The sequence below is a fragment of the Streptomyces sp. NPDC046465 genome, from assembly GCF_040646035.1.
In the GTDB taxonomy this organism is placed as follows: domain Bacteria; phylum Actinomycetota; class Actinomycetes; order Streptomycetales; family Streptomycetaceae; genus Streptomyces.
Genome location: NZ_JBEYZK010000016.1, coordinates 113,675 through 227,769 on the forward strand (window position 1 = coordinate 113,675; position 114,095 = coordinate 227,769).

The window sequence follows — 114,095 nt, forward strand, 5'->3', positions numbered from 1 at the left end:
GCGCCGACGAACTGACCTCCCCGGAGTTCATGGCGGAGGTGGGCAGGCTCGCCGAGGCGGGTGACATCGACGGCATCGTGGCCCTGATGCGGCGCACCGCGGGCGCCGCGGGCACCGGGGACGACCAGGAGGTCGAGGCGTTCCTGCGGGCGGTGATCCCGGCGTGGTTCGCCAACGTCCCGCACCACGTGCCGGACCCGCCCGACTACGACCGGCTCGGCGAGCTCGACGTGCCCTGCGTCCTGGCCGTCGGGGAGCGGGACAGGCCCGATGTGATCCGCGTGAACGAGGCGATGGCGCGACGCATCCCGGGCTGCCGCCTGGTGCGGCTCGCACACAGCGACCACTTCCCGACGGTGCGCGAACCGGACGCGGTCGTCGACGTCATCCTGGACGCGTACGCCGAAGCTCGCTGACGGGGGCGCCGCGCACGGCCGCATACTGGACGACGCACGAACCAGGCACGGCCGAGGAGCACGTCGCATGAACCCCGCCGACGCACGCGACACACGCGACACACGCAACGCATCCGACATATCCCACGACCGCGGCGCCCGCCGCGACCAGGACCCTGCCCCGCCACCCCCCGGCGGCATCCTGTGGAGCATCGCCGGAGACATCCGCATGGTCCTGATGCTGCCGCCCGCGCTCACCCTGCAGGTGGCGCACCCGGCGGTCGGTGCGGGCGTCGACGATCACTCGGTGTTCCGGACCGACCCGTGGGGGCGGGGCGAGCGCTCGGTGCGCTCGCTCCTGCTCTGGGTGTACGGCGGGGACGAGGCCGCCGCCGAAGGCCGCAGGCTGCGCGCGCTGCACCGCACCATCCTGGGCACGGACGCCCACGGCCGCCGCTACCACGCGCTGACGCCCGCGTACTACGCCTGGGTGCACGCCACCGGCTTCCCCGTCTACCAGCACGCGCAGAAGTACCTGGGCCGCCGCTTCACCGCGGCGCAGGAACGGCAGTTGTACGCGGAGTGGCTCCAGGTCGGGCGGATCCTCGGCATACACGACCGGGACATGCCGCAGACGCTGGAGGAGTTCTGGCCCTACTACCGCAAGGTGCTCGCCGAAGAGATCGAGCTCACGGCGGTGGCCGCGGAGCTGACGGCCGCCGACGCCGCCGTCCCGCCGCCGGACCGGGGCCCGCGCCTCCTGCGGATCGTGCTCCGCGCCCTGTGGCCGCTGCTGCTGCCTCCGCTGGCCCGCTTCCGCCACTTCGTCACCGTCGGCCTGCTGCCGCCGGACGCCCGCGCGGCGATCGGCCTGCCGTGGACGGCCGAACAGGAGCGCAGGCTGCGCAGGCTCGGCAAGGCGGTCCGCACGGTGGTGCCGCTCCTGCCGGAGCGGCTGCGCTATCTGCCGGAGCCCCGAAAGGCGCGGGCGCGGTACCGAGCCGCCGGGCGGTGACCCCGGACGGCGGCTCGGCACCGCCGGTCGTCAGTGACCGTGACCGTGCTCGTGCTCGTGCACGCCGTTCGTCGCCGCGATCTGCTTCCACGATTTCGGCTTGGCCGGGGCCGCGGCGGACCGGGCGATCCCGGCGTCCCGCACGGCGGGAGCCGCCGGGCGCGACGGCTGGTAGAGCCACGTGTCGAACAGCTCCGCCAGCGGCTTGCCCGAGACCTTCTCCGCGAACTTCACGAAGTCGTTCACCTTGGCGTTGCCGTACGCGTGCTCCTGCGGCCACCTTTTGAGGATCGCGAAGAACGTCTTGTCCCCGACCTCGTTGCGCAGCGCCTGCAGGGCGACCGCGCCCCGGTCGTAGACCGCGCCGTGGAACTGGTTGTCCGGGCCCGGGTCACCCGGCTTGACCTGCCAGAACGGGTCGTCGGCGGGGTGCTGGGCGTACACGTAGTCCGCCAGCTCCTGCGCGGTGCCCTCGCCTTCCTTCTCCGACCACAGCCACTGGCTGTAGCGGGCGAAGCCCTCGTTGACCCAGATGTCCTTCCAGCCGTCCACGGACACGCTGTCGCCGTACCACTGGTGGGCCAGCTCGTGGACGACGATCGACGCGTTGGCGCCGTTCGCGAACGCGGCGGGGCTGTAGAAGGGCCGCGTCTGGGTCTCCAGGGCGTAGCTGCTCTTCACGTTCGGCACGTACCCGCCGAGCGCGTTGAACGGGTACTTCCCGTAGACCGTCTCCAGCCATTCGGCGACCTCGGTGGTCCGCTCGATGCTGGCCCGCGCCGCGCCCGCGTTGTCGCCGAGGTCCTTGCTGTAGGCGTTGAGGACCGGCAGCCCGCTCTCGGTCTTGTCGGTCGTGATGTCGAACTTGCCGATGGCGAGCGTGGCGAGATAGCTCGCCTGCGGCTTGTTGGACCGCCAGTTGTAGCGGGTCCAGCCCAGCTTCGAACTCTGCGACTGCAGCACGCCGTTGGAGATGGCCTGGCTGCCGTCGGGCACGGAGACGGACACGTCGTACGTCGCCTTGTCCAGCGGGTGGTCGTTGGAGGGGAACCACCACACGGCGGCCTCCGGCTCCTGGGCCGCGACACCGCCGTCCGGCGTCCGGTGCCAGGCGTTGTAGCCGTTTATCTTCAGCTCGGACGGCTTGCCCGCGTACCGCACGACGACGGTGACCGCCGCGCCCTTGGGCAGTCCGGCGGGCGGCGTGATCTCCAGCTCCTGGTCGCCGGTCTTCTGGAACTTCGCCTTCTTGCCGTTGACCCGCACCTCGGAGACCTTGAGGCCGAAGTCGAGGTTGAAGCGCGAAAGGTCCTGCGTGGTGCGGGCGTTGATCGTCGCCGTGCCTTCGAGCAGGTCGGTCTTGGGCTGGTACTTCAGCCGCAGGTCATAATGCGAGACGTCGTATCCGCCGTTGCCGCTGGCCGGGTAATAGGGGTCGCCGATGCCCGGGGCCCCGGGGGTGAAGTCCGCGGCCGATGCCGGGATCGCCAGCAGCAGAGAGGCCGCGAGTGCGCCCGGGGCGATGAGTCTGCGGTGCACGTCAAGCTCCAAGTCGTAGGGGCTGAAGATCTGTTCGTCTTGCTCGACGAGCCTATTCAGCCCCTACTGCCCACGTCATGTCCATGGCCCCATACGTCATACGACCGCCATACGGCCGACATGTGCCTCAATGTCCCATGCACCTGACGTGACAAGGGGCGGCCCTCTGTCGCACGGCAGTTCACCGGTGTACCTTCCGCGCCATGCCGATACGTGCGCGACGCACCCGCCTTCTGTGGAGAACGCTCCTCGCGGCCGCCCTGGCCGCTCTGATCGCCACCCTCATGTCCCCGGGCGCAGCGCAGGGGGCCGCACCGGCCCCGCGCACGCCCGGCCAGGCCCCTCGCACCCAGGGCGAGAGCAGACCCGTGTACTCGTACGAGGACGCGATACGCGAGTCCGTCTGGGTCGACATCGGAATCGACGGCGACGCGGACGGCAGGACCGACCGCGTCGCCGTCGACATCGTCAGACCCCGTGAACTCGACCGCACGGGCCGCCGCATACCCGTGATCATGGACGCCAGCCCGTACTACGCGTGCTGCGGGCGGGGCAACGAGAGCCAGAAGAAGACGTACGACGCGGACGGGAATCCCGTCCGATTCCCCCTGTACTACGACAACTACTTCGTGCCCCGCGGCTACGGCTACGTCGCCGTGGACCTCGCGGGCACCAACCGCTCCGACGGATGCGTCGACGTCGGCGGCCGCTCCGACGTCCAGTCCGCCAAGGCCGTCGTCGACTGGCTGAACGGCCGCGCGCGCGGCTACACCAGCCGTGCGGGCAACGACCGTACGAAGGCGTCGTGGACCAACGGCGCCACCGGAATGATCGGCAAGAGCTACGACGGAACAGTCGCCAACGGCGTGGCTGCCACCGGCGTCAAGGGTCTGAAGACCATCGTGCCGATCGGCGCGATCTCCTCCTGGTACGACTACTACTTCGCCCAGGGCGCGCCCCTCTACGGCAGCGGCCCCGACGGCCTTTCGAACGGCGTGGAGAGCCCCGAGGCCCGCGCCCGCTGCGGCGCCGTGCAGCAGCGCCTGATCGACGGGGCGCCGCGCTCCGGCGACTGGACCGGCCTGTGGAGCGAACGGAACCACGTGCCGGACGCAGCCAAGGTGCGCGCCAGCGTCTTCGCCGTGCACGGCATGCAGGACCTCAACGTCCGCTCCAAGCACTTCGGGCAGTGGTGGGACGCCCTCGCCGAGCACGGCGTCGACCGCAAGGTGTGGCTCAGCCAGGCCGGTCACGTCGACCCGTTCGACCTGCGCCGCGGCGACTGGGTGCGCACGCTGCACCGCTGGTTCGACCACGAACTCCTCGGCTACGACAACGGCATCGACCGCGAGCCGATGGCCGACATCGAGCGCGCCCCGGACCGCTGGACCACCGACCGGGTCTGGCCCCCGCGCGCCGCGCGGCCCGTCGCACTCCACCCCGCCAAGGGCACCGCACCCGGCGTCGGCACCCTCGGCACGCGCCCCGGCAAGGGCACCGAGGCCTTCACCGACGACCGGCGGCTCGGCGAGACGGACTGGGCCGCTCACATCGACACGTCCACCCCCGCCAAGGCGGGCTTCGTCAGCAAGCCCCTCGGGCGCGACCTGCGCCTGTCCGGCTCCTCCACGGTGACCGTCACCGCGACTCCGAACACCCGCACCGCCCACCTCTCCGCGGTCCTCGTCGACGTCGGCCCCGAGACCATCCGCGACTACTCCGCGCCGGGCGAGGGCATCACCACCCTTCCCGAGCGGACCTGCTGGGGCGCGAGCACCACGGGCGACAGCGCCTGCTTCAAGGAGACCCGAGCCAGGACCGCCGCCGTCGACTACACGGTCTTCAGCCGCGGCTGGGCCGACCTCGGCAACTGGGCGGACGCCGGACACGGCCGCCCGCTCACCCCGGGCAAGGCGCACACCATCACCCTCGACCTCGCCGCGAGCGACCACGTGGTGCCCAAGGGCCACCGTCTCGCGCTGATCGTCGCCGGCACCGACAAGAACCTCATCGAGCCGCCCGCCGACACCCCGACGCTCACCCTCGACCTGGCCCGCACCTCGGCGAAGCTGCCGCTGGTCGGCGGTGCGGGCGCCTTCACCACCACCGCACCCGTGACGCCGCGCGAGTCCCGCCTCGACGGCGTGGCCCCGCCGCGTCCGGCCAACCCCCGCCCGGGAGGCAGCACTTCATGAGACCCCGCATCCGCACCCTGGCGCTCGCCTGTGCCGCCACCGCGCTGGCCGCGCCGCTCCTGACGGTGCCCGCGCAGGCGACGCCGACCCCGCCCCGTACCGGATTCGAGGAGACGGACGGGGCGCGCTGGACCAGCCAGGCCGAGGAGCAGGACCTGCTCGCCACCGTGGACAGGGCTGCCCGGAGGGTGTCGGTGAGCCGCATAGGCACCACCGGACAAGGCCGCCCCCTCCAACTGGTCCGCATCGGCGAACGCCCCGCGAAGAACACCGTGTTGCTGATCTGCAGCCAGCACGGCGACGAGCCGTCGGGCCGCGAGGCCTGTCTGTCCACGGTCCGCGACCTGGCGTACGCGAAGGACAAGAAGACCAGGCGCTTCCTCTCCCGCACCACGCTCCTGGTCGTGCCCACCGCCAACCCCGACGGCCGCGCCGCCGACACCCGCGGCAACTCCGACGGCGTGGACATCAACCGCGACCACCTCGCCCTGCGGACCGCCGAGGCCCGCGCGATGGCCGCGGTGATCCGCGACCACAGGCCCGACGTCATCTACGACCTGCACGAGTACGGCGCCACGCCCAAGTACTACGACAAGGACCTGTTCGACCTCTGGCCGCGCAACCTCAACACCGACGAGGCCGTGCACAAGGAGGCGCAGACGCTGTCCAAGGCGTACGTGCGGCCGGCCGCCGAGCACGACGGGCACACCACCGGCACGTACGGCATCTGGACCGACCCCGTCACCGGCGATCCCATCAAGCAGACCGCGGGCGACGGTCAGGAGCGCATCCTGCGCAACATGTCCGGCATCAAGCACGCCGCCGGGCTGCTGATCGAGAGCCGGGTGGACCCGATGACCGAGGCCGAGGAGAAGGACGAGGCGCTGAACAACCGGCGGCGCGTGGCGTCCCAACGCTCCGCGCTCGGCGGCCTGGTCGCGTTCACGGACGAGCGCCGCGGGCAACTGGAGGCGGCCACCGGCGCGGCCCGCGCCGAGGGTTACCGCGACCGGGGTCCGGTCTACGTCGGCGGCGCCGACAACGACCCCGCCGAACCGGCCGAGATCATCCAGGACCCGCCCTGCGGCTACCGCCTGGACGCCGCCCAGTACCGCGACATCAAGGACGAACTGGCCCTGCACGGGGTCACCGTGAAGCGTCTGAAGTCCGGTGCCTACGTCCCGATGCGGCAGTCCGCACGGGGTCTCGTGCCGCTCCTGCTCGACGAGCGCGCGCCGTATCACATGGTCACAGCTCGGCCCGACCTGGCCTGTTGAGGAAGTGAGAGGTGCGTCACATGTGGTAGGGGGTAGCGGAGGACAAAGTCCGGAATCAATCGACCCCTTGAAAGGTGTCACTTGTGACGCAGGATCAGCATAAAGCGGACGGCGGGGGAGGGGCGCACGAGATCATGACGCCCGCCCACGACGGCCGGTCCCCACAGACGGACCGGGTGGTGTTCGGCGTGACCGCCGTGCTCACCCTGGCGTTCGTGGTCTGGGGCGCGGTGTCGACGGACTCGCTCAAGGATGTCTCCACGGACATGCTCGAGGGTCTGATGCACAACGGCGGTTGGTTCTTCATGCTGACCGCCACCGGGTTCGTCGTCTTCGCGCTCTGGCTGGCCGTCAGCCGGTACGGAAAGATCACTCTCGGACGGGAGGGTGAGGATCCGGAGTTCCGCACCGTCTCCTGGGTCGCCATGATGTTCAGCGCCGGTATGGGCATCGGCCTGATGTTCTACGGAGTGAGCGAGCCCCTGGCCCACTTCACCTCGCCGCCGCCGGGCACCGATCCGGCCGACGCGCCCGCGGCGATGGAGACCGCGATGGCCACCACCCTCTTCCACTGGACGCTCCACCCGTGGGCGATCTACGCGGTCGTGGGCCTCGCCATCGCGTACAGCACCTTCCGGCGCAACCGCCGCCAGACCATCAGCGCCGTCTTCGAGCCGATCATCGGCAAGAAGCACGCCCACGGCGCCTGGGGCCGGGTCATCGACATCCTGGCCATCTTCGCCACGCTCTTCGGCTCCGCCGCGTCCCTGGGCCTCGGCGCCCTGCAGATCGGCAGCGGCATCGAGGTGCTCGACTGGATGGAGGACGCGGGCACGGGCCTGCTCGTCGTCATCATCGCCGTGCTGACCCTGGCCTTCGTGGCGTCCGCCATCTCCGGTGTGGAGAAGGGCGTCCAGTGGCTGTCGAACATCAACATGGTGCTCGCCGCGCTGCTCGTGGTGTTCGTCTTCATCGCGGGGCCGACGGTCATCATCCTCGACATGGTCCCGACGTCACTCGGCGCCTACCTCGACGACCTGCCCCAGCTGATCGGCCGCACCGAGGCGTCCAGCGGCAAGGGCGTCGCGGACTGGCTGAGCAGCTGGACGGTCTTCTACTGGGCCTGGTGGATCTCCTGGACGCCCTTCGTCGGCATGTTCATCGCGCGCATCAGTCGCGGCCGTACGATCCGTCAGTTCGTCGGCGGCGTCATCCTGGTGCCCAGCACCGTCAGCCTCATCTGGTTCGCCGTGTTCGGCGGCAGCGCCATGACCGTCGCCGAACGGGGTGGCCTCAAGGGCGAGACGACCCAGGAAGCGCAGCTCTTCGGTCTGCTCCACGAGTATCCGATCGCCACGGCGACCAGCCTCCTGGTGATGATCCTCGTAGGCATCTTCTTCGTCTCGGGTGCCGACGCCGCGTCCATCGTCATGGGCACGCTCTCCCAGAAGGGCGCCCTGGAGCCCGGCCGGTTCGTGGTGATCTTCTGGGGCATCGTGACCGGCGCCGTCGGCGCGGTCATGCTGCTGATCGGCGACGGCTCGGACGACGCGCTCACCGGCCTGCGCAACCTCACCATCCTGGTCGCCGCACCCTTCACCATCGTGATGATCGGCATGTGTGTGGCCCTGATGCGGGACCTACGCCACGACCCGCTGATCGTGCGCGGTGAACACGGCACCGAGGTCCTGGAGAAGGCCGTCATCGCCGGCCACGAGCACCACGACGGTGACTTCGAGCTCCGGATCGGCCCCGCAGGCGACGACAACGGCGAAGGACCGGAACAGGACAACGACCCGGTCACCCCCCGCTGACCGACCGCGTCAGGAGGCGGCGCCCGCCAGCCGCGCCGCCTCCTCGGCGCACCCCCACGCGACCGTGACACCGGCGCCACCGTGCCCGTAGTTGTGCACGACGACGCGGCCCTCCGCGGTCCGCTCCCGCTCCAGCCGCACCCGGTGCCTGGCGGGCCGCAGCCCCACCCGGTGCGCAAGGACCCGCGCCCCCGCGATCTCCGGCCGCACGGCCGCGCACCGCGCGACGATGGCGTCGGCCACGGCGGGATCCGGCTCCCTGGACCAGGCACCGTCCTCGGCGGTCCCGCCGAGCAGCAGCCCGCCCGGCTGCGGAAAGAAGTACGTGGTCGTCCGCGACCCGGCATCGGCGGCCGTGAACCACGTCTCGACCCCCGGGTTCTCCACGACGACGAGCTGCCCCCGCACCGGGTACACCGCCTCGTCCCCCACCAGCTCGCGCGCCCCGAGGCCCGAGCAGTTGACCACCACGGGCGCCTCGGCCAAGGGCTCCGCGAGCCGACCGACCGTCCGCTCCTCCACGACCCCGCCCGCCGCGCGCAGCCGCTCCCGCAGCCAGTCGAGATGGACCGGCATGTCGATGAGCGGCAGCCGGGCCCACAGCCCCTGCCCCGCGTACTCACCGGGCTCCGCCGCCCGCAGACCCGCCACCCGCGCCGCCCAGGGCCCCAGCGCGTCCAGCCGCTTCCCGGCGAGTACGCCCTCGACCATGCGTACGCCGCCGAGCCCGCCGCGAGCCGCCGACTCCTCGTACACGGCGAGGGACCGCAGCGCCCAGTCACCGGCCGCCGCCACCGGCTCGATCCGGTAGGGCCACCACAGGGCGCCCGCGACGGCCGAGGTGGTCCGCTCGGCGGGCTCCTTGCTCCACACCCGCACCCGGCGCCCGAGCTCCGCGCACACGACGGCGGTGGTGAGTCCGACGACCCCACTGCCCACCACGATCACATCGTCATCCCTCATCCCAGGAACGTAGCCGAATGTGCGATGCCGTGCTCACATCACATGTCAGGTGGGGATACTCACAGCATGTCTGCCGAGTACGCGACCTTCGGTCTGGCACCGGCCATGCGCGCCGGTGGGGTTCTCGCCAACGGTGGCTACCAAGTGCACCGCGATTTCGTCGACTTCATCGTGGACGGCCGTCCCCTCCTCTTCCAGCTCTCCGACCTCGACGCGGTGTCGCCGCTGGCCGCCGACATCCCGCCGGCGATCTTCACCGCCCACGTCCGCCGACTGCTCCTCGAAGCGCGGGCGCCGCTGCGCGACGGGCGGTACGTCATCTACGGCTGCCCCGAATGCGAGGGCCTGGAGTGCGGCGCGGTCACGGCGGTGATCGAGAAGAGCCCCGACGGCGCCGACGACTTCGTCTGGCGCGACTTCGCCTGGCAGACGTCCGAACCGGCCGACCTCGTCCGCAACGGCTACCACGGCATAGGGCCGTTCCGCTTCCGCGGCGACGAATACCGTTCCGCACTGGGCCAGTTGCTCACCGACGGCGAGCAGCGAGCCCGCCGCCGGGTCCTGCTCATCGGCCCCCGCGTGGCGCTCCTCGCCAAGCTGGCCGCGGCGCTGCGCACGATCGGCATCGGCGCGGAGATCGCGGCGGACGCGGCGGGCGTCCCACCCGACGAACTCCGCACCTACGGCGCGGTCGCCTTCGGCCGCGCGGTCCCCGACGCCGTCCGCCATTCCGTCCGCGCCTCCTTCGACCGGGCCGACGTCCAGGTCGCCTACGTCGACGGCCTGGCTCCGGTCATCCCGCTCCTCCTCGCCCAGATCGAGTACGCGCTGGACCGCAGCCCGCGTGAACAGCGCCGCCTCACCCGGCTCGCCGCCGGGCCGCACGCGGCGGACCTCGAGGTGACGTCGGCGTGCCGGGTCCGGCTGACGGCCTACCGGGTGGACCGCCTTTCGCGCACCCACGTCCACGAGGTCCTCGACGAGGTACTCGTACCGGGCTTGCACCAGGTCCCGCTCCCGGCCAAGGCCACGAAGGGCCACTCTTACGTAGTGGCGCGAACCTCCACGAACGTGCTGGTCACCCCGGTCCCCACGTAACAGCCCCCTCGCGACGGGCGCAGCGCGGCCGCCCCGCCCCGCGACCTACAATCATCCCCTGATGACCGCAACCCTCGTCGCCAAAGATCTCGCCGCCGGCCACGGCGACCGCACCCTCTTCTCCGGTCTTGACCTGGTCGTCGCCCCCGGCGACGTCATCGGTCTGGTCGGGGCCAACGGAGCGGGGAAGTCCACGCTGCTGCGGCTCCTCGCGGGCCTGGACACCCCCGAGGGCGGTGAGCTGAGGCTCTCGCCGCCCACCGCGTCCGTGGGGCACCTGCCCCAGGAGCCGGAGCGCCGCACGGGCGAGACGATCCGTGCCTTCCTGGCCCGCCGCACCGGCGTCGCCGAGGCCCAGCGCGTCATGGACGAGGCCACGCAGGCGCTCGTCGACGGCGCCCCGGGCGCGGACGACGCGTACGCCACCAGCCTGGAGCACTGGCTGGCGCTCGGCGGCGCGGACCTCGACGAGCGCGCCGAGGAAGTCACCGACTCCCTCGGTCTCGCCGTGAGCCTTGACCAGCCGATGACGTCCCTGTCGGGCGGCCAGGCGGCCCGCGCGGGACTCGCCTCCCTCCTCCTCTCCCGGTACGACGTGTTCCTGCTCGACGAGCCGACCAACGACCTCGACCTGGCGGGCCTTGAGCGCCTGGAGAGCTTCGTACGGGGTCTGCGGGCCGGCACGGTCGTGGTCAGCCACGACCGCGAGTTCCTCACCCGCACGGTCACCAAGGTCCTCGAACTCGACCTGGCCCAACAGCAGATCAACCTCTACGGCGGCGGCTACGACGCGTACCTGGAGGAGCGGGAGACGGCCCGCCGGCACGCCCGCGACGACTACGAGGAGTACGCCGACAAGCGGTCCGCGCTCCAGGGCCGCGCGCAGATGCAGCGCGGCTGGATGGACAAGGGCGTCAAGAACGCCCGCCGCAAGGCGGGCGACAACGACAAGCTCGGCCGGAAGTTCCGCAGCGAGGCCAGCGAGAAGCAGGCCTCGAAGGCCCGTCAGACGCAGCGGATGCTGGAACGCCTCGACGTCGTCGAGGAGCCCCGCAAGGAGTGGGAGCTCCGGATGGAGATCGCGGCGGCCCCGCGCTCCGGCTCGGTCGTCGCGGGCCTGCGCGAGGCGGAGGTGCGCCGTGGCGCGTTCACGCTGGGCCCGGTCACCCTGCAGATCGACTGGGCGGACCGCGTGGCCATCACCGGGGCGAACGGCTCCGGCAAGTCGACGCTGCTCGCCGCCCTCCTGGAGCGCGTTCCGCTCGACGCGGGCCACGCGGCCCTGGGCTCGGGCGTCCTGGTGGGCGAGGTCGACCAGGCCCGCGCGCTGTTCCACGGCGAGGAGTCGCTGATGGACGCGTTCTGCGCCGCCGTACCGGACACGGAACCGGCCGAAGTCCGCACGCTGCTCGCCAAGTTCGGCCTGCGCGCGGACCACGTGCTGCGTTCGGCGGCCACCCTGTCGCCCGGCGAGCGGACCCGCGCGGCCCTCGCCCTGCTCCAGGGCAGAGGCGTCAACCTCCTGGTCCTCGACGAGCCGACGAACCACCTCGACCTGCCCGCGATCGAGCAGTTGGAGTCGGCCCTCGAGTCTTACGAGGGCACGCTGCTCCTCGTCACGCACGACCGCAGGATGCTCGACGCGGTCCGCGTGACGCGCCGCCTGGAGGTGGCGGAGGGCAAAGTGACCGAGCTGTCACTCTGAGAGCCCGTCTTCGACCTCCGCGACCTCCGCCGGGCCTTGTGGGCGTCAGCGCTGCTTGGGGTCCACGAGACCGGCCCGTCGCAGCGCCTCGGCCATCGCGTCGTTGGCGGGCGGCGGGCCCTTGCGCTGCGGCTTCTGCCCGCGCTGACCACCCCGCTGGCCCTGGCCCTGGCCACTGCCCTGACCGCCACTGCCCTGCCCGCCGCCGCCCTGCCGCTGCTGGGGCGGACGCCCCCCGCCCCGCTTCGGCTGCTCCCCGCCGGAGCCGGCCGCGGCAGGCTCGTCATCCAGGCGCAGCGTCAGCGAGATCCGCTTGCGCGGAATGTCGATGTCCATGACCTTCACCTTGACGATGTCGCCGGGCTTGACGACGTCGCGCGGGTCCTTGACGAAGGTCTTCGACATGGCGGACACGTGCACCAGACCGTCCTGGTGCACGCCCACGTCGACGAACGCCCCGAACGCGGCCACGTTGGTGACGACACCTTCGAGCACCATCCCGCCGGCCAGGTCGGAGATCTTCTCCACGCCGTCCTTGAAGGTCGCCGTCTTGAAGGCGGGCCGCGGGTCGCGTCCGGGCTTCTCCAGCTCCTTCAGGATGTCCGTGACCGTGGGCAGGCCGAAGACCTCGTCCACGAACTCGTCCGCCTTCAGCGAGCGCAGCGCGCCCGTGTTGCCGATCAGTGAACCGACCGCGCCGCCCGCCGACTTCACCATCTTGCGCACCACGGGGTACGCCTCCGGGTGCACGCTGGAGGCGTCCAGCGGGTCGTCGCCGCCGCGGATGCGGAGGAAGCCCGCGCACTGCTCGTAGGCCTTCGGGCCGAGCCGGGAGACGTCCTTGAGGCCCTTGCGGTTCTTGAACGGCCCGTTCGTGTCGCGGTGCGTCACGATGTTCTCCGCGAGGCCCGCGCCGATGCCGGAGACCCGGGCGAGGAGCGGGGCGGAGGCGGTGTTCACGTCGACTCCGACGCCGTTCACACAGTCCTCGACGACCGCGTCGAGAGAGCGCGAGAGCTTCATCTCCGACAGGTCGTGCTGGTACTGGCCGACGCCGATCGACTTCGGGTCGATCTTCACCAGTTCGGCCAGCGGGTCCTGCAGGCGCCGGGCGATGGAGACCGCGCCGCGGATCGACACGTCGAGGTCGGGCAGCTCCTGGGAGGCGAAGGCCGACGCGGAGTACACGGAGGCGCCCGCCTCGGAGACCATCACCTTCGTGAGGTTCAACTCGGGGTGCTTGTCGATGAGTTCGGCGGCGAGCTTGTCGGTCTCGCGCGACGCCGTGCCGTTCCCGATGGCGATCAGGTCGACCGCGTGCTCCTTCGCCAGCTTCGCGAGCGTGGCCAGGGACTGGTCCCACTTGTTGGCGGGGACGTGCGGGTGGATCGTGTCGGTCGCGACGACCTTGCCGGTGGCGTCGACGACGGCCACCTTCACGCCCGTACGGAATCCGGGATCCAGGCCCAGCGTCGCGCGCGTGCCCGCGGGCGCCGCGAGCAGCAGGTCGCGCAGGTTCGAGGCGAAGACCCGCACCGCCTCGTCCTCGGCGGCGGTCCGCAGCCGCAGTCTCAGGTCGATCCCGAGGTGGACGAGGATCCGGGTCCGCCAGGACCAGCGCACCGTGTCCTGCAGCCACTTGTCGCCGGGCCTGCCGCGGTCGGCGACCCCGAAGCGGTGGGCGACGATGCCCTCGTACGAGGACGGGGTCCCCGGCGTGGCGGCGGGCTCCTCGGGCTCCAGGGTGAGGTCGAGGGCCTCTTCCTTCTCGCCGCGCAGCATGGCGAGGACGCGGTGCGAGGGGAGCTCGGTGAAGGGCTCGGCGAAGTCGAAGTAGTCGGCGAACTTGGCGCCCGCCTCCTCCTTGCCCTCGCGGACCTTGGCGGCGAGGCGGCCGCGCACCCACATGCGCTCACGCAGCTCGCCGATGAGGTCGGCGTCCTCCGAGAACCGCTCGGCGAGGATCGCCCGGGCGCCGTCGAGGGCGGCCTGCGGGTCGGCGACGCCCTTGTCGGCGTCCACGAACGCGGCGGCCGCGGCCTGCGGTTCCACGGTCGGGTCGGAGAGCAGCCCATCGGCCAGCGGCTCAAGGCCCGCCTCGCGGGCGATCTGCGCCTTCGTGCGCCGCTTCGGCTTGAAGGGCAGGTAGATGTCCTCCAGGCGCGCCTTGGTGTCCGCTTCGCGGATCCGCGTCTCCAGCTCGTCGGTGAGCTTGCCCTGTTCGCGGACCGAGTCGAGGATGGCGGCCCGCCGGTCCTCCAGCTCGCGCAGGTAGCGCAGCCGCTCTTCGAGCGTGCGCAGCTGCGCGTCGTCGAGCATCTCGGTCGCTTCCTTGCGGTAGCGCGCGATGAAGGGCACCGTGGACCCGCCGTCGAGCAGGTCGACGGCGGCCTTCACCTGCCGCTCCCGTACGCCGAGCTCCTCGGCGATCCTGCCTTCGATGGTCGCAGGGGTGGACGTCTTCAAAGCTGCCACGTTCCGGTACCGCCTTCTCGCTGAGGTTGCCGGGCAATTGTGGCAGGTGGCGCCGACAGAGGGTGATCAGACCCGGCGGGTCCGCCCCGAACGGCCGGGCCGCCGGCCGGTGCTCCGCCCGCCCCGCCCCGCGGAACGGGAGGCTCCGCCGAACAGCCGCGCCACGGCCCGGAACGGCAGGGTGACCACGGTGGCGATGGCACCCGCGATCTGGCGCAGTACGTCCGCTATGGCACGGAACATGGGTGTCCCCTCTCGTCTCCGGGCGCGGCCGGTGTGCCGGCCCGGAGACGTCCGGGTACCTCGGTGCGGCGAAGCCATGCCCGGAAGTGCGGCGGAGCCATGCCGCAAGGGCGGCCAAGCCGTGCCGGACCGGCCGTCAGCGCTTGCCGAGCAGGTCCGCGGGGAACGCCCCGGCCTGCAGCGCGGTCCCGGTGATCAGGGTGCCGAGTTCCGTCAGCCGCTCGACGCCCGCGGCGCCCAGGTGCTCGTAGGGCGCCCGGTCGAGGCGGTCCGTCTCGGCCTCGACGTCCCGGCGCAGCGCCGCACCGGCCTCCGTCAACTCGCCCTCGCCGTCGAGGAGTCCGCGGCCGCGCAGCCGCTGCACCGCGGCGTCCCACTCCTCCTGGTTCCAGCCCCGGGTGGCGAAGACCCACTTCGGGCGGGTGCCCTTGCCGGTGGCGGCGTGGGTCACCATGGCCTCCAGGCCGTCGAGTTCGGCGGAGAGCAGTACGGCCAGGTGGCCGTCGCCGCGGTGTTCGCGAAGGAGCGTCGCCGCGTGCCAGTACGCGAGGTGCGGCTCGTCGGGGACGGGCAGGTCGGCGTGCGCGGAGTAGAGGGGGCGGGCGCCGCGGCTGCAGGCCTCGGTGGCGCGCAGCGCGAGACCGGCGGCCTCCGCCATCTCGGGTGAGCCGACGAGCTCGTCGCCGAGGAGCCGGCGCAGCGTCGTGTCGACGGCGCGCAGGCGTGCGCCGCGCACCTCCGCGGGGACGGCGGTCTTCCACACCTCGGGCACGTGCGCCGCGACGAGCTCGTACTTGTAGTTGTAGAAGGTGGCGGCCACGGTCCCGGGGCCGACGGCGCCCAGGGCCGCCGCGCGCAGGGCGAAGTTGACCGCCGCGGGGTGCGTCACGCCGAACGTGGCCATCTCCCGGGCGGCGTCGGGCGAGAAGTAGTGCGTCGAGTGCAGCGCGTTGAGCACGCTGTGACAGCGGCGTCCCGCGCGCGGGGGCAGCGCCGCGGCCGTGGGGGAGGTCGTCGAAGAGGTCATGGGTGCACGGTACCTACTGGTTGGTATGTCCTCCGTAGGGAGCCCTCGCGAAGGGCCCTCCCGAGGCGATCCGATGGCAGGATCCGATGGCAGGAAAGGTGGGGAACTCGTCATTGCGGCCATCGCGGGCCGGGCGAAGAATCAGGGCATGGAGCAGCGAACCGTCCTGGTCGTCCTCTTCGACGACGTCCAGAGCCTCGACGTCACGGGCCCCGTGGAGGTCTTCGCGGGGGCCGGGCCCAGCCTCGGCGACCCGGAGAGCGGCTATCGCGTCCGCACCGCCTCCCTGGACGGCGCTCCCGTGCGCACGTCCAGCGGCCTCACCCTGGTCCCGGACTCGACCCTGGCCGACGCACCCGCGGCGCACACCCTGCTGGTGCCCGGCGGTCCCGGCACCCGGCCCGCCGACCCGGCTCTGACCGACTGGCTGCGCACTCACGGCCCGCGCGCGGAGCGCCTCGTCTCGGTCTGCACCGGTGCCATCCGGCTCGCCGAGGCGGGCCTCCTGGAGGGGCGCCGCGCGACGACGCACTGGGCCTACTGCGAGAAGCTGGCCAGGGACCATCCGGGAATCGACGTCGACCCGGACCCCATCTACGTGCGCGACGGCCGGGTGGCGACGTCCGCGGGGGTCACCGCGGGCATCGACCTGGCCCTCGCGCTGGTCGAGGAGGACTTCGGCCGTGCGGTGGCGCTGACCATCGCCCGGCACCTCGTGGTCTTCCTGCGGCGCCCGGGCAACCAGGCGCAGTTCAGCGTGCAGCTCGCCGCGCAGACCGCGCGGCGTGAGCCGCTGCGCGAGGTCCAGCAGTGGATCACCGAGCATCCGGCCGACGACCTGTCGGTCGAGGCGCTCGCCGTCCGCGCCCGGCTCTCGCCCCGGCACTTCGCCCGCGCCTTCCAGGCGGACACGGGGTCCACCCCGGGCAAGTACGTCGAGCGCGTCCGCATCGAACACGCCCGCCGTCTCCTGGAGGACACCGACGACGGGGTCGAACAGGTCTCGCGCGCCAGCGGCTACGGCACTCCGGAGGCCATGCGCCGCGCCTTCGTCAAGACGCTCGGCGCGGCCCCGGCCGAGTACCGCCGCCGTTTCCACCCCGCGCCGCTCGTACCGGCCGGGACACCCACCAGTCACACCGACCGATAGGGACACCATGCAGATCGCCATCGCCCTGTACGAGCGCTTCACCGTCCTGGACGCCATAGGCCCCTACCAGACCCTGAACTCCCTGCCGGGTTACGAGACCGTCTTCGTGGCCGAGCAGGCGGGACCGGTGCGTGACGACAGCGGCTCCCTCGCCCTCGTCGCCGACAAGACCTTCGACGAGGTGCGGAGCCCCGACATCGTGGTGGTGCCCGGCGGCCCTGGGCAGAGCGACCAGATGGAGAACGAGGCGCTCCTGGACTGGCTGCGCACGGTCGACGCCACGAGCACCTGGACGACTTCGGTGTGCACCGGCTCCCTCGCCCTGGCCGCCGCGGGCCTCCTCAAGGGCCGCCGCGCCACCTCGCACTGGTGCGCCCTGGGCGAGCTGGAGCGGCTCGGCGTCGAGCCGACGGGGGAGCGGGTCGTCTTCGACGGCAAGTACGTCACGGGGGCCGGCGTCTCCGCGGGCATCGACATGGGCCTGACCCTGGCGGGCCGGATCGCGGGCGACGAGCACGCGCAGAGCGTCCAGCTGATGACCGAGTACGACCCCCAGCCGCCCTACGACGCCGGGTCCCCCGAGAAGGCGCCCGCGCACATCGTCGCGAAGTTCCGCGACCGGAGCCGCTTCGAGCAGTAGGCGCCCGGCCCGGCGCCTCAGTCGCCCGGTACGGCCCAGATGAAGCGCGGCGGCCTGCGCTCCAGGAAGGCGGCGACACCCTCAGCGGTGTCGCCGCTGGCGCGTGCCTGCTCGGCCCAGTACCCGTCCCGGTCCGTGCGCCCGGCCACGAACTCCTTCGCCGCCGCCTGGGTGAGCCGCGAGCGCGCCGTGAGGGTCCCGGCGAAATCGGCGACCCGCTTGTCGAGGCCGCCGGGCGGAAGCACCTCGTCCACAAGACCGGTGCGCAGCGCCCGGTCCGTGTCGATCAACTCCCCTGAGAAGAGCAGGTACTTGGCGGTGGAGGGACCCACGAGCGAGACCAGGCGCCGGGTGGACGACGCCGGGTAGACGATGCCCAGCTTGGCCGGTGTGACGCCGAAGGAAGCGCCCTCTTCGGCGAACCGCAGGTCGCACGCGCCCGCCAGCTGGGCGCCGCCGCCCACGCAGTAGCCGCGCACCGCGGCGAGCGTCGGCTTGGGAAAGGCCGCCAGGGCTTCCTCGGCCCGCACCGCGAGGTCCTGCGCCGCGCCCGGCGACTCGCGCAGCGTCGAGATGTCGGCTCCCGCGCAGAAGGTGTCGCCCGCGCCGGTGAGCATGACGGCGCGCACGGCCGGGTCGGCGGCGAGGGCCGCGAAGAGCGGCGGTACCTGGCCCCACATGTCCGCGGTCATGGCGTTGCGCTTGGCCGGATGGTCGATGAGGACGGTGGCGACGCCGTCCGTGACGGCGTGCCTCAGCTGCGGCTCCATGCGCCGGATGCTATCCGTACCCCTCGAACGTACGATCAAGAAGGGGTGGGACGGAAGCGAGAGGGAGACGCTGATGGCCGGACGCAGGGACGCCAGACCCACCGGGCCCACCGGACCCGCCGAGCCAGGGACCGGCAGAGCCGGAGCCCAGGGCGCCCGGGTCAGCCGCAGCTTCGGCTGGCTCGCGCTGCTCGGCGTGATCCTCGCCGTCGCCGGGCTCGTCGGCCTCGTCTACACCGGTGTGGCCACGCTGACCTCGATGCTCCTGTTCGGCTGGCTGCTGCTCGTCGGCGGCGTCGTGGGTCTGCTGCACGCCGTCCAGTCGCGGGGCACCAGCTTCTTCTGGCTGGGCGTGGTGGTCGCCGCGCTGAACCTCGCGGCGGGTGTCGTGATCATCCGCAGGCCGGACGTGGCGGCGGAGGCGCTGACCATGTTCGCGGCCCTGCTCTTCCTCACGGGCGGGGTGTTCCGCCTGGTCGGCAGCCTCGTGGTGCGCGGCCCGCAGTTCGCCCTGACCCTTCTGCAAGGCGCTTTCGGGCTGTTGATCGGCATTCTGGTCCTCGCCGAGTGGCCCAGCAGTAGCCAGTACGTGATCGGGTGCTTCTTCTCGCTGGCGCTGCTCTTCGACGGCCTCGGCCTGATCGCCACGGGCATCGGAGGGCGCCGCATCGTCAGCCTCGTACAACCTGAAGAACAATTGAAACCGAAACAACAGGGGCAGGATCAGTCGCACAACTGACGGTGTCATACGCCACCGATCAAATCCCGTCGATAGTCGCTGACTTCTGGTCAGCGAGGTGGTCCGGGCCGGAGCGTTGCCAACACTCAAGGTGTGGCGACAATCGAGCGCAAGGGCGGCGACCGGACGATGGAGAGCGGCGGGAGGCGGCCCGGCTTACTCCCCGGCGACGATGGACCACTGCCCTATGAGGGCGTATGGCGCTTCACCGCACCCGCCGTCGACGCCTCCGTGCCCCAGGCGCGGCACGCCGTGCGCGACCTACTGGCCCGGCAGGGCGTGCCGGCCCCGGACGACCTCGTCCACGGCCTGCTGCTCATCGTCTCCGAGCTGGTCACCAACGCGGTGCGGCACGCGGCCCTGCTCTCGCCGATGCTCGCGGTGGAGATCGCGGTCGGCGCCGAGTGGGTGCGGGTGTCCGTCGAGGACAATCACCCCTACCGCCCGACGGCCCTCGTGGCGGACCACGGCCAGACGGGCGGCAGGGGACTTCTCCTCGTCCGCGAGATCACCGAGGAGGCGGGCGGCGCCTGCGACGTCGAGCACACCGCGAGCGGGGGCAAGGTCATCTGGGCGGCGCTGCCCCTCAAGCCGGGCGACTAGCGCGCAGTGGCACCGAGGCGCCTCAGGAACCGGCCGAGACCGGTGAGTCGGTCCTGTCGCCCACCGAGTCCTGGGTGGCGGCCTTCGGTATGGCCCGGTCCTCGCGCAGCGCGTTCCAGACCTGGTGAGAGGCCTTGTCCAGCGGCTTGACCCGGCCCGCGTCCTGCGCGTCGTAGGTGACCGGCATCGTCACCATGTCGGTGCGCTCGGGGCTGATGCCCTTCAGCTCCTTGGCGAGGCCGAGGAGCTTGTCCGCGGAGGCCAGGTCGGAGTCGGCGCTGACGGTCTTGGTCGCGGTGTCCGCCAGGTCGTAGGACTTGCCGGGGTCGCTGAGCGGGTCGACGGTGTTGGCGCGGTGGATCAGGGCCTTGATGAAGGCCTGCTGCAGCTGGATGCGGCCGAGGTCACTGCCGTCACCGACGCCGTGCCGGGTGCGGACGAGCGCCAGCGCCTGCTTGCCCTTCAGCGTGTGCTTGCCGGGCGTGAGCGAGAGACCGCTGTTGTGGTCCTTGACGGCCTTGTGGGTGGTGATGTCCACGCCGCCGAGCTCGTCGATGAGCTTCTGGAACCCCTTGAAGTCGACTTCGAGGTAGTGGTCCATACGGACGCCGGACATCTTCTCGACCGTCTTGACGGTGCAGGCGGGCCCGCCCACCTGGTAGGACGAGTTGAACATGGCCTGCTGGGCGCCCGCCGCGCCGCCGCCGTGGGGCTGTGCGCACTGGGGCCGCTGGACCATCGTGTCCCGCGGAATGCTGACGACCGAGGCCTTCTTGTGGGTCTTGTCGACGTGCAGGACCATCGCCGTGTCGGCACGGGCCCCGCTGACGCCACTGCCGTACTCGCCGTGCGTTCCCGCGCGGGAGTCGGAGCCGAGCAGGAGGATGTTCATCGATCCGTCGCGCTGCTCGGCGGGCCGGTCCTTGCCCAGGGCGGCGTCCACGTCCGTGCCCTGGATGTTGCCGTTGAGGTGCTGCCAGGCGTAGGCGACGCCTCCGCCACCGACGATGACCGCGCCCAGGGCGCCCCACGCGACGTAGCGCAGAGCTTTCTTCCGGGGCTTGCGTCGGGAGCGGCGTACCCGCGCGGGCCCGTACTCGGGCGCCGGGGGGCCGTCGGCCGGGTGCGCCGTGTGCTCGTTCCCGCTGTCGTGCGGCATGCGCTGACTCTCCTCGTCGACCGGGGGGCTGCTCAGTAGGCGGAGTCGACGTTGTCGATGGAGCCGTACTTGTCGGCGGCGTAGTTGGCGGCCGCGGTGATGTTGGCGACCGGGTCGGTCAGGGTGTTTGCGGTGCCGTCGACGTGGTAGGCGTCGAAGGTCGGCTGGATGACCTGCAGCAGGCCCTTGGACGGGGTGCCGTTCTGCGCGTTGACGTCCCAGCCGTTCTGGGCGTTCGGGTCACCGGCGGACTCGCGCATGATGTTGCGGTGCAGGCCCTCGTAGGAACCGGGGATGTTCTTCGACTTCATGATGTCGAGGGACTCGCGGATCCAGCCGTCGAGGTTGTCGGCGTGCGGCTTCTTGGCGGCCTGCGCCTGCGAGGCCGCCGTGCTGACCTTGGCCGGCTCCGCGGCGTGCGCGGCGGAGGGCGCCATCGTGAGGGCCGCTGCCGCGGCACCGGCGGTGGCTATGCCGGCGACGGAGAACTTGCGGAAGCGGGCGGCACGGTTAGGCGTCTGGGTCGTGGCCATGCGGGGATAACTCCTCAGTGGGGACGTGTGGGGCTCGATCGGAAGCGGGCGTCTGAGCCCGGTGGGGATCCGGGAGCCCCGGAGACCTCAGCCAGAGTTAGGGGTGCCCGGGGCTTGGCGCAATGGTGTGACGTACTACCCCGGTACGCAGACGTCCCCGGGCAAAGCGGACCGTATCCACGCCCCGGCCCCCGGCCGTCGCCCCCGCCCCGCTACTACCGTCCTTAGCATGTGACGTGGCCCCTATGAGTGGGCTCACAGCCCCCGGCCCCGCAAGGTGGCCTGGGTCACCGACATGGCGACGGCCCGGACGGCTTTCGCCGGCCCGAGCCGTCTCCCGGGTCTCCCCGGTGCTGTGTCCCCCGTGGTGCCGGGGCGTCGTCCCCTGTGGCGCCTAGGCGCCGGTCTCCGAGCGGTCACCGCCCCAGAGCGTGTGGAACGACCCCGCACGGTCGACCCGCCGGTAGGTGTGCGCGCCGAAGAAGTCCCGCTGGCCCTGGGTGAGCGCGGCGGGCAGCCGCTCGGCGCGCAGCCCGTCGTAGTACGCGAGCGCCGCCGCGAAGCCCGGCGTGGGCACGCCCTGCGTGGTCGCGGCGACCAGCACGGCCCGCCAGTCGTCCTGCGCCCCCGCGATCTCGTCCGCGAAGCCCTTGTCCGACAGAAGCGAGACCAGGCCGGGCTGCGCCTCGTAGGCGGCGGTGATCCGGTCGAGGAACGCCGCCCGGATGATGCAGCCGCCGCGCCAGATGCGGGCCACCGCGCCCAGGTCGATGTCCCAGTCGTACGTCTCGCTGCCCGCGGCGATCTGGTGGAAGCCCTGCGTGTACGACACGATCTTCGAGGCGTACAGCGCCTGCTCGACCCGGTCGGCGAAGGCACCGGCTTCCGTTTCGCTCAGGGCCTTCGCCGTGGGGCCCGCAAGCTCCTTCGACGCGGCGCGCAGGTCGGCGTGGCCCGACAGCGAGCGGGCGAACACCGCCTCGGCGATGCCCGACACCGGCACGCCCAGGTCCAGCGCGATCTGCACCGTCCAGCGCCCGGTGCCCTTCTGCTCGGCCTGGTCCTGGACGACGTCCACGAAGGGCTTGCCGGTGGCGGCGTCCACGTGGGAGAGGACCTCCGCCGTGATCTCGATCAGATACGAGTCGAGGCGGCCCGTGTTCCACGTACGGAAGACGTCGGCGATCTGCGCGGGGGAGTACCCGGCCACGTCCCGCAGCAACTGATAGGCCTCGCCGATGAGTTGCATGTCGGCGTACTCGATGCCGTTGTGCACCATCTTCACGAAGTGACCGGCGCCGTCCGGGCCGACGTGCGTCACGCACGGGGCGCCGTCCTTCGCCTTCGCGGAGACCTTCTCCAGCATCGGGCCGAGCGAGGCGTACGACTCGGTGCTGCCGCCGGGCATGATGCTCGGCCCGTGCAGCGCGCCCTCCTCGCCGCCGGAGACGCCGGTGCCGACGAAGTGGATGCCCTGCTCGCGCAGCTCCTTCTCGCGGCGCCGGGTGTCGGCGAAGTGCGCGTTGCCACCGTCGACGATCATGTCGCCGGGTTCGAGGAGCGGCGCGAACTCCTTGATCACCGCGTCGGTCGGCTCACCGGCCTTCACCATGATCACGAGGCGTCGCGGCCGTTCGAGGGCGGCCACGAAGTCCTCGGCGGACTCGGTCGGCACGAAGATGCCCTCCTCACCGAACTCCCGCACCAGGTTGTGGGTGCGGGAGGCGGTGCGGTTGTGGAGGGCGACCGCGTACCCGTTGCGGGCGAAGTTGCGGGCGAGGTTGCGCCCCATGACGGCGAGGCCCGTGACCCCGATCTGGGCTGTAGTGCTCATGCCTGTCGCTCCTGGGAAGAGGGGTGGAACGCCGTTGTCCGGCGCGGCGGCTGCCGCACATGGTGCCCTCTTCCCGGGCAGCGTGGGCGTAAAGACGGGCTCTGGGGCGTGCGCGTGGCGCGCCGCTCAGTTGCCGGTCGTCACGTGGACGTAGTCGACGACGAGTCGCTGGGGGAACGAGGTGCTGCCGTTCGGGTCGCCTGGCCAGTAGCCGCCGACCGCGAGGTTGAGGATGAGGAAGAAGGGCTTGTCGAAGACCCAGCGGTTGCCGTTCAGGTCGGCCGGGGTGCGGGTCTGGTAGACGGTGCCGTCCACGGACCAGCTGACGCGGTTCGGCGACCAGTCCACGGCGAACGTGTGGAACTTGTCCGCGAACGCCTGGCCGCCGGGCAGCGTGTAACCCGCGCCGATCCCGCCCGAACCGGAGTAGCCGGGGCCGTGCAGGGTCCCGTGCACGGTGCTCGGTTCGAAGCCGACGTTCTCCATCACGTCGATCTCGCCGCTGTTCGGCCAGCCCACGCTGCCGATGTCGGCGCCGAGCATCCAGAAGGCGGGCCACATGCCCTGGCCGCGCGGCACCTTCATGCGGGCCTCGACGTGGCCGTAGGTCTGGGTGAACTTGCCCGCGGTGTTCAGCCGGGCCGAGGTGTACTCGCACCTGCCGTACCAGCACTGGTAGTTGCCGGGATTCTCCTTGCGGGCGGTGATGACCAGGTTGCCCTGGCCGTCGAGCGCCGCGTTCTTGTTGCCCGAGGTGTAGTACTGCCGCTCGTGGTTGTTGACGTTGTCGCCCGTCTCGATCTGCCACTTGGAGCCGTCGACCGCCGACCCGGCGGGGCCGTTGAAGTCGTCGGTGAACGAGGCGGCCGCGGCCGCCGGTGCGGTGGCGGGGGAGCGGGGCGGGGGCTCGGCGGAGGCCGAGGGGAGCACGGCGAGGCTCGCGGCGCCGCAGGCAAGGGCGAGCGCGCAGAGCTTGGTGCGGCGGCGGGGGGAGGTGTGCACTGTCATCACATCGCTTCGCGTGGGGGCGGTGGCGGGTGGGGCATGCGCATGACAAATTACGATCAAGAACTGAACGCGGCGAGGAAACGCCGCGTTCACTTTGTTCAGTACTTGATTTAAGGCCGACGCCCAGGCCGCGTCAAGGAGTTGGTGCGGACCAACCGCGTCCCGCGTGGACGCGTGCCCCCGTCACCAGCGAACCGCCGTGCGGGCCTACCAGCCCGCGGCGGGGCCGGTCAGCTCCTTGACCGCGGGCCGGGCCGCGTCGAGCACGGTCATGAACCAGGCGGAGAACGGCTCCCGCTCGTGCCGCTCGGCCAGCTCCGCGGCCGTCACGAACGCGGTCCCGCCGATCTCCTCGGGATCCGGGCTCAGCGGAGCCTGCACCATGCCCACGAAGAGGTGGTTGAACTCCTGCTCCACGAGCCCCGAGTCCGGGTCCGGGTGGTTGTAGCGCACCGTGCCCGCCTCGGCGAGCAGCGACGGCGAGACCCCGAGCTCCTCGTACGTACGCCGGGCGGCCGCCGCGAACGGGGCCTCGCCCGGATAGGGGTGGCCGCAGCAAGTGTTCGACCAGACGCCGGGGGAGTGGTACTTGCCGAGAGCGCGCTGCTGGAGCAGCAGGCGCCCCTGCTCGTCGAAGAGGAAGACGGAGAACGCCCGGTGCAGCTGCCCGGGCGCCTGGTGCGCGGAGAGTTTCTCCGCCGTGCCGATCGTCCTGCCGTCCTCGTCGACGAGTTCGAGCAAGATCGCTTCTCCGGCGCCGTTCGACGATTCGTTCGCCGCGGTGGCAGGTGTGATCGGCATACGCATCCTTCGCTTCGGTCTTCGAGCCCCAAGTCTGCCGTACGTTCCGGACGCCCCCGGCACTCCGGGGACCCGCATGTCCCGCCGGGCCGGAGCACGGCGGGACCCGCGGAGGGCGCTCCCGGGGGAGCGCCCGGTGGGGCGATCAGACGCCGAAGGCGGCCGGATACTGGATCGTGCCCCGCGGCAGCCCCGCGGAATCGTCGGATCCATCGAGTACGAGTGCCATCATCGCCTCATCGGGAACCTCGAAACCTGGCCGGATTCCGTACCCGGAAGCGGGCTCGAAACCGAACCGCGGATAGTACGAGGGGTGCCCGAGCACGACGACGAGCCGCTCCCCACGCGCGCGTGCCGCATCGAGCAGGGCCCGGACGACCGCCGACCCCGCCCCCGTCCGCTGGTACGCGGGCAGTACGGCCACGGGGGCGAGTGCCAGTGCGGGCGCCCCGCCCACCAGACAGCGGGTGAGCAGCGCGTACGCGGCCACGGCACCGTTGGGCGCCTCGGCGACGTACGACAGGCCCGGCAGCCAGGCCCCGGGGTCGGCGCGCAACGCGTCGACCAGGTCGGCCTCCGCCTCGGTCTCGAAGGCGGCCGCGTTCACGGCGTGCACCGCGGCGACGTCCGACGCGGTCTCCGGCCGGGTCGGCCAGGAGTCCGTGGGACGCAGGACGTAGCCCGTGTATCCGAACTCCGTCCCGTGCTCGCGCCGCATCGCGATCTCCTCGCGGGTGGCGGCGAGCGCCTCGGCCATGCCGGGAGTGCTCGGGTCCGCCGCGTCCGCGCGGGCGGCCAGCGGCCCGTAGTACTCGTCCCAGTCGGACTCGGGCTGCGCGTGCACGCCGAGCACGGAGTACCCGGCGCCGGTCGAGGCCCGGAGGTTCTCCTCGCCGGTACGGAGGGCGTAGTGCCGCTCCCAGAAGGCGCGGGCCGCGGCGGAGGGCTCGCCCGTCGTCCACTCGCACTCGGTGAGGACGAGCGCCCCGCCCGGAGCGAGCAGCCGCCGCCAGCCGCGCAGCGCGCTGTCGAAGCCGATGGAGTAGGCCGAGCTCTCGGCCCAGACCAGGTCGAACGAGCCGTCCGGGAAGGGGAGTTCGGCCATGTCGGCATGGAGGGCGGTGATCGAGTCGGTGAGCCCGAGCGCCCGCGCGGACGCGCGGAGCTCGTCGAGGAACGGCTCGTGCAGATCGACGGCGGTCACCTCGGCGCCGGCCTCGGCGGCGAGGAGGAGCGCGGCCCGGCCGGGGCCGCAGCCCAGGTCGAGGACGCGCGGCCGCGCGGGCAGCGCGCCCGCGAGGGCGAGCAGCCGCCGGGTGGTGGCATCGGAGCCGGGGCCCTGCCGGTCGAGCCCGTGGTGCAGGGCGAAGAAGGCACGGATGAGCGAAGTGTTGTCGGTCAACGTGGGAAACCCTTGAGTGGGGGACCCGCGGACGTGACGAGCGTCAGACGCGAGCCCGGGAAGTGGGGATGCACGTGTCGCCGCGCGGAGCAGCGTCGGCCGCGACAGTCATCAACCCACCTCCAGGGAACTCAAGAACTCCGGCCACGGTAACACCGGCCGTGACCCCGGCGTACGGAGCCGGGCTCAGTGGCAGAGCTTCGCCTCGTGCTCCGCGTGTCCGCTCGGTTCCAGCTGGAAGGTGCAGTGCTCGACGTCGAAGTGGTCGCCCAGGCAGCCCTGCAGCTCGTGCAGCATCTTCTCGTGGCCGATCGAGTCGAGGGTGGAGGAGCTCACCACGACGTGTGCGGAGAGCACGGGCATGCCCGAGGTGATGGTCCAGGCGTGCAGGTCGTGGACCTCCTCGACGCCCGGCAGACCGAGTATGTGGGCCCGCACCTCCGCCATGTCGACCCCCTGGGGAGCCGACTCAAGGAGCACGTTGAGGGTCTCCTTCAGGAGCTTGACCGTACGCGGGACGATCATGAGGCCGATGACGAGCGAGGCGATCGGGTCGGCGGCCTGCCACCCGGTGAGCATGATCACGGTGGCCGCGATGATGACCGTGACCGAGCCGAGGGTGTCCGCGACGACCTCCAGGAAGGCACCCCGCACGTTGAGGCTGTCCTGCTGGCCGCGCATCAGCAGTGACAGCGAGATCATGTTCGCGACGAGACCGAAGACGCCGAAGTAGATGGCGAGACTGCCCTCGGTCTGCGCGGGCGTGATGAACCGCTCGACCGCCTCGTACAGCACGTAACCGCCGACGCCGAGCAGCAGCAGACAGTTGGCGAGCGCGGCGAGTATCTCCGCGCGGGCATAGCCGAAGGTGCGGTTCTCGGTCGGCGGCCTGTTCGCGAAGTGAATCGCGAGCAAAGCCATGCCGAGGCCCAGGGCGTCCGTGGCCATGTGTGCCGCGTCCGCGACGAGTGCGAGCGAGTCCGCCATGAGGCCGCCCACGATCTGCGCCACCATGATCGTGACCGTGATAATGAGGGCGATGCGGAGCCGACCCTTGTAGGCGTTGGCCGCCGTCCCCGTGGCCGGTACCCCGTGCGTGTGTCCGTGATCGTGCCCAGCCCCCATGGAGCCGCCTCCCCAGTGGTCGTCGGTCCTGCCGTTCGCTGGTCGCGCTGCCACAGTGAACTACGGGTGGGGGGTACCTGGCAACGCGGCACTGAACACCGTTGTCATCTCCCTGACCTGCGAAAATGGCAACGATTGCCGTCTGGGGGAGGGGTGCAGGTCAGGGAGTCGCGACGATCAGTCGCGGTGCGCTCCGGGGTGGTGCAGACACCATCCCGCCCAGGCGGACTCGACCATCTCGCGCACCCCGCGCCGCGCCGTCCAGCCGAGCTCCTCGGCCGCCCGGCGGGCGTCGGCCACGGCGCGCGGCGCGTCACCGGCGCGGGCCGGTTCCACGAGGGCGGGACGGGTGTCCCCGCTCACCTCGCCGATGAGGGTGACGAGTTCGCGTACGGAAACACCGTGCCCCCGCCCGATGTTCACCGTCAGATCACCCTCGGCGCCCGCCGCGAGCCTGCGGGCCGCCGCGAGGTGGGCCTCGGCGAGGTCGCAGACGTGCACGTAGTCGCGGACGCAGGTGCCGTCCGGCGTCGGATGGGTGTCACCGAAGATCCGCGGCGCCTCGTCGCGCCGCAGCCGGTCGAAGACCATCGGGATCACGTTGAAGATCCCGGTGTCCGCGAGTTCGGGCGACGCGGCGCCCGCCACGTTGAAGTAGCGCAGACAGACGGTCCCGATGCCGTGCGCCCGCCCGGCCGCCCGCACCAGCCACTCTCCGGCGAGCTTCGTCTCTCCGTAGGGGCTGACCGGGACGCAGGGGGTGTCCTCCCCTACGAGGTCGGCGTCCGGCGGATCGCCGTACACCGCGGCCGACGAAGAGAACACGAACCGCTTGATGCCTGCCTCGGCCACCGCTTCGAGCAGCGTCGTCAGGCCACCCAGGTTCTCCCGGTAGTAGCGCAGCGGCTGCTCCACCGACTCCCCGACCTGCTTGCGGGCCGCGAGATGCACCACACCGGTGACCCCGTGCTCGGCGAAGACCCGGCGCAGCAGCGCCCCGTCCAGCGAGGACCCCTTCACGAGGGGCATGTCCGCGGGCAGCCGCTGCGGTACGCCCGACGAGATGTCGTCCAGTACGACGACGCCCTCCCCGGCACCGGCCATGACCCGCGCCACATGGGCCCCGATGTATCCCGCTCCACCTGTGATCAGCCATGTCATGGGCGCCCACCCTAAGCGAACACGCCGCGGGGACAGCTGGTCGCTATGCGGGCAAGCCGGGCGCGGGGCGGGCGCGGTTTGTGACTGCGGCCCCCCATCCACCATGATGATCGCCAAGGCCGAGGCCCTCGCAGGCCGCTCTGAGAGCCTGTGTCATAACCCCGGCCGGGTGGTCGTCGTCTGGCACGCACGCTCGCCGCGTTGCCGAAACGCCCTAGTAGCTCCGCTACGAGGGAGTTCCGGCGCCTTGCGATCGCACGCACCAGACGACGCCCACTGATCCGGCCGGGGTTATGACACAGGCTCTTATCGGGGCGTGAACGGGTGATGAACGCCCGCTTCCCATCATCCGATAGCCTCAGCCGACGTGCCGCCCGGCCGCCATGGCCAGGGGCGCTCCCCTTACGCATGTGCCCGGCGCGAGCCGCGCCGGTACTCAAGGAGTGAGTTCGTCTGTCGACCGCCATCCTCACCGGTCAGCCGGTCCCCGGGTCGCCACTCGAAGGTGATCTGCGGTCCCTGGGCTTCGACGTGCGGGTCGCCTCCGACGCGGCGGACGTCGAGACGCTGCTTGCCGCCGTGCCGGGTGACCAGCGGATCGCGGTCGTCGACGCGCGCTTCGTCGGTCACGTCCACGCCCTGCGCCTCGGCCTCACCGACCCCCGCTTCGCCGCCAGTGCCGTCCCCGGCGCCGTCACGGCCAAGCCGGAGGCCCGCACGGAACTGACGCGCGCCCTGCGGGCGACCGCCGGGACCGCGGGCGGCGTCGTGACGCTCGACGCGCTCCCGCACGACATCGCGACGGCCATGGAGTCCGGCGCCGCCGACGTGCACCGCCCCGACCTCGGCACCCTCGTCGCCACCGTGCCCAGCGATCCGCAGGCCCGCAACGAGGCACGCCAGGCCGTCGCCGCCGTCGACGACGAGGCCGTCCGCCTGCGCACCGCGGTCAAGTCGCGCGACGGCTTCTTCACGACGTACTGCATCTCCCCCTACTCGCGCTACCTCGCCCGCTGGTGCGCCCGCCGGGGCCTCACCCCGAACCAGGTCACCACCGCCTCGCTGCTCACCGCCCTGATAGCGGCGGGCTGCGCGGCGACCGGCACCCGCGGCGGCTTCGTCGCGGCGGGCCTGCTGCTCCTCCTCTCCTTCGTCCTGGACTGCACGGACGGGCAGCTCGCCCGCTACTCCCTGCAGTACTCGACGCTGGGCGCCTGGCTGGACGCGACGTTCGACCGTGCCAAGGAGTACGCGTACTACGCGGGCCTCGCGCTCGGCGCGGCCAACGCCAACGGCGACGACGTGTGGGCGCTCGCGCTCGGCGCGATGGTCCTGCAGACCTGCCGGCACGTCGTGGACTTCTCCTTCAACGAGGCGAATCACGACGCGACCGCCAACACCAGCCCCACCGCGGCCCTTTCGGACAAGCTCGACAGCGTCGGGTGGACGGTCTGGCTGCGCCGGATGATCGTGCTGCCCATCGGCGAGCGCTGGGCGATGATCGCCGTGCTCACCGCGCTGACCACTCCGCGCATCACCCTCGTCGTCCTGCTCATCGGCTGCGCGCTCGCCGCCTGCTACACCACGGCGGGACGCGTCCTGCGCTCCCTGACCCGCAAGGCGACCCGCACCGACCGCGCCGCGCACGCCCTCGAAGAGCTCGCCGACAACGGCCCGCTCGCCGACGCCTTCGCCGCCCTCAGGCTCCGGGTCACCTGGCTGCGGCCCGCCCCGGTCCTCGCCTTCGTCGGCGGAGCCGTCGTCGTAGCCGTGGCCCTGACCGCGCCCTACGGCGGCCCCGCCGTCGTGGCCGCCGCCGCGCTCTACGTCGCCCTGTCGGGCCTCGCCCTGATCATGCCGCTCAAGGCGCCCCTGGACTGGCTCGTCCCGCCGTTCTTCCGCGCGGCCGAATACGGCACGATCCTGGTACTGGCGGCCAGAGCCGACGTGAACGGAGCGCTTCCGGCAGCTTTCGGGCTCGTGGGCGCGGTCGCCTACCATCACTACGACACGGTGTACCGCATCAAGGGCGGCACCGGCGCGCCCCCGCGCTGGCTGGTGCGGACGATCGGCGGCCAGGACGGCAGGACCCTCGTGGTCGTGCTTGCCGCGGCCCTGCTGCCCGCCACAGATTTCACCGTCGCGCTCACGGCACTCGCCGTGGCCGTGGCACTCGTGGTGCTCGTCGAGAGCATCAGCTTCTGGGTGACCGCTCACAAGCGTGGCGCACCCGCCGTACACGATGAAGGAGAACCCGCATGATCGGCCTCGTCCTTGCCGCAGGCGCCGGACGGCGTCTTCGTCCCTACACGGACACGCTGCCCAAGGCTCTGGTGCCCGTCGACGGGGAGACCACGATCCTCGACCTGACGCTCGGCAACTTCGCCGAGATCGGTCTGACCGAGGTCGCGATCATCGTCGGCTACAAGAAGGAGGCCGTCTACGAGCGCAAGGCGGCGCTCGAGGCGAAGTACGGCCTCAAGATCACCCTGATCGACAACGACAAGGCCGAGGAGTGGAACAACGCCTACTCCCTGTGGTGCGGCCGTGACGCCATCAAGCACGACGTGATCCTCGCCAACGGCGACACCGTGCACCCGGTCTCCGTCGAGAAGACGCTGCTCGCCGCGCGCGGCAACGGCCAGAAGATCATCCTCGCCCTCGACACGGTGAAGAACCTCGCCGACGAGGAGATGAAGGTCATCGTCGACGACGCCAAGGGCGTGCAGCGCATCACCAAGCTGATGGACCCCTCCGAGGCCACCGGCGAGTACATCGGCGTCACCCTCATCGAGGGCTCCGCCGCCGACGAGCTCGCCGACGCCCTGAAGACCACCTTCGAGCGCGACCCCGACCTCTACTACGAGGACGGCTACCAGGAGCTCGTCAACCGCGGCTTCAAGGTGGACGTGGCCCCGATCGGCGACGTCACGTGGGTCGAGATCGACAACCACGACGACCTCGCCAAGGGCCGGGAGATCGCGTGCCAGTACTGACGAGGCTCATCCCCTCGCCGGTCGTCGTCGACATCCGGTCGGGGGCGCTCGACGACTTGGCCGGTGTCCTCGCCGACCAGCGGATCTGCTCGTCGACCGGCAAGCTCGCCATCGCCATCAGCGGCGGCTCGGGCGCGGTGCTCCGCGAGCGGCTGATGCCCTCGCTGGGCGGCGCGGAGTGGTTCGAGGTCGGTGGCGGCACGCTGGACGACGCCATCAAGCTCGGTGAGGACATCAGGAAGTCGGGCCGCTACGACGCGATCGTCGGCCTCGGCGGTGGCAAGATCATCGACTGTGCCAAGTTCGCCGCGGCGCGCGTCGGCCTGCCGCTGGTCGCCGTCGCGACGAACCTGTCGCACGACGGCCTCTGCTCGCCGGTCGCGACCCTCGACAACGACGCGGGGCGCGGCTCGTACGGCGTGCCGAACCCCATCGCGGTCGTCATCGACCTCGATGTGATCCGTGAGGCGCCCGTCCGGTTCGTCCGTTCCGGCATCGGCGACGCGCTGTCCAACATCTCCGCGATCGCCGACTGGGAGCTCGCCGCCCGCGAGCGCGGCGAGGACATCGACGGCCTCGCGGCCGCCATGGCCCGCCAGGCCGGCGAGGCCGTGCTCCGCCACCCCGGCGGCGTCGGCGACGACGGATTCCTCCAAGTGCTCGCCGAGGGTCTGGTCCTCACCGGTATCGCCATGTCGATCTCGGGCGACTCCCGCCCGGCATCCGGCGCCTGCCACGAGATCAACCACGCCTTCGACCTCCTCTTCCCCAAGCGCGCCGCCAGCCACGGCGAGCAGTGCGGCCTCGGCGCGGCGTTCGCGATGCACCTGCGCGGTGCCCGCGAGGAGTCGGCGTTCATGGCCTCGGTGCTGCGCAGGCACGGTCTCCCCGTGCTGCCGGAGGAGATCGGCTTCACCGTGGACGAGTTCGTCCAGGTCGTGGAGTTCGCTCCGCAGACCCGGCCGGGCCGCTACACGATCCTCGAACACCTCGACCTGTCCACCGACCAGATCAGGGACGCATACGCCGACTATGCAAAAGCCATCGGTAGCTGAGCTCCGCCCGGTTGTTCACCCCCCGGGGGTGAAGGACCGGCGGAGCGGCGAACACTGGGCCGGCCGGCTCTACATGCGCGAGGTCTCCCTGCGCATCGACCGGCACCTGGTGAACACGAAGGTCACGCCCAACCAGCTGACCTACGTGATGACCGTGGCCGGCGCCCTCGCCGCCCCGGCTCTGCTGGTGCCGGGGATCACGGGCGCCGTGCTCGGTGTGCTCGCGGTCCAGCTCTATCTTCTGCTCGACTGCGTCGACGGCGAGATCGCCCGCTGGAAGAAGCAGTACTCGATGGCCGGGGTCTACCTGGACCGGGTCGCCGCCTATCTGTGCGACGCCGCCGTCCTGGTCGGCTTCGGTCTGCGGGCCGCCGACATCTGGGGCTCGGGGCGCATCGACTGGCTGTGGGCCTTCCTTGGCACGCTTGCCGCACTCGGCGCGATCCTGATCAAGGCCGAGACCGACCTCGTCGGCGTCGCCCGACACCAGACGGGCAAGGAGCCGGTGAAGGAGTCCGCGGCCGAGCCGCGCTCCTCCGGCATGGCGCTGGCCCGCAGGGCCGCCGCCGCGCTGAAGTTCCACCGGCTGATCCTCGGCGTCGAGGCGTCGCTGCTGATCCTGGTCATCGCGTTCGTGGACCAGGCCCGGGGCGACCTGTTCTTCTCCCGCCTCGGCGTGGCCGTCCTCGCGGGCATCGCGCTGCTGCAGACCCTGCTCCACCTCGTATCCATCCTCGTATCGAGCAGGTTGAAGTGAGCACCCCGGCACAGAATCCGAAGGTCGGCGCCGTCATCATCACGATGGGCAACCGGCCGCAGGAGCTGCGCGCCCTCCTCGACTCGGTCGCCAAGCAGGACGGCGACCCGGTCGAGGTGGTCGTGGTCGGCAACGGCGCCCCCGTGCCCGAGGTTCCCGACGGCGTCCGCACCGTCGAGCTGCCCGAGAACCTCGGCATCCCCGGCGGCCGCAACGTCGGCATCGAGGCCTTCGGCCCCGGCGGCACCGACGTCGACATCCTGCTCTTCCTCGACGACGACGGCCTGCTCGCGAACATGGACACGGCCCAGCTGTGCCGCGAGGCCTTCGCCGCCGATCCGGAGCTCGGCATCATCAGCTTCCGCATCGCGGACCCGGAAACGGGGGAGACCCAGCGCCGCCACGTGCCGCGCCTGCGGGCCTCCGACCCGATGCGCTCCTCGCGCGTGACGACCTTCCTCGGCGGCGCCAACGCCGTCCGTACGAAGGTCCTCGCCGAGGTCGGCGGTCTTCCCGGCGAGTTCTTCTACGCGCACGAGGAGACCGACCTCGCCTGGCGCGCGCTGAACGCCGGCTGGATGATCGACTACCGCTCCGACATGGTCCTGTTCCACCCCACGACGGCCCCCTCCCGGCACGCGGTCTACCACCGGATGGTGGCCCGCAACCGCGTGTGGCTGGCCCGTCGCAACCTCCCCGCACTCCTTGTCCCGGTCTACCTCGGCGTCTGGATGCTTCTCACCCTCGCCCGACGCCCCTCGGGCCCGGCCCTCAAGGCCTGGTTCGGCGGCTTCAAGGAGGGCTGGACCACGCCCTGCGGACCTCGCAGGCCGATGAAGTGGCGTACGGTGTGGCGGCTGACCCGACTCGGTCGACCTCCTGTCATCTGACAAGCTCGGGTCTGAGAGCATTCGGGCCATACCCCGGTCCCTGGCCCACGCCTACGCCCGACCGGCTGCGCATCTGAAGACGAAAGTTTCCACTCGTGAGTGAGACAACGCATGACGGCGGAGTCGCGGTGACCGCGTCTCCGTCGCCCGATGACGGGCTCTCCCGATCCGAACTCGCCGCCAAGTACGGTCTGACCGTCAGCGGCGCCCGGCCCGGACTTTTCGAGTACGTCCGCCAGCTCTGGGGACGACGCCACTTCATCCTCGCCTTCTCCCAGGCGAAGCTGACCGCCCAGTACAGCCAGGCCAAGCTCGGCCAGCTCTGGCAGGTGGCGACGCCGCTCCTGAACGCGGCGGTCTACTTCTTCATCTTCGGGCTGCTCCTCGGCGCGCGGAAGGGCATTCCGCACGAGATCTACGTGCCCTTCCTGGTGACGGGCGTCTTCGTCTTCACCTTCACGCAGAGCTCCGTGATGGCGGGCGTACGGGCGATCGCCGGAAACCTCGGCCTGGTCAGGGCCCTGCACTTCCCCCGGGCCTCGCTGCCGATCTCCTTCGCGCTCCAGCAGCTCCAGCAGCTGCTGTTCTCGATGATCGTGCTGGTCGTGATCATGGTGGGGTTCGGGATCTACCCGGCCTTCTCGTGGCTGCTCGTGGTGCCCGCCCTCGCCCTGCAGTTCGTCTTCAACACCGGGCTCGCGCTGATCTTCGCCCGGATGGGCAGCAAGACGCCGGACCTGGCGCAGCTGATGCCGTTCGTGATGCGCACCTGGATGTACGCCTCGGGCGTCATGTTCAGCATCCCCGCGATGCTCGCGGACAAGAAGGACGTGCCCAGCTGGATCGGGGACGTGCTCCAGTGGAACCCGGCCTCGATCTACATGGACCTGATCCGCTTCGCACTGATCGACGACTACGGCTCCTCCTACCTGCCGCCGCACGTGTGGATCTTCGCCGTCGGCTGGGCGGTCGTGATCGGCGCCGTCGGCTTCGTGTACTTCTGGAAGGCTGAGGAGCGCTACGGCCGTGGCTGACGACAACATCACCGACAAGGGGCACATCCCCACCGTCATCGCCGACGAGCTGCACATCGTCTACCGCGTCAACGGCGCGAAGACGGGCAAGGGCAGCGCCACCTCCGCGCTGAGCCGCATGCTCCGGCGCGGTGAGGAGCGCGGCGTCCGCAAGGTGCACGCCGTGCGCGGCGTCAGCTTCACCTCCTACCGCGGCGAGGCCATCGGGCTGATCGGCTCGAACGGCTCCGGCAAGTCCACGCTCCTGCGTGCCATCGCCGGGCTGCTCCCCGCCGAGCAGGGCAAGGTCTACACCGACGGCCAGCCCTCGCTGCTCGGTGTCAACGCGGCCCTGATGAACGACCTGACGGGCGAGCGCAACGTCATCCTCGGCGGGCTCGCGATGGGCATGTCGCGCGAGCAGATCCGGGAGCGCTACCAGGAGATCGTCGACTTCTCGGGCATCAACGAGAAGGGCGACTTCATCACCCTGCCGATGCGCACCTACTCGTCCGGCATGGCGGCCCGGCTGCGCTTTTCCATCGCGGCGGCCAAGGACCACGACGTCCTGATGATCGACGAGGCCCTGGCCACCGGCGACCGCAAGTTCCAGAAGCGTTCCGAGGCCCGCATCCGCGAGCTCCGCAAGTCGGCCGGCACGGTCTTCCTGGTCAGCCACAACAACAAGTCGATCCGCGACACCTGCGACCGCGTCCTGTGGCTGGAGCGCGGCGAGCTGCGCATGGACGGCCCGACCGACGAGGTCATAAAGGAGTACGAGAAGTTCACGGGCAAGTAGCCCGTTCGAGCCATCGGACGCCCACCCGTTCGGCAGCAGTGCCCCGCCAGGAGGAATCCAGCGGGGCACTGTCATGACATGGTGTCCCCCTGGGCCACTCGGGTCACTCAACTCGCGTGTGCCCAGGGAAGATTGAGGCCAATCGGTGTGTTGTCGTGATGCGCCGAACACCCCGACGATGGCTGAGTGGTTGTACAACGTAAGCTGTAGCAGTGCTGATTCGCGGCAAGTGGGGCGATATCGCGCGGCGCCCCGGCTCGGAGCACGGTCCACCTCGGAGAGAGCTGGGCGGCGTGTCCGAAATAGGATGTATTGGGTCGGCAGTGTAGAACGGGAGATGTGACGGCAATGGCTACGGATGATCTCCAGCTCCGCGATGCATCCGCCGTCCTCGACAAGGCCGCGGACGAGAACTTCCCGGTGGCTCCTTTCTTTCTGCCCCGGGCCTGGCGCGACGACCTCATGGCCGTCTACGGCGTCGTCCGCCTCATCGACGACATCGGCGACAGCGACCTCGCGCCCGGCGCGGCCCACGCCCGGTACCTCGGCGTCGACGGCCCCGGTGCCCCCGATGACCCACTGCCCCTCCTGGACGCCGTCGAGGCCGATCTGGGCAAGGTCTTCGGCGGCGCGGAGCCCGGCCACCCCCTGGTGCGGGCCCTTGCGCCGGCCGCCGAGCGCGGGACCCTGACGGTGGATCCCTTCCTGGGTCTGCTCGAGGCCAACCGCCAGGACCAGCGCGTCACCCGCTACGAGACCTACGACGACCTCGTGGCGTACTGCGCGCTCTCCGCGAACCCGATCGGCCGGCTCGTCCTGGCCATCACCGGTACGGAGAGTCCCGAGCGCATCCGCCGCTCGGACGCCGTCTGCACCGGGCTGCAGATCGTCGAGCACATCCAGGACGTCGCCGAAGACCTGCGGCGCGGCCGCATCTACCTGCCGGTTGAGGACATGAAGCAGTTCCACGTGAGCGAGTCAGATCTGTCCCGGCCGACAGCGGGTGCCTCGGTGCGCGCCCTGGTCGCATTCGAAACGGAACGCGCCCGCCGCCTCCTGAATGAAGGCACCCCCCTGGTGGGTAGCGTCCACGGCAGGCTGAAGCTGCTGCTTGCCGGGTTCGTGGCAGGGGGGAGGGCGGCGGCCCGGTCGATCGTCGCCGCGGGATACGACGTACTGCCCGGACCACCCAGACCCACCAAGCCACGCATGCTGCGCGAGGCGGGTGCAGTTCTGCGAGGAGAGGGGTGAGCCGGGCAGTGGAGACGGATCCGCGCGTGTCCGCGTCGGTGCTCGCCGCGTACAGCTACTGCGAGGCCGTGACCGGACAGCAGGCACGCAACTTCGCGTACGGCATCAGGCTGCTGCCGACGCCGAAGAGGCGGGCCATGTCCGCGCTCTACGCGCTCTCGCGGCGGGTGGACGACATCGGCGACGGCGGGCTCGCGTTGGAGACCAAGGCGGCCCGGCTCGACGACACCCGGGCCCTGGTCGCCCGGATCCGCGCGGGTGAGGTGCACGAGGACGACACCGACCCGGTGGCGGTCGCCCTCACGCACGCGGCGACCCACTTCCCGATCCCGATGGACGGCCTCGACGAACTCATCGACGGCGTCCTCATGGACGTACGCGGCGGGACGTACGAGACGTGGGAGGACCTGAAGGTCTACTGCCGCTGCGTGGCGGGGGCGATCGGACGGCTCTCGCTCGGAGTGTTCGGTACCGAACGGGGGGCGCTCCACGCCGAGCGGGCGCCGGAGTATGCCGACACGCTCGGCCTCGCGCTCCAACTGACCAACATTCTCCGGGACGTTCGCGAGGACGCGCAGGACGGGCGGACGTACCTGCCGGCCGACGACCTCGCCAAGTTCGGCTGCTCCGCCGGGTTCGCGGGAGCCGAGCCGCCCGCCGGTTCCGACTTCGCGGGCCTCGTCCACTTCGAGGTGCGCCGCGCACGGGCCCTGTTCGCCGAGGGCTACCGCCTGCTGCCCATGCTTGACCGGCGCAGCGGCGCCTGCGTCGCGGCCATGGCCGGCATCTACCGCAGGCTGCTCGACCGCATCGAGCGTGATCCCGAAGCGGTGCTGCGCGGCCGCGTCTCGCTGCCCGGCCGCGAGAAGGCGTACGTCGCCGTGCGCGGGCTGTCCGGGCTCGACGCGCGGAGCGTGTCACGACAGACCGTCTGGAGGCGTGCGTGATGCGCATCCGGAGTGATCGTGGGGCGGCTGGGGCGACGTCCGCAAAGCGGCGGGCAACCCTCCGCTCCGCGGCCGCGTCCCAGACTGCAACGGCCGAAGGGGTGGGTGCATGAAGAGCGAGGACATGCAGCCCGAAGGGGCGGACGTGGACGCCGAAGGCCGCTCCCCGGGGGCGGCCGCCGTAGTGGTCGGCGGCGGCCTCGCGGGCGTCACCGCCGCGCTCGCGCTCGCCGACGCGGGCCTGCGCGTGACGCTGCTCGAAGGGCGGCCGCGGCTCGGCGGGCTCGCGTTCTCCTTCCAGCGCGGCGCACTGACCGTCGACAACGGCCAGCACGTCTATCTGCGCTGCTGCACCGCCTACCGGTGGTTCCTCGACCGCGTCGAGGGCACGCACCTCGCGCCCCTGCAGGAACGTCTCGACGTGCCCGTCCTCGACGCCGACCGGAACCGGCTCGGACGTCTTCGGCGGGCCGCGCTGCCCGTACCGCTGCACCTGGCGGCGAGCCTCGCCACCTATCCGCATCTGTCGGTCGCCGAGCGCGCCAAGGTGGGGCGCGCGGCGCTCGCCCTCAAGGGGCTCGACCCGACCGACCCCGCGCTGGACGGCCAGGACTTCGGCAGCTGGCTGGCCCGGCACGGCCAGTCGCCGCGCGCCATCGAGGCCCTGTGGGACCTGGTGGGCGTCGCGACGCTCAACGCCGTCGCGGGAGACGCCTCGCTGGGGCTCGCCGCGATGGTGTTCAAGACCGGGCTGCTCTCCGAACCGGGCGCCGCCGACATCGGCTGGGCCCAGGTGCCCCTCGGTGATCTGCACGACAAACTCGCCCGCAAGGCGCTCGACGCCGCGGGAGTCCGTACGGAACTGAAGACACGAGTCACCTCCATCTCCCGTACGGACAACGGTGGTTGGCGCGTGGAGGTTCCCGGCGAGACCATCGAGGCCGACACCGTCGTGCTCGCCGTGCCGCAGCACGAGGCGCACGACCTCCTGCCGGACGGCGCGCTCGACCGGCCCGAGGAGCTGCTCGACATCGACACCGCGCCGATCCTCAACATCCACGTCGTATACGACAGGAAGGTGCTGAAGCGGCCGTTCTTCGCCGCACTCGGCTCCCCCGTGCAGTGGGTCTTCGACCGGACCGAGGCGTCCGGCCTTACCGAGGGGCAGTACCTGGCGCTCTCCCAGTCGGCCGCCCACGACGAGATCGACGCGCCCGTCGCCGCGCTCAGAGAGCGCTATCTGCCCGAGCTGGAGCGGCTGTTGCCCGCGGCGCACGGCGCCGAGGTGCGGGACTTCTTCGTCACCCGCGAGCGCACGGCGACGTTCGCGCCCACGCCCGGCGTCGGCAGGCTGCGCCCCGGTGCCCGCACCAAGGCCCGCGGTCTGTACCTCGCGGGCGCGTGGACCGCCACCGGCTGGCCCGCGACCATGGAGAGCGCCGTACGCAGCGGCATCAGCGCGGCCGAAGCCGCCCTCTCCACCCTCGACCGCCCTCGTGACCACCTCTTCGCGTTCGAGGAGGCGGCGGCGTGAAGCTCGACCTTCTGGGGTCAGGTCCCCAGAGAACCAGCACCGGAACAAGAGGAGAAACTGTGCCGACTGTGCCCTCGGCCGAGAAAACGGCTGCCGACACGGTGGACGTGACCTCACTGCTCGAGCAAGGAAGGACGCTGGCCACCCCGGTGCTGCGGGCCGCGGTGGACCGTCTCGCGCCGCCCATGGACACCGTGGCCGCCTACCACTTCGGCTGGATCGACGCCGAGGGCAACCCGTCCGACGGCGACGGCGGCAAGGCCGTGCGTCCCGCGCTCGCCCTGCTCTCCGCCGAAGCGGCGGGCGCGCCCCCCGAGGTCGGCGTGCCCGGCGCGGTCGCCGTCGAGCTCGTACACAACTTCTCACTGCTGCACGACGACCTGATGGACGGCGACGAGCAGCGCCGCCACCGCGACACCGTGTGGAAGGTGCACGGCCCCGCGCAGGCCATCCTCGTCGGCGACGCCCTCTTCGCACTCGGCAACGAGATCCTCCTCGAACTCGGCACCGTCGAGGCGGGCCGCGCCACCCGCCGCCTCATCACCGCCACGCGCGCGCTGATCGACGGCCAGGCGCAGGACATCAGCTACGAGCACCGCGACCGGGTCACCGTCGAGGAGTGCCTGGAGATGGAGGGCAAGAAGACCGGCGCCCTGCTCGCCTGCGCCGTCTCCATCGGCGCCGTGCTCGGCGGCGCGGACGACCGCACCGCCGACACCTTGGAGAAGTACGGCTACCACCTCGGCCTCGCCTTCCAGGCCGTGGACGACCTGCTCGGCATCTGGGGCGACCCGGAGGCCACCGGAAAGCAGACGTGGAGCGATCTGCGTCAGCGCAAGAAGTCGCTGCCCGTGGTGGCCGCGCTCGCCGCGGACGGCCCCGCGTCCGAGCGGCTCGGCGAGCTGCTCGCCGCGGACGCCAAGAGCAGCGAGTTCGAGAACTTCTCCGAGGAGGAGTTCGCCGCGCGCGCCGCCCTGATCGAGGAGTCGGGCGGCCGCGAGTGGACCGCCAAGGAGGCCCGGCGCCAGCACGCCATCGCCATCGAGGCGCTGGACGGTGTCCGGATGCCGGAGCGGGTGCGGGCGCAGCTCGTCGCGCTCGCCGACTTCGTCGTCGTACGAGAGAGATGAGCGTTATTGCGCGGACATCCGGGAGCTCCGGGGTGTGACCCCCTGGACACCCAGGCAGTCGCCGGCCGGCGCCCCGCGTCGGCCGACGGCGGACCCACAGCAGACGTAGCCACCGCACTGCACGAAGGGGAAGCCATGACAGCGACGACCGACGGAAGCACCGGAGCGGCCACGCCCCGCGCAGCCTCGGCCAGCCGACCGACCGAATCCGTGGACCGGGCCGATACGACCGTCGCGACGTCGGACCCCCGCGAAGCCGCCGCGGGCGCCATGCGCCGCTCCACGGCGTACCTGCTCTCCCGGCAGGATGCCCAGGGGTGGTGGAAGGGCGACCTCGAGACCAATGTGACCATGGACTCCGAGGACCTGCTGCTCCGTCAGTTCCTCGGGATCCGGGACGAGCCGACCACGCGCGCCGCCGCGCTGTTCATCCGCGGTGAGCAGCGCGACGACGGCACCTGGGCCACCTTCTTCGGCGGGCCCGGCGAACTCTCCGCCACGATCGAGGCGTACGTCGCGCTGCGCCTGGCCGGCGACCGGCCCGACGAGGCGCACATGGCGAAGGCCTCGGCGTGGATCCGCGAGCGCGGCGGCATCGCGTCGGCCCGGGTCTTCACCCGGATCTGGCTCGCCCTCTTCGGCTGGTGGAAGTGGGACGACCTGCCCGAACTCCCGCCGGAGCTCATCTACTTCCCCCACTGGGCGCCGCTCAACATCTATGACTTCGGCTGCTGGGCGCGGCAGACCATAGTGCCCCTGACCATCGTCTCCGCCAAGCGGCCGGTACGCCCCGCACCCTTCGCCCTGGACGAGCTGCACACCGACGCGCGCGCGGCGAACCCCACCAAGCCCCTTGCCCCCGTGGGCAGTTGGGACGGCCTCTTCCAGCGGCTCGACAAGGCGCTGCACGTCTACCGCAAGGTCGCGCCGCGCTTCGTGCGCAAGGCCGCGATGAACAGCGCGGCCCGCTGGATCATCGAGCGGCAGGAGAACGACGGCTGCTGGGGCGGGATCCAGCCGCCCGCCGTCTACTCGATCATCGCGCTCCACCTGCTCGGCTACGACCTGGACCACCCCGTCCTGAAGGCCGGGCTCGCCTCCCTCGACCGGTTCGCCGTGTGGCGCGAGGACGGCGCCCGCATGATCGAGGCCTGCCAGTCGCCCGTGTGGGACACCTGCCTGGCGACCATCGCGCTCGCGGACGCCGGACTGCCCGCGGACCACCCGCAGTTGGTCAAGGCCGCGGACTGGATGATCTCCGAGCAGATCGTGCGGCCGGGGGACTGGTCGGTGCGCAGGCCCGCCCTGACGCCGGGCGGCTGGGCTTTCGAGTTCCACAACGACAACTACCCGGACATCGACGACACCGCCGAGGTCGCCCTCGCGCTGCGTCGGGTCGCGCACCCGGACAAGGCGCGCCTGGAGAACGCCATCGAGCGCGGCATGCGCTGGACCCTCGGCATGCAGTCGAAGAACGGCGCCTGGGCCGCCTTCGACGTCGACAACACCAGCCCCTTCCCCAACCGGCTGCCGTTCTGCGACTTCGGGGAGGTCATCGACCCGCCGTCCGCCGACGTCACCGGCCACGTGGTCGAGATGCTCGCCGTCGAGGGCAAGTCCCACGACCCCCGCACCCGGCGCGGCATCGAGTGGCTGCTCGCCGAACAGGAGGAGAACGGCGCCTGGTTCGGCCGCTGGGGCGTCAACTACATCTACGGTACGGGCTCGGTGGTGCCCGCCCTCGTCACGGCGGGCCTCCCCGCCGCGCACCCGGCGATCCGGCGCGCGGTGAAGTGGGTCGAGTCGGTGCAGAACGACGACGGCGGCTGGGGCGAGGACCTGCGTTCCTACCGCGACCGGGGCTGGGTCGGGCACGGCACGTCGTCCGCCTCGCAGACCGCCTGGGCGCTGCTCTCACTGCTCGCGGCGGGCGAGGGCGGGTCCAGGTCGGCGGAGCGGGGCATCGCCTGGCTCGTCGAGAACCAGCGCCCGGACGGCTCCTGGGACGAGCCGTACTTCACCGGCACCGGCTTCCCCTGGGACTTCTCCATCAACTACCACCTGTACCGCCAGGTGTTCCCGCTCACCGCGCTCGGCAGGTACATCAACGGGGAGCCCTTCGCGAAAGGCCCCGCCGCACATCCGGTCAAGGGCGGCTGATGGACCGGACCCCGGCCGCGCGGCCGAGCCCCCTGCCGCTGCTGATCGCCTGCGCGCTCGGCATCGAGCGCCTCGCCCTGCGCACGGGTGACCGCAGCGGCGCCCCCCGGCCCATGACGGTGTTGCGCACCGGCATGGGCCCCAAGAACGCCGAGCGCGCCGTCAGCGACGCGCTCGGCGAGGAAACCCTGCGCGACGCGGCCGTCCTGGCCACCGGCTTCTGCGCCGGACTCGCCCCCGGTATGCGCCCCGGCGACCTCGTCGTCGCCGAGGAGACCAGGGACGCGCGCGGCAGCACCGCCTGCACGGGGGCCGGTCTGCTGGTCGAGGAGCTGGCGCGGGCCCTGCCCGGACGCGCCGTGCACACCGGACCGCTCACCGGCTCGGACCACGTCGTACGGGGCCAGGAGCGCGGCGAGCTCCTGGCCACCGGCGCGATCGCGGTGGACATGGAGTCCGCCGCGACACTGCGCTGTGCCGTACGCGCCGGAGAGCGGCCCGTTGCCGCCGTCCGGGTGGTCGTGGATGCCCCTCAGTACGAACTCGTCCGCATCGGCACGGTGCGCGGTGGAATATCGGCTTTCCGCGTTCTTCGTGCCGTGCTTCCCGCTTTTTTCGAATGGCACCGTTCTTCTTTGCTCCCTCGGAGGTGAGCCAGATGGCCATGCCGCTGCGCCAGACCGTCAAGGTCGCGACGTATCTCTTTGAACAGAAGCTCCGCAAGCGTGACAAGTTTCCTTTGATCGTCGAGTTGGAGCCGCTCTTCGCGTGCAACCTCGCGTGCGAGGGGTGCGGAAAGATCCAGCACCCGGCCGGTGTGCTCAAACAGCGGATGCCGGTGGCCCAGGCAGTGGGCGCCGTCCTCGAGTCCGGTGCGCCGATGGTGTCCATCGCGGGCGGCGAACCGCTGATGCACCCTCACATGGATGAGATCGTGCGGCAGTTGGTGGCGAAGAAGAAGTACGTCTTCCTCTGCACCAACGCCATGCTGCTGCGCAAGAAGATCGAGAAGTTCACGCCTTCCCCGTACTTCGCGTTCGCCGTGCACATCGACGGCATGCGGGAGCGGCACGACGAGTCCGTCGCGAAGGAGGGCGTGTTCGACGAGGCGGTGGAGGCCATCAAGGAAGCCAAGAGGCGCGGTTTCCGGGTGACCACCAACTCCACCTTCTTCAGCAACGACACGCCGCAGAACATCATCGAGGTCCTCAACTTCCTCAACGACGAGCTGGAAGTCGACGAGATGATGCTCTCGCCCGCCTACGCCTACGAGAAGGCGCCCGACCAGGAGCACTTCCTGGGCGTCGACCAGACCCGTGAGCTCTTCAAGAAGGCCTTCGCGGGTGGCAACCGGCGGCGCTGGCGCCTGAACCACTCGCCGCTGTTCCTCGACTTCCTGGAGGGCAAGGCGGACTTCCCGTGCACCGCGTGGGCGATCCCGAACTACTCGCTCTTCGGCTGGCAGCGCCCCTGCTACCTGATGAGCGACGGGTACGTCCCCACGTACAAGGAGCTCATCGAGGAGACCGACTGGAGCAAGTACGGCCGCGGCAAGGACCCCCGGTGCGCCAACTGCATGGCGCACTGCGGCTACGAACCGACCGCCGTCCTCGCCACCATGGGCTCCCTCAAGGAGTCCATCAGGGCGGCGCGCGAGACGGTCTCGGGGAACCGCGGGTGACGTACGTGAACGGGCGGGCCGGGGCACTCCGTCAGGGGTGCCCCGCGTCGCCGTGAGCTGAGCAGAACCAGAGAGGGGGCCCGAGCATGACCATTCTCGAGACCATCCGGGGGCCGCGGGACCTGAAAAGGCTTTCCGAGGCCGAGCTCGACGAACTGGCGGGAGAGATCCGGGAGTTCCTGGTGCACGCGGTCGCGAGGACGGGCGGCCATCTCGGGCCCAATCTGGGGGTGGTGGAACTCTCCATCGCGCTCCACCGGGTCTTCGAGTCGCCCGTCGACCGGCTCGTGTGGGACACCGGCCACCAGAGTTACGTGCACAAACTGCTCACCGGACGACAGGACTTCTCCAAGCTCCGCGGCAAGGGTGGCCTCTCGGGCTACCCCTCCCGCACGGAGTCCGAGCACGACATCGTCGAGAACAGCCACGCCTCGACCGCGCTCGGCTGGGCGGACGGCCTTGCCAAGGCGCGCCAGGTCCTCGGCGAGCGGGGCCACGTCGTCGCCGTCATCGGGGACGGCGCGCTCACCGGGGGCATGGCCTGGGAGGCGCTCAACAACATCGCGGCGGCGAAGAACCGACCGCTGATCATCGTGGTGAACGACAACGAGCGCTCGTACGCGCCGACCATCGGCGGGCTCGCCAACCACCTCGCCACGCTCCGTACGACGGACGGCTACGAGCGGGTGCTCGCCTGGGGCAAGGACATACTCCAGCGCACCCCCGTCGTCGGGCAGCCGCTGTACGAGTCGCTGCACGGCGCCAAGAAGGGGTTCAAGGACGCCTTCGCGCCGCAGGGCATGTTCGAGGACCTCGGGCTCAAGTACGTGGGGCCGATCGACGGGCACGACATCGGCGCCGTCGAGTCGGCCCTGCGACGCGCGAAACGCTTCCACGGGCCCGTGCTCATCCACTGCCTGACTGACAAGGGCCGCGGCTACGAACCCGCGCTCGCCGACGAGGCAGACCGCTTCCACACCGTGGGCGTCATGGACCCGCTCACCTGCGAACCGCTCGCGCCCTCCAACGGGCCGTCCTGGACCTCGGTGTTCGGGGACGAGATCGTCCGCATCGGCGCCGAGCGCGAGGACGTCGTCGCCATCACCGCGGCCATGCTGGGCCCGGTCGGCCTGACCAAGTTCGCGGAGGCCTACCCCGACCGGGTGTGGGACGTCGGCATCGCCGAACAGCACGCCGCGGTGTCCGCCGCCGGGCTCGCCACGGGCGGCCTCCATCCGGTCGTCGCCGTCTACGCCACCTTCCTCAACCGCGCCTTCGACCAGCTCCTCATGGACGTCGCGCTGCACCGGTGCGGGGTCACCTTCGTGCTCGACCGGGCGGGGGTCACGGGCGTCGACGGCGCCTCCCACAACGGCATGTGGGACATGTCCATCCTGCAGGTCGTGCCGGGGCTGCGGATCGCCGCGCCGCGCGACGCCGACCAGTTGCGGGCGCAGTTGCGGGAGGCGGTCGCCGTGGACGACGCGCCGACGCTGCTGCGGTTCCCCAAGGAATCCGTGGGGCCCGCGATCCCCGCCGTGGACCGGCTCGGCGGCATGGACCTGCTCCTTGCGGACGCCGACCCGGACGTGCTGCTCGTCGCGGTCGGTGTGATGGCGCCGGTCTGCCTGCAGGCCGCCGAGCTGCTCCGGGCGCGCGGACTGCGCTGCACCGTCGTCGACCCGCGCTGGGTCAAGCCGGTCGACGCCGAGCTGCCCGGCCTCGCCGCGCGCCACCGCCTTGTGGCGGTCGTCGAGGACAACAGCCGCGCCGCCGGGGTCGGCGCGGCGGTCGCGCTGGCCCTCGGCGAGGCCGAAGTGGACGTGCCCGTACGGCGGTTCGGCATCCCCGAGCAGTTCCTCGCGCACGCCAAGCGGGGCGAGGTCCTCGCCGACCTCGGGCTCACCCCGGTCGAGATCGCGGGACGGATCGGTGCCACGCTCGCGGCCAAGGAGGGCGTACAGGAGCAGGGTGCAGGCAAGGAGTACAGCGGTTCAGGCAAGGGGTACAGCGGTTCAGGCAAGGAGTACAGCGCATGACCAAGGAGTTCGACCTCGGCCGCCTCCTCGCCGAGCGGGGCGCCGAGCGGTACGAGCTGCACACGCGGCACCTCAACCACCAACTGCCGCGCATGCTGCACACCATCGGCTTCGACAAGGTCTACGAGCGGGCCGAGGGCGCGTACTTCTGGGACGCGCAGGGCAACGACTACCTCGACATGCTCGCGGGCTTCGGCGTGATGGGCCTAGGGCGGCACCACCCCGTCGTACGCAAGGCGCTGCACGACGTCCTCGACGCCTCGCTCGCCGACCTCACCCGCTTCGACTGCCAGCCGCTGCCCGGCCTGCTCGCGGAGCGGCTGCTCACGCACAGCCCACACCTTGACCGGGTCTTCTTCGGCAACAGCGGCACGGAGGCGGTCGAGACGGCGCTGAAGTTCGCGCGCTACGCGACCGGGAAGCCGCGGGTGCTCTACTGCACGCACGCCTTCCACGGACTGACCACCGGCGCGCTCTCCGTCAACGGCGAGGACGGATTCCGGGACGGCTTCGCGCCGCTCCTGCCCGACACGGCGGTGCCGCTCGGCGATCTGGACGCGCTGCGCCGGGAGCTGCTGAAGGGCGACGTCGCCGGGCTGATCGTCGAGCCCATCCAGGGCAAGGGCGTGCACGAGACGCCGCCCGGATACCTGCGCGCGGCCCAGGAGCTGCTGCACCGGCACAAGGCGCTGCTGATCGCCGATGAGGTGCAGACCGGTCTCGGCAGGACCGGCGACTTCTACGCGTACCAGCACGAGGAGGGCGTCGAGCCCGATCTGGTCTGTGTCGCCAAGGCGCTCTCGGGCGGCTATGTGCCGGTCGGCGCGACGCTCGGCAAGGACTGGATCTTCAAGAAGGTCTACTCGTCGATGGACCGGGTGCTCGTGCACTCGGCGAGCTTCGGCTCGAACGCGCAGGCCATGGCGGCGGGGCTCGCCGTGCTCTCCGTACTCGAGGACGAGAAGGTCGTCGAGAACGCCCGGGTCACCGGGGAACTGCTGAAGTCCCGGCTGGCCGCGCTCGTGGACCGCTACGAGCTGCTGAGCGAGGTGCGCGGCCGGGGCCTGATGGTCGGCATCGAGTTCGGGCGGCCCAAGTCGCTGAAGCTGCGCGGGCGCTGGACGATGCTGCAGGCCGCCCGCAAGGGACTGTTCGCGCAGATGGTCGTCGTACCGCTGCTGCAGAAGCACCGCATCCTCACCCAGGTGTCCGGGGACCATCTGGAGGTCATCAAGCTGATCCCGCCGCTGACCGTGGGGGAGAAGGAGGTGGACCGTTTCGTGGCCGCCTTCACGTCGGTGATGGACGACGCGCACAGCGGCGGCGGCCTGATGTGGGACTTCGGCAGGACGCTGGTGAAGCAGGCGGTCGCCAACCGCTGAGAGCCGTCCGCCACCCGGCGGAGCTGTCGAATTTTGCCTCCCGGGCAAGAAATTTGCCCGGGAGGCAACACTCTGGCTCAATCAAGGTATGAGCCCTGCCGAGCCCACGGAGCACCAGCCCACGGAGCCCGAGCCCACGGAGCCCGCCCCCGGGACCGCCGCGCCGCCACCGGCGGCCGACGCACTGCCCGCCGTGGCGCCCCAGCTGCGCGAACTGCGCCGCCGGGCGTCCCTCACGCTGGAGGCCGCCGCCCGTACCGCGGGGCTCTCGCCCGCCCATCTCTCCCGCCTGGAGACCGGCCAGCGCCAGCCCTCGCTGCCGATGCTGCTCACGCTCGCACGCGTCTACGGTACGACGGTCTCGGAGCTGCTCGGCGAGACGGTCGCGGACCGGGACGCGGTCGTCCGCGCTCCGGACATGGAGCCGACCCGGGCGGGCGGCTGGACCTACTGGCAGGCGGGCGCCTCGGGACGCGGCATGCAGGCGCTGCGCGTGCACGTGCCGCACGGGGCGCAGGGCGACATCGTGCGCGTCCATCCCGGCGAGGAGTGGCTGTACGTCCTGACGGGGCGGCTGCGGCTGCACCTCGGGGACACCGTGCACCTGCTCGAACCGGGGGACAGCGCGCACTTCGACTCGCTGACCCCGCACCGCATCGCCGCCGCCGAGCGGGGCGGCGCCGACTTCCTCTTCGTCCACACCTTGCTGCAGAGCCCCGCCACCGCGCTGTGCCTCGGCGGCCCCACCCAGGGAGAACCGACATGACGGAACCGGAACAGCAGGCGCCCCTTCAGCCGGAGCAGCCCGCCCGCAATACCGTGCCCGCCCGCAATACGATGCAGGAGAAGTTCCCCCGGGCGCTCTGGGTCCGGCTGATCATCTATGTGGCGGTGGGCCACATCTTCGCGGCCTTCGTCTATCTGCTGTTCGAGCTGGGCGCGAAGAACCAGTAGAAGGACCAGTAGAAGGACCGGTAGGGGGGCCGCTCAGTGGTTCAGTCGAGGAGGCGCTCGCGGAGCCGCTCGCGGGTCCCGGCGCTCACCTTGAGCCCCTCGGTGAGGTACGTGTCCACGTCGCCCCAGGTCTGCTCGATCGCCTCGTACGCCGCCGCCAGGTACTCGGCACGGGCGTCGAAGAGCGGGTCGAGGAGCTCCATGATCTCGGGCGGCGTCGCATGCGACGAGCTGTCGGAGCGGTGCACCTTGTAGCGGCGGTGCGACGCGCTCGACTCCAGGTAATCGGCCTCTATCGCATCGCGCTCGACGCCCACGGCGAGCAGCGTCACGGCTATGGAGAGGCCCGCGCGGTCCTTGCCCGCCGCGCAGTGCATCAGCGCGGGCACGCTGTCCTCGGCGAGGGCGTGCAGCACCTTGCTGTGCTCGGCGGTGCGCTCCTTGATGATCGTGCGGTACGCGGTCTCCATGCGGCCCGCGGCCCGGCCCTCGGAGAGGATCCCGCGCAGCTGGTCGAGGTCGCCGTCGCGCACCATCTTCCAGAACTCGGCGCCGTCGGCCGGGTCGGTCAGCGGCAGATTCACGTTGCGCACGCCCGGCAGCTCGACGTCGGGACCTTCGAGGCGCTGGTCGGCGGCGTTGCGGAAGTCGAAGACCGTGTGCAGTCCCAGCGAGGTGAGGAAGGCGGTGTCGGTCGCGGTGGCGTGCGCCAGGTGACCGCTGCGGAAGAGCACACCCGCGCGGACGCGCCGGCCGTCCCCTGTCGGGAGTCCGCCCACGTCCCGGAAATTGCGCACTCCGGTCAGCTCGGGTTCTGCCAGTTCTGTCGGCGGGACCTGCTGTGTCACGGGCTCTCCTCGGACTCTGCGGCCGGCGCGGCTCGCCGGTAGGTGCGTCTTTGACGATACGACATGGGTACCTGGGGCAATCACCCCTGCGCGGGAGCTACTCGCGGGCACCTCGACGGCCCCGCCCGGCCGCGTCGCGGAGCGCCATCTACCCTTCGGACGGCAGCTGGGCCCCGCCGAGGGGTTCGCCGGTCTCCAGGAGCGTCTTGAGGCTGGAGAGGATGGGCGGCCAGCCCTGGCTGCACATGGAGTGCAGGGTGCCGGCCGCGTCGAAGTCGTGCGTGACGGTCAGCTTGACCTGGTCGCCCTGCGGCTCCAGGTCGAAGGTGACCTTCGACCGGCGCTCGCTCGCGAGCTCCGCGCGCAGTTCCTCGCTGACGCCGTTGGCCTCGGCCCACTGGGTGCTGAAGGTGTGCCAGGTGTACGCGAGCCTGCGGTGCGGTTCGTGGACGAGGACGACCTGCTCGGGGTCCTCGGTGGTGGCCCCGGTCTCGGTCCAGGTCATCGGGGACCCGGGCGCCCAGTCGGTGCGGAAGCTCACGCCCCAGTACCGGTTGGTGAAGGCCGGGTCGGTCAGCGCCTGCCAGAGCTGCTCGGGTGTGGTGCGGATGTACGTCGTGTACACGAACGTCCTGCTGTCCATGGGGCTCTGCTCCAATGCTCTCTTCAGGTCCGCGAGGGCGTGCGCCCGGCCGCGGTCGAACTGGTTGATCCATCGCTCGGCGATGGCGTTGATCGGAGCGGCGTTCAGGTAGTGCAGCTTCTCCCGTCCCCGCCGCACCGTGGTCACCAGCTCGGCGTCCTCAAGCACCGCCAAGTGCTTGCTCACCGACTGGCGGGCCATGTCCAGTCCTGCGCACAGCTCCCGCAAGGTCTGTCCGTTGCGGTCCCGCAACCGGTCCAAGAGCTGCCGCCGACTCGGATCGGCCAACGCCTTGAAGGCCGCGTCCACCTTCTGTCACCCCCACCTCCAGTCATGCAGCCGAATGGCTGCCTGTCCATGATTGGCACCCAGATGGCTGCATGTCAATTCGGCAGCGGCACACTCCGGTGGGTGGTGGCGAGGGCGGCGGTGAGGTCGTCGGTGAGGTCGTCGGTGAGCGAGGTGTCCTGGTTCTCCGTGCTTGCCCAGGCGACGTGGCCGTCGGGGCGGATGAGGGCGGCGCGGATGCCGGACCAGTCGGCCGGGAGCAGGTGTGGGGTGCCGGTGTGCACGCGCAGGCCGGGCCGGGCGAGGTGGTGGAGGGGTTGGTCCGGACTGCCGGTGAGGTCGAGCAGCAGGTAGCCGTCGGCGCGCAGGAGGGAAAACAGGCTGGTGTCGCCGACGGCGAGGTCGTCGGCGCGGGTGCCGGTCAGTCGCCGGGCGTCGGGCGCGGTCGGCGGGTAGGCGACGGAGAGGGAACTGACCTGCGCGGCGAGCCGGTCGTTGAACTCGGGCAGGGTGGCGATCTGTTGGCTGAGCAGGCTGCGCAGGGCGAGCCCTTCCGGCGTGAAGGCGGTCATGAGGGCGATTTGGGCGCGGCTGGTCTCGGTGAGGTTGACGCCGACCGGGTGGCGTTCGGCGTGGTAGGTGTCCAGGAGGGTGTCGGGGGCCCAGCCGTTGAGGGTGGCGGCGAGCTTCCAGGCGAGGTTGGCGGCGTCCTGGATGCCGACGTTCATGCCGACTCCACCGGCGGGGAAGTGCTGGTGTGCGGCGTCACCGGCGAGGAAGACGCGGCCGTTGCGGTACTGAACGGCCAGGCGGGTGGCGTTGCCGAAGCGGGAGAGCCAGACCGGGTCGCGCATGCCGAAGTCGGTCCCGGCCATGGTGATGACGTTCTCGCGCAGTTCCTCCAGGGTCAGGTCGCCGGGCCAGGTGGTGGTGAGGTCGCGGGGGGTGATGCCGACCAGGCGGTGGAGACCGCCGGGCATCGGGGCGGCCATCAGGGTGCCGGCCGTGCCGAAGTTGCCGTGGCCGGGGGCCGGGGGCTCGTCGAGGACGACGTCGCCGAGCCAGCCGAGCACGGTGGACGGCGTGCCGGGGAAGTCGATGTCGGCCGCGTTGCGCACGGTGCTGCGCGCGCCGTCGCAGCCCACCAAATAGGCCGCCTCCATGGTGAGCGGGCCGTTAGGAGCCTGGATCCGCACGCGGACGCTGTCAGGCCCCTCGCTGTCGGGCCCCTCGCTCAGTCCTGTGACCTCGTGACCTCGCAGGATGGTCGCCCCCAGTTCAAGAGCCTGCTCCTCGAGCAGGGCTTCGGTGCGCTCCTGCGGCAGGGCGAGCGTGTAAGGGAAGGGGCTGGGCAGGCGGCGGAAGTCCAGCCGGGAATCCAGTGCGCCGAAGTGCCCGCCGGGCAGCGGTATGCCCTCGGTGATGAAGGGGGTGTGCACGCCGCGGGAGGCGAACGTCTCGATGGTGCGGGGATGCACGGTCAGGGCGCGGGAGCGGGTGTCGCGCTCGGTGCGCTTTTCGATGACCGCGACGGTGATGCCGCAGCGGCGCAGTTCGGCGGCCAGCCACAGGCCCACGGGCCCGCCTCCGGCGACGACGACCTGGTAGTCCATGCTTCTTCTCCTTCATTCGGCGTCTTGGTCAGTGACCAGGAACTCAGTCGAAGTAAACTAGGTCAGTGACCAAGAAGCAAGGCAGGGAAGACGACGCCACAGGCCAGCTCACGCGCGCGGCCGTGGTCAGTGCCGCACTGCGGGTCCTTGAGGACAGGGGACTGGAGGGCTTGTCGACCCGGGCGGTGGCCGACAGCCTGGGGGTGCGCATGAACACCGTCCTGTGGCACGTGAAGACCAAGGCGCGCATGCTGGAGCTCATGGCCGACGCGGTCGTGGGCGAAGTCGGCTATACGGACCTGCCCTCCCCGCCGCGGCACCGGGCGCGGGAACTGGCCCGCAGGTACCGGCGAGCGCTGCTCGCGCACCGCGACGGCGCCGCCCTGGTGACCGGGACCTACTCCGCCGAGCCGCACACCCTGCGTTTCGCCGACCGCCTCATCGGCGCCCTGCTTGAAGCGGGAGCGGACGAGGAGCAGGCGGCCTGGACGGCATGGACGGTCATCTACTTCCTCCTGGGCCTCGTCCAGGAGGAACAGGCCGCGCCCGACCAGTTCGACGACAGGCTGGACCGGGCCGTGGACGCCGGTACGTACCCAGCGCTGCACCGGGTCGCCGCGCACATGCGCCAGGATGCCTTCGAGGACCGCTTCACCTTCGGCCTCGACGCGATTCTGGCCCGCCTGCCCGAGTAGAACGAGCCGGTCGCTTCACCGAAAGGTGGATCCTGCACTTATTCCGAGTTGAACGAATCTTGACCGGTGGCTTATCTCACGCACCGTCAACCCCTCCCTACGGTGGCGTAGGTCACTTAGAGAGGTGAAGGATGTTATCCCGTGAGCGCAGAGTCGACATCCTTCATCAAACACCCCATCAACAACGGCGTATTCAACTCCTACGCAGCGCTCGGCGACAGCTTCACCGAGGGCGTGGGTGACGCGGGTCCCGACGGGGCCTTCGTCGGCTGGGCCGACCGCCTCGCCGTCCTCCTGGACGACCGGGTGCCCGAGCACACCTTCCGCTACGCCAACCTCGCCGTCCGCGGCAAGCTCCTCGACCAGGTCGTCGAGGACCAGCTGCCGCGCGCCAAAGAACTCGCCCCCGACCTGGTGACGTTCTGCGCCGGGGGCAACGACATCATCCGTCCCGGCACCGATCCCGACGAGGTCGCCGAGCGCTTCGAGCGGGCGGTCGCCGACCTCTCGTCGGCGGTCGGCACGGTCATGGTGACCACCGGCTTCGACACCCGCGGCGTCGCGGTGCTCAAGCACCTGCGGGGCAAGATCGCCACGTACAACATGCACGTCCGTGCCATCGCCGACCGGTACGGCTGCCCCGTGCTCGACCTGTGGTCCCTCAGGACCGTGCAGGACCGCAGGGCCTGGGACGGTGACCGGCTGCACCTCTCCGCGGAGGGGCACACGCGCGTGGCGCTCCGTGCCGGTCAGGTCCTGGGCCTCGACGTGCCCGCGGACCCCGACCAGGCGTGGCCGCCACTGCCGCCGCGCGGCACGCTTGAGGTGCGGCGCGACGACATCCACTGGGCGCGCGAGTACCTGGTGCCGTGGATCGGGCGGCGCATCCGGGGCGAGAGCTCGGGCGACCACGTGGTGGCGAAGGGCTTCCGCAACCCGCACACCATCAAGATGCAGATCGAGGCCGCCTCCTGAACAGCGGCGACCGCATCGATTCCACGAAAACCGGAGGCGCCCCGTCCGCGGGGCGCCTCCGGTGTGTGGCCCGCCCTTACCGCGCCCCGTACCGGGCCAGCGACTCCGTGATCTCGGCCAGTGCCGCGGGATCCTCGATCGTCGCCGGTACGGCGTAGTCGCGGCCGCCCGCGATGGCCCGGACCGTTCCGCGCAGGATCTTCCCCGAGCGGGTCTTGGGCAGGCGCGGCACCGGCACCACACGACGCGGCGTGGCGACGGCGCCGATCCGGCTCCGCACCAGCGCGCGCAGCTCCGCCTCGACCTCGGCGGCCGGGCGGTCCACGCCCTGGCGCAGCACGACCAGGCCGAGCGGCAGCTCGCCCTTCAGGTCGTCCGCGACGCCGACCACCGCGCACTCCGCCACATCCGGATGGTCGGCGAGCACCTCCTCCATGGCGCCGGTGGACAGCCGGTGCCCCGCGACATTGATGACGTCGTCGAGGCGGCCCATCACGAAGACGTACCCGTCCGCGTCGATCCGCCCGCCGTCCCCCGACAGGTAGTGGCCGGGGAAGCGGCTCAGGTACGTGGCGGCGAACCGCTCGTCGTCGCCGTGCAGCGTGGTGAGGCTGCCCGGCGGGAGCGGCAGCCGCAGGGCCAGTGTGCCGTCCGTCCCCGGCGGGCACGGCTCGCCCGCCTCGTCCAGGACCCGCAGGTCCCAGCCGGGCATCGGCCTGCCGGGCGATCCCGCCTTCACGGGCAGTGCCTCGATGCCGAGCGGGTTGGCCACGATGGGCCAGCCGGTCTCGGTCTGCCACCAGTGGTCGACGACGGGGATGTCCAGGAGCCCGTGCGCCCAGTGGTAGGTGTCGGGGTCCAGACGCTCGCCCGCCAGGAAGAGGGTGCGCAGCGAGGACAGGTCCCGCCCGGCGGCGTGCTCGCCCCGGGGGTCGTCCCGCCTGATGGCGCGGATCGCCGTGGGCGCGGTGAACAGAGTGCGCACCCGGTGCTGTTCGACGACCCGCCAGAACGCCCCCGCGTCCGGGGTGCCGACCGGCTTGCCCTCGTACAGAAGCGTGGTGCAGCCGGCGAGCAGCGGGGCGTACACGATGTACGAGTGCCCGACGACCCAACCCACGTCGGACGCGGTCCAGAACACCTCGCCGGGCCGGGCGTCGTAGATGTGCTCCATGCTCCAGCGCAGCGCCACGGCATGCCCGCCGTTGTCGCGGACCACGCCCTTGGGGGCGCCCGTGGTGCCGGAGGTGCAGAGGATGTAGAGCGGGTCGGTGGCCGCCACCGGCACGCAGTCCGCGGCGGGTGCCGAGCGGAGCGTGCTCGCCCAGTCGAGGTCGCGCCCGGCCCGCAACTCCGCCTCCGCCCGCGGCCGCTGGAGGATCACGCACGCGTCCGGGCGGTGCGCGCACCGGTCCAGGGCGGCGTCGAGCAGCGGCTTGTACGCGATGACGCGGTCACCCTCGATGCCGCAGGACGCGGAGAGCACCACCTTGGGTCGTACGTGATCGATCCTGGCGGCCAGTTCGGGCGCCGCGAAGCCGCCGAAGACGACGCAGTGCACGGCGCCGACGCGGGCGCACGCGAGCATCGCGACGGCCGCCTCGGGGACCATCGGCAGGTAGAGGACGACGGTGTCGCCCTTGCCGACGCCGAGCGCGGTGAGCATCCCGGCGGTGCGGGCCACCTCGTCGAGCAGTTCGCGGTACGTGAAGGTGCGGACCGAGCCGGTGACCGGGCTGTCGTGGATGAGCGCCGTGCGGTCGCCGTGACCGGCCAGGACATGGCGGTCCAGGGCGTTGTGACAGGTGTTCAGCTCACCGCCCGCGAACCAGCGGGGCGCGGCCGGGGCGTCCGCGTCGAGGACCGCGGCCGGCGGGACGAACCAGTCGACGGCCTCGGCCGCACGGCCCCAGAAGGCCGTCGGATCGAGGAGGCTCTCTCGGTAGGCGCTCTCGTAACTCGTCGGCCTGGGCAACCGGTCACTCCGATCGTCGGGTGCGGCGGGATCTCGGGGCGAACGCCCGTCATCGTAAACGGAGACCCGGCCGAAGGACCCCGGCGGACGTGGCAGGGGTCTCGGCCGCCCGCCCAGCACTCGCCCCGTGCCGGTGGACATAATGGAGAGGCCTATCCACCCCCCTCAGGAGGTCCCGTGTCCCGGTCCCTGATCCCCGGGCTCCGCTCGCTGCGCACCGCCCCCTTCGGCGCGGATCCCGCAGGTGCCCGGCTGGCCCGGATCCGCAGATCCCCGCATTACTCCGTGTCCGAGGGATCCTTCCAGAACCCCGAGGGCGCCCGGACCCGGCCGACCGGCTCAAGCCTGGAGTTCGCCAAGGTCTACTTCCGCAAGGAGGAGCGGCTGCGCCGCGGCCCGGCGGGCACGATCCCGGTGCACCCCACGACCCTCGCCGACCTCGCCAAGCCGCCTGCCGACGGCCTTCGGGTCACCTGGATGGGTCACTCCACCGTCCTGGTGGAGATCGACGGGCACCGGGTGCTCTTCGACCCGGTGTGGGGCGAGCGGTGTTCGCCGTTCTCCTTCGCCGGGCCCAAGCGGCTGCACCCGGTGCCGGTACCGCTTGCGGCGCTCGGTCCGGTCGACGCCGTGGTGATCTCGCACGACCACTACGACCACCTGGACATGCCCACCATCAAGGCGCTGGCCGGCACCGACACGGTGTTCGCGGTCCCGCTCGGCGTCGGCGCCCACCTGGAGCGGTGGGGCGTACCGGCGGACCGGCTGCGCGAGCTGGACTGGAACGAGACGGCGAAGGTGGGCGGACTGAGCCTGACCGCCACCCCGGCGCGGCACTTCTGCGGCCGGGGACTGCGCAACCAGCAGCACACGCTGTGGGCGTCCTGGGTGGTGGCGGGGCCGGAGCACCGCGTCTACCACAGCGGCGACACCGGGTACTTCTCCGGCTTCGCCGACATCGGCGCGGAACACGGCCCTTTCGACGCCACGATGATCCAGATCGGCGCGTATTCGGAGTGGTGGCCCGACATCCACATGACGCCCGACGAGGGCATGCGGGCCCACTTGGACCTGCAGGGCGGCCGTCCGCAGGGCGTGCTGCTGCCGATCCACTGGGGGACGTTCAACCTCGCCCCGCACGCCTGGTCGGAGCCGGGCGAGGGCACCGTCGCGGCGGCGCGCCGGGCGGGCGCCACGGTCGCGCTGCCCTGCCCCGGTGAGCCCTTCGAGCCCGGGGCGGAGTCCGTGCCGGGCGCCCTGTGGTGGCGCGGGGTGGCGGTGACGCCGCACGGCGGCTGGCCCGGGGCACCGACGCTGGTCGTCCGCTCGGTCGCGGGGCCCACCTCGGACAGCGGGGACAGCGGGGAGCACGAGACGACGTCCGTCGGGTAGCGCGGGGGCCGCAGGTCGGCGCTCACGTCGCTCAGGCGGCGCGTGCGCGGTGCCGACGGACCGCGTCGCGGTTGGCGCAGCGCTGGGAGCAGTAGCGCTGCCGCCCCGTACGGGAGGTGTCGGCGAAGACCGTGGTGCACTCGGTCACGGCGCACCGCCGCAGCCGGTGCATGCCGCGGCCCGCCAGGTGCAGCGCGGTGCCGACGGAGATCAGAGAGAAGAGCAGCGCGCCGAGCGGCTGGCGGGCGTCGCGGTAGTGCAGGTGCCAGCCGCTGCCCGCGTGGTCGGTCAGCCGCGGATAGGCGGCGGCCGACGCCAGCATGGCGTTGACCAGCTCGGCGCGCTCGTGTTCTCCGGTGGCGTCGACCACCTTCTCCCAGGCGTCCAGGGTGCTGTGGGTGTGCGCCACGTCCTCGGGCGTGACGGGCCGTTCCAGGGTCAGGCCCGCGGCGACGCAGCGGTCCGCGAGCTCCTGGGCGTCGGCCGGGCGGTGGTTGGCGAGGTCGGCGGCCAGGTTCACGGCGCCCTCGCCGTAAGGGTTGAGGTGCATAAGGCCATTACAGCAGCCTGACCGCCATGAGTCACCGCTTCGCACGCACCGGCCGGTACCGCTGGGTCGTCCTCGGCATCACCACCTTCACCCAGGCCGCCTCCAGCTTCTTCGTGGCGGGCATCGGGGCGACGGGCATCCACTTCCAGCGCGCGATGGAGCTGAGCACGGCGCAGGTGGGGCTGCTGCTCTCGGCGGCCCAGCTGGTCCCGTTGATCGGTCTGCCGGTCGCCGGTGAGCTCCTGGACCGCTACAACGAACGCTGGGTCGTCGGCGCGGGCGCCTGCGTGGTCGCGACCGGCCTCGCCCTGGGGAGCGCGGCGCCCGGATACGTGTCCCTGCTGCTCGCGCTGCTGGTCGTCGGCGCGGGGTACAGCACCGCGCAGCCGGGCGGGAGCAAGTCGGTGGCTTCGTGGTTCGACGCCTCCCGGCGCGGGTTCGCGATGGGAGTCCGGCAGGCCGGTCTGCCCCTGGGCGGCGCCCTCGCCGCGGCCACGCTGCCGGTGCTCGCCGTGGCCCGCGGCGTGAGGGCGACGCTGGTGGCGGGTGGCCTCGTCGCGCTGCTCGGCGCGATCGTCTTCACGGCCCTCTACCGTCCGCCGCCGGGCGTGCCCTCCTTCCGGGGCGGCACGGAGCCGCGCACCCCGCGGCCCGGCGGCCGGCTCCGCATGCTGCGGGAACCGGCCATGGCCAGGATCATGCTGTCGGGCGTCAGCCTGGTCTCGTTGCAGGGTGGCATCCTCCTGCTGACCGTGCTCCACCTGCACGGCACCGCGTCGATGGGAACCGGCTCCGCGGCCCTCGTCCTGACGGCGGTGCAGGGAGCGGGCGTCGCGGGCCGGATCTGCCTGGCGGCCTGGAGCGACCGGGCCCGCGCCGGGCGGTACGCCTGCGTCCTGGTCTGCCTCGCCGCCGTGACCGCCGGGGCGGTGGCTCTGACGACGCCGCTCGGCCGGTCGCCGGTCGCCGCCTCCTGTCTCTTCGTGTGGCTCGGCTTCTTCGGCATCGGCTGGTACGGACCCTGGGTTGCCCATGTCGTCGAGTCGGCACCGGCGGGCAGGACGGGGTTCGCCCTCGGCCTCGCCATGTCCGTCAACCAGATCGCGGTCGTCCTGGCGCCGCCCGCCCTCGGTCTCCTCGCCGACCTCACGCACGGTTTCGGCGCGGCCTGGGGCGCCCTCGCGGCACTCACCGCCGTCGCCCTGGCGGCAACGGTCAGGGGCGGGTTCCGTCGTCCCTCCGACGAGAGCCGCCCCCCGTACGAGATATGAATCGGACCTGCGTACGAGGCGAATCGGACCCCCGTGCGAGATGTCATACCAGAGCGGGACGCTGCACCGCTGACTTTGTCAACTGCCCACCGCACATGATGCGTTGCCGACTACCGTGTGTGGCCGTCGGGCGACGCAGGGATCACGACGCAGGGCTGACGTCGCGACCTGCCGGCCGGCACGGCGATGCCGCAAGCACGCCGCAAAGGGGGATCGGGCCGACCGCTGGACCCTCGTCGCCACGTACCGAGGACGCAGATGTCTCACCTACGCGCACCGGCCGCCCGTACAGACCGCCGTGAGGGCGGCCGGCACGGCAGGCCAGGCAGCCGCAGCGCCACCGCACTGCCCGAGACCCACATACGGCCGCAGCTCCTGCGCATCGCGGTGCTGCCCGCCGTCGCCGTGGGCCTGAGCGCTTGCGCGGCCGTGCTGTTCACCCTGCGCTCGACCGGCGCCAGGCCGGGACCGGCCCTGCTCGCCGTCCTCACCGCGGCCGCCCTGGTCGGCCTCGCGGGCATCGTGACCGCCGCCGTCGCCGCCGAGCGCGCCGCGAAGTCCCTGCACGACAGGGTCGGCGCGCTGCGCCGCAGCACCGCGCGCGGCCAGGCCGAACTGCGCTCCGTCCTCGAACAGTTGCGCCGCGGCGACCAGCCGCCGACGCCGGGGACGCCGACACGGGCCAGAGCGGGCGGCGACGAGTTCGACCAGCTCGCCGACGAACTGACCCGCGCCCAGGACGTCGCCGTCGGCGCCGTCGTACAGGCCTCCCAGCTCTCCAGCCAGGCTGGCAGCGAACAGAAGGTCGAGGTCTTCGTCAATCTCGCCCGGCGGCTGCAGTCGCTCGTGCACCGCGAGATCTCCCTGCTCGACGAGTTGGAGAACGAGGTCGAGGACCCCGAACTGCTCAAGGGCCTCTTCCACGTCGACCACCTCGCCACCCGCATCCGACGGCACGCCGAGAACCTCGCCGTGCTCGGCGGCGCCGTCTCGCGCCGCCAGTGGAGCAACCCCGTCTCCATGACCGAGGTCATGCGCTCGGCCATCGCCGAGGTCGAGCAGTACTCGCGGGTCAAACTGGTGCCCCCGATCGAGGGCACCCTGCGCGGGCACGCCGTCGCCGACGTCATCCACCTGCTCGCCGAACTCGTCGAGAACGCCACGGTGTTCTCCGCGCCGCACACCCAGGTCCTGCTGCGCGCCAACGCCGTGACCGCGGGGATCGCCGTCGAGGTCGAGGACCGCGGCCTCGGCATGCCCGTCACCGAGCAGAACAAGATGAACCGGCTGCTCACCGACCCCGACCAGGTCAACGTCGCGCACCTGCTGCAGGACGGCCGCATCGGACTCTTCGTGGTCGCCGCGCTCGCCCGCAGGCACAGCGTCGCGGTGCGGCTGCAGACCAACATCTACGGCGGCGTCCAGGCCGTACTGATCCTGCCGCAGGAGCTGTTGGGCGCCGAACAGCAGGCGGAGCCCGCCACCCTGGGCCGCCCGGCAGCGGAGGAGGCGGCGAGAGGCGCCACAGGGGAGACGGGGGAGACGGGGGACACGGGGGACACGAGGGATACGGCAGGCCACCGAGTCGTACGGGGTGACGCACCCGACGCCGCCCCGGTGTGGCCGACCGCCGCCCCCCGGACGGAACCCCGCCCCGCTCCCGGCCCGCGACCCGACCCGGCGCCCCACCCGGAACCAGCGCCGCCCGCCCCCGTGGTCACCCCCTACCGCCCCCGCACCACGAACGGCACCGCCCCCGCCCCCCTCCCCGTACGCGGCTCCCGTCAGGACCGCCCGACGCCCGCCGACGCCACCCCCGGCATCCGGCCCGAGGACCGGCAGGCAGCCGCCGAGCACGCCGCGGCCCCGCCCACCCCGCTCGGCGGCGCCGTCCGCGGCCGCGTCGGCAGACCGCAACTCCCCAAGCGGCGCGCCCAGGAACACCTCGCACCCCAGCTGCGCGACTCCCCGGCGCCGCGGCCCGACGCCGGACACGTCGGCCACGACCCGGGCCTGATGGCGGCGTTCCAGCGCGGCATCGGCCTCGCCCAGGCGCAGGACGCCCGCGAACCCACCCCGCGGGAGCACGAGGTCGGCGCCCCCCACGACGGACGAGGACAAGGCGGCTGACCAGCACCGGCAGGCCCGGCACCCCCCACCACCTCTGCCCCGGCAGACCTACGTACGTTCGTACCTCAAGGAGTCGATCCACCATGGCGAGCGATGCGCCGACCGGCCATGCATCCGATCTCGACTGGCTGATGAGCGGACTCGTGCAGCGCGTGCCGCACACCCACAGCGCGGTCCTGCTCTCCTCCGACGGACTCGTGAAGTCGGTGCACGGCCTCGACCCGGACAGCGCCGACCACATGGCGGCCCTCGCCTCGGGGCTCTACTCGCTCGGGCGCAGCGCGGGCATCCGCTTCGGCGACGGCGGGGACGTCCGGCAGGTCGTCGTGGAGCTGGACTCCACCCTCCTGTTCGTCTCGACCGCGGGTTCGGGCACCTGTCTGGCCGTGCTCGCCGGGCGCGACGCCGACGCGGCCGTCCTCGGCTACGAGATGGCGATGCTGGTCAAGAGCGTGCGCCCGTATCTGATCACCGCCCCCCGGCAGCCGGCCGGCGAACCCGCGTCGATGAGGCGCTGACCATGGCGGCCCCGCACGACGGGCCCTGGCTCGACGACGCCGCCGGGCGGCTCGTCCGCCCCTACACGGTCAGCAACGGACGGACCAGACCGAGCAGCCAACTCGACCTGCTCTCCCTGGTGATGTCGACTGGATCCACCCCGCTCGGCTACCTCGGGCCCGAGCACTCCACGGCCCTCGGCCTGTGCGAGGCGCCCACCTCCGTCGCCGAGATCGCGGCCCAGCTGAAGCTGCCCGCGGTCGTGGCCAAAGTGATCCTCTCGGATCTCCTCGATTCCGGGGCCCTCACCCAGAAGGCCCCGGATTCTTACCACAACCCCACTGACCGGTCTTTGTTGGAGGCAGTGCTCGATGGACTACGACGACAGCTCTGACCCCTTCCCCACCGCACTCAAGATCCTGGTCGCCGGTGGCTTCGGGGTCGGCAAGACGACCTTCGTGGGCGCGGTCAGCGAGATCGCGCCGCTGAGCACCGAGGAGCTGCTGACCACCGTCAGTGAAGGCACCGACGACCTGTCGGGCGTGGAGAACAAGACCACCACCACCGTCGCCATGGACTTCGGACGGATCACGCTCGACCCGGAGCACGTGCTGTACCTCTTCGGCACACCGGGGCAGGAGCGGTTCTGGTTCATGTGGGACGAGCTCTCCGAAGGGGCCCTCGGCGCGGTGGTGCTCGCCGACACCCGCCGCCTCGAGGACTGCTTCGCCGCCGTGGACTTCTTCGAACAGCGCGGCATGGGCTTCATCGTGGCGATCAACGAATTCGACGGTGCCTACCGATACGAACCCGAGGAGGTGCGGTCCGCGATCGACCTCGACCCTCACGTGCCCGTCGTGCGCTGCGACGCACGGATCTCGAGCTCCGGCATCCAGACGCTCCTCATCCTCGTCAAACACCTCCTCAACCATGCCCCGGCGCCGAGCTACGGAGCCCACACGTGATGTACGACCCGACCGGGCACCTGCTCCTCACCCCCGTCGACAAGGAGGCTCCCGCGCGGGTACGGCGGCTGCGGGGACTCGGCATCGGGCAGTACCCCGAACCGGCCTTCGACATCTTCGCCGAACGGCTCGCCGAGCTGACCGGCGCGCCCTGCGCCATGGTCAACTTCATCGACGAGGAACGGCAGTTCTTCGCCGGACTGCACGCCCCGCACGGCACCCTCGTCGCCGCCGAGCCGTCCGCCGTGCCGTCCGCCGGGCCCGCCGCGGGCGGCGAGGCGCGCCGCTACATGGCCCGCGACCACGGGTACTGCCCGCACGTCGTGGTGCGCCGCAAGGCCCTCGTCCTGGAGGACGTCCGTGACTATCCGCGGTTCGCGGGCAACCCCGTGGTGGACGAGAGCGGCATCCGCTCGTACCTCGGCGCGCCCCTGATCGACCACACGGGGATCGCCCTCGGCACGGTCTGTGTCGTGGACGTCGAGCCGCGCCGCTGGGGCACGGCGGGGCTCGACACGATCAAGCGCATGGCCGCGGAGCTGGTCGAGCAGATCCACCGGCGGGAGGCGGGCGGGATCTGACCCGGTCCGGCAGGTCCGCTCCGCTCAGAGGTCGAGTTCGGTTCCGTCCGGGAAGCGGACGCGGATGCGGTCGGCGTCCACAGCGCACGTGACGGACTCGCGCAGCGCCCGTGGGCGGACCGCGTCCTGCGACAGGGCGACCAGGGTGACGTGGACGCTGCCGCCGCCGGGGTGGGACGCCGATGTCAGGAACGGCGTCGCGGAGTGCGGCCCGTACGCGTTCGCCGCCACCTCGCGGGCGACGCCTGCCTCCTCGTCCCAGCCGTACAGGCCGACGACCGCGCTGGTCAGGCCGGTGGTCGTACGGGTGAGGGCCCAGCCGGGCCCCTGTTCGGCGTGCGGCTGCGTATCGTCGGCGACCGCGTGCCCGCCCTCGCGGACCCTCGCGCCCGCGGGCGCCCGCACCCGGTGCACGCGGATCTCCCACGGCCCGTGCAGCGCGCTCGTCGTCTCGATGGTGAACTCCTCCTCCCCGCCGGGGAACCGGGCCTCGTGGCGGGAGGCGGCCACCCGGCCCGAGCAGCTCAGCGGGTGGATGCGGCGGCGGCGCGAGGCCGTGCCGTCCGGGGCGAGGAGTGCCAGGTGGTTGTCGACGGCGCGGTCCCAGGCGCGGGGTGCGGTCTCCGGGGCGGTCGCCGTCGAGTAGGCGAACTTGGCGTAGTGCGGGTCGTCCTGGGCGGGACCTTCGGGGAGGTTGTGGTCGCTGCCGTGGTTGACCAGGCGGACGATGCCGTCGTGCCGGGTGCCGTGCAGCAGCCAGCCGGGCTGCGGGAGCGCCGTGTACTGGTCGGACTCCTCGACGGGCAGCGGGAGTTCGCGTTCCGTCCACACCGGGTGGCCGGCGGGCAGCAGCAGGCCCAGGAAGCCCTTGCTCGACCAGTACGGGGAGGCCGGGCCCGAGTAGGCCTGCGTCGCGGGCAGGAACGTCCCGTACCAGCCGAGCGGCAAGAGCCCGCGCTCGTCGGGGACACCGCGCTCGACGAAGTGGCGTGCGGCGCCGGAGGCGAGGCGCCGGGTCAGGCCGGGCGCGAGCGGGGTGCAGTCGGCGAGGGCGCCCATCCAGACGGGCGCGGCGGCCGCGAAGCGGTAGGTCAGGGAACGGCCCTGGTGGACGGGGGCGCCGTCGCCGCCGAAGAAGTGCGGGTAGGTGGTGAGGAACTGGGCGAGGCGTTCGCGGTACACCTTGGCGCGGCCGCCGTCCTCGTCGCCTGCCATTCGCGCCCACAGCAGCGGGTACAGGTGCATCGCCCAGCCGATGTAGTAGTCGAAGTTCCGCCCGTCGCCGTCGCTGTACCAGCCGTCGCCGCGGTACCAGTCCTCGATGCGGTCCAGGCCGCCGTCGATGTCCGACCTGCTGTACGGGGCACCCACCGAGGCGAGGAACTGCTCGGAGACCACCTGGAAGAGCCGCCAGTTGTTGTCCCAGGTCTTCCCGCCGACGAAGCCGGAGAACCAGTCGACGACCCGCTCCTGGACCCGGCCGTCGAGCGTGTCCCAGATCCAGGGACGCGTCTCGTGCAGCCCGATGGCGATCGACGCGGCCTCCACCATCTGCTGCGAGCAGTCGGTGAGTCGGGGCCAAGCCTCGCCGCTCTCCCGGTCGGTGCCCGTCGTCAGACCCCGCGCGTACCGCTCGATCAGGCGGGGGTCGACGTCGCCGCCCGCCCCCGCGATCCGGAAGGCGGCGAGCAGGAACGACCGCGCGTACCCCTCGAGACCGTCCGACACGACCCCCGACCAGCTGTTGCGGCCCGGCAGCCGGTACTGCGCGAACCCCGGTGTCGCATACGGGACGAGCGCCTCCAACTGCCGGTCGGCGAGCGCCTCCCAGTGCGCCCGGGTCCAGCCGGTGAGCGGGGACCGGAGTCGGTCGGTGGGCGGCAGGGACAGGTGTGGTGCGGGCATGGGCCGGGTGGCTCCTCGGCGGCGCGGGCGAGCAAGGCGACGCAGTCGTTCGCGGCCTTGGCGGGGAGGTGGTACCGGGACAGCGGTACCGGGACAGCATGTAAGCGGTTGCTATGCCGCGCAAGGGGCCGAGGGGAAATCACGGGCAATCACGGGGAGTCACGGGGGTCACGGGGAATCACGGGGAATCGCGTTCGTCAGGGTGTCGAGTTCCGCTGCGAGCTCGGGGTGGGCGGCGGTCAGGTGGGGGCGGGCGGCGCTCAGGGGCTGGAGGAGGGCGGCGGGGTCGTCGTGGGCGAGGGCGGCGTGCAGTTGGCCGAGCGGCTGCCCGGCGGCGGCCGGCAGGTCGATGAGGGCGGTGATCCGGCCTGCGAGGCGGCGCAGGTCGGCGGCGTTGCGGCGGGCCTGGGCGGAGGCGGTGCGTTCGGCGGCCCGGGCTTCGCGGGTGGCCTGGACGCGTTGTTCGCCGGTGGTTCCGGCGCCCCCCGGCCGATTGCGCAGGTAGCGGCGTTCGGCGGCCTGGCGGCTGGCGACGCCGAGGGGGTGGGCGAGGTCGGCCCAACTGGCTCCCGCGTCTCGGGCCGTCTCGATCAGCCCGGTCTCCCAGCCTGCGAGTTGCTCACGCACCTGCCGCAGAAGCAGCAGGGAGGCCAGGGCCTGTTCCGGACCGGGCCCGGCGTCGGCGGCACCGGGTGAGCTCGGCGCCGTTTGCGCGGCGTCGTGCAGAGCGTCGTCCATGGCCTCCAGGGCCGCGGCGGCGGCGAGGAACGAGGCCGGGCTCTGTTCGTCGGCACTGGACGGAGTCGGCCGGTCGGCTGCTGTCACGGGCACCTCCTGCGGTGTGTCATCGACTGGATGACATCGTGGTTGTCATCCATTGGATGACATGCTACAACGGATTCCGCGAAGCGCATTGGCAGCGACTGCCCTGACCCACTGGAGGTGTTTTCACGATGTTGATGCGCACTGACCCCTTCCGTGAACTGGACCGGCTGGCACAGCAGCTGCTGGGCCCGGGTACCTGGTCGCGGCCTTCCCCCATGCCGATGGACGCCTACCGCGAGGGCGACCGGTTCGTGGTGGCCTTCGACCTGCCCGGCGTCAGCGCGGACGCGATCGACATCGACGTCGAGCGGAACATGCTGACGGTCAAGGCCGAACGCCGCCCGGTGGTCAAGGCCGACGACGTGCACATGGAGCTGTCCGAGCGGCCGCTGGGCGCCTTCTCGCGCCAGATCGTGCTGGCCGACACGCTGGACACCGAGCGCATCGAGGCCGACTACGACGCCGGGGTGCTCACCCTGCGCATCCCGATCGCCGAGCGCGCCAAGCCCCGCAAGATCACCATCGGCGAGGGAGCCGACCGCAAGGAGATCTCCGGCTGAGCCGGAGCTCCACGAGCTGAACAGTCGACCGGCCGCTGCTCTCAGTAGTGATCGGTGGCCATCAATGGCGGAGGGCGGATGCCCGATCTCCCCCTCGCTCGCCCCGCCCTCCGCCCCTTCTTCTCCGCCCGTGCACCGGCACCACTGCCTCGGTGACAGGCGACGACAGAAAGGCAATGACCGCAGTGATGCCCGACCGGCGTGTAACCGTCCAGCACACATCCGCCACGGCGTACGAGGCGTACGAGGCATACGAGCAGTTGCTGGAGAAGGTTCGCTACGAAGGTGCCTACCCCACCCGGGAGAGGGCCGAGGAAGCCGTCCGCCTCGTCCTCGGCGGGCTCGGGCGCCAGCTCACGGGCGACGAGCGTGTCGAACTGGCCGCCCGCCTGCCCTTCGAAGCCGCAGACGTCCTTGCCGCACAGGTCCCCGACGTCGAGCCCCTGACCGGTTGGGGCTTCGTCAAAGACCTCGCCGCCCGCAGCGGCGCCACCCCGGCCACCACCCGCTGGGACACCGGCGCCGTCCTCGGGCCCGTCGCGACCTTGGCAGGACCCGACCTCGTCACCCGCATCCTGGGTCAACTCCCGTCCGGATACGCGCTGTTGTTCGGCCGCGCCGAACTCGTCCAGGCCGCATAGAGCCAGGCCGAATCCCGAACCCCGAACCCCGAACCCCGAACCCCGAACCCGGTTCCGCGTGTCGAAGGAAGGAGCAGGAAAGTCCAAGCAGTCGGGTCCTTTTGGGTGTTGACGTGGGAAGTAAGCGGTTACTACTTTGCCGCCCCATGGCTGAGAAAAGGACCCGAACCGTGCGTGCCGCCATCGCGACGGCAGCCGCGGCCGCCACCCTCGCGCTCGCCGCCCCCGCCCATGCGGCCCCTCCCGTCCCCGCTCCGGGCGCGGACGGCGTGGGCGACCCGCTGTATCCGACGCTCGGCAACGGCGGCTACGACGTCCGCCACTACGACCTCTCCTTCGACTTCACGCCCGTGACGTACGACTTCGGCGCCACCATGAGGATCCGGGCGAGAGCCACCCAGGACCTGTCCTCGTTCAACCTCGACGTCGACTCGCTCGCCATCGACCGGATCACCGTGAACGGCGCGCCCGCCACCTGGGCCACGGCCCCCGGCAAGACCGGCCAGGAGCTCACCGTCACCCCCGCCCGCCCCCTGCGTGACCACCACTCCTTCGACGTCGAGGTCACCTATCACGGCAACGGGAAGACGAAGCCCGTCGGCCTGCCCGGCTGGCGTCACATGTCCGACGGCGGGTTCGCCTCGGCCGCCCAGGCGTCCCGCGCCGACACCTTCGCGCCCGTCAACGACCACCCCTCCGACAAGGCGACGTGGACCTTCCACCTCACCGCGCCGAAGGGCTGGACCCCCGCCGCCAACGGCAACCTCACCGGCAGGCGCAAGGTCCCCGGCGCCAAGGAGACCTGGGATTTCGCGCTCAAATCTCCGATGGCTCCGGAGCTGTTGGGCATCTCCGTCAACAAGCAGACCTACGTGTACGGGCGCGGGCCGCACGGCGTGCGACTGCGCCACCTCGTGCCCGAGGACCAGGTGGCGAAGTACCGCCCGGTCGTCGAGGAGACCGGCGGGCAGCTCGCCTGGCTGGAGAAGACCCTCGGCGTGCGCTACCCCTTCGACACGTACGGCGTGCAGATCGTGCGCGACGGCTACGGCGACGCGCTGGAGAACCAGACCCTCTCCCTCTTCGGACCCGGCTGGTTCGAAAGCCCCACGTACTCCACGACGATGGTCCACGAACTGACCCACCAGTGGTTCGGCGACTCGGTCACCCCCGCCACCTGGCAGGACGCCTGGCTGAACGAGGGGCCCGCCGTGTTCTACGCGGCCGTGTGGGCGGAACAGCAGGGCTTCGAGCCCGTCGAGGGGAAGATGAAGGCCGCGTACGACGAGCTCGACGCGGTCCGCAAGGCCGAAGGACCGCCCGGGAAGCCGACCGGGCTCGGCGGCTTCAACATCTACGACGGCGCCGCCGTCTCCCTCTACGCCCTCCGGCAGCAGATCGGACAGGGCGAGTTCGACGCCGTCATGAAGGCGTGGCTGACCGGGCACCGGCACGGCAACGCCTCGACCGTGGACTTCATCGACAACGCCGTGCGGGTGACGGGCGACGCGTCCGTCGGCACCTTCCTGCGCCACTGGCTCTTCGACCTCGACAACCCGCCCATGCCCGGCCATCCGGACTGGGGCGGCGTGCATTCGTAGTGCACATATCTCGACACGGGCCGGGGCGGCCGGATAGATAAGGATCAAGCTCACCACAACACGGCTCAAGGACACCCGCGCAAGAACGCTCGATCAAGCACACCCGCGCAAGCGCACTCGATCAAGCACACCCGCAACACCGGCACAAGCGAAGGAAGTTCCATGACCGACCTCCGTCTCGGCGTTCTCGGCTTCGGACTGCGAGGCTCGCTGGCCCGCACCGCCCACCGGCCGGATGCGGGCTCACGCGTCACCGCGCTGGCCGAACACGACGCCGCGGCCCGGGCCGAGGCGGCCACGGCCTTCCCCGGCGCGCTGATATCCGGCGACCACCGCAAGGTCGTCGAGGACCCGGACGTCGACGCGATCGTCGTCCTCACCCCCGACCACACGCACGCGGAGCTCGCCTGCGAGGCACTGCGCGCGGGCAAGCCCGTCTTCGTCGAGAAGCCCCTGGAAATCGGCATCGAGGCATGCGACGAGATCCTGCGGACCGCGTACGAGACGGGCACCCGGCTGTACGTCGGGCACAACATGCGCCACATGCCCGTGGTCCGGCTGATGCGCGACATCATCGAACGCGGCGAGATCGGCGAGGTCAAGACGGTCTGGGTGCGCCACTTCGTCGGCTACGGAGGCGACTGGTACTTCAAGGACTGGCACGCCGAACGGCAGTACACCACCGGCCTGTTGCTACAGAAGGCCGCCCACGACATCGACGTCCTGCACTGGCTCGGACGCGGCTACACGCGCCAGGTGCAGGCCCTCGGCGACCTCATGGTCTACGGCGACAACCCGCACCGCCGCGCGCCGGGCGAGCCGAAGACCGACGACTGGTACACCGAGGACGGCCACTGGCCGCCGCACACCCAGCGCGGCCTCAACGCCGTCATCGACGTCGAGGACGTGTCCCTGGTCAACATGCGCCTCGACAACGGCGTGCTCGCCGCCTACCAGCAGTGCCACTTCACGCCCGACTACTGGCGCAACTACACCGTCATCGGCGACGCGGGCCGCCTCGAGAACTTCGGCGACGGCCCCGGCTCCGCGGTGAAGGTGTGGAACGCGCGCCGGTCGGGCTACCGGAGCGAGGCGGACGCCGAGTACCTGGTGCCGGACGCCGAGGACGACGGGGGGCACGGCGGCGCCGACCCGCTGCTCATCGACGAGTTCGTACGTTTCGCCCGCGAGGGAGGGCGCACCGACACCTCGCCGGTCGCGGCGCGCATGGCGGTGGCGGCGGGCGTCAGGGCGACCCAGTCGCTGCGGGACGGCGGCACGCCGCGCGAGGTACCGGCGCTCGACCCGGAGCTGATCGCCTACTTCGAACGCGGCCAGACCCGCTGAACCGCGGGGCCTGAAGGAAAGCTGCGGCGGCGCTTAAGAAATCCTCGATGGACCCGGGCGCCGCCGTAGGGAAGATTCCTGTCCCGTCGGGGGAAGAAACGACGTACGACGGGAGCCGTAGCGGTGAAGGCGCTGGTCAAGGAGAAGGCAGAGCCGGGTCTCAGCCTGAAGGACGTGCCGGAGCCGGTGATCGGCCACGGCGACGTCCTGATCAAGGTGCTCCGCACCGGGATCTGCGGTACCGATCTGCACATCCGGGCCTGGGACGGCTGGGCGCAGCAGTCGATCAGCGCGCCGCTGGTGGTCGGTCACGAGTTCGTCGGCGAGGTCGTCGAGGTGGGCCGTGACGTCGCCGACATCACCTCCGGTGACCTGGTCAGCGGCGAGGGCCACCTGGTCTGCGGCAAGTGCCGTAACTGTCTGGCCGGACGGCGCCACCTCTGCCGCGCCACGGTCGGCCTCGGCGTCGGACGGGACGGGGCCTTCGCGGAGTACGTGGCCCTGCCCGCGGGCAACGTATGGGTCCACCGCGTCCCCGTCGACCTCGACGTGGCCGCGATATTCGACCCGTTCGGCAACGCCGTGCACACGGCCCTGTCCTTCCCGCTGGTCGGCGAGGACGTGCTGATCACCGGCGCCGGACCCATCGGCCTGATGGCGGCGGCCGTCGCCCGGCACGCGGGGGCGCGCAACGTCGTGGTCACCGACGTCAGCGAGGAGCGCCTCGAACTGGCCCGCAAGGTCGGCGTCAGCCTCGCCCTGAACGTCGCGGACTCCACGATCGCCGACGGCCAGCGCGTGCTCGGCCTGCGCGAGGGCTTCGACGTCGGTCTGGAGATGTCCGGCAACCCCCGCGCGATGCGCGACATGGTCGCCAACCTGACCCACGGCGGCAAGATCGCCATGCTCGGCCTGCCCGCCGAGGACTTCGCCGTCGACTGGGCGCGGATCGTCACCTCGATGATCACCATCAAGGGCATCTACGGCCGCGAGATGTTCGAGACCTGGTACGCGATGTCGGTGCTGCTCGAAGGCGGCCTCGACCTGGCGCCCGTCATCACCGGCCGGTACGGCCACCGCGACTTCGAGGCCGCTTTCGACGACGCGGCGAGCGGCCGCGGCGGCAAGGTCATCCTCGACTGGACCTCCTGAGCCTGTCTTCCCTGAACCTCCCGGCGCACGCCCCGATGGCAACCCCCTAAGGATTTCCGCATGTTCGACTCCGTACGCGAAGACCTCCAGGCCACCCTCGACGAGATCCGCGCCGCCGGCCTGCACAAGCCCGAGCGCGTCATCGGCACCCCGCAGTCCGCGACCGTCGCCGTCACCGCGGGAGGCCGCCCCGGCGAGGTCCTGAACTTCTGCGCGAACAACTACCTCGGCCTCGCCGACCACCCCGACGTCGTCGCCGCCGCGCACGAGGCCCTGGACCGCTGGGGCTACGGCATGGCCTCCGTCCGCTTCATCTGCGGCACGCAGGAGGTGCACAAGGAGCTGGAGGCGCGCCTGTCCGCCTTCCTGGGCCAGGAGGACACGATCCTCTACTCCTCGTGCTTCGACGCCAACGGAGGCGTCTTCGAGACGCTGCTCGGCGCCGAGGACGCGGTCATCTCCGACGCCCTCAACCACGCGTCGATCATCGACGGCATCCGCCTGTCGAAGGCGCGCCGCTTCCGCTACGCCAACCGCGACATGGCCGACCTCGAGCAGCAGCTCAAGGAGGCCACCGAGGGCGGCGCCCGGCGCAAACTGATCGTCACCGACGGCGTCTTCTCCATGGACGGCTACGTCGCCCCGCTGGCGGAGATCTGCGACCTCGCCGAGCGCTACGACGCCATGGTCATGGTCGACGACTCGCACGCCGTCGGCTTCGTGGGCCCCGGCGGCCGCGGCACCCCCGAGCTGCACGGCGTCATGGACCGCGTCGACATCATCACGGGCACGCTGGGCAAGGCCCTCGGCGGCGCCTCCGGCGGTTACGTCGCGGCCCGCGCCGAGATCGTCGCCCTGCTGCGCCAGCGCTCGCGCCCGTACCTCTTCTCGAACACCCTCGCCCCGGTGATCGCGGCGGCCTCGCTGAAGGTCCTCGACCTCCTGGAGTCGGCCGGTGACCTGCGGGAACACCTCGCCGCGAACACCGCCTTGTTCCGCTCGCGGATGACCGAGGAGGGCTTCGACATCCTCCCCGGCGACCACGCCATCGCGCCGGTGATGATCGGCGACGCGTCCGTCGCGGGCCGCATGGCCGAGCTGCTCCTGGAGCGCGGCGTCTACGTGATCGGCTTCTCCTACCCGGTGGTGCCGCAGGGCAAGGCGCGCATCCGCGTCCAGCTGTCGGCCGCGCACTCGACGGAGGACGTGAACCGGGCGGTCGACGCGTTCGTCGCCGCGCGGGCCGAGCTGCAGGGGTAGTCAGGGGTAAGTCGGGGACGGGGGATGGGGCGGGGTGGGGCGGGGCTGAGGGCCAGGGCCTTTCGCGGGGCCCTGGGTTCGCGTGGGGCGTGCGGTGGGGGAGAATCGACCGCATGATCGAAGCGCGGCGGCTGCACATCCTCCGTGCGGTGGCCGACCACCGCACGGTCACGGCCGCTGCCGCCGCGCTCTACCTCACCCCGTCCGCCGTCTCCCAGCAGCTCACCGCCCTGGAACAGGAGACCGGCCACCGCCTCGTCGAGCGCTCGGCGCGCGGCGTGCGCCTGACGGCGGCCGGCGAGATCCTGCTCACGCACACCAACGCCGTCCTGGCCCAGCTGGAGCGCGCCGAGGCCGAGCTCGCCGCGTACAGCTCCGGCGAAGCGGGCACGGTGACCGTCGCCGCCTTCGCCACCGGCATCGGCCTCGTCGTCGCGCCCGCCCTGGCCCGCCTCGCCGCCTCCGCGCCCGGCATCCGCGTGCGTGTGCAGGACGCGGAGGGCGACGCGAGCCTGCCGATGGTTCTCGACCGGCAGGTGGATGTGGCCGTGGCCGTCGAGTACCGGGGAGCACCCGGCGCGGACGATCCGCGACTCACCCGCGTCCCGCTCTACGCGGAGCCCTTCGACGCGGTGCTGCCGCGCGGCCACCGTCTCGCCGACGCGGAACGGGTGGCCCTCGCCGAACTCGCCAAGGACGCGTGGATCGGCCCCTTCGCGGGCAACCCCTGCCACGACGTGGTCGTCCTCGCCTGCGAACAGGCTGGGTTCCAGCCCCTGTTGGAGCACTGGTCGGACGACTTCAGGGCGGTGGTCGCCCTCGCCTCGGCCGGCGCCGGAGTCGCCCTGGTGCCGCGCTCGGCGCTGCGCGGCATGGACGTGTCGGGCGCGGTGGTGCGTCCCGTGGAGGGCGCGGCCCCCACGCGCAGGGTGTTCGCCGCGGTGCGCTGCGGCACGGAGGGGCATCCGCTGATCCGTCCGGTCCTGGACGCACTGGGGGAGGCGGCGGGCTGACTTCGGCGGCCCGCGGCCCGCGGCCCGCGTCGGCGGGTGGGGTCTCCCGCGCGGCTTTCGCGGTGCTGTACGCGATCGGCCCGGCGTGCGGGGCCCTGGCGCTGGTCGACGACACGTTGACGACGGCGCCGCGGGCGGCGACGAGGAAGGGCAGAGCGGCTCGCGTGGTGCGGACCGAGGCGAAGAAGTTCACGTCGAACGCGTCGGACCACTGCTGGTCGGTGCAGGCGGCGAAGCCGCGTCGCGGCTTTTCCGGTCAGTTGCAGATCCATGCGCATCCCCTTTTCGTCGTCTTCATTGCCCGAAATCTTGGCCCCTAGGGCCATAAAACCACCCGAAAAGAACTGATCAGGACATTGGGCAACATATTTCAGCCGTGGGCCAATTGAAAGATTGCCATGTACAGGAGCCTTACAGGATCGTCATCGTGCAAGCGTGAAACGGTTCCCGGAAATGACCGTGAAATGCGGTCACTTACGGGCTCGAAATCAGGGAGTACTTGTGCTTTCGAAAACCAAGAGGGTCGCGCGCTCCGCAACCGTGGCCATCGCCGCCGCTGCCGCCTTCACGGTGGTGATGCCCAGCAACGCCTTCGCCATCGATCACGTCGAATGCCGTGGCGGCGAGAACTTCTTGAAGATCTGGTCGCACAGTGACGGTCGGCAGAGCGTGGACTGCTACGCGAACCGCGGCCGGACCGGCTTCGGCGGGTGGTGGGTCGACCGGATCTCCACGGGCAACAATGACCTGATCTACTACGACGCCAATGGCGACTCCGTGCGCATCAACCGGTGGACCGACATCACTTTCCCGCACCGTCCGCCGAAGGTGAACGACATCGAAATCCTGTAACGAATCATTGACTCACGTGAATGCGAGTCAATGATTCGGTAAACCGGTGGCCATCTCCGCACCATGGCCATTGCCGAATTCCGCCGGCCACGCCTCTCGGGGCGTGGCCGGTTTCGTCATATTCCGCTGCCCGCTGCCCGCTGCCCGCTGCCCGCTGCCCGCTGCCCGCTGCCCGCTGCCCGCTGCCCGCTGCCCGCTGCCCGCTGCCCTCGACCCGGGCTGCGCGGAACCTCGCCCCAGGGGCCGCACCCGCCCCGCGGCACGCCACGAAACTCGGGACCCGCCTCTTGACCCTGCGGTCAGCCAGTCATTAGCGTGGCGGACGGCCGACCAGAAAGCGCTTTCTGGGCTCCTCGTACCGCAGAGCTCCGCACCGGTCCACGCAACTGCCTCCCAAGTTCGCCCGCGCGTCAGGGAATGTCAGGGGAGTTCACCGTGAGTCAGAGCGCAGTGTCCGCAACACCCCTGAAGGCAGCGGGCGTTGCCGATCGGGAGAGACCGGGCCTCCGGCAGCGTACGGCCGAGGCGGCCGAGAAGAGCTGGCGCCCCCTCGCGCTGCTGCTCGTCTGCTTCGGCGCCTGGTGGCTGATCGCCGCGACCGAGATGGTCGAGGCCTATCTGGTGCCCTCGCCGGGCGCCACCCTCGACGTCATCCTCGACAAGCCGGACTACCTCTGGCAGCACAGCTGGGTCACCACGTACGAGACGCTGATCGGCTTCGTCATCGCGGTCGCCGTCGGCATCCTCTCCGCCGCCCTGATGGTCGCCTCGACCACCGTCGAGAAGACCCTCTACCCCGTCCTCCTCTTCGCCCAGGTCGTCCCGAAGATCGCCATCGCCCCGCTGTTCGTCGTATGGCTCGGGTTCGGCATCGCGCCGAAGATCCTCATCGCCGTCCTCATCGCCTTCTTCCCCGTCGTCATCTCGATGGTCACCGGGCTCAAGGCCGTCGACCCCGAAATGCTGCAGCTCTCCGCCACGATGGGCGCACGGCCCTGGCAGACCTTTCTGAAGATCCGTTTCCCGGCGTCGCTCCCGCATCTCTTCTCCGGCCTGAAGGTGGCCGTGACGCTCGCCGTCACCGGCGCTGTCGTCGGCGAGTTCGTGGGCGCGAACGAGGGCCTCGGCTATGTGATCCTCCAGGCCAACGGCAACCTCGACACCCCCATGCTCTTCGCGGGGCTGCTCGTCATGTCGCTGATCGGCGTGGTCCTGTTCGCGCTCGTCGAGATCGCGGAGAAGGTGCTGCTCCCGTGGCACGCGAGCCGCAGGGACCAGACCGCCACCACCACGTACTGAGTCCAGCCGTTCCCCCCGAGCCCCCGTCCCCGTCCCCGTACGCGAGAAGGGCCGCCCCATGCACGCGCGCAGACTCCTCACCGGCCTCGTCCCCCTGGCGCTCGTCGCGGCCACCGCGACGGCCTGCGGCGATGACGACAAGACGAGCACCAGCGCCTCCGGCAAGAAGCTCGACAAGGTGACGCTGACGCTCAACTGGTACCCGTACGGCGAGCACGCGCCGTTCTACTACGGCAGGAAGCAGCAGATCTTCGAGAAGCACGGCATCGATCTGGAGATCAGGGCGGGCCAGGGCTCCCAGAAGACCGTGCAGGCCACCGGCGCCGGGCAGACCGACTTCGGCTGGGCGGACACCCCGGCCGTGCTCGCCGGTGTCGACCGAGGGGTCAAGGTCAAGAGCCTCGGGGTGTTCCTGCAGACCACACCCGCGTCCGTACAGTCCTTCGCGGGGGAGGGTGTCGCGTCACCCGGGGACCTCAAGGGCATGACCGTCGCGGGTACGGCCGGTGACGCGCTCACCAAGACCTTTCCGATCTTCCTGGAGAAGAACGGCATGGACGTCTCCGACGTCGAGGTCCAGAACACCGATCCGGCGGGCAAGATCGCCGCGGTGATCTCCGGCAGGACGGACGCGCTGCTCGGGTACGCGAGCGACCAGGGCCCCACCATGCGCGACAAGGCCAAGAAGGACGTCACGTACCTGCGTTTCTCCGAGCACGGCCTGAATTTCTACTCCAACGGTCTCATCGCGGGCGCCAAGACCCTGCAGGGCAGGGGAGACCTGACGAAGCGGATGGCCGCGGCCGTCAGTGAGGCGTGGGCGGCGGCCGAGAGGAAGCCGGGCCCCGCCGTCGCGGCCATGGAGGGCGCGACCGAGCAACTCCCGCCGAAGAACGTCCTGTCGGAGCAGTTCAGGACCACGCTGACGCTGCTGCACACCGACGCCACGAAGGGCAGGGCGCCGGGGGCCAACACCGAGGCGGACTGGCAGCAGACCATCGAGGTCTTCACCGAGGCGGGCATGGTCAAGGACCCCAGATCGGTGACGGAGTACTGGGACCCAGCCAAGGGGATCAAGGAAATCAAGGAGACCAAAAAGACCAAGGGGATCAAGGGGTGAGCATGCCCAATGACGGGGCCGCACCCGCCGTGCGGCTCGACGACGTCGCCGTCCGCTTCCGTACGAAGAAGAAGGACGTCACCGCGTTGCGCGGCGTCTCGCTCTCCATCGCCGCCGGCGAGTTCGTGGCCATCGTCGGCCCCTCGGGCTGCGGAAAGTCCACGCTGCTCAAGCTGGTCGCGGGGCTGCTCGCGCCGTCGTCGGGCGAGGTGCTCCTGGGCGGCGAACCGGTGCGGGGGCCGCGGCGCGACATCGGGTACGTCTTCCAGCGGGCCGCCCTGCTCGACTGGCGCTCGGCGCGCCGCAACATCCTGCTCCAGGCGGAGATGCGGAAGCTCCCCGCGGCGCGGGCACGCGCGCGTACCGACGAGCTCATCCGCATGGCCGGGCTCAGCGGCTTCGAGGACGCGTATCCGCACGAGCTGTCGGGCGGCATGCAGCAGCGGGTGGCGCTGTGCCGTGCGCTGCTGCACGAGCCTCCCGTGCTGCTCATGGACGAGCCGTTCGGTGCCCTCGACGCGCTCACGCGGGAGCAGTTGAACGTCGAGCTGAACCGCGTCTGGCGCGAGACCGGGACGACGGTGCTCCTGGTGACGCACTCGATCGCCGAGGCCGCGTATCTGGCGGACCGCGTGGTGGTGATGAGTCCGCGTCCTGGCACGGTGACGGAGGTCATCGAGGTCGGCCTGGCGCCGGACCTGGGGTACGCGCAGGCGCTCGCCTCGGCCGAGTTCCGCGTGGCGACGGGGCGGGTCAGGGAGCTGCTCGGGGCGGTGTCGGCGCACGGCTGAGTGGCAGTGGCCTTCAAGGGAGCCCGCGCAGAGGCAGTCCACTGAGAGGCAGTCCACTGAGAGAGGCAGTTCACTGAGAGACAGCTCACCCTTTACCGACATCTCATATCAGGGATAGCGTGCCAGATATGGAACACGATGGAGTTGACGCGCGCCTCGCCGCCCGACTGTCCGAGCTGCGCGCCGAACGTGGCTGGTCCCTGGGCGAGTTGGCCGAACTGAGCGGCATCAGCCGCTCCACCCTGTCCCGGGCCGAGCGCGCGGAGATCAGCCCCACGGCGGCGCTCCTGAACCGGCTCTGCGCCGTCTACGAACGCACCATGTCGCAGCTCCTGAGCGAGGTGGAGGCGGAGCCCGCACAGCTCGTCGCCGCGGTCGACCAGGCCGTCTGGGCCGACGACGACGCGGGGTTCATGCGCTGGTCGGTCTCCCCGCCGCGCACCGGGATGCGCGGCGAACTGGTCGAGGTCCGGCTGCAGCCCGGCGCCGACATCGCGTACGACCGGCCGCCCGTGCTCGGTCTGGAGCAGCACATCTGGGTGCTCGAAGGATCGCTGGAAGTCACGGTGCAGGGAGAGGCGCACACTCTGGCCGTCGGGGACTGCCTGCGTTTCCGGCTGTGGGGCGCGTCGCGGTTCCGCTGCCGCGGCGAGGAGGCCGTGCGGTACGCGCTCGTGGTGGTGAAACCGTGACCGTCCCCGCCACGCGCACCGGCGTCACCCTCGTCACCCGCCTCGACTCCGAGCAACTCCGCGCGTCGGCGGACTCGTTGGCCGACCTCCTGGTCGACACCGTGCGGGGCGGCAACTCGCTCGGCTTCCTCGCCGACCTGGACCGTGCCACCGCCGCCGCGTGGTGGCACGGGCTCGGCCCGGCCGTCGGCGAAGGGCGGCTCGCCGTCTGGGTGGTCCGCGGCGAGGGAACGGATGCCGGACGTGTGACGGGAACGGATGCCGGACGCGTGACGGGAACGGTCGGCGTCGCGTTCGTCGACAAGCCCAACGGCCGCCACCGCGCCGAGATCGTCAAGCTGATGGTGCACCCCTCCGCGCGCGGGCAGGGGCTCGCCCGCGCGCTCCTGACCGTCGCCGAGGAGGCGGCGGCACAGGCGGGCGTGACGCTGCTCGTCCTCGACACCGAGACCGGCAGCCCCGCCGAGACCTTCTACAGGAAGGCGGGTTGGACCCGGTCGGGGACCATCCCCGACTACGCGACCGACCCGGCAGGCACGCCCCGCCCGACCACGCTCTTCCACAAGCGGCTCGGCGCTGGGCGGACCGGCGCCGAGCCTGCGGACGCCGCGCGTCAGTAGCGCAGCGCCGCCAGATACGCGTAGCTGTTCCGCGCGGTCGCGAACGGATCCGCCGGGGTGTCGTGCTCGACCAGCCACTGGCGGACACCGCCCACGCGCGCGTGGGCGAACATCGCGGGGAAGTCGAGCGTCCCCGAACCGACATCGGCGAAGCCGCCGTCGGCCGCCATGTCCTTCACGTGCAGCGCGGGGAACCGCCGCCGGTGCCGCCGGAAGTACGTCGCCGGATCGGCGCCCCCCTTCACCGCCCAGTACACGTCCAGTTCGAAGGCGACCAGCTCCGGGTCGGTCTCCCTGATGAGGACGTCGTACAGGTGCGTGCCGTCGACCACCACGTGGTCCGCGCCGTGGTTGTGGAACAGCACGGGCCCCAGCCCGGCCTCGCGCGAGGCACACCCGATCCTGTTGAACTGCCGCGCCGCCTCCCGGAACCCGGCAGGCGTGTGCAGCGCGCCGGGCAGGCTCGGCACCACGGGCCACCGTGCGCCCAGGGTGTGCAGATCGTCGAGTGCCCGGGGCAGCCCGCTGCCGGTGAGCGTGGGATACGCGATGTGCTCCAGGACTGCCCGCAGCCCGGCCGCGTCCAGCATCCGCCGGATGCCGTCGGCGTCGTGCCCGTGGCGGCCGCTGACGCCTACGGTCGCGTACCCGATCCCGGCGAGCTGCTCCAGCGTGCCCGCGAAGTCCCGCGCGAGCGCGTCGCGCATCGTGTACAGGTGCATGCCGATGCCGCCGCGCGGGATACGACGCCGGTACGCCGTCTCCTGCGAGGTCTGCGAGGCCTGCGCGGGCAGCGCCCCGCCGACCGCCGCGGCCAGCCCCAGCGACGCACCGAGAAAGGCGCGCCGGGAGGCCGCGGAGGGGGCCCCTCTCCTGCTCATCCTGCTCATCGTCACGCCCTCACTTCGCCGTGATCCGGACGTTGCCGGTCGTCGTGTCGCCCTTGTCGTCCGTCACCGTCAGATGCGCGGTGTACGTCCCCGCGCGCGCGTACGTGTGCGTGGCGCCCGGCCCCTCCGTACCGCCGGCCGGCTTGGAGTTGTCCCCGAAGTCCCAGTGGTACGAGGTGACGGTGCGGCCCGCGGGCAGATTCACCTTGCTCGTCAGGCTCACCGCGAGGGGCGGCGCCCCGCTGTCCGGAACGGCGGTCACCGATACCTTCGCCGTGGAGCTCTTCTGCACGCCGGGGCCGTTGAAGTGCAGCCAGTCGACCGCGAACAGGTCGGGTTTGCCGGAGGACCACTGCGGGTTGCTGAAGACCACGTACAGCTTCGTCGTCCCGTCGTATCCGGCGTGTCCGGCGTATCCGTCGTGTCCGGCGAGTCCGGTGGTTGGCGAGACGAGGTTGCCCCAGCCTCCGGTGTTCGGCACGGTCACCTTGCCGAGGAGTTCGCCGGTGGGTGACCCCGCCCGGAACTCGACGTCGCCGCCGAGACCGCCCGACGCGGCGCCCACGGTCACGGAGTCGACGCCCTGGAGGTGCACGGGGTCGAAGGAGATCCAGTCCTTGTCCTCGATCTCCGTGAGCCGCTTGCCGCCGGAGGCGTCCGCACGGTCGGCGGTGACGACTCCGTCGTGCGCGCCGCCCGTCGCGGTGCGGTGCTCGGCCTCGCGGAAGGAGGTCCGCAGCGTCAGCGAGGAGGAGCCGGTCAGCGCGGGCACGTCACCGGAACCCTTGTCCTCGTACTGCGCGGTGATCCCGTAGTACAGGTTCTGGCCGGGCCCATGGCTGTCCCCGGCGTCCGTCACGATCTCGCCCGCGCAGCCGGTGTAGTTGTCCAGCGGGTGCAGATGGGAGTCGTGCCCGAGCTGGGACTGGACGACGACGCGCGAGCAGTCGATCGGCCCGTCCTCCCGGTCCGTCACCTTTATCTTGAAGGGAATGGTGTCCCCGAAGCTGAACGTTCCCCCGTTCGGCGGTTGTTGGATTGCCACCACAGGCCGGGTGTTGCCGACCGTGATGTCCCGCACGGCCAGTCCGGTCAGCTCCTTGGGCCCGGTCACCTTCAGGCGGGCGGTGAACTGCCCCCTCTCGGTGTACGTGTGTGTCGGGTTCGCCTCGGTCGAGTCGGTCGTGCCGTCGCCGTCGAAGTCCCACGCGTACGTGACCGGCGTGCCGCCCGGCAGCCCGGAGCCCTCGCTGGAGAACTTCACGGTGAGGGGCGAGCGTCCGTTGTCCGGGGTCGCCGTGATCCGCGCGTCGGGCAGGCGGCCGTCCGCGACGTAGTCGATGCGATAGATGCCCGAGCCTTCGTTGCTGCCGCCGCGTCCCGTGCCGCTGCCGAGCCCGAAGTCGATGACGTACAGCGCACCGTCGGGCCCGAAGTCGGCGTCGAAAGGCTGGTTCCACTTCATGTCGGAGAAGACCGAGTTGATGGACTGCAGTTCGCCCGCCTTCACCGGCGGGAAGCGCGGATCAGTGAACGTCTGGTCCTTGTCCTGGATCGAGAAGGCCTTGAACCACTGCCGGGTCAGCTCATAGGTGAGCCACTTCCCCTCGAAGTACTCGGGGAATTTCGTCTTGTACGTGTTCGCGGCGTCGTAGTCGTAGACCGGGCCGCTCATCGGGCCGCCGCCACCCGTGCCGAGTTCGGGGAACTCCTTCGACTCGGAGTAGGCGTACCAGACGTTCGCGGGCTGTGCGGGCGGCAGTTCGCGCAAGCCGGTGTTGTTCGGTGAGTCATTGACGATCTTCGCGCAGTCGAATGTGGCCTTCGACGTCTTCGTCGCGAAGTCGTAGTCGTTGAACGGCGTGTTGTCGCCGATGCAGTACGGCCAGCCGTAATTGCCCGCCTTGGTGATCCGGTCGAACTCGACCGTCCCCTCCGGGCCGCGGTCCGCCACCGCCTTCCGCGCGTCGGGGCCGTAGTCCGCGATCAGCAGGGCGCCGCTGATCGGGTCGGTGGTGATCCGGAACGGATTGCGCATCCCCATCGCATAGACCTCGGAGCGCGTCTTCTCCGTCCCCGCAGGAAAGAGATTCCCTTCGGGAACGGCGTACGTCCCGTCGTCCTTCGGCGTGATCCGCAGGATCTTGCCGCGCAGATCGTTCGTGTTTCCAGCGGTGCCCTGCGCGTCCCACGCGCGGCGCCCCTCGCGCTCGTCGATCGGAGCGAAGCCGTCCGAGGCGAACGGGTCGGTGTTGTCGCCCGTCGCGACATACAGATCGCCCCTCTTGTCGAAAGCGATCGACCCCGCCATGTGCGAATTGGCCCGCCCCTCACCGCGCCACGTCGGAATGGTCAACAGGCGCTTCTCCGAGGCCGCTTCGACCTTTCCGCCCTTCTCGGTGAAGCGGGACAGATTGATGCGTTTCTCCGTCTTGTCGGAGTGGAGCAGATACAGCCAGTGGTTGTCCTTGAACTTCGGGTCGAGCGCAAGGCCGAGCAGCCCGTCCGACTGGCTCGTCATTTCCGGCGTGTACGCGAGATCGAGCGCCGTGGAGACCTTCAGCGTCTCCTGGTCGATGATCTTCAGCTTGCCGGTGCGCTGGATGAAGAAGACCCGTCGGTCCGGCGCGACGGCCAGCTCGAACGGGTCGGCGAGACCGTCGGTGGCGAGCGGAGTGCGCTGGAAACTGCCCGTCCGGGTGGCCGTGCAGTCGCCCGGTTTGTCACCGGCCGCCCACTGGATGCCACCGAGGACGTGCCGGAGGAAACCCTCCTCCTGGAAGGCGGACTTGGCGTGTCCGCCCGCCGTGTACCAGGAGCGGCCACCGTCGTAGTTCTGGCACCAGGACCACGGCTGGTCGACACCCTCGTCGAGCCCCGTGACGCCGTCGCGCACCTTGATCTGCGCGAGCGTGTGCACCTTCCCCGTGGGATTGGTGCGCCAGTTGTACCACTCCTCCGTACGCTCCCAGAGCTCCGGAAGCGCCTTCGTCGACGGGTGCGCGTGGTCGAGCACCTTGATCCGCCCGGTCTGCACCTCCGGGTGCTTGTCGAAGATCGCGCCGACCAGTCCCTCGTACCAGCTCCAGTCCCGCTCGCTCGCCGACGCGGCGTGCAGCCCGACCCAGCCGCCACCGCCCCGTACGTACTTCTGGAAGGCCGCACGCTGCCCGGCGCCGAGCAGATCGCCCTTCTCGGGCGTGGAGTTGGTGTTGTTGAAGACGACGGCCTGGAAGCGGGCGAGGTTGGCATCGGTGAACGCCGCGGCGTCGTCGGTGGCCTCCACCTCGAACCCGTGCTCGCTGCCGAGCTTCTTGATCGCTTCGATGCCCGCCGGGATCGAGTCGTGGGCGAAGTTCGTGACCTTGGAGAAGACCAGGACACGGAAGGCGGGCGCGGCCGCGGCACGGTGCGGGGCGGCGACACCGAGGCCCACGACGAGGGCGAGCAGAGCGATGAGGACGAGCAGGGGTCTTGGTGCGCTTCTCCGCGCGCTCTTCGGCGCACTTTTCGGTGCCGTGGAACTCATGGCGCTCCCTGGGCTTGGCGGATGGACGGCTGCCGGTCGCCGGGTGTGCGGTGAGTTGCGTATGCGCTGAAGCGGAGGCCGTTGTTCGCGGCAGCTCCTGCTCCCTGCTAGAAAGCGCTTGCGCAGCGCGGGACTCAGGGTAGGTTCCGGTTCCGCGGAGGGTCAATGGGTCGGCAGGGGCGAGCCGGGTGCGCGCGAGGCGGGGAGGAGGCAGGGAGCCAGATCGCCCGCATGACGTCCCGCGCGCGGGGGAGGCTGCCCTCTACAGGCAGCCCCACAGGCGCCACCCCACAAGCCACCCCCATACGCGACAGCCGCACGAATCCGCCGCACGAATCAGCTGCACGAATCCGCCGCACCCTCAGGGAGCCCCTCACCATGGCCGACCGAGCCGATGCCACCACGCCTTCCGCCGCCGCGTACACCGCGGGACTGCTCAACGCGGCGGACGGCGTGCCCGTCGCCACCTACACCTGGCTACCGGCGGACGGCAGGCCCCGCGCCTACGTCCAGATCGCGCACGGAGCCGCCGAGCACGCCCTGCGCTACGACCGCTTCGCCCGCCATCTGACCGCACACGGCTACGGAGTGGTCGCCTCCGACCACCGCGGCCACGGCGCCACCGCACAGGCCACGGGCGGCTACGGCGTCACATCGGAGGGGACGGACCCGGACAGCGCCGACAGCTGGCGGGCGATCGTCGACGACCTCAAGGCCATCGGCGACCAGGTGCGCACCCTGCACCCCGGCGCACCGTTCTTCCTCCTCGGGCACAGCCTCGGATCGATGCTCGCGCGCGACTACGCGCAGGAGTACGCCGACAGTCTCGCGGGCGTGATCCTCTCGGGTACGTTCCGCTCGTTGCCCGGTGCCGACATCGAGGGAGCGATCGCCCGCCTGGAGCGCGAGGTCTCCGAAGGGGGCCGCGCTGCCAGGTCCTCGTACGTCCCCGACCTCTTCGCCTCGTTCAACGACCCGTACACCCACCGCACCGGCTTCGAGTGGCTCTCGCGGGACGAGGCCGAGGTCGACGCGTACGTTGCCGACGAGCGCTGCGGATTCGCGTTCTCCGCCGGGCTCTCCCTGGACTGGGTGCGTGCGGTACGGAAGATCAACGACCCGCGCAACATCGCGCGCGTACCCGCCGATCTGCCGGTCCACATCGCGGTCGGCGAGCAGGACCCCTGCAACCAGGGGATGACGCTCGTCCATGAACTCCTGGAGGACTTCCGGTACGCGGGCCTCGAGGACCTGACGTGGAAGGGCTACCCGGGCGCACGCCACGAGATCCTCAACGAGACCAACCGCGACGAGGTCCAGGAGGACCTGACGTCCTGGCTGGACAAGCGGGTGCTGTAGACCCGGACTGTCAGTGGCGTTGGCTACGGTTCATGGCATGTCGAAGTCCAGATCACGTTCCCGCGTCACGTCCGACGACGTGCGCCGCATCGCCCTCGCCCTGCCGCAGACGGTGGAGAAGGTGGCGTGGAGCATGCCCACGTTCCGAGTGGCCGGAAAGATGTTCGTGACGGTCCCCGACGACGAGACGTCCTTCGCCGTGCGCTGTCCGAAGGTCGAGCGCGACGAACTGGTCCTCGCGGAGCCGGACAAGTTCTGGATCGCCGCCCACGAGGCCGGTTCGGCCTGGGTGCGGGTGCGCCTCGCGGCGCTCGACGCCGACGAGCTGGGAGACATCCTGGCCGACTCCTGGCGACAGGCCGCCCCGCCCGGACTCCTGGAAGAGCACCCCGAGTTGGGGGTCGCGACCACGGAGTGACCCGAGGGTGAAGAGTGACTGGATAGCGAATGGATACGGAGCGGAATATATAGAGAGCGCTGTCTACGCCTCGTGGCATGATCCCCTCCACGACTGCAGGGGGAGGGGTGGGACGGGTGGGAGGGGTGGGACGGGTGGGCGTGCCGACAGGTGCGGGCTCGGGGCGAGGGCTCTGGGCAGGGCCGGGGGAGTACGGGGAGGACGACCGGGGCATCTGGTCGCGGGACTTCGGACTGTTCTTCGCGGCCCGCGCCATCGCCAAGCTCGGGGACACCATGCTGCCGGTCGCCCTCGCCGCCGGTCTGCTGCGGCACGGGCACGGCGCCGGGGCCGTCGGTCTCGCGATGGCCGCCACGACCGTCTGCTTCGCCGGTCTGGTCATTTTCGGCGGGGTCTTCGCCGACCGCTTCAGCACCCGCCTCCTCATGATCGGCGCCGACCTCGTCCGGCTCGGCACCCAGTCGTTGGCCGCGATGGTCTTCTTCACCGGGCATGTCGTCCTCTGGCAGATCTGCGTGATCGGCGCGGTCAACGGCGCGGCGGCGGCCCTCTTCCAGCCCGGCGTCGCCAGCACGGTCCCGCGGCTCGCCGCCGACGTGCAGAAGGCGAACGGCGCGATACGGGTGGCCGAGTCGACGGCGTCCCTCGCGGGGCCCGCCGCCGCGGGTGTGCTGGTCGGCCTCGCCTCTCCGGGGGCGGTCTTCGCCGCGCACGCGGGAACGTACGCGCTCAGCGCGCTCTGTCTCCTGCTTCTCCGGCTGCCGCCCGCGCGCTCGGGATCGCTGCCGCTCAGCAACGGTTTCCGGGCTGATCTGGTCCAGGGCTGGCGTGAGTTCAGGTCCCGGACCTGGCTGTGGGGCGTCATAGCGGTCTTCGGCCTGCTGATGATCACGACGACGGGACCCGCCGTGCCGTTGGTGGCGACCCTGGTCGTCCAGGAGCACGGCTCGGGATCGTACGGCCTGGTGAACTCCGCGCTCGGCGCGGGCACCGTCCTCGGCGGGCTCCTCGCCCTGCGCCTGCGCCCCCGTCGCATGCTCCGCGCCGGGACCCTCGCGCTGGTCGCCTACGGCGCCTTCCCGGCCACCGTCGGAGCCGGTCTGGACGTCCCGCTGATGGCGGCGGGCGCGGCCGTCGCGGGCGCGGGCGTCTCGTTCTGGGGCGTGATGTGGGCGACGAGCGTCCAGACACAGGTCCCGCCGGACGTCCTCAACCGCATCCACGCCTACGACGTCGCGGGCTCCCTCGCCATGCTGCCGGTGGGCCAGGCCCTCGCGGGCCCCGCCGCGGACACGTTCGGCGCCGAGAAGGTCCTGCTCACGGGCGGTGCCATGACGGTGGTGGTGTGCGTGGCCCTGTTCTGCGTACCGGCGATCCGGGGTTTGGTACGGGCGGACGCGCGCGTTCGCCCCGTTCCAGCCGCTGCACTCACCCCACCGACCCCACCGACCTCACCCACCTCGCACGTCACTCCACGTCAGTCGGCCCACGCGCGGGCCAGGCACCGCCGCCTGCCCGGGGCGTGATGGTCGGAGAACGGGGTCCTGCCGTGCAGCACCGCTCCGTTGTCGACGATGAGGAGATCGCCGGGCCCGAGCGCGATGCGTACGGTCAGCCGGGCATCGGTGAGATGGGCGTCGAACGCGTCGAGTGCCGCCCGCTGCCCGGAGCTGAGCGGCAGGTCGGCCTCCTGGTGGCCACGGTGGATCCAGTGGCGGTTGTAGTGCACTCGCAGCCCCTCGGGCCCCTGCCGGAACACCGGATACCGCCGTACGAAGCCGTCGCCGCGGCCGAAGTGGAAGTCCCCGTGGAGCTCGCGGACCGCGCCGGGGTGCCGCTCCCGCAGCCGGTTGAGGACGGTGGCCCCGCTGACGAGCAGCGTCTCGCCGCCCTGCGCGCCGGGCCGGATGCACAGCAACGCGAGGAGCCTCGGCTGATACGCCCGGTCCGACCGGTCCGTGTGCGGGGCAAGCAGCTGTGCGTCTCCTCCGTTCGATGGCGCGGGTGCCGTCGGGGGCGCGGCCGGGGCGGTGGCGGCGGTCAGCAGGTCGTCGGCGTGCCGCCCCGAGCGTGCCCGGGGGCGGCCGGCCAGGGCCAGGTACTGATGGCACAGGTCAACGCACTGATCATCGGTCCGGCCCGCCAGATCGAGCCCGCGCAGCACGGCTACACCTGAACCCCGCCGAAGTCGCTCGTCGAGACCGGCCGCCAGCGCCGCCCGGCCCTCGTCGCGCAGGGCGGTTTGGTGCTGGTCCACCGGGACGAGCCAGTCCGCGCGGCGCAGGCTGCTGCGGTCCCACGCTCGGCGCCCGCCGGCGGCGACGTCTCCGCTCACCGTTGTTCTCCCTCGTCCGCTTGCCCCAGAAATCGAACGTGTGATCCCATCGAAGTATGCGCCACACCATCCCCCACGAACTCATCCGTACCCAGCGGGAGTGGACCCTCACGTACGAGAAGCTGGCCGATCAGCCGGGCCGCACCGTTCTGCGGCGCCGACTGATCCATCTGACCGCGCGGCTGCACTTCCACCCGTGTCTGCGCGATCCCGCCGCCCGGATGCGGCTGCGCCGCCTGGCGCGGTGCCGCGCATCGGACTCATGATGTCCGCGATCATCGTCCAGCCCGCGGCCGCGGGCGGCGGACGCCGCGTCACGGTGGGCTCCGTGGCTCTGGGGCTGGCTCACGACGACCGCGATCTGATCGAGTTCCTGAGGCGAGCCGGTCTTGAGGACGCCGAGGGCCTGGTCCTCGGGGACTCGCCGCTCATCGAGTGGCGGGGTGGCGGGGCGCATCAGTACGAGGCCGGAGGCGGGGGCGGGGATGGCGACAGTGGCGACTGAAGGTGCGAGCGCCCACTCCGGCAAAGGGGTGAGCGATCACCGGTCTGAGTGCGGTATTGTTTCGTTGCGCGTTCGGCCAGGGGAAACCCCAGGTCACACGGGCACCGGGACGTGGCGCAGCTTGGTAGCGCACTTGACTGGGGGTCAAGGGGTCGCAGGTTCAAATCCTGTCGTCCCGACTCGAGAGAGTCGCAGATCGAGGGCCGTTTCAGAGCAATCTGAAGCGGCCCTCGATCGTGTTTCATGTGCTGCGGCACAGAGCGTGGTCGATGAGGTTGCGGAGTGCGTCTTCCTGACGGGCCGCGGTCCGCGGGTCCGCGGGGCGGCTGTGCGCGGAGACGGTGACGGTGCGGCGGCCGTCTGTGGTCGTCGCTGCCCGGATGACGTATCCGAAGCCGCTTCCCCCGTGCCCGAGGTATCCACCGCCGCAGGACAGGGGAGTGAAGAACAGGCCCAGGCCGTCCCTGGTGCCTGCCGGGTGGCCGCTGTCCCGCGGTACCGGGACCGTGGTCCGCATGGCGGCGAGTTCGGCGGGGTTCAGCAGCCGTCCGTCGGCCAGGGCGGTGAAGAAGCGGTTGAGGTCGCGGGCCGTGCCGGTCATCGAGCCGTCGGCCCCGCTGTCGAAGGGGCGGTAGGGGATCGTGGTGTCGACCATCGGGCCGTCCACGGCGAACTGCTGGTAGTTGGCCGTGTGGGGACGCGGGAGGAAGGGCTCTGTGCCCGGGGTGTCGGTGTGCCGCAGGCCGAGGGGGCGCAGAATGCGCTCGTGGACCTGCTGTTCCCAGGTGTGGCCGGTGATCTTCTTGATGATCATTCCGGCGAGTACGTAGTTCGTGTTGGAGTACGCCCAGCGGGTGCCGGCCGGGAAGTCCGGCTTGTGGCGCATGGCCAGGGCGACCAGCTCTTCTGGCTGGTAGGCACGCCACCGGTCGGCGAAGTAGGACCGGGCGCCGGGGTCGGGGAAGACGTCGTAGATGTAGTCGGACAGGCCGCTGGTGTGTTGCAGCAGGTCGCGGACGGTGATGGTCCGCCCGTCGTTTCCGGTTCCGGACACGACCCCGGGCAGCAGTTCCTCCACCGTCCGGTCAAGGGAGATCCGCTTCTCGCCCACCAGTTGCAGCACGACGGTGGCGACGAACGTTTTGGTGGTGCTGCCCAGACGCAGGTAGCCGTCGTTCGGGACCGGGCGGTGAGTGACCAGGTCTCCCACCCCGGAGCGGGCCGTGAGGGTCCGGCGCGAGGTCTCCAGGCGGACCGCTACTCCAGTGACCCCGGTGGCGTGCAACGCGTCGGCATCACGCTGCACAGACCAACCCGTGCCGGAAGTGCGTGGCGCGGCCGAAGCCGCAACGGATGGCAGAGACGACACGGCCAGCGCGAGCACCGCAGCTGACAGCCACACACGGCGAAAGATCATGACCAGAGGCTAGGAACAGCAAGGGCCATCAGCCATCCGGGTCACGCCCCTTCTGAACGGGTGCCAGCCGGATGGACAAGCCGACCGGACATGTATGGCCGCGTGGGGACGCGGCGGGCACCGGGAGCCGGAGTACTGTGAGTTCCGTGATCGATTCTGCTCGGAGATCTACTGCTATGCCGGTCAGACGTGTGGTGCTTCCGCTGGTCATCTGGGTGGTCGTGGTGCCGTGGCTGCTCGCCACAGCGACGACCATGCTGTGGGGGTTCGCGGACGAGCCGGACGGGCTGTTCTTCACCGTCAGTACCCGGATGGTGCTGGTGCCGCTGCTGCTGATCGCTGAGGTCGTCGGCGTGGTGGCGGCTTTCCGGCACTACGACGCTCTGCGCTCCGACTTCTGGCCGGGAGCCGGGCTGACATTTGCTCTTCTGGCGCTGTTCACCGTGATGGCAGTGGCCGCGACGTGGGGCGAGTGGGGCGGGATGCTGTGGATCTGGGCCCTGTACACCGGCTACGTGTTCTTCGTGTTCATCTTCGGCGGGATGGCTTGGAAGAGGGTCTTCGCCTAGCTTTTCCCGGTACGAGGGTCTGCGGGTATGCGGGTATCCGAGCATGAGGAAGGCCCCCGGCAGCGATCTCCGGGGGCCTTCCTCATGCTCGGATGACTACTTGCACTGGTGGCTACTTGTACTTGCCGTAGTAGCCGGTGAGGTTCTTCAGGTCGCACGTCGCGGCGCCGACAAGGCACAGCGGGGAAGCGTACTTGCTCTTGTAGACCCAGGTGGCTCGTCCGCCGTTGTAGATGTAGATCTCGTGGTTCGGCATCTGGCGGTGGTTGCCGGAGCGGATTTCCCAGCCTCCGCGGGTGATGTGGAAGGTCAGAGCTCCATCGATGGCTCCCTTGACCTTGGCCACACCGCCGCAGAACGGGTTGGTGGAGTGGGTCACCATGCGGATGTCGGCGTAGCCGGAGCCCGCGCCGAGCCTCTTGACCGCCATGTCCTTGGCGCTTGCAGTCTTCTGGGCGACCAGCTTTTTGTCGGACTTCCTGTATACGTGGGTGGCCTTGACGGAGGTGTATCCGTTGACCTTGTGACTCTTCCAGGTGATGAGGGCGGACGCGGAGGTGCGGTATCGGGAACTCTTCCAGTCGAACCCGCGGTTGTCGCCGCCGTAGACGTATTTCGAGCCCCAGTATTGGCATGCCTTGGGGATGGGCTGGTTGATGTACTTCTCGGGGATGAACGTCGTCCACGTCAGGGTGGTGGTGGCCGACGCCCTGGCGGCCGCGGCTTGGGCGGTGGCGGTGTTACGGACGGCTGCCGCTTCGGTCTCGCCGTGCTTGACCTTGGGCACGGCGACGGTGAGACCCCAGGTGCGGGCGGCGGAGGTGTCGCCCTTGAGCTGGGGGACGATCCGGTACTGGTAGGAGGCGCCGGCGGTGGCGGTGGTGTCCTCGAAGGTGGCCTGGCCCGGCTCGGTGGTGGCGAGGGGGGTTTCGCCGCGGACGATGGTGTAGCGGGCGTCGGCCGCGTAGGGCTTCCAGGCCAGTGTCACCGCCCCCGGAGCAGCCTTGGAGGTCACGCCCCGGTCGGCCAGCGCGCCGTTGACGACGGCGGCCCGGCCGCTGCTGGTGCGGCCGAAGCTCAGGTGCTGTTCGGCGAGGTCGGAGAGCTGCTGTGCGCTCAGGGGAGCCGGGCTGCCGGGGGTGCCGTCGGCGTGGGAGGCCACCGCGGTGGTGGCGACGAGCGCGAGGGGAAGGGCGGCGAGAGCCGCCATGCGGGGCAGGGATGCACGGACGTGCACGTGATTCTCCGTTCGTCGAGTGGGTGCGGGACGTGCCTGTATCTCAGTGCCTCTGGTGCCTTTCCCGCAGGCGGGCGGTGCCGTAACTGGCGGCTTATCGGTCACCATCACCAGGGACCCTTGTCCCTCCGTCTGGTGCTGTCCGACACCAACACGTTGCCGCAGCAGAAAAAGTCTTCCTTCTCACTCCAATGGATATTCACCTCTGCCGAGGCCCGGATAGTACGGTGCCCGTCGAGATGGCTCAGCAGTTTCAGGGTGCGCATGTCGTGGTCGCTGAACGGTTGGGTGCCTTCACGTGAGAACAGGCCAGCGGAAAGCTCGCGCTGATCGTTGTGCGGAACAGGGGGGTGCGGAACAGAGGGGTGCGGAACAGAGCACCACTCTGTTCCGCACCCCTCCCACAGCCGCCGCCGACCCCTCAGCCCGGCGGCGGTCCGGGACCCCGCTCAGGGGTGGCTCGCGGCCGGGTGCTGCACCAGGTGCCGGGTGTAGGCGTCGGTCGTGAAGAAGGCGGGCAACTCCCTTGCCAGTGCCGTTCGTTCGAAGAGCCCGCGGACTTCGTCGAGAGGGGCCCACGGGTACTCCGCGCCCAGGGCGGCGAGTTCGTCCTCCAGCAGATCGAGCACGGTCAGGCGATCGACGGCCCGGTGGCGCAGCCACTGCCAGATCTGCACCCGGGCGATCTCGGCCGTGGCGGCGTCCTCCATCAGCCCGTACAGGGCTACGGCGCCCCGGCCGTTCAGCCAGGCGGCGAAGTAGCGCAGGGCGACCGCGATGTTGGTGCGTACGCCCTCCGAGGTGGGCGGCGCGCTGATGCGGCGCACGGAGAGCAACTGGGCCGCCGTCACCTCGACGTCGTCGCGGGTGCGGTCGACCTGGTGCGGGCGGCTGCCGAGCACTCCGTCGAACACCTCGCGGCAGATGGGGACCAGCGCGGGATGGGCGACCCAGGATCCGTCGAAACCGTCCTCGGCCTCGCGTTCCTTGTCGAGCCGCACCGTGGCGACGGCCGCCTGGTGTGCGTCCGGGTCCTTGCCCGGCACGTGAGCTGCCATGCCGCCGATCGCGTGGGCGCCCCGCTTGTGGCAGGTGCGCACGACGAGCTCGGTGTACGCGCGCATGAAGGGGGCCGTCATGGTGACCTTCGCGCGGTCGGGCAGCAGGAAGTCGGTGCGGTGCCCGAAGGTCTTGATGAGGCTGAAGAGGTAGTCCCAGCGGCCCGCGTTGAGGCCGGAGCTGTGCTCGCGGAGCTCGTAGAGGATCTCCTCCATCTGCACGGCCGCCGTGATGGTCTCGATCAGGACGGTGGCCCGGACCGTGCCGCGGGGGATGCCGAGGAGGTCCTGGGCGAGGACGAATACGTCGTTCCACAGCCGGGCTTCGTCGCGGTTCTCCAGCTTCGGCAGATAGAAGTACGGGCCGCGCCCCGCGTCGATCTGTCGGTGGGCGCAGTGGAAGAAGTACAGCCCGAAGTCCACGAGCGAGGCGGGCGCGGGCCGGCCCGCGAAGTCCAGGTGCTCCTCGGTCAGATGCCAGCCGCGCGGGCGGACGACGATGGTCGCGAGCTGCTCGCCGAGGCGGTACCGCTTGCCCTCCGGCGTGCTGAAGTCGATTCTGCGCTCGATCGCGTCGAGCAGGTTCAGCTGACCGCCGACGATGTTGTCCCAGGTGGGGGAGGTGGCGTCTTCGAAGTCCGCCATCCATACCTGCGCACCGGAGTTGAGGGCGTTGACCGTCATCGCGCGCTCGGGCGGCCCGGTGATCTCGACGCGGCGGTCGGTCAGCCCGGGGGCCGGGGGCGCCACCTGCCAGGAGTCGTCCGCGCGGATGTGGGCGGTGGCGATCGAGAAGTCGAGCGGGGAGCCGGAGGCGAGACGGGCACTTACCCGCGTGCGCTCCCTGAGGATCTCCAGGCGGCGGTCGGCGAAGGCGTCGACGAGGCGGCCGACGAACTCCAGCGCCTCGGGGGTGAGGATCTCGTCCTGCCGGTCGGCCGGAGCGCCGAGGACCGATACGCGGCCGGTCGGAGCGGAGATGGACATGCGGGTCTCCTCAGCGGGAGTGCGGATTGATTGACGGGTGGTGGCGAGCGGGCGCAGCGCCTAGTGGAACTGCTCCTCCTCCGTGGAACCGGCAAGCGCCGTCGTCGAGGAGGCCGGATTGACGGCGGTGGACACCTGGTCGAAGTAGCCCGTGCCGACCTCCCGCTGGTGCTTCACGGCGGTGAACCCCTGCGCCTGCGCCGCGAACTCGCGCTCCTGGAGGTCGACATAGGCGGTCATGCCGTGCTCGGCGTAGCCGCGGGCCAGGTCGAACATGCCGTGGTTGAGCGAGTGGAAGCCGGCCAGGGTGATGAACTGGAAGCGGTAGCCCATGGCGCCCAGCTCCCGCTGGAACTTGGCGATCTGGTCGTCGTCCAGGGCGGCACGCCAGTTGAACGACGGCGAGCAGTTGTAGGCGAGCATCTGGTCGGGGTGCTCGGCGTGGATCGCCTCGGCGAACTCGCGGGCCTGGGCGAGGTCCGGGGTGCCGGTCTCGACCCAGATGAGGTCCGCGTACGGGGCGTAGGCGAGGCCGCGGGCGATGACGGGCGCCATGCCGTTCCGCACCCGGTAGAAGCCCTCGGCGGTGCGCTCGCCCGTCACGAACTGCGCGTCGCGCTCGTCGACATCGCTGGTCAGGAGGTTCGCCGCGAGTGCGTCGGTGCGCGCCACGACGAGCGTCGGGACATCGGCGATGTCGGCGGCAAGGCGGGCCGCGTTGAGGGTACGGATGTGCTGGCCGGTCGGCACGAGCACCTTGCCGCCCAGGTGACCGCACTTCTTCTCCGAGGCCAGCTGGTCCTCGTAGTGGATGCCCGCCGCGCCCGCGGCGATCATCGCCTTGGTCAGCTCGAAGGCGTTGAGCGGTCCGCCGAAGCCCGCCTCGGCGTCGGCGACGATCGGCGCGAGCCAGTCGGTGGCGTCCTCGCCGCCCTCGGCGGTGGCGATCTGGTCGGCGCGCAGCAGGGCGTTGTTGATCCGACGGACCACCTGCGGAACGGAGTTGGCGGGATAGAGGGACTGGTCGGGGTAGGTGTGCCCGGCCTGATTGGCGTCGGCGGCGACCTGCCAGCCGGACAGGTAGATCGCCTGCAGGCCGGCCTTGACCTGCTGCACCGCCTGGCCGCCGGTCAGTGCGCCGAGCGCGTGGATGTAGTCCTGCTCGTGCAGTTGGCGCCAGAGCCGCTCGGCGCCGCGCCGGGCCAGGGTGTGCTCCTCGCGGACGCTGCCGGAGAGCCTGACCACGTCCTCGGCGGAGTAGGTGCGCTCGATGCCCTGCCACCGGGCGTCGGTCGCCCACCGCCGCGCCAGCTCCTGGGCCGTTTCCGTCGTCGTCCCTGCCTGTGCCATGACCGTCTCCCGGAGAATCGTGAACTGTGCGAAATGCCTGGCACTGGGTGCCGGGCGGATGGAGGGTGCGGCCCGTCGGTTCCGTGAGTGAGCGATCGGAACAACCGGAACACTGATGTCGGTGCGGGCCGCGGTACGACTCTTGCATCGGCACTCAGTGCCATCAACTGAGGAAAGGTGCCAAGTTCTGTGCATCTTTCGCCGCCGTATTGCCAAGTCTGTTAATGCCGAAAGCTGCGCTTGCGTGGTTACGATCACGAGCGGGACGGCAAGGGCAAGCGGCGCGGGACAGGAGTCACGGGTGAGCAAGACGTACGCGGGAGCGCGGCTGCGCCGCCTGCGCGAGGAACGCCGTATGAGCCAGGTCGAACTGGCCAGGACCCTCGCCATCTCGCCGAGCTACCTGAACCAGATGGAGCACGACTCCCGCCCGCTGACCGTGCCCGTGCTGCTGCGTCTCACGGAGGCCTTCGGCGTCGATCCGGGCTTCTTCTCCGAGCGCGACACCAGCCGCCTTGTGGCCGACCTGCGGGACGCGCTCACCGGCGACGTCGCCGCGGGCCGGGTCTCCGCGTCCGACCTTTCCGACCTGGCCTCCCGCATGCCCGCCGTGGCGACGGTCCTGGTCGACCTCGGCCGCCGGAACCAACTCCTCACCGAGCAGCTCTCCGAAGCCGCGGAGGGGCGGGGTCCGGGCGCGGCGGCACAGCCGCGCTCCGCGCACGAGGAGATCCGCGAGTTCTTCTACCGGCGCCGCAACTACCTGCACGACATCGACCTGACCGCCGAGCGGTTCGCCGCCGAGATCGGCATACGCCCCGGCGACGTCGTCGGCGTCCTGGCCACGCGCCTCGCCGAACGGCACGGCGTGCGCCTGGTCGCGGACTCCGAGCGGCACCTGCACCACTACGACCCGACGGCCCGCGTCCTGCATCTCTCCAACCGGCTGCGCCCCGGCCAGCAGGCGTTCCGGATGGCCACCCAGCTCGTGCTGCTCGAGTACGGGGACGACATCTCCGCCCTCGCCTCGGAGGACTTCGGCCGGGAGACCGCGGCCTGGCCACTCGCCCGGATCGGCATCGCCAACTACTTCGCGGCCGCCCTGATCCTGCCCTACCGTCGCTTCCACACGGCCGCGGAGGAGTTCCGGTACGACATCGAGCGGCTGACCGACCACTTCGGCCTCGGCTACGAGACCATCTGCCACCGCCTCAGCACCCTGCAGCGCCCCCGGCTGCGCGGCGTGCCCTTCTCCTTCGTCCGGGTCGACCGCGCGGGCAACATGTCGAAGCGGCAGTCCGCCACCGCGTTCCACTTCTCCCGTGCGGGCGGTACCTGCCCGCTGTGGAACGTGTACGAGGCGTTCGCCGCGCCCGGCCGCATCCACGTCCAGGTCGCCGCCATGCCGGACGGGCAGCGCTACCTGTGGACCGCCCGCGCCGTCACCCGCCATCGCGGCGGCTGGGGCGAGCCCGGCAAGACCTTCGCCATCGGACTGGGCTGCGAGATCCGGCACGCCGCACGGCTCGTCTACTCCGACGGCCTCGACCTCGGCAACGTCTCCTCGGCCGTGCCCATCGGCATGGGCTGCCGCCTGTGCGAACGCACCGACTGCCCGCAGCGTGCCGTACCGCCGCTGGACCGGCGGCTCGCGATCGACGAGAACAGCAGCACGTTCGTGCCGTACCCGGTGGCCGGCATGCACGATCAGTGATGCCGCCTGATGGGCCCTCAGGCGGTGGCCACGTGCACCGGCAGCTCCTTGATGCCGTTGACGAAGTTGGAGCGGACCCGGCGGACGGGACCGACGAGGCGGATGTCGCCGATGCGCGGGATCAGCTCCTCGAACATGATCCGGATCTCGGTGCGCGCGAGGAGGTTGCCCAGACACAGGTGGGGGCTGGACTTGCCGAAGGTGACGTGGTCGTTGGGGGTGCGGGTGACGTCGAAGGCGTACGGGTCCGGGAACACCGTCTCGTCGCGGTTGCCGGAGGCGAACCACATGACGACCTTGTCGCCCTCCTTGATGCGTTTGCCGCCGAGCTCGGTGTCCCGGGTCGCGGTCCGGCGGAAGTGGTAGACGGGGGAGGCCCAGCGCAGGAACTCCTCGACGGCCGCCGGGATGAGGGAGGGCTCCTTGCGGAGCCGGTCGAGCTGTTCCGGGTGCTCGATGAGGGCGAGCATGGTGTGGGAGATGGCGTGCCGGGTGGTTTCGTTGCCCGCCACGACGAGCAGCAGGAAATAGTTGTCGAAGTCCTGCCGGGAGAGCGGTACGCCGTCCCGGGGGACCTCGTTGACCAGGCGCGATACGAGGTCGGTGCCGGTACCGCCGCGGCGCACCCGGGCCAGTTCGCGTCCGTAGGCGAAGACTTCGGTGGCGGCGGGGGAGCGGAAGGGCAGGTCGCGGTAGCGCTCGCTGTCCTCGCTGTCGAGCAGGACGTCGGCGTAGTCGGGGTCGGTGTTGCCGATGAGGCGGTTGCCCCAGTCGATCAGGCGCCGGTTGTCCTCCGGAGGCACGTCCAGGAGGCGGGCCAGGACGTTGATCGGGAAGTCGGCCGACACACGTGTGACGAAGTCGAAGGTGCCGTGCGGCAGGGCGGCGTCCAGGGTGCGGGCGGTCAGGCCGCGCAGGAAGTCCGCGTAGCTGTTGATGACGTTCTGGCCGAACTGCCGCTGGAGCAGGGCGCGCAGGGCCCGGTGCCGGGTTCCGTCCAGTTCGAGGAGCGAGGCGCGCAGGGCGATCTGGTCGTCGTCGACCTCTTCGAGGTTGACGAACCGGGTCGAGGTGAAGGTGGCGGGGTCGCGGTCGATCCGGGCGATGTCCTCATGCCGGGTGACGGCCCAGAAGCCGGAGTTGGGCGCCGCCTCGGGCTGCCAGTGGACGGGGTCCTGGTGGCGCAGGGTGTGGAACATGCGCCACGGGCTGTGGCCGTCGGTGAACCGGTCGAGGTCGGTGAGGTCGACGTCGTCGAGAGGCAGGGGCAGGGGCTCGACCGGTACGGGGGGCGGCATCACGGGCTCCTTCGGGGCGGCGGGGGAAGACAGGGCGCGGGGGCCTGGCGAGGGCGACCGTGGGCAGTGCCGCCCCGCCGCTCCCGACCGGTCACAGGTGGTACGCGTACTCGGTGAACTCCCAGTCCGTGACGTACTGCTGGAAACGTTCGACCTCGTTGCGCTTGTACGTGAGGTAGGCGGCGACGAAGTCCGCGCCGAGGAGTCCGGACAGGGCGGTGTCGGCCTCCAGGGCGTCGAGCGCGGCGGGCAGGCTCGTCGGCAGCAGGGCCGCCCTGGACGTGTCGTATCCGTAGCCCTCCAGGGGCGGTGGCGGCTGCTGCTCGGCGTCGATGCCGAGCAGGACGGCGGCGAGCGCGCCGGCGAGCAGCAGGTAGGGGTTGGCGCTCGCGTCGCCCAGGCGCAGTTCGATGCGGGTGCCGGGCCCCCGCTCGGGCGGGATGCGGATCATGGCGCTGCGGTTGTCAAAGCCCCAGTCGATCAGCCACGGGGCCAGGGTGTCGGGACCGAAGCGCTTGTAGGAGTTGACGGTCGGGTTGAGCAGCGCGGCGAGGGCCGGGGCGTGGCCGAGCAGCCCGGCGACGGCGTGCCGTGCGAGGGCGGACAGGCCCTGCGGATCGGCCGCGTCGTCGAAGGTGTTGCGTCCGTCGGGTCCGGCGTCCGCCTCGGTGGCGGACAGGTGGAGGTGGAATCCGGAGCCGCCCGCGTCGTTGAACGGCCGGGCCATGAAGGTGGCGAGTCGCTGCTCCTTGCGGGCGAGTTCCTTGACGGCGCACTTGAGGCGGAAGGCGCGGTCGGCGGCGTCGAGCGCCCCGGAGTGGGCGAGGTTGATCTCGAACTGCGCCCCGTCGAACTCGTGGTTGCCGTTCGTGACGCCGATGTCCAGGTCGCGCAGGAGCCGCAGGACCCGGAGCAGGTGGTTGTCGGGGTCGGCGCGCAGCCCCGCGGTGTAGACGGCGCCCTTGGCCGCGCAGTACCGGCGCCAGCCGCCGGGCTCGGCGGGGTCGGCCTCGCAGAGGAAGTACTCCAGCTCGGGGCCCGCGACCGGGCGCAGGCCCCGTTCGGCACAGCGGGCGAGCACCGCGCGCAGCAGGTCGCGGGGCGACTCGGGGGCGGGCGCCCCGGTCCTGGGGTCGGTGACGTCGCCCAGGCAGGTGGCCACGCCCGGCTCCCAGGGCAGCGCGTGCAGGGTCGTGAGGTCCGGTCGTACGACGACGTCGGGCAGCCCCGCCTCCAGGCCGCCGGCGACCGGCACGACATCGCCCTGCGGCGTCGTGTGGTAGACGGCGCGGCAGAAGGCGAGCCCGTGTGCGCAGGCCGTCGGCAGCTGGCCGAGCAGCACGTCGCGGGCCCGGTCGGTGCCGAGCAGATCGGGATAGACGACCCGCACCACATCGACCCCCTCGGCGGCGAGCCGGTCGATGTGCCGACGGATCGGGGACGGGTCGTGAGCACTCACCGCTGCCTCCTCGGCGAGATGAATGTTTGAGGCCAAACAATATGTCGACGGTAGAGGCGGCCGTGGGCCCCCGCAAGGCTCCGCGCGCCAACTGCCCGGCATGCGGCGGGGATTGACCGGTGTGCGAGGGCTCCCTATGTTGTTTGGTACCAAACGACATGAGGTGAGGTCGTCCGTGAGGGTCGTAGTCGACAAGAGCAAGTGCCAGGACCACGGGCAGTGCGTGTTCGCGGCGCCCGACGTCTTCCGGCTCGACGATCAGGGCCGCCTCGTGCACGACACCGAAGCCGAAGAGGCGGTGCGCGACGCGATCGAGGACGCCGCGGACGTCTGTCCGATGCAGGCCATCCGGATCGAGGGCTGACACGGTGGCCGGGCACGTCCTGGTGGTCGGTGCGTCCATGGGAGGCCTGCGCGCCGCCGAGCAACTGCGCGCCGCGGGCTGGCACGGGGCGATCACCGTGGTCGGCGACGAGCCCCACATGCCGTACAACCGCCCCCCGCTGTCGAAGGAAGCCCTCGCCGGGGCCGCGCCCTTCGCCTCGCTCGCCTTCACGCCGAGGAGCAGCGTCGCCGATGTGCGCTGGCTGCTCGGGCGGCGCGTGACCGCCGTCCGGCTGCGCGCGGGCGTCGCCGTCCTCGACGGCGGCGAGGAGCTGGCCTTCACCGCCCTGGTGGCCGCCACCGGCCTGCGGCCCCGCCGACTGCGCTGTCCCGGCCCGGCGAGCGGCCGCCACGTGCTGCGCACCCTCGCCGACGCCCGGACGCTGCGCACCGAACTGCTCCGCCCCGGAGTGCGCCTTGTCGTGGTGGGGGCCGGGTTCATCGGCTGCGAGATCGCCTCGACCGCGGTGCGCCTCGGCGTACGGGACGTCACGGTGGTCGACACCGTGCCGCTGCCGATGCTCCGGCCGCTGGGTGACGTCCTCGCACGCGCACTCCTTCGCCGGCACCGGATGTACGGCGTGCGCTTCCAACTGGGCGTGGGAGTCGCGGCGTTCGAGGGCGCGGGGCGGGTGTCCGGGGTCGTCCTCGGCGACGGCCGGGTGCTCCCGGCGGACGTGGTGGTGGAGTCCGTCGGCGCGGTCCCGAACACCGAATGGCTCGACCGTAACGGCCTCGATCTGAGCGACGGGGTCCTCACCGACGGGCAGTTGAGGCTGGGCGGCCTGCCGCACGCGTGCGCCGTCGGGGACGTCGCCCGCTTCCCCGACGCCCGCCACGGCGGGCTGCCGCGCCGGGTGGAGCACTGGTCCATGCCCGGCGACAGCGCCCGGCACGCCGCACGCGCCCTGGCCGCCCGGCTCGCGGGGGACGAGCCGGGACCGGCACCCTTCGCGCCCCTGCCCAGCTTCTGGAGCGACCAGCACGACATCCGGTTGCAGGCCTTCGGCGCCCCCGAGCTCGGCACCGACGACGTCGAGATCCTCTCCGGCGACGCCGACGCCGACGGTGATCTCGTGGCGGGGTACCACGCGGGCGGCCGGCTGGTCGGCGTGGTGGCCCTCGGTGGCCCCGGCGCCGCCGCCGCCGCGGCCCGCCACCGTGCCCGGCTCCTGCGGAGTCCCGCCCCCCTCACCTGAGGAGCACCCGCCATGACCCGAGTCCGCGGCTACCTCCACCCCAAGACGGCGACCGGCGCCGCCTCGATCGTCCCCGCCCCGCCCTGGCACTACTCCGGCGACATGCTGACCATCGAGTACCGCACCGACCCCGAGCGGGTCCGCGAACTCCTGCCGAGCCCCCTGGAGCCTGCCGCCGAGGACCCCGGAGCGGTCGCGCTGATCTGGGCCGACTGGCAGTCCTGCGCGGCATCGGGGCAAGAACTCCTCGACCCCGTGCGGTCCCAGTACCAGGAGGCGTTCGCCGTGGTGCGCTGCACCTACCGGGACCGCACCTACTCCCGGTGCGTGCACATCTGGGTCGACAAGGACTTCGCCCTGCTACGCGGCATCCACCAGGGCTATCCGAAGAAGCTCGGCGCCATCCACCAGACCCGCCCGCACCCCTTCGGCCCGGCCCCGCGGATCGCGTCGGGAGCCCGGTTCGGCGCCACGCTCGCCGCCGCCGACCGCCGCCTCGCCCAGGCGGTCGTGACCCTGCGGGAGCCCTCGGCCACCGGCGGCTTCGTCAACGCCCACCCGATGGCCCACCACCGCTGGCTGCCGTCGATCGAGAAGGGCGGGGGATACGCGCTCGACGAACTCGTCGAGTCCCGCGCCGCCTCCTTCGAGGCCGGGCAGCCCTGGCGGGGCGACGCCGAGCTCGAACTCTTCGCCTCCCCCACCGAGGAGCTCGCCCGCCTCGCGGTGCGGGAGCCGATCGCCGCGTACTACCAGCAGGTCGGCGTCGTGTGGGACGGCGGACGCCTCCTGGAGTCCCCGACCTCCGGCGCCGAGTGAACCGCGCGCCCGGCCCGACCTTGGAGAACCGGACATGCCCACAGGAGCCTTTCGCACCGGCCACCGCCACCCGCAGAGGAGGCGGCCATGACCCGGCACGCGGCCGTCGTCGACGGCACGGCCGTCGACACCCGGCACTGGATCGCCGGCCGTCGCACCGAATCCGCCACCACCTTCCCCGACAGCTCACCCATCGACGGGCGCCCGCTGGCGGAGATCGCCCGCGGCACCGCCGCCGACGCCGACGCGGCGGTTGCCGCCGCCGACGAGGCCTTCCCCGAATGGGCCGCGACGCCACGCAAGGAACGGGCCCGCCTGCTGCACGCGATCGCCGACGGCGTCGCGGACCGCCTCGACGACCTGGCCCGGGTCGAGACCGCCGACAACGGCGCCCTGCTGCGCGCCCACCAGCGCTCCGTGATGCCGCGGGTGGCACACAACTTCCGGTTCTTCGCCGACCACGTGCGGGCCCTGGACCACGAGGACTTCACCACCCGCGCGAGCGGCTCCGCCACCGGGCCGGGACACCGCAACCACATCGCCTGGGACCCGGCGGGACCGTGCGCGCTGATCACCCCGTGGAACGCCCCCCTGATGCTCGCGACCTGGAAGATCGCCCCCGCCCTCGCCGCGGGCGACACCGTCGTTCTCAAGCCCCCCGAGTGGGCCCCGCTGACGGCATCGCTCCTTGCTGACATCAGCGCCGCCGCCGGGCTGCCGCCCGGGGTTCTCAACATCCTTCAGGGGTACGGGGCGGAGGCGGGCGCAGCCCTCACCGCGCATCCGCGGGTGCGCCGCATCGGCTTCACGGGGTCGGTGGCCACGGGCCGCCTCGTCGCCGCCGCCGCGGCGCCGAACCTCACCCCTGTGAGCCTCGAACTCGGCGGCAAATCACCACTGTTGGTGTTCGCCGACGCCGACATCGACCTCGCCGTCGACCTCGCCGTTCAGCAGTACGACAACGCGGGGCAGGTGTGCCTGGCCGCGACCCGGCTGCTCGTCGAGGAGCGGATCGCGACGGAGTTCACCGGCCGCCTCACGGAACGGGTCGCGGCGCTGAACCCGGGCGACCCGCGCCTCGACGGGACCGACCTCGGCCCCCTCATCCACCCCCGCCAGCTGACCAAGGTCGACGGCTTCGTGCGCCGTGCCGTCCGGGCGGGCGCACGCGCCGTGCTGGGCGGCACCGTCGACCGGAGCCTCGGCGACCTGTACTACCGCCCCACCCTCCTGACCGACGTCGCACAGGACAGCGAGATCGTCCAGGAGGAGGTCTTCGGGCCGGTCCTGACCCTGCAGAGCTTCCGCACGGAGGACGAGGCGGTCCGGCTCGCCAACGGCACGCGGTACGCGCTCGCCGCCGCCGTCGCGACCGCCGACGCCCACCGGGCCGAACGGATCACGGCCCGTCTCGTGGCGGGCACCGTCTGGGTCAACTGCTTCTACGTACGCGACCTCCGCGCGCCCTTCGGCGGCGCACGGAACTCCGGCATCGGCCGCGAAGGCGGCACCTGGAGCTTCGACTTCTACTGCGACGTCAAGAACACCGTCACCGCGCCGACGGACGGGGGAGGACATGGGTGACATCGTCGGGGCGGGCCTGCTCGCCCACGTCCCCACCATCGTGCTGCCGCGCCAGGCCCGCCTGGACCTGAACGAGGGCAGCGAGTCCACCCTCGTGACCGGTCTGCGGCAACTGCGCACGGACGTCTTCGCGGACGACACGTACGACACGGTCGTCGTCCTGGACTCGCACTGGGCGACCACCGTGGAGTTCGTCGTCACCGCGCACGCCCGGCGGGCCGGTCTCTTCACCTCCGACGAGCTGCCGCGCGGGATGTGCCGGATGCCGTACGACTTCCCCGGGGACCCCGAACTCGCCCACTCCGTCGCCCGGTTCGCCGACCGGCACCGGACCTGGATCACCCCGGTCGACGATCCGTACCTGCCGATCCACTACGCCACCCTCAACCTCTGGAAGTACCTCGGCGAAGGCCTGCCCGACAAACGCTGGGTGTCGGTCGGGGTGTGCCAGACCGCCGACGCGGAGGACCATCTGCGGCTCGGCCGTGCGCTCGCCGACGGCATCGCCGCGACGCCCGGCCGCCGGGTCCTGCTGATCGCCTCCGGCGCCCTGTCGCACACGTTCTGGCCCCTGCGTGAGCTGCGGTCGCACGAGGCCGCCGACCCGGCGCACATCCGTACACCACAAGCGCGCTCGGCGGACGAGCGGCGCATCGAGTGGCTGACGCAGGGCTGGCACGGTCAAGTCCTCTCCACCATGCGGGAGTTCAGAGCCGTCAAGCCGGAGGCGGGCTTCGCGCACTACCTGATGATGGCCGGGGCGCTCGGCGGCGCCGCCTGCACCGCGCCCGGCCGCCGGTACGGCGCGTACGAGAACGCCATCGGGACCGGGCAGGTCCACCTCTGGTTCGACCGGCCCGCAGGCGGATGGACACAAGGCGGCGCGGCCCCCGCTCCCCGCACACCCCATGGCCGGGAGGACGCCTGAGATGCCCGAGACCCGCCGCATCCTGCTCGACGGCGCCGTCACCGAGGTCATCCGCGACGGCGACGAACTGGTGGCCGGGGACGGCCGCCGCGTCAAGGCCGACCGGGCGAGTCACCTCCCTCCGGTCGTCCCCACGAAGGTGATCGCGGTGCACCTCAACCACCGCAGCCGGGTACGGGAGTTCGGCACCCGGCTGCCACCGGCGCCCACCTACTTTCACAAACCGGTCTCGGCCCTCAACGCCCACCAAGGGGCGGTGGTCCGCCCGGAGGGCTGCAAGTACCTCAACTACGAGGGCGAGATCGCGATCGTGATCGGCCGCGCCGCCCGCAACATCTCCCCGGCCCAGGCGGCCGGCCACATCGCCGGATACACCGTCGCCGACGACTTCGGCCTGCACGACTTCCGCGATACGGACGCGGGGTCGATGTTGCGTGTCAAGGGCTCGGACACGCTGTGCCCGTTGGGCCCCGGAGTGGTCACGGGCTGGGACTTCCGGCACAAACGACTGCGCACCTACGTCAACGGCGTACTGGCGCAGGACGGTTCGACCGACGAGATGCAGTGGGACATGCACTACCTCGTCGCCGACATCGCACGCACCATCACGCTCCTGCCGGGCGACGTCCTGCTGTCCGGCACCCCCGCGGGCTCGCGGCCCGTGGCGCCCGGGGACGTCGTCGAGGTCGACGTCGAGGGACTGGGCCGTCTCACCAGCCACATCGTGAGCGGCCCGACCCCCGTCAGGGCCGACGTCGGAGCGCAGCCCACCGAGTCCGAGGAGGTCCGTTCGACCGCACTCGGCGGCGACTGGGAACACCGGGGGGTCCGGCCGCCGCGCAAGTGAGGCCCTGGGGGGGGATCGCTGTTCCGGGCTTGCCACGGGGATGCCCGGTACGGCGCCCCCCCCAGGCCGCCTCAGCACGCTGACCACCCGTACCACCGCACCGGCACCACCGCACCGCACCGGCACCACCGCACCGCACCAGCATCCCCCCACCGCACCAGCATCCCCCCACCGGAGCGGCACCTCCCCACGGGAGCGGCACCTCCGCACCACCCCGGCACATCCGCGACCACCCCCCTGAGGAACCCCGTTGTGAACCGCCCCGCACGACCCCTGATCGCCATCCCCGCACGCTTCTCCGTCTCCACGTCCGCTCTGCGCTACGGCGCCGAAGTCAACGCCCGTACGCTGGTCGAGGCCGTCTGGCGGGCCGGCGGCGAGCCCGCGACCATCCATCCGCACGCTCCCGACGGCAGCGCCGACCCGATGCTCGTGGCCGCTCGCCTCGCCAGATTCGACGGCGTCCTGCTGCCCGGCGGCGGCGACCTTTCCCCCAGCCGGTACGGCGTGCGGCCCGTGCACGGCAGCGTCTACGACGTAGACGCCGAACAGGACGGCTTCGACCTGGCGGTCGCCCAGCAGGTCCTGCGCGCCGGGCTGCCGCTCCTCGCCATCTGCCGAGGGGTGCAGGTCGTCAACGTCGCCCTCGGCGGCACCCTGCAGCAGCACTTGGCGGGCTGGCGGCGCGAGCACCGCAACCTCGTCCACCAGGTCGACATACAGCGGGGCACCTCACTGCACGCGATCACGGGCACCTCGACGGTGACGGCGTCGTGCTACCACCATCACCGGGTCGACCGCCTGGGCGCGGGCCTCTCGGTCACCGCCAAGGCGTCCGACGGGACCCGCGAAGCCTTCGAACTCCCCAACAGACACGGGTGGTTCACGGGAGTGCAGTGGCACCCGGAGGACACGGTCCAACAGGACCCCGTGCAGCAGGCCTTGTTCAACGCGCTGGTCCACGCGGCGCGACAGCGCTGGTGAGACCGGTGACGGCCCGATCCGGACGAAAGGCCCTATGCCCGGGGCCGCCGTCCGCTGCGCCGGGGCGCCGGTTCTGCGCCGTCGAGCAGGGTGAGGCGCCGCTCCGCGCCGTGCTCCTCCACCTGGAGGACGACCTGCCGCAGACCGTCGGCGACGCGGCGGCACTCCGCGTCGCCGAGCCGCCGGGAGACGAACGCCTCCTCCTCGTTGAACCGGGGGAACAGGTCCCGCATCAGCTCCGTGCCCGCGTCGGTGAGGGCAAGCAGCACGAGCCTGCCGTCCTCCGGGTGTCCGGCCCGCCGTACGAGACCCCGGGCCTCCAGGGTCCGCACCACCCCGGTCAGGGTGCCCTTGGAGATCCCGGCCTCCTCCGCCACGTGGCGGGTCTCCGACTCGCCCCAGACCCACACCACCCACAGCACGACGAACCCGGTCCAGGTCAGATCGCAGCCGCGAAGGACGGAGTTCTCCAGGTGCTGGCGGACGGTGGAGGCCGCCCGGTAGATGTTGGCGACCATGGCCATCTGGTCGTGGTGGATCGGCGCACCGTCGAGCCTCGCCCGCGCCAGCTTCTCCGCTTCGGTGATGGACCGCTGACCGGGCACGGGCACCCTCTCCTTCACTCCCTGCGGGGCACGAGCCCCGAGTCTATCGTTCGGGGTCAAACCATACGTGGCGCCCGGTCCGTACGTGGGCGTCGATGCACCTCAACAGGCCGTTCTGCAAAGGGGGTTCGAGAGGGAGCCCAGGTGCTGGCCGGATCGTACGCGGCCGTCGGCCGACCCGCCGTCGAGTGCGGGGACCCGGTGCTAGCGTCGGTTGACGCACCCCTTCATCCGCCTCCGGCCCCGTGTGCGGCAGCCGCCGACCCGGCCGGAGCAGCGACGTGCACAGCCACCCATCCACCCAGGTAGAGGGGAAGAACCGTCATGAAGCGTGCCCTCGTGGTCATCGACGTACAGAACGAGTACGTCACCGGCGGACTGCCGATCAGCTATCCGGACCGGGCCGTCAGCCTCGCCAACATCGGTGCCGCCATGGACGCCGCCACCCGGGAAGGAGTTCCGGTGGTGGTAGTCCAGCATGCCGCCCCCGCCGGCGCTCCTCTCTTCGGCCGCGGCAGCCACGGCTTCGCCCTGCACGAGGTGGTCGCCTCGCGGCACCGCGACCACCTCGTGGAGAAGACCCTGCCCTCCTCCTTCGCCGGTACGGACCTCGGCGAGTGGCTGACACGGCAGGGCGTCGACACCCTCACGATCGTCGGCTACATGACGCAGACGTGCGACGAATCCACCACCCGTGCCGCCGTGCACCGGGGATATTCGGTCGAGATGCTCTCCGACGCGACCGGGACGATCGCCTTGTCCAACCGGGCCGGAACGATGTCCGCCGCCGAGGTGCACCACGCGATCCTCGTGGTGATGCAGTCGTTCTTCGCGGTGGTGTCCACCACCGAGGAGTGGGTCTCGGCGGTCCGTACCAAGTCCTCCCTGGGGCGCCCGGACTTCGCGGCCGCCACCGACGCGGGACAGCTCGGCAGCGACACCTGACCCCTGGCCCATCAGGCCCCATCCGCCGCTCCGGAGGCTTCTGCCTCCGGAGCGGCGCTGTGTGAGGTGCCGGGCGCTTACCGCTCATGGCCGGAACGGCATTTCGAACTGATGGGCGCCACGGCGAAAGAGCCGCGCGACGTAGTTCCCCCGGTACCCCGCCCGGGACCGTGGCGGGATATGCCTCACGCACATGGCTGTACGGCCCGGCATACCGCCGGGGCTACCAGGACTATTTCTCCGGTACGGGCACCAAACCACCCGGCGGGCGGGTTGGCGAGAATTCTCTGCGCGGCGCTTCGTCACCATTGATGCGCGTGAATGCCCGTGTGGCGAGGGGTTCTCCGAAGTTACCCGATGGTTTTGCCCAATTTCGGACATGGCGTCGATGAATACTCCACCCCCGGCACGTCAGGACCTACCGTGGTTCTCCGCACCAGGCCCCTCCGCTCATTGCATTCTTTGACGTGCCCGAATTCAACTGCGGGCCGGACGAGAACATCTGGAAGGAGACCTCCATGACGGAATCGCTCCAGAGCGACTTATTGTTCGAGGCGTTCGAGACACAGCGGTTCCGAAACAATGCCGAAACGGTACTGTCCAGGCTGGAGAAACACCTGGCCGACCTCTCGATCCGCGGCCTGGAACTCACCGACCCCGCGGTGCTGACCGAGGCGGCCAGGTCGCTGATGACCTCGGACCGGGACCGGCCCACCGCGTTCGACGAGGAGCAGCTCGCGGCCATCGTCGACCTGTACATCCGCACCGGCATCCAGGTCCACTCGCCCGGGTACATGGGGCGGCAGTTCTCGGGCGTCGTCCCGCTCTCGGGGGTCATCGACTTCGTCAGCTCGGTCGTCAACCAGCCCTCGTCGTTCTACGAGGCCGGGCAACTGCCCAACGTCGCCGAGCGGATCATGGCCGACGAGTTCAACCGGTTCATCGGCTGGGACCCGGAGCGCTTCGCCATGGTGACCACCTCAGGTGGCTCGCTGGCCAACCTGACCGCTCTCCTCGCGGCCCGCAACCGGGCGTTCCCCGGCTTCTGGGCCCGCGGCAACTCGGCGCTCGGGGAGCAGGTCAGACCCGCCATCGCGGTCGGCGCGGACGTGCACTACAGCGTCGCGAGAGCGGCCGGAGTCATGGGCGTCGGGGAGGACCGCATCGTGCGCCTCCCGCTCGACGACCGGCAGCGGATCGACGCGGCCCTGGCGCGGCCGGCCCTGGACGCCGCCGAGGAACAGGGCCTGACCGTCTTCTGCCTGGTGGCCTCGGCCGGCACCACCGCCGTGGGCGCCTTCGACCCGCTCGACCGGCTCGCCGACGTCGCCCGCGAGCGCGGACTCTGGTTCCACGTGGACGGCGCGCACGGCGCGAGCCTGCTGGTCTCGGACAAGCTGCGCCACAAGCTCAGCGGGATCGAGCGTGCGGACTCCCTCACCTGGGACGCGCACAAGATGATGTTCGTGCCCGCGCCGTGCACCCTGCTCTTCTACCGCAACCGTGAGGACAGCCGCGGCGCGTTCCGGCAGACCGCCAGCTACGTGTTCGATGAACGGCAGGACATCTACACCGCGTTCGACAGCGGTGACAAGAACTTCGAGTGCACCAAGCGCCCGATGATCATGCCGCTCTGGGCGCTCTGGGCCATCTATGGAAAGGGCCTTTTCGCCGAGAAGATCGAGTACCTGTGTGCGCTGACCCAGGAGGCCCACGCCATTCTGGAGAAAGAGAACGACTTCGAGACACTGCACCACCCGGAGGCAAACATCCTCTGCTTCCGATATCGGCCGGAAGGGTTCGGTGACGCCGACATCCATCAACTCCAGCTGGACATCCGGAACCGGATCAAAAGCCAAGGAAACTTCTTCATCTCCAAGGTCGACGTCGACGGATCCGCCGCCCTGCGCGTGGTCATGATGAACCATCACATCAATGCCGGACACTTTCAGATGCTCCTCGACGAGATACGGAAGGCAGGCCAGCCCCAGTGATAACCCCGCAGGTCACCATGGCACCGCCCGGCGGCACCCAGGAACTGGTCAACTGGCTCATTCCCGAGTGGGAACTCATTCCGAAGTCCGTCGACGAAGTCCCCCTGCTTCCCTCGTTCGCGAGCAAGCTGCAGGAGTGCGAACGGGTCTGCGGGACGCCGTACGCGGCGGTCACCCACGAGCTCCAGGACGCGCTGGTGCTGCGCCGCCTCCAGCAGATGTTCCACACCGTCATGCTCAATTCGCTGTGGCGCGAGCGACTGGAGGCCGCCGGGGTCGTCCGCGCCCCCGACTCGTACGAGGCCTGGCAGCGCATCCCGCTCTCCGACAAGGAGACCCAGCGCGACTTCTTCATGGGCGCGCGCTCCGGCGTGGTGGTGCCGCACGACCAGGGCGGCTTCGAGGTCGTGGCCAGTGGGGGCACCAGCAGCGGCAGCCCTCTCGAAGTCGTCTACTCGCTCCGGGAGTTGCGCGACACCTACGCGCTCGCCGGCCGGTTCATGGGCGACCATCAGCTCAGCAGGTATCTCACGGGAACAGATCCCAAGTGGCTGCTCACCACCCTCGCCGACTACCAGATGTGGAGCAGCGGCACGATGGTGGGAGGTGTGCTGCAGAGCGTGCCGGGCGTCAACTACATCGGTGCGGGGCCCGTCACCGCGCCCGTCCTGGAGCACATCTTCTCCTACCGGGGCCCGAAGGCGCTGATGGGCATCTCGGCGGGCATCGCGATCCTCGCCGAGCTCGGCGCGAACATGAACCAGCGCTCCCGGGAGAGCTTCCGGCTCGCCCTCTACGGCAGCGGCGTCCTGCCCCAGCGCAAGCGGGTCGAACTCAAGGCGCTCTACCCGAACCTCGCGATCCTGAGCTACTTCGCCGCCACCCAGGCGGAGACCATCGGGCTGCAGCTGACGGAGGAATCCCCCGAGCTGACCGCCGTGCCGGGCCTGCACCTCGTCGAGATCGTCGACGAGAACGGCCGCTGGGTCGCCGAGGGCGAGGAGGGAGAGCTGGTCGTCACCCGGCTGCACGCGCACGAGGCGCCGCTGCTGCGGCTGAAACTGGGGGACCGGATGATCCGCAGGCCCCGGCTCGACCAACCGGCCCTGAAGGCCCAGCAGTTCGAGTTCGCCGGCCGCACCGGCGACGTCCTGCACCTCAACGACAGCCAGTACTCCGCCGTACGCGCCTACGGCGCCCTGCGCGACGAGCTGCAGACGGCCGGCGTGGTGGACCTGGACCAGGTCGCGCACGAGATCCAGTTCGTCAACCACCGCGACGAGAAGACGATCACGCTCTACGCCGCGGTCGACGATGTGCAGGGCCTCACTTACCGCATGGACACGATGCTCGGCCCCTACGGGCTGCGGCGGGTGTTCGTCAACGCCCTGCCGCGCTCCCTCTCGCTCTTCAACCAGGGGGAGGCCAACGCGGCCGCGATCGAGAAGACCGGATACGGCCTGCGGGTCACGTTCGTCCCCCGGCACTCGCCGGACATCGAGCGCACCCATCTCGGCAAGGTGCCGCTGGTCCGTGACCGGGGTTAGCCCTCCCAAGGGGAACGAGCGACACCGCAGGAGACGACGCAGGAGGAAACAGTGGCACTGAAACCGCAGGTAAACATCATCGCCGTGGTCGACGTCATCGGGGCCCTGTCGGGCAGCACCCTGCAGAACGGCAACCTCTGCATGGTGGACAATGGCGACTACTCCAGCACCGGGCAGGGCACGCCCGAGCTGTGCACGTTTGTCAGGTCCGGCCAGGTGATCCAGTGGTCGGCTCTCGCGGTCGACCTGCAGACGCCGGTCGAGATCAAGGGCATCACCTTCCTCGGCCCCGACGGGGCCGCCTCGCCGCTCAGCAAGCAGAGCGCGAACGGCGAGAACGGCGACGAGGGGGAGAAGCTCGACCTGGAGCACTGGGCTGGCATGGTGCCGCCGTTCCTGGTCCCCGGCGTGGCCTACAAGTACCGCCTCGAACTGCAGATGTACGAGGGCGACAACAGCGTGCTGCACGTCGACTCGCCCGCCCTGCTGCGCGTATGAGCGGCCCCGCACGCCCGAGTGGACCGGCGACGACCAAGGACGACGAGGTGAAGTCATGGCCCAACAGCTAGCGATCATCGTGCTCGTGGACATCGGCAACGCGCTGGAGACCAACAACCTGGAAGGCAACACCTACCTCTTCGACAACATGAAGCTGCACGGCTCGGAAGGGCAGGGCACCGACGAACTGGTGACCGCCATCCACGGCGCGTACTGGCGCGACGGCTCACAGGCGACCGAGCAGGTCCTCAACTGGCTGCCCTACAGCCTGGGTTCCATCCCGCCGACGGTCCCGCGCAGCTACCAGTCCGACCGGGCCCGGCAGAGCGACGAGCAGGCACTGGCCTCACTGGACGCGATCACCGCCAAGGCCGGTGCCGTCGGTTCCGACCCCGCGGCCGAGCTCAACCAGATCCGCAAGGCGACGGGCACCCGGGTCAAGACCACCCGGCGCACCCGCGGCCGGCTCTCCGGCCAGAAGGTCCTCGACGTCACGGGCCAGGTGATCACCGACACCTCGGCCGCCTACAGCTACCCCGGCCCCGTGATCACCGACATCTACGGCGAGGCGGTCGACGAGAAGATCATGTACCCCGCGGAGTACGGGTCCCCGGACCTCGTCACCGACGGCTGGTACTGGTCCGCGACCGTCGACACGTCCAGGCCCGGAACGTACGCGTACACGATGCGCATGCAGCTCCACAAGCTGGTGCAGGAGAGCGGCGAGGCGCTCTGGGAACCGGTGAACCTGACCTGCCGGTCCAAGCTCGTGATCACGTCGGAACCCAAGCGCAACGGCTTCACCGGGGCCGGACTCGGGTGGCTGCCGATCGCCCCGGGGTCCGCGGGACCCCAGCAGCAGGGCGCCACCCAGCAGGAGGGGACGTCCGGGTACGCCGGATCCCAGCAGCAGCCGACGCCCAACGTCTAGACGAGGAGCGGCAGATGCCCATCAAGCCGAAGCGGGAGAACGGCCCCGGCAAGCGGCCGATCTCGATCACCGCGGTAGTGGACTGCGTCGGCGCCCTGGCGACCGGCAGCGTGCACGGGAACCTGTACCTGTACGACACCAACAAGGCCGGGGGATCCACCGGTCTTGGCACCGAGGAACTGCGCACCCGGGTCCGGCGCGGCGACCAGCTCCTGTGGTCCGTCCTCGCCCTGGAGTGCGAGGCGTACGCGGCGATCGACGGCATCCTCATCGACCCGTCCGTCTGCGAGCCGGTGCGCAAGGTGTATCCCGGCACCGACGTCGCGTACTGGATCGGGACGGTGAAGGCCGACGGTGTCCAGGACGTCCCCTACCAGATCAAGTTCAGGCTCGGGTCGAGGGACGAGCCGATCACCAGCACGCTGTCCCCGAGCCTCGTCGGTTAGAGCAGGAGGAGCGATGACCATCAGCACGCCCACCGCCACCCACACCGCCACCCACACCGGCACGTCCGGCGGCACCGCCGCCGACAGCTTCGAGCAGAAGCAGAACCCCGGCCAGCTCAACTCGGTGCAGCTCAACATCGTCACACTGGTCAACATGGAGCGGGCCGCGCAGACCGGGTCGCTCAACGACGCGATGTACATGATGGACAACAGCATCGGCGGTCCCGGCCAGGGCACCAACCGTCTGGAGACCGTCTGCAAGCAGGGCCAGGTACTGAACTGGATCGTGCGGCCGATCGACATGGACAAGCGGATCGACGGCACCTGGCCGCCCATGCCGAAGATCAACAGCATTGTCTTCCTCGACACCGAACTCGGCGACGAGGAAGACGTGGCCGAACGGAAGATCTTCACCGAGCTGAAGATCTACGGGGCGCCGGACCGCATGCGCGACAAGTACACACCGGTCTACTACTACTGGGCAGGCACCGTGCTGAGCACCGCCAAGCCGGGCCTCTACCGCTACCGGCTCATCCTGGAGCTGGAGCAGGAGGACACCAAGGAGAAGCTGTACCTGAACACCGTGCGGCACCCGGCCATCAGGGTGCTCGGAGTGTGAGGAATCCGCTCGGCTGACACGAGCAGGGAAGGCGCCCGGCGGGTACGGACCCGGGGCGCCTTTTCCGCCGTGTCACGCCGTGGTGTGGGCCAGCTCCTGGCCGAGGTGCCGGGCCAGTTGGCCGGGCGTGGGGTTCTCGACGATGGCCACCATCGCGATCTCCATGCCGGTCAGCGTCATCAGGGTCTTGGTGAGTTCGAGGGCGGTGAGGGAGTTGAGGCCGTTCTCGAGGAAGTTGCTGTCGTCGCCGAGGGCCGTGTTGAGCAGCGTGCCGGCCTG

The 114,095-nt window shown here is 71.0% G+C and carries 103 protein-coding genes, 1 tRNA gene and 2 pseudogenes (2 of these 106 running past the window's edge); 73 read left to right on the forward strand and 33 right to left on the reverse strand.

Annotation, left to right across the window (positions count from 1 at the left end):
- Both ABZ953_RS25060 and ABZ953_RS25065 read left to right on the forward strand, forming a co-directional pair.
- Positions 1–416: the 3' portion of an alpha/beta hydrolase gene (locus ABZ953_RS25060; protein WP_361727540.1), read on the forward strand. 388 nt of this gene lie to the left of the window's left edge; 416 of the gene's 804 nt are visible here — the last part of the coding sequence; its start codon lies beyond the left edge, outside the window; its stop codon occupies positions 414–416.
- A gap of 67 nt (positions 417–483) precedes the next feature.
- Entirely contained in the window at positions 484–1,410 is a 927-nt protein-coding gene (locus ABZ953_RS25065; protein WP_361727542.1) for an oxygenase MpaB family protein, read from the forward strand.
- Positions 1,411–1,440: 30 nt separating this feature from the next.
- On the opposite strand, the gene ABZ953_RS25070 is transcribed toward ABZ953_RS25065, so the two are convergent.
- Positions 1,441–2,949, reverse strand: a complete 1,509-nt coding sequence (locus ABZ953_RS25070) for a M1 family metallopeptidase (RefSeq protein WP_361727543.1) — start codon at positions 2,947–2,949, stop codon at positions 1,441–1,443.
- 203 nt (positions 2,950–3,152) lie between these two features.
- Here ABZ953_RS25070 and ABZ953_RS25075 point away from each other — a divergent pair, with 203 nt between their 5' ends.
- The 3 genes from ABZ953_RS25075 to ABZ953_RS25085 all read left to right on the forward strand — a co-directional run bounded on the left by ABZ953_RS25075 (position 3,153) and on the right by ABZ953_RS25085 (position 8,235).
- Positions 3,153–5,144 carry a Xaa-Pro dipeptidyl-peptidase gene (locus tag ABZ953_RS25075; protein WP_361727545.1) on the forward strand — a complete coding sequence of 664 codons (1,992 nt, stop codon included), beginning with the start codon at positions 3,153–3,155 and terminating at the stop codon, positions 5,142–5,144.
- Positions 5,141–6,421: a M14 family metallocarboxypeptidase gene (locus tag ABZ953_RS25080; protein ID WP_361727547.1), complete on the forward strand. Its 1,281-nt coding sequence runs from the start codon at positions 5,141–5,143 to the stop codon at positions 6,419–6,421. Before ABZ953_RS25075 ends, ABZ953_RS25080 begins: the two co-directional genes overlap by 4 nt.
- Before the next feature lie 134 nt (positions 6,422–6,555).
- Positions 6,556–8,235 carry a BCCT family transporter gene (locus ABZ953_RS25085; RefSeq protein ID WP_361727755.1) on the forward strand — a complete coding sequence of 560 codons (1,680 nt, stop codon included), beginning with the start codon at positions 6,556–6,558 and terminating at the stop codon, positions 8,233–8,235.
- Between the two features lie 9 nt (positions 8,236–8,244).
- On the opposite strand, the gene ABZ953_RS25090 is transcribed toward ABZ953_RS25085, so the two are convergent.
- Positions 8,245–9,198, reverse strand: coding sequence for an FAD-dependent oxidoreductase (locus tag ABZ953_RS25090; RefSeq protein WP_361727549.1), 954 nt, complete (start codon positions 9,196–9,198; stop codon positions 8,245–8,247).
- 66 nt (positions 9,199–9,264) lie between these two features.
- Here ABZ953_RS25090 and ABZ953_RS25095 point away from each other — a divergent pair, with 66 nt between their 5' ends.
- On the forward strand, positions 9,265–10,296 hold the full coding sequence (locus ABZ953_RS25095; protein ID WP_361727551.1) for an oxidoreductase: 1,032 nt from the start codon (positions 9,265–9,267) through the stop codon (positions 10,294–10,296).
- A gap of 61 nt (positions 10,297–10,357) precedes the next feature.
- Positions 10,358–12,001, forward strand: coding sequence for an ABC-F family ATP-binding cassette domain-containing protein (locus ABZ953_RS25100; RefSeq protein ID WP_361727553.1), 1,644 nt, complete (start codon positions 10,358–10,360; stop codon positions 11,999–12,001).
- A gap of 45 nt (positions 12,002–12,046) precedes the next feature.
- Here the strand turns inward: ABZ953_RS25100 and ABZ953_RS25105 are convergent, their stop codons facing one another.
- The 3 genes and pseudogenes from ABZ953_RS25105 to ABZ953_RS25115 all read right to left on the reverse strand — a co-directional run bounded on the left by ABZ953_RS25105 (position 12,047) and on the right by ABZ953_RS25115 (position 15,746).
- Entirely contained in the window at positions 12,047–14,476 is a 2,430-nt protein-coding gene (locus tag ABZ953_RS25105) for a Tex family protein (protein WP_361727555.1), read from the reverse strand.
- Between the two features lie 111 nt (positions 14,477–14,587).
- Positions 14,588–14,719: pseudogene (locus ABZ953_RS25110) on the reverse strand (LPFR motif small protein); the annotation flags it as partial.
- A 136-nt stretch (positions 14,720–14,855) separates the two neighbouring features.
- Positions 14,856–15,746: a hypothetical protein gene (locus ABZ953_RS25115; RefSeq protein WP_361727557.1), complete on the reverse strand. Its 891-nt coding sequence runs from the start codon at positions 15,744–15,746 to the stop codon at positions 14,856–14,858.
- Positions 15,747–15,894: 148 nt separating this feature from the next.
- On the opposite strand from ABZ953_RS25115, the gene ABZ953_RS25120 reads away from it, so the two are divergent.
- Both ABZ953_RS25120 and ABZ953_RS25125 read left to right on the forward strand, forming a co-directional pair.
- Positions 15,895–16,896, forward strand: coding sequence for a GlxA family transcriptional regulator (locus ABZ953_RS25120; RefSeq protein WP_361727559.1), 1,002 nt, complete (start codon positions 15,895–15,897; stop codon positions 16,894–16,896).
- Positions 16,897–16,903: 7 nt separating this feature from the next.
- Positions 16,904–17,536: a DJ-1/PfpI family protein gene (locus ABZ953_RS25125; protein WP_361727561.1), complete on the forward strand. Its 633-nt coding sequence runs from the start codon at positions 16,904–16,906 to the stop codon at positions 17,534–17,536.
- Between the two features lie 17 nt (positions 17,537–17,553).
- Here ABZ953_RS25125 and ABZ953_RS25130 read toward each other — a convergent pair whose 3' ends face one another.
- The gene (locus ABZ953_RS25130) at positions 17,554–18,306 is read right to left on the reverse strand and encodes an enoyl-CoA hydratase-related protein (protein WP_361727563.1); all 753 of its coding nucleotides are present in this window, start codon (positions 18,304–18,306) and stop codon (positions 17,554–17,556) included.
- A 73-nt stretch (positions 18,307–18,379) separates the two neighbouring features.
- Between ABZ953_RS25130 and ABZ953_RS25135 the strand changes: the two genes are divergently transcribed.
- Positions 18,380–19,045 carry a DUF308 domain-containing protein gene (locus ABZ953_RS25135; RefSeq protein ID WP_361727565.1) on the forward strand — a complete coding sequence of 222 codons (666 nt, stop codon included), beginning with the start codon at positions 18,380–18,382 and terminating at the stop codon, positions 19,043–19,045.
- Positions 19,046–19,138: 93 nt separating this feature from the next.
- A complete protein-coding gene (locus ABZ953_RS25140) occupies positions 19,139–19,648 on the forward strand; it encodes an ATP-binding protein (protein ID WP_361727567.1) in 510 nt (169 codons plus the stop codon).
- A 22-nt stretch (positions 19,649–19,670) separates the two neighbouring features.
- On the opposite strand, the gene ABZ953_RS25145 is transcribed toward ABZ953_RS25140, so the two are convergent.
- The 8 genes from ABZ953_RS25145 to galE all read right to left on the reverse strand — a co-directional run bounded on the left by ABZ953_RS25145 (position 19,671) and on the right by galE (position 28,671).
- Positions 19,671–20,807, reverse strand: coding sequence for an LCP family protein (locus tag ABZ953_RS25145; protein ID WP_361727569.1), 1,137 nt, complete (start codon positions 20,805–20,807; stop codon positions 19,671–19,673).
- Between the two features lie 32 nt (positions 20,808–20,839).
- Positions 20,840–21,340: a transglycosylase SLT domain-containing protein gene (locus ABZ953_RS25150; RefSeq protein ID WP_361727571.1), complete on the reverse strand. Its 501-nt coding sequence runs from the start codon at positions 21,338–21,340 to the stop codon at positions 20,840–20,842.
- Between the two features lie 394 nt (positions 21,341–21,734).
- Positions 21,735–23,174 (reverse strand): NADP-dependent phosphogluconate dehydrogenase, encoded by a 1,440-nt coding sequence (gene gndA, locus ABZ953_RS25155; protein WP_361727573.1) that lies wholly within the window; start codon positions 23,172–23,174, stop codon positions 21,735–21,737.
- Between the two features lie 126 nt (positions 23,175–23,300).
- On the reverse strand, positions 23,301–24,182 hold the full coding sequence (locus ABZ953_RS25160) for a glycoside hydrolase family 16 protein (RefSeq protein WP_361727575.1): 882 nt from the start codon (positions 24,180–24,182) through the stop codon (positions 23,301–23,303).
- Positions 24,183–24,389: 207 nt separating this feature from the next.
- Positions 24,390–24,983: an isopentenyl-diphosphate Delta-isomerase gene (idi, locus tag ABZ953_RS25165; protein WP_361727577.1), complete on the reverse strand. Its 594-nt coding sequence runs from the start codon at positions 24,981–24,983 to the stop codon at positions 24,390–24,392.
- A gap of 145 nt (positions 24,984–25,128) precedes the next feature.
- Positions 25,129–26,385 (reverse strand): GNAT family N-acetyltransferase, encoded by a 1,257-nt coding sequence (locus ABZ953_RS25170; protein ID WP_361727579.1) that lies wholly within the window; start codon positions 26,383–26,385, stop codon positions 25,129–25,131.
- Between the two features lie 186 nt (positions 26,386–26,571).
- On the reverse strand, positions 26,572–27,510 hold the full coding sequence (locus ABZ953_RS25175) for a cation diffusion facilitator family transporter (protein ID WP_361727581.1): 939 nt from the start codon (positions 27,508–27,510) through the stop codon (positions 26,572–26,574).
- Between the two features lie 177 nt (positions 27,511–27,687).
- Positions 27,688–28,671, reverse strand: a complete 984-nt coding sequence (galE, locus tag ABZ953_RS25180; protein WP_361727583.1) for a UDP-glucose 4-epimerase GalE — start codon at positions 28,669–28,671, stop codon at positions 27,688–27,690.
- A 453-nt stretch (positions 28,672–29,124) separates the two neighbouring features.
- Between galE and ABZ953_RS25185 the strand changes: the two genes are divergently transcribed.
- From ABZ953_RS25185 to ABZ953_RS25270, 18 genes are all read left to right on the forward strand, one after another.
- Entirely contained in the window at positions 29,125–30,933 is a 1,809-nt protein-coding gene (locus ABZ953_RS25185; protein WP_361727757.1) for a DUF5941 domain-containing protein, read from the forward strand.
- A complete protein-coding gene (locus ABZ953_RS25190) occupies positions 30,930–31,667 on the forward strand; it encodes a phosphocholine cytidylyltransferase family protein (RefSeq protein WP_361727585.1) in 738 nt (245 codons plus the stop codon). Before ABZ953_RS25185 ends, ABZ953_RS25190 begins: the two co-directional genes overlap by 4 nt.
- The gene (locus tag ABZ953_RS25195; protein WP_361727587.1) at positions 31,655–32,722 is read left to right on the forward strand and encodes an iron-containing alcohol dehydrogenase family protein; all 1,068 of its coding nucleotides are present in this window, start codon (positions 31,655–31,657) and stop codon (positions 32,720–32,722) included. Before ABZ953_RS25190 ends, ABZ953_RS25195 begins: the two co-directional genes overlap by 13 nt.
- Positions 32,700–33,479, forward strand: a complete 780-nt coding sequence (locus tag ABZ953_RS25200; protein ID WP_079074470.1) for a CDP-alcohol phosphatidyltransferase family protein — start codon at positions 32,700–32,702, stop codon at positions 33,477–33,479. The genes ABZ953_RS25195 and ABZ953_RS25200 overlap by 23 nt, the downstream gene beginning before the upstream one ends.
- A 44-nt stretch (positions 33,480–33,523) precedes the next feature.
- Positions 33,524–34,369, forward strand: coding sequence for a glycosyltransferase (locus tag ABZ953_RS25205; protein WP_361727758.1), 846 nt, complete (start codon positions 33,524–33,526; stop codon positions 34,367–34,369).
- 95 nt (positions 34,370–34,464) lie between these two features.
- On the forward strand, positions 34,465–35,403 hold the full coding sequence (locus tag ABZ953_RS25210; protein ID WP_361727589.1) for an ABC transporter permease: 939 nt from the start codon (positions 34,465–34,467) through the stop codon (positions 35,401–35,403).
- Complete coding sequence (locus tag ABZ953_RS25215; RefSeq protein ID WP_361727591.1) at positions 35,396–36,181, forward strand: ABC transporter ATP-binding protein; 786 nt, start codon at positions 35,396–35,398, stop codon at positions 36,179–36,181. Before ABZ953_RS25210 ends, ABZ953_RS25215 begins: the two co-directional genes overlap by 8 nt.
- Before the next feature lie 348 nt (positions 36,182–36,529).
- Positions 36,530–37,432 carry a squalene synthase HpnC gene (gene hpnC / locus ABZ953_RS25220; RefSeq protein WP_361727593.1) on the forward strand — a complete coding sequence of 301 codons (903 nt, stop codon included), beginning with the start codon at positions 36,530–36,532 and terminating at the stop codon, positions 37,430–37,432.
- Positions 37,429–38,379: a presqualene diphosphate synthase HpnD gene (gene hpnD / locus ABZ953_RS25225; RefSeq protein ID WP_361727595.1), complete on the forward strand. Its 951-nt coding sequence runs from the start codon at positions 37,429–37,431 to the stop codon at positions 38,377–38,379. Before hpnC ends, hpnD begins: the two co-directional genes overlap by 4 nt.
- A gap of 124 nt (positions 38,380–38,503) precedes the next feature.
- Positions 38,504–39,913, forward strand: a complete 1,410-nt coding sequence (gene hpnE, locus ABZ953_RS25230) for a hydroxysqualene dehydroxylase HpnE (RefSeq protein ID WP_361727760.1) — start codon at positions 38,504–38,506, stop codon at positions 39,911–39,913.
- Positions 39,910–41,043, forward strand: coding sequence for a polyprenyl synthetase family protein (locus ABZ953_RS25235; protein WP_361727597.1), 1,134 nt, complete (start codon positions 39,910–39,912; stop codon positions 41,041–41,043). The genes hpnE and ABZ953_RS25235 overlap by 4 nt, the downstream gene beginning before the upstream one ends.
- Before the next feature lie 135 nt (positions 41,044–41,178).
- Positions 41,179–43,203: a squalene--hopene cyclase gene (gene shc / locus ABZ953_RS25240; RefSeq protein WP_361727599.1), complete on the forward strand. Its 2,025-nt coding sequence runs from the start codon at positions 41,179–41,181 to the stop codon at positions 43,201–43,203.
- Positions 43,203–43,856, forward strand: a complete 654-nt coding sequence (locus tag ABZ953_RS25245; RefSeq protein ID WP_361727601.1) for a 1-hydroxy-2-methyl-2-butenyl 4-diphosphate reductase — start codon at positions 43,203–43,205, stop codon at positions 43,854–43,856. Before shc ends, ABZ953_RS25245 begins: the two co-directional genes overlap by 1 nt.
- Positions 43,857–43,861: 5 nt before the next feature.
- On the forward strand, positions 43,862–44,884 hold the full coding sequence (hpnH, locus tag ABZ953_RS25250; protein ID WP_361727603.1) for an adenosyl-hopene transferase HpnH: 1,023 nt from the start codon (positions 43,862–43,864) through the stop codon (positions 44,882–44,884).
- 86 nt (positions 44,885–44,970) lie between these two features.
- Positions 44,971–46,923, forward strand: coding sequence for a 1-deoxy-D-xylulose-5-phosphate synthase (gene dxs, locus ABZ953_RS25255; RefSeq protein ID WP_361727604.1), 1,953 nt, complete (start codon positions 44,971–44,973; stop codon positions 46,921–46,923).
- Positions 46,920–48,305, forward strand: coding sequence for an aspartate aminotransferase family protein (locus ABZ953_RS25260; protein WP_361727606.1), 1,386 nt, complete (start codon positions 46,920–46,922; stop codon positions 48,303–48,305). Before dxs ends, ABZ953_RS25260 begins: the two co-directional genes overlap by 4 nt.
- Before the next feature lie 88 nt (positions 48,306–48,393).
- Positions 48,394–49,071: an XRE family transcriptional regulator gene (locus ABZ953_RS25265; RefSeq protein WP_361727608.1), complete on the forward strand. Its 678-nt coding sequence runs from the start codon at positions 48,394–48,396 to the stop codon at positions 49,069–49,071.
- Positions 49,072–49,142: 71 nt separating this feature from the next.
- Positions 49,143–49,259, forward strand: a complete 117-nt coding sequence (locus tag ABZ953_RS25270; protein WP_361727762.1) for a DUF6126 family protein — start codon at positions 49,143–49,145, stop codon at positions 49,257–49,259.
- Between the two features lie 41 nt (positions 49,260–49,300).
- Here ABZ953_RS25270 and ABZ953_RS25275 read toward each other — a convergent pair whose 3' ends face one another.
- The 3 genes from ABZ953_RS25275 to ABZ953_RS25285 all read right to left on the reverse strand — a co-directional run bounded on the left by ABZ953_RS25275 (position 49,301) and on the right by ABZ953_RS25285 (position 52,651).
- Positions 49,301–50,107 (reverse strand): tyrosine-protein phosphatase, encoded by an 807-nt coding sequence (locus ABZ953_RS25275; protein ID WP_361727610.1) that lies wholly within the window; start codon positions 50,105–50,107, stop codon positions 49,301–49,303.
- Between the two features lie 148 nt (positions 50,108–50,255).
- Positions 50,256–51,059, reverse strand: a complete 804-nt coding sequence (locus tag ABZ953_RS25280) for a metalloregulator ArsR/SmtB family transcription factor (protein ID WP_361727612.1) — start codon at positions 51,057–51,059, stop codon at positions 50,256–50,258.
- A gap of 74 nt (positions 51,060–51,133) precedes the next feature.
- Positions 51,134–52,651 (reverse strand): FAD-dependent monooxygenase, encoded by a 1,518-nt coding sequence (locus ABZ953_RS25285; protein WP_361727614.1) that lies wholly within the window; start codon positions 52,649–52,651, stop codon positions 51,134–51,136.
- Between the two features lie 65 nt (positions 52,652–52,716).
- Between ABZ953_RS25285 and ABZ953_RS25290 the strand changes: the two genes are divergently transcribed.
- Both ABZ953_RS25290 and ABZ953_RS25295 read left to right on the forward strand, forming a co-directional pair.
- The gene (locus ABZ953_RS25290) at positions 52,717–53,346 is read left to right on the forward strand and encodes a TetR/AcrR family transcriptional regulator C-terminal domain-containing protein (RefSeq protein ID WP_361727616.1); all 630 of its coding nucleotides are present in this window, start codon (positions 52,717–52,719) and stop codon (positions 53,344–53,346) included.
- Between the two features lie 141 nt (positions 53,347–53,487).
- Positions 53,488–54,321 carry an SGNH/GDSL hydrolase family protein gene (locus ABZ953_RS25295; protein WP_361727618.1) on the forward strand — a complete coding sequence of 278 codons (834 nt, stop codon included), beginning with the start codon at positions 53,488–53,490 and terminating at the stop codon, positions 54,319–54,321.
- Positions 54,322–54,397: 76 nt separating this feature from the next.
- On the opposite strand, the gene ABZ953_RS25300 is transcribed toward ABZ953_RS25295, so the two are convergent.
- Positions 54,398–56,296 (reverse strand): propionyl-CoA synthetase, encoded by a 1,899-nt coding sequence (locus tag ABZ953_RS25300; RefSeq protein ID WP_361727620.1) that lies wholly within the window; start codon positions 56,294–56,296, stop codon positions 54,398–54,400.
- A gap of 177 nt (positions 56,297–56,473) precedes the next feature.
- Here ABZ953_RS25300 and ABZ953_RS25305 point away from each other — a divergent pair, with 177 nt between their 5' ends.
- Positions 56,474–57,688, forward strand: coding sequence for an MBL fold metallo-hydrolase (locus tag ABZ953_RS25305; protein ID WP_361727621.1), 1,215 nt, complete (start codon positions 56,474–56,476; stop codon positions 57,686–57,688).
- Between the two features lie 31 nt (positions 57,689–57,719).
- Here ABZ953_RS25305 and ABZ953_RS25310 read toward each other — a convergent pair whose 3' ends face one another.
- On the reverse strand, positions 57,720–58,238 hold the full coding sequence (locus ABZ953_RS25310; RefSeq protein ID WP_361727623.1) for a CGNR zinc finger domain-containing protein: 519 nt from the start codon (positions 58,236–58,238) through the stop codon (positions 57,720–57,722).
- 26 nt (positions 58,239–58,264) lie between these two features.
- Between ABZ953_RS25310 and ABZ953_RS25315 the strand changes: the two genes are divergently transcribed.
- From ABZ953_RS25315 to ABZ953_RS25340, 6 genes are all read left to right on the forward strand, one after another.
- Entirely contained in the window at positions 58,265–59,509 is a 1,245-nt protein-coding gene (locus ABZ953_RS25315) for an MFS transporter (RefSeq protein WP_361727625.1), read from the forward strand.
- A gap of 258 nt (positions 59,510–59,767) precedes the next feature.
- Complete coding sequence (locus tag ABZ953_RS25320; protein WP_361727627.1) at positions 59,768–61,639, forward strand: ATP-binding protein; 1,872 nt, start codon at positions 59,768–59,770, stop codon at positions 61,637–61,639.
- 83 nt (positions 61,640–61,722) lie between these two features.
- Positions 61,723–62,157 (forward strand): roadblock/LC7 domain-containing protein, encoded by a 435-nt coding sequence (locus tag ABZ953_RS25325; RefSeq protein WP_361727629.1) that lies wholly within the window; start codon positions 61,723–61,725, stop codon positions 62,155–62,157.
- A gap of 2 nt (positions 62,158–62,159) precedes the next feature.
- Positions 62,160–62,531: a DUF742 domain-containing protein gene (locus ABZ953_RS25330; protein WP_361727631.1), complete on the forward strand. Its 372-nt coding sequence runs from the start codon at positions 62,160–62,162 to the stop codon at positions 62,529–62,531.
- Positions 62,509–63,102, forward strand: a complete 594-nt coding sequence (locus ABZ953_RS25335) for an ATP/GTP-binding protein (RefSeq protein ID WP_361727633.1) — start codon at positions 62,509–62,511, stop codon at positions 63,100–63,102. The genes ABZ953_RS25330 and ABZ953_RS25335 overlap by 23 nt, the downstream gene beginning before the upstream one ends.
- Complete coding sequence (locus ABZ953_RS25340) at positions 63,099–63,683, forward strand: GAF domain-containing protein (protein WP_361727635.1); 585 nt, start codon at positions 63,099–63,101, stop codon at positions 63,681–63,683. The genes ABZ953_RS25335 and ABZ953_RS25340 overlap by 4 nt, the downstream gene beginning before the upstream one ends.
- A gap of 24 nt (positions 63,684–63,707) precedes the next feature.
- On the opposite strand, the gene ABZ953_RS25345 is transcribed toward ABZ953_RS25340, so the two are convergent.
- A complete protein-coding gene (locus ABZ953_RS25345; RefSeq protein ID WP_361727637.1) occupies positions 63,708–65,588 on the reverse strand; it encodes a DUF2264 domain-containing protein in 1,881 nt (626 codons plus the stop codon).
- A 168-nt stretch (positions 65,589–65,756) separates the two neighbouring features.
- A complete protein-coding gene (locus ABZ953_RS25350) occupies positions 65,757–66,413 on the reverse strand; it encodes a type III effector protein (RefSeq protein ID WP_361727639.1) in 657 nt (218 codons plus the stop codon).
- A gap of 128 nt (positions 66,414–66,541) precedes the next feature.
- Here ABZ953_RS25350 and ABZ953_RS25355 point away from each other — a divergent pair, with 128 nt between their 5' ends.
- The 7 genes from ABZ953_RS25355 to ABZ953_RS25385 all read left to right on the forward strand — a co-directional run bounded on the left by ABZ953_RS25355 (position 66,542) and on the right by ABZ953_RS25385 (position 73,987).
- On the forward strand, positions 66,542–66,973 hold the full coding sequence (locus tag ABZ953_RS25355; RefSeq protein WP_361727641.1) for an Hsp20/alpha crystallin family protein: 432 nt from the start codon (positions 66,542–66,544) through the stop codon (positions 66,971–66,973).
- A gap of 188 nt (positions 66,974–67,161) precedes the next feature.
- A complete protein-coding gene (locus ABZ953_RS25360) occupies positions 67,162–67,614 on the forward strand; it encodes a DUF2267 domain-containing protein (RefSeq protein WP_361727764.1) in 453 nt (150 codons plus the stop codon).
- Positions 67,615–67,784: 170 nt separating this feature from the next.
- The gene (locus ABZ953_RS25365; RefSeq protein ID WP_361727643.1) at positions 67,785–69,215 is read left to right on the forward strand and encodes a M1 family metallopeptidase; all 1,431 of its coding nucleotides are present in this window, start codon (positions 67,785–67,787) and stop codon (positions 69,213–69,215) included.
- Positions 69,216–69,377: 162 nt separating this feature from the next.
- The gene (locus ABZ953_RS25370; protein WP_361727645.1) at positions 69,378–70,562 is read left to right on the forward strand and encodes a Gfo/Idh/MocA family oxidoreductase; all 1,185 of its coding nucleotides are present in this window, start codon (positions 69,378–69,380) and stop codon (positions 70,560–70,562) included.
- 123 nt (positions 70,563–70,685) lie between these two features.
- Positions 70,686–71,714, forward strand: a complete 1,029-nt coding sequence (gene tdh / locus ABZ953_RS25375) for an L-threonine 3-dehydrogenase (protein WP_361727646.1) — start codon at positions 70,686–70,688, stop codon at positions 71,712–71,714.
- A gap of 60 nt (positions 71,715–71,774) precedes the next feature.
- The gene (locus tag ABZ953_RS25380) at positions 71,775–72,974 is read left to right on the forward strand and encodes a glycine C-acetyltransferase (RefSeq protein ID WP_361727648.1); all 1,200 of its coding nucleotides are present in this window, start codon (positions 71,775–71,777) and stop codon (positions 72,972–72,974) included.
- A gap of 113 nt (positions 72,975–73,087) precedes the next feature.
- A complete protein-coding gene (locus tag ABZ953_RS25385; protein WP_361727650.1) occupies positions 73,088–73,987 on the forward strand; it encodes a LysR family transcriptional regulator in 900 nt (299 codons plus the stop codon).
- Between the two features lie 106 nt (positions 73,988–74,093).
- Here the strand turns inward: ABZ953_RS25385 and ABZ953_RS25390 are convergent.
- Positions 74,094–74,180, reverse strand: a pseudogene (locus tag ABZ953_RS25390) (3-oxoacyl-ACP reductase); the annotation flags it as partial.
- A 308-nt stretch (positions 74,181–74,488) separates the two neighbouring features.
- Here ABZ953_RS25390 and ABZ953_RS25395 point away from each other — a divergent pair.
- The 6 genes from ABZ953_RS25395 to ABZ953_RS25420 all read left to right on the forward strand — a co-directional run bounded on the left by ABZ953_RS25395 (position 74,489) and on the right by ABZ953_RS25420 (position 79,361).
- Positions 74,489–74,839 (forward strand): beta/gamma crystallin domain-containing protein, encoded by a 351-nt coding sequence (locus tag ABZ953_RS25395; protein WP_361727652.1) that lies wholly within the window; start codon positions 74,489–74,491, stop codon positions 74,837–74,839.
- 435 nt (positions 74,840–75,274) lie between these two features.
- Entirely contained in the window at positions 75,275–76,138 is an 864-nt protein-coding gene (locus ABZ953_RS25400; protein WP_361727654.1) for an ABC transporter permease, read from the forward strand.
- 58 nt (positions 76,139–76,196) lie between these two features.
- Positions 76,197–77,258: an ABC transporter substrate-binding protein gene (locus tag ABZ953_RS25405; protein WP_361727656.1), complete on the forward strand. Its 1,062-nt coding sequence runs from the start codon at positions 76,197–76,199 to the stop codon at positions 77,256–77,258.
- A 2-nt stretch (positions 77,259–77,260) separates the two neighbouring features.
- Positions 77,261–78,049: an ABC transporter ATP-binding protein gene (locus ABZ953_RS25410; protein ID WP_361727657.1), complete on the forward strand. Its 789-nt coding sequence runs from the start codon at positions 77,261–77,263 to the stop codon at positions 78,047–78,049.
- 128 nt (positions 78,050–78,177) lie between these two features.
- Entirely contained in the window at positions 78,178–78,741 is a 564-nt protein-coding gene (locus tag ABZ953_RS25415) for an XRE family transcriptional regulator (RefSeq protein WP_361727659.1), read from the forward strand.
- Positions 78,738–79,361: a GNAT family N-acetyltransferase gene (locus tag ABZ953_RS25420; RefSeq protein ID WP_361727661.1), complete on the forward strand. Its 624-nt coding sequence runs from the start codon at positions 78,738–78,740 to the stop codon at positions 79,359–79,361. Before ABZ953_RS25415 ends, ABZ953_RS25420 begins: the two co-directional genes overlap by 4 nt.
- On the opposite strand, the gene ABZ953_RS25425 is transcribed toward ABZ953_RS25420, so the two are convergent.
- On the reverse strand, positions 79,355–80,242 hold the full coding sequence (locus ABZ953_RS25425) for a sugar phosphate isomerase/epimerase (RefSeq protein ID WP_361727663.1): 888 nt from the start codon (positions 80,240–80,242) through the stop codon (positions 79,355–79,357). The genes ABZ953_RS25420 and ABZ953_RS25425 overlap by 7 nt on opposite strands.
- Positions 80,243–80,261: 19 nt before the next feature.
- Positions 80,262–83,780 (reverse strand): ThuA domain-containing protein, encoded by a 3,519-nt coding sequence (locus tag ABZ953_RS25430; RefSeq protein WP_361727665.1) that lies wholly within the window; start codon positions 83,778–83,780, stop codon positions 80,262–80,264.
- A gap of 378 nt (positions 83,781–84,158) precedes the next feature.
- Between ABZ953_RS25430 and ABZ953_RS25435 the strand changes: the two genes are divergently transcribed.
- The 3 genes from ABZ953_RS25435 (at position 84,159) to ABZ953_RS25445 (ending at position 87,083) form a co-directional block, all read left to right on the forward strand.
- Positions 84,159–85,139 carry an alpha/beta hydrolase gene (locus tag ABZ953_RS25435; protein WP_361727667.1) on the forward strand — a complete coding sequence of 327 codons (981 nt, stop codon included), beginning with the start codon at positions 84,159–84,161 and terminating at the stop codon, positions 85,137–85,139.
- 37 nt (positions 85,140–85,176) lie between these two features.
- Positions 85,177–85,557 carry an MmcQ/YjbR family DNA-binding protein gene (locus ABZ953_RS25440; protein ID WP_361727669.1) on the forward strand — a complete coding sequence of 127 codons (381 nt, stop codon included), beginning with the start codon at positions 85,177–85,179 and terminating at the stop codon, positions 85,555–85,557.
- Positions 85,558–85,769: 212 nt separating this feature from the next.
- A complete protein-coding gene (locus ABZ953_RS25445; protein ID WP_361727766.1) occupies positions 85,770–87,083 on the forward strand; it encodes an MFS transporter in 1,314 nt (437 codons plus the stop codon).
- On the opposite strand, the gene ABZ953_RS25450 is transcribed toward ABZ953_RS25445, so the two are convergent.
- A complete protein-coding gene (locus ABZ953_RS25450; protein ID WP_361727671.1) occupies positions 87,035–87,892 on the reverse strand; it encodes a TauD/TfdA family dioxygenase in 858 nt (285 codons plus the stop codon). The genes ABZ953_RS25445 and ABZ953_RS25450 overlap by 49 nt on opposite strands.
- A 56-nt stretch (positions 87,893–87,948) precedes the next feature.
- Here ABZ953_RS25450 and ABZ953_RS25455 point away from each other — a divergent pair, with 56 nt between their 5' ends.
- From ABZ953_RS25455 to ABZ953_RS25465, 3 genes are all read left to right on the forward strand, one after another.
- Positions 87,949–88,158 carry a hypothetical protein gene (locus ABZ953_RS25455; protein ID WP_361727673.1) on the forward strand — a complete coding sequence of 70 codons (210 nt, stop codon included), beginning with the start codon at positions 87,949–87,951 and terminating at the stop codon, positions 88,156–88,158.
- A complete protein-coding gene (locus ABZ953_RS25460; protein ID WP_361727768.1) occupies positions 88,155–88,397 on the forward strand; it encodes a hypothetical protein in 243 nt (80 codons plus the stop codon). The genes ABZ953_RS25455 and ABZ953_RS25460 overlap by 4 nt, the downstream gene beginning before the upstream one ends.
- Positions 88,398–88,502: 105 nt before the next feature.
- A tRNA-Pro gene (locus tag ABZ953_RS25465) sits at positions 88,503–88,576 on the forward strand.
- A 62-nt stretch (positions 88,577–88,638) separates the two neighbouring features.
- Here the strand turns inward: ABZ953_RS25465 and ABZ953_RS25470 are convergent.
- Complete coding sequence (locus tag ABZ953_RS25470) at positions 88,639–89,703, reverse strand: serine hydrolase domain-containing protein (protein WP_361727674.1); 1,065 nt, start codon at positions 89,701–89,703, stop codon at positions 88,639–88,641.
- A 287-nt stretch (positions 89,704–89,990) separates the two neighbouring features.
- Between ABZ953_RS25470 and ABZ953_RS25475 the strand changes: the two genes are divergently transcribed.
- Positions 89,991–90,383, forward strand: coding sequence for a hypothetical protein (locus tag ABZ953_RS25475; RefSeq protein ID WP_361727676.1), 393 nt, complete (start codon positions 89,991–89,993; stop codon positions 90,381–90,383).
- Between the two features lie 112 nt (positions 90,384–90,495).
- On the opposite strand, the gene ABZ953_RS25480 is transcribed toward ABZ953_RS25475, so the two are convergent.
- The 3 genes from ABZ953_RS25480 to aceA form a co-directional block, all read right to left on the reverse strand.
- Entirely contained in the window at positions 90,496–91,620 is a 1,125-nt protein-coding gene (locus ABZ953_RS25480) for a hypothetical protein (protein WP_361727678.1), read from the reverse strand.
- Between the two features lie 449 nt (positions 91,621–92,069).
- Positions 92,070–93,665, reverse strand: a complete 1,596-nt coding sequence (aceB, locus tag ABZ953_RS25485) for a malate synthase A (RefSeq protein WP_361727680.1) — start codon at positions 93,663–93,665, stop codon at positions 92,070–92,072.
- Positions 93,666–93,725: 60 nt separating this feature from the next.
- Positions 93,726–95,015: an isocitrate lyase gene (aceA, locus tag ABZ953_RS25490; protein ID WP_361727682.1), complete on the reverse strand. Its 1,290-nt coding sequence runs from the start codon at positions 95,013–95,015 to the stop codon at positions 93,726–93,728.
- Positions 95,016–95,316: 301 nt separating this feature from the next.
- On the opposite strand from aceA, the gene ABZ953_RS25495 reads away from it, so the two are divergent.
- A complete protein-coding gene (locus ABZ953_RS25495) occupies positions 95,317–96,729 on the forward strand; it encodes a short-chain fatty acyl-CoA regulator family protein (protein WP_361727684.1) in 1,413 nt (470 codons plus the stop codon).
- A gap of 17 nt (positions 96,730–96,746) precedes the next feature.
- Here the strand turns inward: ABZ953_RS25495 and ABZ953_RS25500 are convergent, their stop codons facing one another.
- Together ABZ953_RS25500 and ABZ953_RS25505 are read right to left on the reverse strand one after the other, a co-directional pair.
- Entirely contained in the window at positions 96,747–98,027 is a 1,281-nt protein-coding gene (locus ABZ953_RS25500; RefSeq protein ID WP_361727686.1) for a cytochrome P450, read from the reverse strand.
- Positions 98,028–98,118: 91 nt separating this feature from the next.
- Positions 98,119–99,486 (reverse strand): glutamine synthetase family protein, encoded by a 1,368-nt coding sequence (locus ABZ953_RS25505; protein ID WP_361727687.1) that lies wholly within the window; start codon positions 99,484–99,486, stop codon positions 98,119–98,121.
- Between the two features lie 175 nt (positions 99,487–99,661).
- Between ABZ953_RS25505 and ABZ953_RS25510 the strand changes: the two genes are divergently transcribed.
- The 7 genes from ABZ953_RS25510 to ABZ953_RS25540 all read left to right on the forward strand — a co-directional run bounded on the left by ABZ953_RS25510 (position 99,662) and on the right by ABZ953_RS25540 (position 106,231).
- Positions 99,662–99,850, forward strand: coding sequence for a ferredoxin (locus ABZ953_RS25510; RefSeq protein WP_361727689.1), 189 nt, complete (start codon positions 99,662–99,664; stop codon positions 99,848–99,850).
- Positions 99,851–99,854: 4 nt separating this feature from the next.
- Complete coding sequence (locus ABZ953_RS25515) at positions 99,855–101,069, forward strand: FAD-dependent oxidoreductase (RefSeq protein WP_361727691.1); 1,215 nt, start codon at positions 99,855–99,857, stop codon at positions 101,067–101,069.
- A gap of 12 nt (positions 101,070–101,081) precedes the next feature.
- A complete protein-coding gene (locus tag ABZ953_RS25520; protein ID WP_361727693.1) occupies positions 101,082–101,888 on the forward strand; it encodes an acetoacetate decarboxylase family protein in 807 nt (268 codons plus the stop codon).
- Positions 101,889–101,975: 87 nt separating this feature from the next.
- Positions 101,976–103,472, forward strand: a complete 1,497-nt coding sequence (locus tag ABZ953_RS25525; protein ID WP_361727694.1) for an aldehyde dehydrogenase — start codon at positions 101,976–101,978, stop codon at positions 103,470–103,472.
- Complete coding sequence (locus ABZ953_RS25530) at positions 103,465–104,400, forward strand: catechol 1,2-dioxygenase (RefSeq protein ID WP_361727696.1); 936 nt, start codon at positions 103,465–103,467, stop codon at positions 104,398–104,400. Before ABZ953_RS25525 ends, ABZ953_RS25530 begins: the two co-directional genes overlap by 8 nt.
- A gap of 1 nt (position 104,401) precedes the next feature.
- Positions 104,402–105,247: a fumarylacetoacetate hydrolase family protein gene (locus ABZ953_RS25535; RefSeq protein WP_361727698.1), complete on the forward strand. Its 846-nt coding sequence runs from the start codon at positions 104,402–104,404 to the stop codon at positions 105,245–105,247.
- Positions 105,248–105,499: 252 nt separating this feature from the next.
- A complete protein-coding gene (locus tag ABZ953_RS25540; protein ID WP_361727700.1) occupies positions 105,500–106,231 on the forward strand; it encodes a gamma-glutamyl-gamma-aminobutyrate hydrolase family protein in 732 nt (243 codons plus the stop codon).
- A 32-nt stretch (positions 106,232–106,263) separates the two neighbouring features.
- On the opposite strand, the gene ABZ953_RS25545 is transcribed toward ABZ953_RS25540, so the two are convergent.
- Entirely contained in the window at positions 106,264–106,836 is a 573-nt protein-coding gene (locus ABZ953_RS25545) for a MarR family transcriptional regulator (RefSeq protein ID WP_361727702.1), read from the reverse strand.
- Positions 106,837–107,160: 324 nt separating this feature from the next.
- Between ABZ953_RS25545 and ABZ953_RS25550 the strand changes: the two genes are divergently transcribed.
- From ABZ953_RS25550 to ABZ953_RS25580, 7 genes are all read left to right on the forward strand, one after another.
- Complete coding sequence (locus ABZ953_RS25550) at positions 107,161–107,781, forward strand: cysteine hydrolase family protein (RefSeq protein ID WP_361727704.1); 621 nt, start codon at positions 107,161–107,163, stop codon at positions 107,779–107,781.
- 518 nt (positions 107,782–108,299) lie between these two features.
- Positions 108,300–109,775: a pyridoxal-dependent decarboxylase gene (locus ABZ953_RS25555; protein WP_361727706.1), complete on the forward strand. Its 1,476-nt coding sequence runs from the start codon at positions 108,300–108,302 to the stop codon at positions 109,773–109,775.
- Positions 109,772–111,322 carry a hypothetical protein gene (locus ABZ953_RS25560; protein WP_361727708.1) on the forward strand — a complete coding sequence of 517 codons (1,551 nt, stop codon included), beginning with the start codon at positions 109,772–109,774 and terminating at the stop codon, positions 111,320–111,322. The genes ABZ953_RS25555 and ABZ953_RS25560 overlap by 4 nt, the downstream gene beginning before the upstream one ends.
- Positions 111,323–111,373: 51 nt before the next feature.
- Entirely contained in the window at positions 111,374–111,820 is a 447-nt protein-coding gene (locus ABZ953_RS25565; protein WP_361727710.1) for a hypothetical protein, read from the forward strand.
- 55 nt (positions 111,821–111,875) lie between these two features.
- On the forward strand, positions 111,876–112,751 hold the full coding sequence (locus ABZ953_RS25570; RefSeq protein WP_361727711.1) for a hypothetical protein: 876 nt from the start codon (positions 111,876–111,878) through the stop codon (positions 112,749–112,751).
- A gap of 14 nt (positions 112,752–112,765) precedes the next feature.
- Positions 112,766–113,197, forward strand: coding sequence for a hypothetical protein (locus ABZ953_RS25575; protein WP_361727713.1), 432 nt, complete (start codon positions 112,766–112,768; stop codon positions 113,195–113,197).
- 13 nt (positions 113,198–113,210) lie between these two features.
- Entirely contained in the window at positions 113,211–113,816 is a 606-nt protein-coding gene (locus ABZ953_RS25580) for a hypothetical protein (RefSeq protein WP_361727715.1), read from the forward strand.
- A 72-nt stretch (positions 113,817–113,888) separates the two neighbouring features.
- Here the strand turns inward: ABZ953_RS25580 and ABZ953_RS25585 are convergent, their stop codons facing one another.
- Positions 113,889–114,095, reverse strand: partial view of an acyl carrier protein gene (locus ABZ953_RS25585; protein ID WP_361727716.1) — the 3' portion only. The gene runs 111 nt beyond the window's last position; only the last 207 of its 318 coding nucleotides appear in the window; its start codon lies beyond the right edge, outside the window; its stop codon occupies positions 113,889–113,891.

What these genes read in the sequence shown, in the direction of transcription:
- hpnE (WP_361727760.1), top strand. Translation starts at nt 38,504, where the DNA reads ATGCAGCCCGAAGGGGCGGACGTGGACGCCGAAGGCCGCTCCCCGGGG.
- ABZ953_RS25415 (WP_361727659.1), top strand. Translation starts at nt 78,178, where the DNA reads ATGGAACACGATGGAGTTGACGCGCGCCTCGCCGCCCGACTGTCCGAG.
- ABZ953_RS25435 (WP_361727667.1), top strand. Translation starts at nt 84,159, where the DNA reads ATGGCCGACCGAGCCGATGCCACCACGCCTTCCGCCGCCGCGTACACC.
- ABZ953_RS25310 (WP_361727623.1), bottom strand. Translation starts at nt 58,238, where the DNA reads ATGCACCTCAACCCTTACGGCGAGGGCGCCGTGAACCTGGCCGCCGAC.
- ABZ953_RS25570 (WP_361727711.1), top strand. Translation starts at nt 111,876, where the DNA reads ATGGCCCAACAGCTAGCGATCATCGTGCTCGTGGACATCGGCAACGCG.
- ABZ953_RS25075 (WP_361727545.1), top strand. Translation starts at nt 3,153, where the DNA reads ATGCCGATACGTGCGCGACGCACCCGCCTTCTGTGGAGAACGCTCCTC.
- hpnH (WP_361727603.1), top strand. Translation starts at nt 43,862, where the DNA reads ATGGCCATGCCGCTGCGCCAGACCGTCAAGGTCGCGACGTATCTCTTT.
- ABZ953_RS25145 (WP_361727569.1), bottom strand. Translation starts at nt 20,807, where the DNA reads ATGCCGCACGACAGCGGGAACGAGCACACGGCGCACCCGGCCGACGGC.
- ABZ953_RS25530 (WP_361727696.1), top strand. Translation starts at nt 103,465, where the DNA reads ATGGGTGACATCGTCGGGGCGGGCCTGCTCGCCCACGTCCCCACCATC.
- ABZ953_RS25125 (WP_361727561.1), top strand. Translation starts at nt 16,904, where the DNA reads ATGCAGATCGCCATCGCCCTGTACGAGCGCTTCACCGTCCTGGACGCC.
- ABZ953_RS25410 (WP_361727657.1), top strand. Translation starts at nt 77,261, where the DNA reads ATGCCCAATGACGGGGCCGCACCCGCCGTGCGGCTCGACGACGTCGCC.
- ABZ953_RS25320 (WP_361727627.1), top strand. Translation starts at nt 59,768, where the DNA reads ATGTCTCACCTACGCGCACCGGCCGCCCGTACAGACCGCCGTGAGGGC.
- ABZ953_RS25315 (WP_361727625.1), top strand. Translation starts at nt 58,265, where the DNA reads ATGAGTCACCGCTTCGCACGCACCGGCCGGTACCGCTGGGTCGTCCTC.
- ABZ953_RS25325 (WP_361727629.1), top strand. Translation starts at nt 61,723, where the DNA reads ATGGCGAGCGATGCGCCGACCGGCCATGCATCCGATCTCGACTGGCTG.
- ABZ953_RS25525 (WP_361727694.1), top strand. Translation starts at nt 101,976, where the DNA reads ATGACCCGGCACGCGGCCGTCGTCGACGGCACGGCCGTCGACACCCGG.
- ABZ953_RS25135 (WP_361727565.1), top strand. Translation starts at nt 18,380, where the DNA reads ATGGCCGGACGCAGGGACGCCAGACCCACCGGGCCCACCGGACCCGCC.
- ABZ953_RS25430 (WP_361727665.1), bottom strand. Translation starts at nt 83,780, where the DNA reads ATGAGTTCCACGGCACCGAAAAGTGCGCCGAAGAGCGCGCGGAGAAGC.
- ABZ953_RS25285 (WP_361727614.1), bottom strand. Translation starts at nt 52,651, where the DNA reads ATGGACTACCAGGTCGTCGTCGCCGGAGGCGGGCCCGTGGGCCTGTGG.
- ABZ953_RS25550 (WP_361727704.1), top strand. Translation starts at nt 107,161, where the DNA reads ATGAAGCGTGCCCTCGTGGTCATCGACGTACAGAACGAGTACGTCACC.
- gndA (WP_361727573.1), bottom strand. Translation starts at nt 23,174, where the DNA reads ATGAGCACTACAGCCCAGATCGGGGTCACGGGCCTCGCCGTCATGGGG.
- ABZ953_RS25100 (WP_361727553.1), top strand. Translation starts at nt 10,358, where the DNA reads ATGACCGCAACCCTCGTCGCCAAAGATCTCGCCGCCGGCCACGGCGAC.
- aceB (WP_361727680.1), bottom strand. Translation starts at nt 93,665, where the DNA reads ATGTCCATCTCCGCTCCGACCGGCCGCGTATCGGTCCTCGGCGCTCCG.
- ABZ953_RS25425 (WP_361727663.1), bottom strand. Translation starts at nt 80,242, where the DNA reads ATGAGCAGGAGAGGGGCCCCCTCCGCGGCCTCCCGGCGCGCCTTTCTC.
- hpnC (WP_361727593.1), top strand. Translation starts at nt 36,530, where the DNA reads ATGGCTACGGATGATCTCCAGCTCCGCGATGCATCCGCCGTCCTCGAC.
- ABZ953_RS25065 (WP_361727542.1), top strand. Translation starts at nt 484, where the DNA reads ATGAACCCCGCCGACGCACGCGACACACGCGACACACGCAACGCATCC.
- ABZ953_RS25245 (WP_361727601.1), top strand. Translation starts at nt 43,203, where the DNA reads ATGGACCGGACCCCGGCCGCGCGGCCGAGCCCCCTGCCGCTGCTGATC.
- ABZ953_RS25265 (WP_361727608.1), top strand. Translation starts at nt 48,394, where the DNA reads ATGAGCCCTGCCGAGCCCACGGAGCACCAGCCCACGGAGCCCGAGCCC.
- ABZ953_RS25535 (WP_361727698.1), top strand. Translation starts at nt 104,402, where the DNA reads ATGCCCGAGACCCGCCGCATCCTGCTCGACGGCGCCGTCACCGAGGTC.
- ABZ953_RS25085 (WP_361727755.1), top strand. Translation starts at nt 6,556, where the DNA reads ATGACGCCCGCCCACGACGGCCGGTCCCCACAGACGGACCGGGTGGTG.
- ABZ953_RS25270 (WP_361727762.1), top strand. Translation starts at nt 49,143, where the DNA reads ATGCAGGAGAAGTTCCCCCGGGCGCTCTGGGTCCGGCTGATCATCTAT.
- ABZ953_RS25090 (WP_361727549.1), bottom strand. Translation starts at nt 9,198, where the DNA reads ATGAGGGATGACGATGTGATCGTGGTGGGCAGTGGGGTCGTCGGACTC.
- ABZ953_RS25095 (WP_361727551.1), top strand. Translation starts at nt 9,265, where the DNA reads ATGTCTGCCGAGTACGCGACCTTCGGTCTGGCACCGGCCATGCGCGCC.
- ABZ953_RS25190 (WP_361727585.1), top strand. Translation starts at nt 30,930, where the DNA reads ATGATCGGCCTCGTCCTTGCCGCAGGCGCCGGACGGCGTCTTCGTCCC.
- ABZ953_RS25360 (WP_361727764.1), top strand. Translation starts at nt 67,162, where the DNA reads ATGCCCGACCGGCGTGTAACCGTCCAGCACACATCCGCCACGGCGTAC.
- ABZ953_RS25500 (WP_361727686.1), bottom strand. Translation starts at nt 98,027, where the DNA reads ATGCCGCCCCCCGTACCGGTCGAGCCCCTGCCCCTGCCTCTCGACGAC.
- aceA (WP_361727682.1), bottom strand. Translation starts at nt 95,015, where the DNA reads ATGGCACAGGCAGGGACGACGACGGAAACGGCCCAGGAGCTGGCGCGG.
- ABZ953_RS25150 (WP_361727571.1), bottom strand. Translation starts at nt 21,340, where the DNA reads ATGGCCACGACCCAGACGCCTAACCGTGCCGCCCGCTTCCGCAAGTTC.
- galE (WP_361727583.1), bottom strand. Translation starts at nt 28,671, where the DNA reads ATGACATGGCTGATCACAGGTGGAGCGGGATACATCGGGGCCCATGTG.
- ABZ953_RS25175 (WP_361727581.1), bottom strand. Translation starts at nt 27,510, where the DNA reads ATGGGGGCTGGGCACGATCACGGACACACGCACGGGGTACCGGCCACG.
- idi (WP_361727577.1), bottom strand. Translation starts at nt 24,983, where the DNA reads ATGCCGATCACACCTGCCACCGCGGCGAACGAATCGTCGAACGGCGCC.
- ABZ953_RS25380 (WP_361727648.1), top strand. Translation starts at nt 71,775, where the DNA reads ATGTTCGACTCCGTACGCGAAGACCTCCAGGCCACCCTCGACGAGATC.
- ABZ953_RS25405 (WP_361727656.1), top strand. Translation starts at nt 76,197, where the DNA reads ATGCACGCGCGCAGACTCCTCACCGGCCTCGTCCCCCTGGCGCTCGTC.
- ABZ953_RS25200 (WP_079074470.1), top strand. Translation starts at nt 32,700, where the DNA reads ATGCAAAAGCCATCGGTAGCTGAGCTCCGCCCGGTTGTTCACCCCCCG.
- shc (WP_361727599.1), top strand. Translation starts at nt 41,179, where the DNA reads ATGACAGCGACGACCGACGGAAGCACCGGAGCGGCCACGCCCCGCGCA.
- ABZ953_RS25160 (WP_361727575.1), bottom strand. Translation starts at nt 24,182, where the DNA reads ATGACAGTGCACACCTCCCCCCGCCGCCGCACCAAGCTCTGCGCGCTC.
- ABZ953_RS25335 (WP_361727633.1), top strand. Translation starts at nt 62,509, where the DNA reads ATGGACTACGACGACAGCTCTGACCCCTTCCCCACCGCACTCAAGATC.
- ABZ953_RS25345 (WP_361727637.1), bottom strand. Translation starts at nt 65,588, where the DNA reads ATGCCCGCACCACACCTGTCCCTGCCGCCCACCGACCGACTCCGGTCC.
- ABZ953_RS25355 (WP_361727641.1), top strand. Translation starts at nt 66,542, where the DNA reads ATGTTGATGCGCACTGACCCCTTCCGTGAACTGGACCGGCTGGCACAG.
- ABZ953_RS25460 (WP_361727768.1), top strand. Translation starts at nt 88,155, where the DNA reads ATGATGTCCGCGATCATCGTCCAGCCCGCGGCCGCGGGCGGCGGACGC.
- ABZ953_RS25580 (WP_361727715.1), top strand. Translation starts at nt 113,211, where the DNA reads ATGACCATCAGCACGCCCACCGCCACCCACACCGCCACCCACACCGGC.
- ABZ953_RS25130 (WP_361727563.1), bottom strand. Translation starts at nt 18,306, where the DNA reads ATGGAGCCGCAGCTGAGGCACGCCGTCACGGACGGCGTCGCCACCGTC.
- ABZ953_RS25205 (WP_361727758.1), top strand. Translation starts at nt 33,524, where the DNA reads ATGGGCAACCGGCCGCAGGAGCTGCGCGCCCTCCTCGACTCGGTCGCC.
- dxs (WP_361727604.1), top strand. Translation starts at nt 44,971, where the DNA reads ATGACCATTCTCGAGACCATCCGGGGGCCGCGGGACCTGAAAAGGCTT.
- ABZ953_RS25575 (WP_361727713.1), top strand. Translation starts at nt 112,766, where the DNA reads ATGCCCATCAAGCCGAAGCGGGAGAACGGCCCCGGCAAGCGGCCGATC.
- ABZ953_RS25260 (WP_361727606.1), top strand. Translation starts at nt 46,920, where the DNA reads ATGACCAAGGAGTTCGACCTCGGCCGCCTCCTCGCCGAGCGGGGCGCC.
- ABZ953_RS25455 (WP_361727673.1), top strand. Translation starts at nt 87,949, where the DNA reads ATGCGCCACACCATCCCCCACGAACTCATCCGTACCCAGCGGGAGTGG.
- ABZ953_RS25385 (WP_361727650.1), top strand. Translation starts at nt 73,088, where the DNA reads ATGATCGAAGCGCGGCGGCTGCACATCCTCCGTGCGGTGGCCGACCAC.
- ABZ953_RS25080 (WP_361727547.1), top strand. Translation starts at nt 5,141, where the DNA reads ATGAGACCCCGCATCCGCACCCTGGCGCTCGCCTGTGCCGCCACCGCG.
- ABZ953_RS25115 (WP_361727557.1), bottom strand. Translation starts at nt 15,746, where the DNA reads ATGACCTCTTCGACGACCTCCCCCACGGCCGCGGCGCTGCCCCCGCGC.
- ABZ953_RS25330 (WP_361727631.1), top strand. Translation starts at nt 62,160, where the DNA reads ATGGCGGCCCCGCACGACGGGCCCTGGCTCGACGACGCCGCCGGGCGG.
- ABZ953_RS25370 (WP_361727645.1), top strand. Translation starts at nt 69,378, where the DNA reads ATGACCGACCTCCGTCTCGGCGTTCTCGGCTTCGGACTGCGAGGCTCG.
- ABZ953_RS25555 (WP_361727706.1), top strand. Translation starts at nt 108,300, where the DNA reads ATGACGGAATCGCTCCAGAGCGACTTATTGTTCGAGGCGTTCGAGACA.
- ABZ953_RS25120 (WP_361727559.1), top strand. Translation starts at nt 15,895, where the DNA reads ATGGAGCAGCGAACCGTCCTGGTCGTCCTCTTCGACGACGTCCAGAGC.
- ABZ953_RS25475 (WP_361727676.1), top strand. Translation starts at nt 89,991, where the DNA reads ATGCCGGTCAGACGTGTGGTGCTTCCGCTGGTCATCTGGGTGGTCGTG.
- ABZ953_RS25520 (WP_361727693.1), top strand. Translation starts at nt 101,082, where the DNA reads ATGACCCGAGTCCGCGGCTACCTCCACCCCAAGACGGCGACCGGCGCC.
- ABZ953_RS25440 (WP_361727669.1), top strand. Translation starts at nt 85,177, where the DNA reads ATGTCGAAGTCCAGATCACGTTCCCGCGTCACGTCCGACGACGTGCGC.